Source organism: Longimonas halophila, assembly GCF_002554705.1.
GTDB classification, from domain to species: Bacteria; Bacteroidota; Rhodothermia; order Rhodothermales; family Salinibacteraceae; genus Longimonas; species Longimonas halophila.
This window is the reverse complement of the sequence record NZ_PDEP01000007.1, coordinates 1-115,343: the sequence shown is the minus strand read 5'-3', so window position 1 is coordinate 115,343 and position 115,343 is coordinate 1. Positions and strand designations below refer to the sequence as shown.

Genomic DNA, 115,343 nt, shown 5'->3' with positions numbered 1-115,343 from the left:
TGGGGCCGTTGTCGCGGTTGTAGGTGTAGGCATACTGTGTGGTGACCTTGGACGCATAGGCACGCCCGGCCATGTCGGGGCAGTTGCGGGCCCGGGCTACGAGCGTGTCGGCGTCGAGACCGGTGCTGTCGATGACCGCATTCAGCACGCCATCGGTGCGAATCTGGCGAACGAGCGCCCGCGTGTCGACATCAGTAATGCCGACCACGCCATGCTGCGCCAGATACGCATCCAGCGCCGAACGTCCTTTTGGTCCGCTCGGGGTGTTGGTGCACGAGCGCACGATGAGCCCCGACGCCTTGGGCGCGTGCGACTCGTTTTCGGCGGGCGTGGTGCCGTAGTTGCCGATGTGCGGGTAGGTCATCATCACGAGCTGGCCGTAGTAGGAGGGATCCGTGAGGATCTCCTGGTAGCCGGTCATGCTGGTGTTAAAGCACAGCTCGCCGCGCGTGGTACCGCACTGGCCGATCGCACAGCCGGTCACAACCGTTCCGTCGGAGAGAGCAAGCGTGGCAGGGGATTCGGAGGGCATAGCCAGGGAGGGATTGCTGGAAGCAACAAGAAACGAAGAGAAATCGAGCGACTTCCGTAGCCTGAGCGCATAAAAAAACCTTTCCGCCAATGACGGAAAGGTAAACAAAACGGGGAGGGCGGCAGCCCTGTCGGGTCGACAGCGCATGCCACAGCAACAAGAGCAGGTCAGGGGGCGCAGATGCAGGCATAAGGGGAGTCATCAATAATTTCCATCGACAAACGTAGCAGGTAGGCCGACGTTCCGCAAGCCGCACAGGTAGATTTGCAGGATGTTCATCGATTCGGGAACTGCATGTCTTGCTTTGTGCCGTAATGCACACGGGGAATAACTCACCACATGGGCCCGTAAAGAGAAATACTGCTTATGGCACGTGCCCTCAAAGAACGGCTGGAAGCCGTGCCGCTGTTGTAGGTTGTGAGATAAGCCGCCGTATGCTGTGCCGCTCGCCCACAGAGATTTCCCACAGCCGGGGACCGCTTGCGTCCACGGCGAAGGTATAATTAACGCAGTGTGCGGGTTTTTCGATGGTCCTTCCCGGTTGGGCATCCCCCTTTGTCGCTGCGCGACATTTCCCCCTTCGCGAAGGGGGAAACGCCCGAACAGCGTGAGGGAATGGGGGATGTCAGGACCGTGCACTCTGCCACAAGGCGGCGATCAACAAAGGAGGAAGGAAACCTGCACCGAACGCTATCGGCACCGTCGGTGCCAGATCCTGTGTTTCACCTCACAGTACCACATAAACGGCGAGCCAGGATCCATACGTACAGCAGTGAACTACGCACAGCAGCAATAATTGCACACAAGCAAGGCAGCACATGAGTCAACGAGACACATCGTGGCGGGCATCGAGCACGTACCGGCTGCGTGTGCTCGGCGGCGGCATGGCGGCGTTGCTGCTTTGTGTGGGATTGGTGCGGTGGTGGCCGGTGCCGCAGGCGACTCCGAACGCCCTGTATAGCGACAGTGCGACTGATCGCATCCAGCTCGAAGAGATTCAGCCAACCGACCACGACGTACGCCGCCAGCCGCCGCCACCGGCTCCACTGCCGCCGGTGGTAGTCCCCAACGATGTCGTCGTAAACGAGGAGATCGACTGGAGCGACACCTCACTCGACATCGTGGAGCCGGGCGACGATGCCGAGCGCCGCGACGGGCAGGCCGAAGAGGCCGTTGCGCGGGCCCAGCCCGCCACCACAGCGCGGCTGCTGCGCGTGCCGCAGCCCACTTATACCGAGGCCGCCCGCCGCAATGACGTACGGGCGCGTATCGCGGTGCAGGTGCAGGTGGATGCCCGGGGCGTCGTGCAAGACGCGACAATCCGTGCGCGGTGGCAGGTCGATGCCAATGGCAACGAACAGCCCACACCCACGCTCGGCTACGGGTTGGACGAAGCCGCTCTGAACGCCGCACGGCGGGCTCGCTTCCGTCCGGCGCGCGACGCCGGGCAGCCCGTGGCTACCGAAACGGTCATCACCTTTCGCTTTGGCCCGCGCTAAGCAGAAAAACCAGGAGGCTACGTGAGCTACGACACCGGCGTTTGCTCTTCGCTGTCTACAGGCTCGTCATCCACCGACACGTCGGTCCACGACACGTCCTCAACGTCGCGCCCCCAGAACCGGGGCGACTCGCGATCTTTGCGCGCAAGCCGATCTTCGGGCTCGCGGTCGTTGCGCGGCATCCCAAAGAAATCGTTCGAGGGGTGTTGCCCGTTGTATCCACGCCAGATGCGCACCAGGTTGGCCACAACCTGCAAGACAAAGTAGACAATAAGGGCCGTGATAATATACTCCATTCGGGGACGCCACTTCGCATCGTAGACGGCAGGTACACGTGTGCTACGGATGACGGACGTACGTTGTCCCTTGTGCGTCGACGGTCGTAATATGGCCCAGCAGGGCATCCAGGTCGTCCTGGTGCTCCACGAAGTCAAGTTCAGCAGCGTTTACGATGAGCAGCGGGCTCTTGGTGTAGTGGAAAAAGTAGTGGTTATACGCCTCGTGCAGCGATGCAATGTAGTCAGGGTCCATGTCTTCCTCGTACGGACGCCCGCGCTTGGCAATGTTCTGCATGAGGCGTTCGGTGGACGACTGCAGGTACACAATCAGGTCGGGCGTGGGCGTAGCAGGCTCCATGTGCTCGTAGAGCGTCTCATAGAGCTGCAGCTCATCGCCCGAGAGGTTCTGGTGCGCAAAGATGCGGTCCTTATCAAACGCGTAGTCGCTGATGGTGAGGTGGTGAAACAGGTCGCGCATCCCCAGCTCCTTCTGCTGGCGAAAACGGCTCGCCAGAAACGCGAGTTGCGTCTGAAAGGCCCAGCGTGCACGGTCGTCGTAGAAGCGCTCCAAGAACGGATTGTCGTCAAACTGCTCCAGCACCAGGCGCCCATCAAACCGATTGGCCATAAGCTTCGCTAAGGTCGTCTTTCCTGCTCCGATGACGCCTTCAATGACAATGTAGTTGAGGTCGGAGGGCAGGTCAGATACAGACACGAGCGAGACGGAGCGTTTACGTGGGGAATAGGGAGCGGGCCAGAGGCCCCGACCGCCGGTGTAAGGCGTGGGTATCGGAGCAGGTCTGAAGCAAGTTTTGAACGGTAGCATCGAACGGGTCGGGCACCCACAAGTTCGGGGCCAGCTCGGCCCAGGGCATCAGCACAAACCGCCGCTCGTGTACGCGGGGATGCGGAAGCGTGAGGCGCTCGGTGCGGGCCGTTTCTGTGCCCACCATGAGCAGGTCAATGTCCAGTGGACGCGGGGCCCACCGTGGGGCCGATGCCGAGCGCCCGGCCTGCTCTTCCAGCGCCTGAGTCGCGCGCAGCAGCGCATGGGCCGACAGCGCGGTACGGATGTGAACCACGCCGTTAATGAACGCAGGCACCGCCTCTTGACCGGCACGCCGATGGGCCTCACTCTCGTAGGCCGACGACACCCGCTCGACGGATACCCCGGCCTGCGCATCCAACTGAACCAACGCCTGGTCGATTTGAGCACGGCGGTCGCCCAGGTTGGCTCCTACGCCAAGGTAGGCATCGGTCCAGGCAGCAGGGGGAGGCATGAAAACTTGAGCGTATCTAAAAAGTAGGTCTATGGCGTGTACAAACTATTCTGCAGAGGGTTGGGGAGGCACTGTTTAAAAACGATCCACGGACCGCCTACAGGTCCTAAAACCGCAGTGGAACACCCCAAACAAGGACCCCGCCCACAGCGCCGCTGAGGGCCGATGTGTCGTCGGCCTACGTCCATTTTCGGGAAAACGCTCTCCACAACCACCGTGCCACATCCTAATTTTTATGGATATGCAGCGTAGGATCAAAGAGTTAGCGGATGTCGTCGGCCCCCCTGGGGGTTGCACACTACCGGAGGGTGACGACATCGGGCGCGCCCAATCATCGCCGAATCGCGGCTTATTTGCATCTAAGCGGGCTAAACTGCATATTCCAGCAGGCCTTTAATCGCACCTTTGAGGCATTGAAATGTGCGGCTGGGTGCTATATGCGACCACGACACCCGTCCTTTAATCGCACCTTTGAGGCATTGAAATAGCTTACGAAGGTGGTGGTCGGCGTCGACCCAGCCACCTTTAATCGCACCTTTGAGGCATTGAAATCCGCGTGGTGACAGCTGCGGTGGTGTACGACGGATGCCTTTAATCGCACCTTTGAGGCATTGAAATAAAAATGACTACGATCACTTCCAGGTGGAGGACGTGACCTTTAATCGCACCTTTGAGGCATTGAAATAAGCCTTCGTAGAGGGCGGGCGCACGTGGGTCACGACCCTTTAATCGCACCTTTGAGGCATTGAAATCCCTCGAAGTCGAGCTATCCGAGCAGCAATTCTACGCCTTTAATCGCACCTTTGAGGCATTGAAATGCGAAGCTGCGTTCGTTTTGCGCAATACTTTTGTCGGCCTTTAATCGCACCTTTGAGGTATACGTAACGTCCCAGGGCACTGGGACGCTGTTAGAGAGCCGCCCTCGCATGCGGACGGGGCACATGAGGTTGAGATCGCGCTGCTTTGCATGGGCAGATGCCGCTCCGCATGGCACCGCATCGCTCCCGGCGACGCAGTGCCCTGCGTCGTTACGGTCGGTTGGAGGGCGCTTCTGGGGCGTCCGTGGCTTCGCTCGGGACAGGCGCACCTTTGAGGCATAGTAACGTCCCAGGGCACTGGGACGCCGTTGTAGAGCCGCCTCTCATCCTGAGTGAGGCGCAGCCGAATCGAAGGATCGCACTGGGACGCCGTCGTAGAGCCTCCTCCGCATGCAGACGGGGGGCATGAGGTTGAGATCGCGCTACTTTGCATGGCAGATGCCGGACCGTATGGTAACGGATTGCTCCGGGCGACGCAGGCCCTGCGTCGTTACGGTCGGTTGGAGGAGCGCTTCTGGGTCGTCCGCGGCTTCGCTTGGGACAGATACACCGTGCAGGCATCCGGGACGTCCCAGCGCCTCGTATCCTAATCAGGGGTGGTCGGGGCAGAGGGGCCCGCAGGGTCATGCCTGTTGTGCCCCTAACCGGCTTGCGTCGCACGGCGGAGGGGCCGAAGGTCATGCTTTTTGTGCCATGCGACGAGGAAGGGCAGGAGTCGGATTGGGGGGCAGGAGCGGTCTCCGCATTGCGTCTTTCCTTAGCCCGGGATCAGAAGCGAAGCGCTGGGAACGCAGTGACCGAGTGCTCTTGGGGTGCGGATATCCCAGGCGATCATTGAAGCCTGCTAAACAGATACGTGCTGGGACGCCGTCGTAGAGCCCTCTTCGCATGCAGACGGGGGGCATGAGGTTGAGATCACGCTACTTTGCATGGCAGATGCCGCTCCGCATGACGACGCATTGCTCCCGACAACGCAGGGCCCTGCGTCGTTACGGTAGGTTGGGGGGCGCATCTGAATTGCCCTCAACCTCGCTTGGCATAGGGGCACCGTGGAGGCATACGTGAGACGAGCACCTTGCTCAAAACAGAGACGCATCGACTCCGACACAAGCCGGAATCGATGCGCAGCGGAGTGAAGCGCGGTACGTCAACCCGGTGTGGCTATGCTGCTACCGGAGTGCGGTGTTCGATCTGTGTGCCGAGCACCTCCAGAAACGCCGCCAGCCACTTCGGATGGGCAGGCCACGCCGGAGCCGTCACGAGCTGGCCGTCAACCGTCACTTCGTCGGCAGCGATGTCGGTGTACATGCCGCCCGCGCGTTCGACCTCGGGCTGACAGGCCGGGTAGGCCGCGCACTGCTTGCCATTAATCACACCCGCAGCGGCCAGCACCTGTGCGCCATGGCAGACTGCTGCAATGGGCTTGTCAGCCTCGTCGAAGTGGCGCACCATCGCAAGCACGTCCTCGTTCAGACGGATATACTCCGGCGCGCGTCCGCCCGGAATCACCAGCGCGTCGTAGTCGGCCGGGTCGACCTCGTCGAAGGTCGCGTTCAGCACGAAGTTGTGGCCGGGCTTCTCCGTGTACGTCTGGTCGCCCTCAAAGTCGTGGATAGCCGTTTTCACCGCGTCGCCCTCAGATTTGTCGGGACACACTGCATGCACCGTGTGGCCCACCATTTGCAGCGCTTGAAACGGGACCATCATCTCGTAGTCCTCTACGAAATCGCCCGCGAGCATGAGGATCTTGGCACCTTTCATAAGCATCACCTTTTTGTTAAGGAAAAGAGAATCGGTATGGGGAGTGCATGACGAAGTACCCGGGGGCAAAGATCCGTGCGCAGTGCACTACGCCTCCTCATCCTCCAGCACGATCTCCTTGCGCAGGCGGGCCACCGGAATCCCCAACTGCTTGCGATACTTGGATACGGTGCGCCGGGCGATCTTGAAACCGCGTTCCTCCAGCGTATCGGCCAGCGCCTGGTCCGACATCGGGTCGGTCTTGTCCTCGTCGTCTACAATCTGCTGCAAGATGGCCTTCACCTCCTTGTTCGAGACCTCTTCGCCGTCGACCGTCTCCAAGCCCTCAGAAAAGAAGTACTTGAGTTCATAGACGCCGAACTCCGTCTGCACGTACTTGCCATTCACCACGCGGCTCACCGTCGAAATATCCATGTCGATGATGTCCGCCACATCCTGCAGAATCATGGGCTTAAGATGCCCTTCGCCGTAGCGAAAGAAGTCCTCCTGTAGCTGCACAATGGCATCCATCACGAGCGTCATGGTATGCCGCCGCTGGTTGATAGAGTTGATAAACCAACGTGCGGACTCAAACTTGTTTTTGAGAAACGACTTCGTCTCCTTGTCGACCGATGAGGTTTCCTCCTCCTTCTTCTGCTCGGCCCGCATCTTTTCGAGCATGCGACGATAGTGGCGCGAGATGCGCAGGTCGGGGGCATTCTGGCCGTTTAGGGTGATAACAAAATCTTCGTCGACGTACCGGACGGTAAAGTCGGGCGTGATGTAGTTGGTCTCTTCGGAGAAGGTCCCCTCGCCAGGTTTGGGGTCAAGGCGCTGCTGAATAAGGTCGAACGCCGTCTTGAGGGCGCGATCGTCGATGTCCAGTCGCTTTTTGAGTTTGCCGAAGTGCTTCATCGTGAAGGCCTTGTAGTGGTCCTCCAGCATTGCAACAGCAATGTCGCGCCCCTCAATGTCGTCGGGCATGCGGCGCAGCTGGATGAGCAGGCACTCCTGCAGATCGCGCGCAGCGATGCCTGCCGGGTCGAGCGACTGCACCTGCTTGAGCACCGCCTCGACGTCGTCTTCGGTGACCTCCACGTTCTGGTTGAACAGAATATCATCGATGATCGACTCTACCTCGCGGCGCAGATAGCCATCCTCATCGATCGAGCCCACGATCTGATCGGCAATGAGCTGTTCGGTCTCGTCGAGATTCAGCAGGCTGAGTTGCTCGTTCAGGTCCTCGGCGAGCGAGGTCGAGGCGCGCATCTGGCGGCGGTACTCGTCGTCTTCGTCGCCGCGATTGGGGTTGGCCTTGTAGCCGTAGAGGTCGTCGGGATTGTTGAGCAGCTCGTCGAGATCGAACTCCTCCTCGTCGGGATCGTCGGTTTCCAGTTCGTTTTCCATCTCCTGCTCGGTCTCCGCTTCTTCGCGGCTTTCGAGCTCGGCATCCTCGACGCCTTCTTCAAGCAGCGGGTTCTCTGCCATCTCGTCTTTGATGCGCTGCTCCAGGTCGAGCGTATTCAGTTGCAGCAGCTTGATGTACTGAATCTGTTGTGGCGATAGCTTCTGCTGAAGCTCTTGTTTCTGATGAAGTTCAAGCATATCAAGGCAGCGGCTAACCAACGGAGGTGCGCCGCGTAGGGGCTCTGCGACACACGCAAGAATCATTCCTTTGAGTGTGTAAAAAGCATACGGAATGCAGCGGCCAACGTCAATCGAGGAGAGCGGGCCGGGGCGGCTTTTTCAGTTCTCTTACAGATAGGTTATCCAAAAGCGACAGTGCACTGCAGGGTAGTGGTGCACTGGGCAAGTGATAAGGAGTCGATAAGCCGAGTGGGAAAGATACACCGGGCAGATGCGCTAATAACGGTATCATACACAACGAGACGAAAGCGCAGGGTATCCACGAAACAGGCCCTGTATTTTCAAGGCGTCTTGGACCCACCATGCAACATGCCACGAGATGCATCGTGTACCAAGCGTGCTTTCATGGAAGCAGGGCGTAGATCGTTTTTAACGCCGCTTCCGATCTGCACACCTACACTTTTTTAACGAACAACTGAAAATACTGGTCTTATGGCAAACATTCGCGAGTCGCTCTCCTCCATTATGGACATCGATGGCGCTAAAGGTGCTGCACTGGTTGACTACCAGTCGGGCATGACACTGGGCACTGCTGGTGGGCGTGACGTTGATATGGAACTGGCGGGTGCCGCCAACACCGAAATCGTTCGCACGAAGAAGTCGGTGCTCGACAAGCTCGGGCTGGACGATCAAATCGAAGAGATTTTGGTGTCTCTGGAAGGCGAGTACCACCTGATCCGCATCTTTCACGAAAATGAGAATGTGTTTACGTACGTAATGCTCGATCGAAACAAGGTAAACCTTGCGCTGGCCCGCATGCAGCTTCAGGAGATTGACGAAGAGCTGGTGCTTGAGTAACGCTCCCTGTATCCTGCTGTACTTGCTATGACTGGAGGCTGCTACGATGCGCCATCTTAACGTTGAAATTAAGGTTCGCGTGGATGATCTTGAGCCGTTTCGAAAGCGGCTGGAGGCCATGGAGGCAGCTTACACGGGCACCGATACGCAGCGCGATACCTACTTTGTGGTGCCCGAGGGGCGCCTCAAAGTGCGCGAAGGGACCATAGAGCAGGGAATTATCTTCTATAATCGCCCTGATCAAGCCGGTCCCAAGCCGTCTCAAATTGAGCGAACCGATCCGGGCAAGGCGCTTGCTGCCGTACACGCGGTACTGCAAGCCGCCTTGCCCGTTGATGTTGTGGTTGAGAAAACGCGCTCCATCTACTGGGTCGATCAGGTGAAGGTGCACTTGGATGAGCTGCCCGGGCTCGGGTCGTTTGTGGAGCTGGAAGCGGTAGATACCGAGGGCACGGCCTCTGAATCCGACCTGCACGCTATGTGCACGGAGCTCATGGAGGACCTCCACATCCCGACCGATGCCCTGGTCGATCGCTCGTACTCAGATCTTGTTCGTGAGCACAACAACGAAGCATAACGGGTGGCAATGCTCGGCGGGCTGTGCCGATCAGATCCTCAACCCGATCACATCCCTGAAAACGACGCATCGCGCTTCTCGACAAAGGCCTGTACGCCTTCGGCATGGTCGTCTGTTTGCACAGCGAGACTCTGGTAGAGCGCTTCGTGCTCAATGGTGCGATCGAGCGAGTGCGTTTGCGCGTGCCGAAGACAAGTTTTCGTCCACCCCAGTGCTTTGGTAGGACGAGCAGCCAGGCGGTGAGCCAGCGACTGGGCCGTGGTATGTAGCTCATCAGCTTCCACCACGCGGTTTACGAGTCCCCACGTGGCACATTGCGTAGCCGGAACGGGTTCTGAGAGCGCAAGCATTTCAAACGCGCGCGCATAGCCCAGGTGGCGCACCAAAAAGTAGGCGACCCCCGAATCGGGCACAAAACCAATCGAGCTAAACCCGGCAACCAGGACGCCATCGTCGGCCATGAGGCGGAGATCGCATGCAAGCGCGAGGGCGAGTCCGGCCCCGGCGGTGGAGCCGTTCAGGGCGGCAACGACAGGCAGCGGGGCCTCTATGATCTGGCGTACCAGCGGCGCATAGCGGTCGAGCACGTGGCGCTGGATTTCTTCAGGATCGGGTGTGGGGCGCAGGAACTGGAGATCGGCTCCGGCACAGAACGTAGAGCCCGCCGCCTTCAGCAGCACCGCACGTACATCGTCGCGGGCGGTCACATCAGCAAAAGCATTGCGCAGTGCCGCATCCATTTCGGGGCTGAGGGCATTGCGCCGGTCGGGGCGGTTCATTTCGAGCGTAGCCACGTGCGCATCGACCGATACGTTGACAATGGGGGGCGTAGACATAGGCGGTGCGTTTGGTGACGAGAAAAAAGCGGATTGGTACTAAATGGAATGCTCCCTGAGGCAATCGGTACCACAAGAATCCGGCACAAGTTGCCCTGTTCGTTTGCGCTTGGTATCACGGCCGTGTCGGAGACACAGCAGGCCGATCGACATACACCAGCAGTGTGTTATCAAACAGGAAACAGCGTCGCCCTTCCAAATCGCGGGTTGATCCTTTTCTTTAAGATTGCTATAATGCAAAGAAAGAATGATCACTGTGTGAGCCAGTCGGGCCCGTTTCTGTGCGCCGCTCCTCTGCGTTTCCCGTAAGATGCGTCTGGCTTATACGCTCTGGGCTCCCTCATGTGCATCCAATCTGTAGCCTTGTATCAACAGACCGCTCTGCTGCGGTCCTTCTTATGCTTGCTGTTTTCCGTTGTACTGCTCAGGCCATTGTGGCATGTGCACTCCTATTTGGTCTTCTGCTCCTAAACGCGCCCGCTGCTGCGCAAGACGCTAATGTGCAGGGCATTGTGCTCGACGGCACCGGCGAGTCGTTGCCCGGCGTAAACATTACGCTAATGGGTACGCAGCGCGGGACGGTATCGCGGGCCGACGGGTCGTTTTCGCTCTACGTACCCTTTGATGAGATCGAGAGGCCTCGTTTGCGCTTCTCCTTTATCGGGTTTCAGGCCGTAGAGCAGCCGCTGAACGGCCCTGTTAGCAACTTAGAGGTTGTGATGAACGAGGCCGTTGCACGGGGCGAAGAGGTCATCGTGTCAGCCTCCCGCGTAGACGAGCGCATTCTGGAGGTGCCCGTCACGGTCGGGCGGCTGTCGGGGCGCGACCTGACCATGCGGCCATCCATCGATCTGGTGGCGAGCATGGAGTCGATGGCGGGTGTGGATGTGAGCCGCTCGTCTATGCTCGTTAACAGCCCGTCAACGCGGGGCTTCAACAGCACGAAGTCGGAGCGCGTCATTCAGCTTACCGATTATGTGGACTTTGTTGCCCCTTCGCTGTCGGTGTACTCCGGCAATACCTCGGGGCCGCCGCTGGTGGATATGGAAAGCATGGATCTGATCCACGGCGCAAGCTCGGCGCTGTACGGGCCCAACGCCTTTAACGGCGTTATCATCATGAACTCGCGCGATCCGATCAACGATCAGGGCGTAGATCTACGCCTGAAAGGGGGCACACGCGACCTGGTCGATGTGTCGGGCCGGATAGCACAGGGCTTTTTCGACGACCGCGTGGCCATTAAGCTGGTGGGCCGCTACATGGAAGCCAATGAATACATCAGCCGTAATTTCAATGCCCAGGCGCAGGAGATCGTCCCCAGCAACAACCCTGTAAACGACCCGCGCGGCTACGATGCTGTAAATCGGTACGGCGCTATCAACCTGAGCAATACCGAGGCTGCCAATGTTCTGCAATCGTCGGGCATTGACCCATCATCCAACAACATTTTTCTGCCGGGATACAGCGAGGAAGCGCTTGTAGGCCGCGATATGAACGCAAGCACATGGCAGATTAGCCCCACCGTCAGTGCGCAGCTGGGCGACGATATTCGCGCTACGTACTGGTATCGGTTTTCCAGCAGCGAAGGCATCTACCAGAGCAACAGCCGGTTCCGGTGGGACGGCATTACGGTGAGCACGAATGCCTTGGAGCTGGAGGGCAACAACTGGGTGATGCGCGGTTACCGCACCGCCGATAGCGGGGGCGATAGCTACGACATCAATCTGCTGGGAGCCGTCATGAACCAGCAACTGTACGTGCAGGGGCCCGATCCGACCTCTACCGAGGTGCTTGTTGCTTCGCAACTGCCCGATGACGTGTCATACGCAGGTGCCTACGCAGCGGTGTACGGCACGGCGTACGAGCAGGCCATGAATGGAGGAGCTACGGCTCAGGAAGCCTTTGAGCAAGCCCAGGCCGCCGCCGGGTCGGTGCTTCCGCAAGCGGGCGAAGACCGCTTCGACGCGGCCCGCTCGGCCACCCTGAACCTGCCCGTAAGAGAGACACGCCCCACGTTCGACATCGAGTCGGCGCTCTATCATGCCGAAGGGCAGTACACCTTCGAGTCTGATGTTGTGGATGCAACGGTGGGCGGCAACTACCGGCAGTATCGCCTCACCTCTGCAGGCACGCTCTTCTCCGATGGCGAAGTTGCCTCGCCCATCAATCCCGATGGCACCCGCGACGTGCGCGATGGCATCGACAACGACGAGTACGGCGGCTTCCTGCGTCTGCAACGTGGATTCTTCAACGACCGGCTGAGCCTTTCGGCGGTAGGCCGTGTAGACGCGTTCCGCAATTTCGACACGCAGTTCTCACCGCGTCTTTCGGGCGTGCTCACGCTCGGCGAAAATCGTCAGCACAACTTCCGCGTTAACTACGCCAGCGCGTTTCGTCCGCCCGCCCAGCTCGACCAGTACATCTACCTGGATCTGGGCACAGCGCTGCTGCGCGGCAATGCGGGCGATGGGTATTTCGCTGTAAACCCGCCGTCGCGAGACCCCGAGGGACGCTCGGTTGCTGAACAGGTGCAGCAAGAGGCCCTCTTTCAGGTCGACCCGCTCGATGTGGAAGAGATGGAGAGCATCGAGGTTGGCTATAAGACCAATGCAGGTGCGCTGTTTGCGGACGTGAGCTATTACCGAAGTGAGTACACGGGTTTCATTGGCACGCGACAGTTTATCGGCAAGGAGGATGGCAGTCGCATCACCGAAAATGACCTGCAGCGTAACGACGACGACCCGTTACGTCCGCGCCTGATTCAAGTATGGACCAATGCCGACCAGGACATCACCACGCAGGGGGCGCAACTTGGATTGGAGTACCGGTTTGCCGACGCGTTTCGGATGCGCGGCAATTACACGTGGTCGCATATCGACAACGACAATCTGGGCGATGCCGTTGGGTTGGGATTCAACACGCCCGAGCACAAGCTTAACGTAGGCGTCGAAGGGGAAATTGGAAACTTTACCTACCACACCAACCTGCGCTGGCATGACGAATACACGTTCCAGATGCCGTTCGCACGCGGACCCATCGACAGCAATGCGGTGCTCGATGGACAGATCGGCTATTCCATTCCGGCACTGCGTACCACGGTAAGCGTAGGCGGTACCAACCTTACCGATACCGATTACGTAACAGCATACGGTGCTGCTCCTATTGGGCGCATCGTGTACACAAGCCTGTCGATATCGTACTGATTCTGTTGGTCTTTTCCCGTTTCCCCTTGTCCAATGAACACATGGTTGCTGTACGGCGCATACGGATACACCGGTCAACTCATTGGCGAAGAAGCGAAGCGGCGCGGCCTGAGCATCATTGCCGCCGGGCGGGATGCAGAGCGGCTGGCCGAGGTGGAAAACAAGTGGTCGGTTCCAGGGCGCGTGGTAGCACTACAAGACGAAACCGCCCTGCGCGACGTTCTTAACGAGGTCGATGGTGTGATGCATTGCGCGGGGCCGTTCGAGGATACCGCCCATCCTATGCTGCATGCCTGCCTGGACACGGGCACGCATTACCTTGACATCACCGGCGAGTGGCAGGTGTTCGAGGCATTGCGCCGCCGCAAGGCTGACATACAAAAGGCCGGCATCGTCGTCCTGCCCGGTGTTGGGTTCGACGTAGTGCCTACCGACTGCGTGGCCGCTACGCTTGCGCAGGCATGCCCCGATGCTACGGCGCTGTCGCTGGGATTTGTGGGGTTGGGTGCGCTCTCGCGAGGCACAGCCCTTACCGCCCTGCGCGGATGGGGGCGGGGCAGCCTCATGCGTCGCAATGGGCAGCTGGTACGCATCCCGGCCGGGACGCACACCCGCGAGGTAGACATTGCCGGACGGATGCGTACGCTCACGGCCATTCCGTGGGGCGACGTCAGCACCGCGTATCATTCTACGGGCATTCCCACGATTACGGTGTACACACACGTGCCACCTGCCCTGCAATGGATGCTGCGTGCCTCCGGGTCTCTTCCGGCCTGGCTGCGCGCCGTGCTGCGCCCGGTGGTCGAGGGCGTCGTGCGTCGCACCGTAGACGGTCCCGATGCCGAGATGCGCAAAACGGGCGCCTCATGGGTCTGGGGGCAGGTGCAGCGCCCCGATGGCTCCACCCGCACCGCCCGGTGGACCGGCCCCGAGGGCTATACGCTGACGGCCCGCACTGCGGTTGAAGCCATGCATCGAATGGAAGATGCCCGCCCCGACCCCGGATATCACACTCCATCAACAGCGTTCGGGGCTTCGTTCGTGGAGACCGTGGCAGAGAGCAGTGCAGTGCAGTTGGAGCCTGCCCCGTAAGTGATCTTGCGCCGGGTTCATCGCGGCTCCATGCAGTTGTAATGGGGACGCAACGCCGAAAACAAACGAAGGGAGGTCTCGTTGTCGCATCGAGCCTTCCCACAGGCTTGGACATGCACGTTTTGCACGTGCGTTCAAACTTGCCAAGGCAGGCCCATTGATGTCACGAAATGGCATCGTGCGCTCTGTCAACGAGCGCAGGACAGCCGCCGCGTTGCCTTTGTTGCACAGGTTATCTGTTGCACAATTTGATCAGGTGATGCCGTGCGGCGTGCAGTACCCAACAGTTCACCCTACACCCATCAACCCCGTACCGAAAATTATGGCTTTTTCTCTTCCCGATTTGCCGTACGACTACGATGCGCTGGAGCCCGTCATTGACGAGCAGACCATGCGCATCCATCATGGCAAACACCATCAGGGCTACACGAACAAGCTGAACGCTGCGCTGGAGGGCCACGACGACCTGAGCGAGCATTCGATTGAGGCGCTCCTGCATGGGCTGGACAACCTGCCCGCCGACATCCAGACCGCCGTGCGTAACAACGGTGGTGGATTCGCCAATCACCGTCTGTTCTGGACGGTGCTCTCGCCCGAAGGCGGCGGTGCCCCCACCGGTTCACTTGCCGAGGCCATTGACGACGAGTTTGGCTCGTTCGATGCCTTCAAGAAATCCTTCACCAACGCAGCCACCGGGCAGTTCGGGAGCGGATGGGGCTGGCTCGTTGCCCATCCCGACGGTAGCCTCGACGTGTACTCCACGCCCAACCAGGATAGCCCGTACCTGAAAGGCGATACCCCCATTCTGGGTGTGGACGTGTGGGAGCACGCCTACTACCTGAACTATCAGAACGAACGCGGCACCTACGTCGATAAGTTCTGGGACATTGTTGACTGGGAGGCCGTCAATGAACGCTACGAAGACGCTCTGGATGCGTAAGCTGCGCAGAGCGGCAAGATGTGTAGAAGAGAGGCGACAGGCGCTGTCCTGTCGCCTCGTTTTTTGTTTGGGGCATGCTGGTTAGCAACCGATAAGTAGACCTATGACCGTGAAATGCCCGTCGATTTCGGCTGGGCGATTGCGTTTTAGCGGAATGAGCCTGTACCCTATGCGTGTGGATACACGGAAGTACCGCGTGTCCCGTGTCTATCTATCCTGATGCCCGACGACGAACTGCGCATGATGGAACTCAGTGGCCCCCTCGCGTGGACCGTGTATTCGTGCTTAATCCTGATCAGCGTGTCGCTGATGCTGGCCGTGGTGCGCCTTATTCGGGGACCGAGCCTTCCCGATCGTGTCATTGCCTTGGATCTGATTGCATATCAGGCGATTGCGCTGATGCTGATGTATGCCATTGCAACCGATAAAAGTTATTTCTTGGAGGTGGGGCTGGTGTTAGGGCTCATTGCGTTCCTGGGAACGGTTGCCTTTGCCCGATATATTGAGTACATCTCGCTTGAAGCTACTGTTGCTGACGACTATAACGAGTAAACTGCTATGGACGCTGTGATGGAGTGGATTGGGATGGCTTTAGCTGTTGGGGGCACGTTCTTCGTGTTTGTCGCGGGGTTAGGGGTTGTGCGCCTGCCCGACGTACCCATGCGTATGCATGCGTCTACAAAGGCCGGTACACTGGGGGTAGCGCTTATTGCGGCCTCGCTCACCTTTTTCTTTCCTGGGCTGGGCATTCTGGCCCGGTCCATGGCGCTCATCGTATTTCTGCTGCTTACCGCGCCCGTAGCGGCGCACATGATTGGGCGAGCTGCCTACTACGGCGGCCCGCAGATCGGGGTGCGCCTGTGGCATGACACGGCCATCGACCAGTTGCCAACCCACCAGGTGCTAAGCTCAGATGCTGCCTCCGACGGCACCGACGCGTTTCCAGAATGCACCACTCAAGAGACGTCGAAGCAGCACACCTCGTCGTAAGTAGCGCTCCGCTGTCGCGCATCACGTTGCTGCCGCACCGACCTGCGCGCGGCTGTCACATTGTTTTCGGTTGACGCCAATTTGTCTGTATGGGGATCGTTCTTGCTGTCTTTGCCGGGTTTGCGCTCGCGCTCGTGGCGCCGTGGATTACAGGGGCTACCGGGCGCGCTACCGGATGGCTGTACAGCCTGGTGCCTGCGGGTATCACAGCGTACCTGTCCACGTTCATCGCCCCGGTAGCTGCGGGCGAAACCATGCGTGTGGCTTACGCCTGGGTGCCAGGCCTTAACGTGGACCTGTCGTTCTACGTTGATGGCCTCAGCCTCTTCTTTGCGCTGCTCATTACGGGCATTGGCACGCTCATCTTCATCTATGCCGGGGCGTACCTGAAAGGTCACCACCACCTTGGGCGGTTCTTTGCCTACCTGTCCATGTTCATGGCCGCGATGGTCGGGCTGGTGCTGGCCGACAACCTGTTTACCTTCTACATCTTCTTCGAGCTGACGAGCTTCGCCTCGTTCGTGCTCATCGGGTTCAACCACGACGAGGCCGCCTCGCGCCGCGCAGCGTGGCAGGCGCTACTCATCACAAAGGCGGGCGGGCTCGCCCTGCTGGCCGGGTTTCTGTTGATGGAGCAGGCCACCGGCACCCTGCAGATCTCGGCCATCCTCGAAACCGGAGAGGCAATTCGCGACCATGGCTTCTACACCGCCATTGTGTTGCTTGTGCTGGCCGGGGCCTTCACCAAATCGGCGCAGTTCCCGTTCTACTTCTGGCTTCCCAATGCCATGCAGGCGCCCACGCCTGTGAGCGCGTACTTGCACTCCGCCACCATGGTTAAGGCCGGAATCTACGTGATGGCGCGCTTCCATCCTGTGCTTTCAGGAACCGACCTGTGGTTCTGGCTTGTGGGCGGCATCGGCGCGTTTACGATGGTCCTTAGCGCCTGGCTCGCCCTGCAATACACCGACCTGAAGGGCATCCTGGCCTACACAACCATTATGGCGCTGGGGGCGCTCACCATGCTGCTGGGGCTGGGCACCGAAACCGCCCTGAAGGCATGCCTCGTCTTCGTGCTGGTCCACGCCTTCTACAAAGCGGCGCTCTTCATGGTGGCCGGAGCCATTGATCACGGCGTGCACGAGCGCGATATCACCAAGCTTGGGGGGCTGCGCTCCAAAATGCCCATTACGTTTGGCGCAGCGGTTATCGCATGCCTCTCAATGGCCGGTATTCCGCTGTTTTTTGGATTCATAGGGAAAGAGATTATCTATGAGGCCACACTGCATCTGGACCAGGCTGCCTTGTTCTTTACCGGCGCGGCCCTCTTGGCGAACGTCGCCCTGGTGGCCTCGGCAGGACTCCTCGCCATCCGCCCGTTCATGGGGCCGCTGAACGACCTTACGTCGCACGCCCATCGTCCGGACACCGGGCTGTGGTTTGGGGCAGCAGTGCTTGCGGTCCTCAGTCTGGGGCTGGGCCTGGCGCCGTGGCTGCTTGACAGCGCCATCCTGGCGCCCTCGCTCAGTGCCCTCATGGGGGCCGAGGCTACGCCCCATCTGGCCATCTGGCACGGGTTCAACCTGCCGTTGGCGCTGAGTGGGGTGACGGTCGCGCTCGGCGTGGGTACGTACTTCGCGTGGACCCCGATGCGACAGAGCGCCCCGTTCCGCGCTCTGGAGCGCTGGCTGGGCACCGGCCTCGACAACGGCTACGACCATGCCATTAATGGATTGCTCGCTACGGCAACGGCGCAAACCAACTTCCTGCAGAACGGCTATTTGCGTCGGTACATTGCCACCATCCTGGGCACCACGGTCGCCGTGGTTGGCTATACCTTTGGTCATTTCGGATTCGAAGGCCCGGTGCTCTCGTTCGTCGGAATTGCACCCTACGAGTGGATCTTGAGCCTTCTTATTGTGGGCGGGGCGCTCGCTACGCTGTTTCTGAGTGCCCGTATTGCGTTGGTGGCTGCGCTTGGCATCAGTGGGTTTAGCATTGCGCTTACCTACCTGATGTATGGCGCGCCCGACCTGGCGATGACGCAGTTTCTCATCGAGACGCTCACCGTCATCCTCTTTGTGCTGATCTTAGCTGCGTTGCCTACACTTAGCGAAGTGGCCTCGATTGGGCATCGTCTGCGCGATGGTGTGCTGGCTGTGGCTACAGGAAGCATGTTCACTGCGCTCATGCTGGCAGTGCTGAATCAGCCCTTCGAGAACCGCATGGGCGAATACTACATGCAGTACAGCTACTCCGAGGCCCAGGGGCGCAATATCGTAAACACGATTCTGGTGGACTTCCGTGCGCTCGATACACTGGGCGAAATCACGGTGCTGCTGATCGCTGGGTTTGGCATCTACACCCTGCTCCGCCTCAAACGCTCCAAAACATCGGAGAAGGTCGAGGCCTCGCGTGCTTCTGAACAAGTTGAGCAACTGTCATGAGACTGTCGCTGATTTTACGTACGGCGGCCCGGCTGTTGGTGCCGCTGATGATTCTGTTTTCGGTCTTCCTGATGCTCCGCGGCCACAACGAGGCCGGCGGTGGATTCATCGGGGGGCTTGTGTCAGCCAGTGCCTTTGCGCTTTACGCTATGGCCTACGGGACGCAAGACGCGCGCCGTGCGCTGTACGCTGATCCGCGTACGCTCATGGCATCGGGCGTGGGCATTGCGCTGGTAAGTGCGCTCATCCCGCTCTTTTCGGGAGCGCCCTTTTTCAAGGGGCTGTGGACGACGCTGCCCGGCGGGGTCAAGCTGGGCACGCCCATCCTGTTTGACATCGGGGTCTACCTGCTTGTGGTGGGCATGACGCTCGTCGTCATCTACGAGCTTGACGACGATGGCCTTAGCCTTTTCCCGCGCGATAACCGGCCGGGCACTACGCCTCCCTCGTCGCCTGCCGCGTAGCCTGCTAAGCTGCATCGTGGTGATGCGCGCCTGCTGACCTCTGCTCTGCCTCCCCCTGACTGCTTTTGTGTTGACGTATGGAAACTCTGCTTGCTTTTGTGATCGGTGCGCTCGTGGCCATTGCAGTGTACCAACTGCAGCGCCGTGACCTGGTGCGCATGGTCATCGGGATTGTGATTCTGTCGAATGCGGTGAACCTGCTGCTCTTTACGCTGGGGCGCATGACGCGTGCCGAGGCGCCGCTCATTGAACTGGGGGCGAAGCTGCCACCCGAGGGCAGCGCCAATCCCCTCTCGCAGGCGCTCATCCTAACCGCTATTGTGATTGGGTTTGGGCTGCTCGCGTTCTCGCTGGTGCTGGTGTATCGGGCCTACCGATCGCTCGATACCGTGGATGCGCAAGACTTCGTTGAACTGGAGTTCGACGACGCGTGACATTGCTGGAGCGCCTCCTGTTTCTGCCTTTTGACGACGCTAACTTCTGTGCTGTATGGATGCTGACCTTCTGCTCATTTTGCCGCTTGTTCTGCCGCTGGCTGCGGCGGTGCTGGCCTTGCTTTTTCGCAACGTGCCCCGCGTGCAGGCTGGCATCAACCTGATTAGCATGAGCGGTGTGCTGGCGGTTTCGCTGGGACTGCTGGCCATGATCAACGAGCAGGGCATTCAGTCGTTTGCCTCGGGCGGGTGGCCGGCCCCCTTCGGCATTGTGCTCGTGGCCGACTACCTGAGCGTGATTATGCTCATTGTGTCGGCTATTATTGGGGTGGCCGTGGCCGTGTACGCCATTCCGAATATCGATGCCGAGCGCGTGCACTTTGGCTTCTACCCGTTCATGAACCTGCTCATGCTGGGCATCAACGGGTCGTTCCTGACGGGTGACCTGTTTAACCTGTACGTGTGGTTTGAGGTGATGCTCATCTCCTCGTTCGTACTCATTGTGCTCGGCAATACCGAGGACCAGCTGGCGGGCGCGGTCAAGTACGTCATGATCAACCTGGTGTCGTCGCTCTTTTTCTTGACCGGGGCCGGACTTGTGTATGGCACGGCGGGCACGCTCAACATGGCCGAACTGGCGCTGGTGCTCAATGAGGTGGAGTCTTCGGGCCTCGTTACGATCATCTCCATGATGTTCTTGATCTCGTTCGGGATCAAGGCGGCGCTTTTTCCACTCTTCTTCTGGCTTCCGGCCTCGTACCACACGCCCCCGGCTGCGGTATCGGCCTTCTTTGCGGGACTGCTCACCAAAGTGGGCGTGTACGCCATGATTCGCGTGTTTACGCTGCTCTTTACGCAAGACATTGGCTACACGCATACGACCATGCTGATGTGGGTGGCCGGTCTTACCATGGTAACGGGCGTGCTGGGTGCAGCAGCGCAGAACGACTTCCGGCGCGTGCTGTCGTTTCACATTGTGAGTCAGATTGGCTACATGATCATGGGGCTTGCGATCTACACGCCGCTGGCGCTCATCGGAGCCGTGTTCTACATCATCCACCACATCATCGTAAAGGCGAACCTGTTTCTGGTGAGTGGTGTAGCACAGCGACTGGGCGGCTCGTTTAGCCTCAAAAAGCTAAAGGGCCTCTACGCGCACCATCCGGGCCTGGCGATTCTGTTTTTGATTCCGGCCTTCTCACTGGCGGGATTTCCGCCGCTCTCGGGCTTTTGGGCCAAGCTCGTGCTTGCCAAAGCAGGTATCGAAGCAGGCGCTTACGGTATTGTAGCCGTCGCCATTGCCGTGGGGCTCTTCACCATGTTCTCGATGACCAAGATCTGGGTAAAGGCCTTCCTTCCCGGAAGCAGCGATCCCGACGCTGCCGAAAACGATGCGACCGAACGCAGGCCCATGACTATGGGCACCCGCCTGATGTACGTGCCCATCGCCGCCCTTGCGGGCATTACCATCATGATTAGCGTTTTTGCTGGGCCGGTCTTCGACCTTGCCGAACGCTCCGCCAACGAACTCTCCGACTCCTCTGCCTACATCGAAGCTGTCTTAGGCCATGAAGAATCTGCTGCTGACCCTTATACTCGCCTTGATCTGGACCGCCGTTCAGGGGGCGTTCACGCTCCCTAATTTTGTGGTCGGGTTTGCGCTGGGCTATGCGGTGTTGCTGCTGCTTCGTCCGCTCGTGGGCGATGCCGGATACGATGCCCGCCTGTGGCATCAGGTGTCGTTGGTCGGGTTCTTTGTGAAGGAGCTTGTGAAGTCGAGCGTCCGCGTGGCGTGGGAAGTCATCACGCCCGGATACGGCATGCGCGCTGGGATTCTGGCGGTGCCGCTCGACCTGAAGTCCGACCTCGGCATCACGCTGCTCGCTAATCTGATTTCGCTGACGCCGGGTACGCTCAGCCTCGACATCTCCGACGACCGCGACCACCTCTTCATCCACGCCATGTACATCGACAAAAGCCCCGAGGAGGATGTGCAGCACATTAAGAACACGTTTGAGCGGCGTATTATGCTGGCGCTGGGCAAACCCGGCGAGGTAAGCTCGGTAGCCGATCGGGCTCAGCCGCAGTCGGTGTAACCGGCTTATTCTCTGCTGTTTGTGGAGGACGAAGACATGGTGCACCCCCCTCATATCTACTGGTACTGGATCACCCTCGCTGATGGGCAACAGGCTCTTCTGGATCCACAGGAACGGGCCCGGTGCCGCACGTTCGGCAGCACAGACCGCCGCCGCAGTTTCGTGGCTGGGCGCACCGCCCTCAAAACACTGGTGGCACGTCATACCGGGCAGGCTCCCGGCGCAGTACGGGTGCATGTGGCCGATGATGGGAGCCTTTCTGTTGACGGTCCGCTGCACGTTTCGCTGGCGCACTCGGATGCGTGGGCGGTAGCCGTGCTGGCACCGGTGCCCATTGGCATCGACCTGGAGCAGATTCAGCCCCGTGACGCCGCTGTGGCCCGTTTCCTCTTCGCCCCGGATGATCGCGACACACTCCATGCGCTGCCGGGTACGCCCAACGAGCAGCTCGTGCTGGCGTGGACGCTCAAAGAAGCCGTCCTCAAAGCCCGCCGCAGCGGTTTCCGATGCTCGCCCAAAACCATCCAGCTTCAGGTGGATGCAGAGGCACAGACCGCCCGTGCCATTGTAACACGTACCACACCGCACGACCACTGGCAGTTGGCCTTTGGACGCCGCCACGGCTACTGGTGGGCCTGGGCCACGCCTGCAGGGTAGCGCTACCCCCACATCCCCACTCCCATTTCTACGACGGATGTGATCAATTCGTCCAGCCGAGTACATCGGCCCGTTCAGAGGAGTGTCAATGGATTATCACGATAGATTCGTTGGTGGTGGATAGACGTTAAGTGATAGCTCTCCTGGTAAAAATCTTTCCTGGGGCGAACGGTCCCCCGTTCGCTTACGCCCGTCCCGCCGGAGACGTCCGCGCCGGGCGGCGCTCCCAGCACCGATAGCGTTCGGTGCAAGTTCTCCGGCTACTGGCATATTTCCTCCACCACGTAGCGTTGAACTGCTATCGATTCGTTGATGAAGTGTGATGCCAGTTTGTCACCTATTGTGCGTATCGGCTGCATAATGAGGAATCTAAACGCATAGAAATACGGTCCACAGATAAAAACGACGGCCTCAACTTTATAGTCCAATTCCTCTGGGTCTTCTGTGCAATGAGCTGTGAATCCGTAGATTTGACACATTTGGACAACAGTTTGACACAGCAAGACAAATAATTGTGCCACGTGACTGGTATGTTGCATTTCCAATGGCGCACAGCTTATGCGCCTATGGTGCATAAAAAAACCGCGCGTGCCGCCCAATGGCATCGTAGTGCGAGGCGTTATCTGCTTCCCAGTTACTCTGACATTATGTCGATGACCCTTCGATCTTTAGACGTTTGCTCTGCAGGATGGGGCCACCCATTCCGTATCTTGGTCGGTGTGCTGGCAATGATAAGCATTGGCGTGTGGGGCGTGCCTACGGCTCACGCGCAGATTTATGTGGATGCCTCGGCCTCCGGGGCAGCCAACGGCACGTCTTGGAGCGACGCCTACCCCAACCTGCAAGATGCGCTGGCCGAAGCCGACGGCACCGACGAGGTCTGGATCGCTGCGGGCACCTACACGCCCGGTACCAGTCGTGGTGATAGCTTTGAAATAACCGGTGCCCAGGATGGCCTGGGAATCTATGGCGGATTCGCCGGCACGGAAACCACCCGCAGCGACCGCGACCCGAGCGCGAACGAAACGATTCTCTCCGGTGATCTAAACGGTGACGACGGGCCCGACAGCGACGGCGACGGCATTCCCGACACCGGGCGTGGCGATAACGCCTACCACGTGCTTGTTTTCGATGGGGGCGAAGGATTTGGCGACGACATCGACGATAACATCACGCCCGACACGGTGCTGGATGGCGTCACCATCACCGGCGGGAACGCGGACGACGAATTCTTGCCTAACACCTTAGGAGGAGGGCTGTACTGCGACGGCGAGGGCAGCGGCAATGCGTGCAGCCCGTCGCTTACCGGACTGATCTTCACGGGCAACTCCGCTGATCGCGAAGGCGGTGCGCTCTACAACGATGGCTTTCGTGGCACGAGCAGCCCGCAGGTCACGAACGCGACCTTCACCGGCAACACTGCAGTGATTTACGGCGGGGCGATCCACAACAATGGCCTCGATGGCACGAGCAGCCCGCGCGTCACGGGCACCACGTTCATCGGCAACTCCGCAGACTTCGGCGGCGGTGCGATCTACAACAGCGGCCGCAATGGCACAAGCAGCCCACAGATCACGAACGCCACGTTCACCGGCAACTCCGCAGACTTCGGCGGCGGTGCGATCTACAACGATGGCCGCAATGGCGGCACGAGCAGCCCGCGCGTCACGGGCACCACGTTCACTGGCAACTCCGCAGAAATCGGCGGTGCGATCTACAACTATGGCGACAATGGCACGAGCAGCCCGCAGGTCACGAACGCCATCCTGTGGGGGAATACAGCTGGCAACGATGGCGACGCCATCTCCAACTTTGACGCCACGCCTACGCTCGCGCATACGCTCATCGAAGGCGGCCTCGGCGGTATCAGCGAAAACAACGGCTCCTCCACCACCGACGGCGGGAATAACCTGGACACTAATCCCCTGTTTGTGGATGCAGAGCAGCCTGCGGGCAACGACGGGACGTTCGCAACCTCCGACGACGGCCTGCGCCTCGTGGCGGGCTCCCCGGCCGTGGATGCGGGCACCAACGCTCCGTTTGAGTCGGGCGGCAGCGCTGAGGATATCGATACCGATCTCATCGCCGATGAGCGCATCCAGGATGGCAACGACGACGGCACTGCCACCGTGAACATAGGCGCGTACGAGACGCCCGGCCTGCCCATTGCCACGAGCGTCACCATCACCGGCACCGACGGCACGGGTACCGACGCCGGCTGGCGCGTGCTGAGTGTGCCCTACACGGGAGCAGTGGCAGGCGATCTGCGCATGGCCTCCTCCGCCGGGATCAACGCTCCGCGCTTCAACCTGAACGTGATGGCAGTGTGGGACGACAGCGACCCCGACGAAAGCACCGGCGGCACCGGGGCGTACATCACCGCCGATGCGAGTACGCCGCTGGGCCACGGAAGTGCTGCCTTGCTCTATCTCCAGGACGACACCCGCGACCCCGTCGAATCGGGCGGGCTCACCATCTCGCTGGATGAGAGCTCCAGCGCCACGCGGCACGGCACCAGCGCGGTAGAGCGAAGCGACCTCACGCAAAGCGCCCGCTGGCACCTGCTCGGTAACCCCTATCCAACCGATTACGAGCTTGCTTCGCTCACCACGGGCGGCAGTGCCCTGGCCGACAATGGCTTCAAGGCAGATGCCCAGGTCTACGATGCAAACGTAGGCAGCTGGCAGCTGATTGACACCGGAAGCGCAACGCTGGCTGCATGGCAGGGCGCGTTCATCGAGCGGAGCAACCCAGGGAGCGGTCCGACGACGGTCACGTTTGATCCGAGCGGGCGCACCGCCCCGAATGCGCCGTTTATCGGCAGCGCGATGGAAGGGCCCGCGATGGCATCGGATGTGCAGCGCGGCACGCTGTGGCTGGAGGGCGTCGTAACCGATGCAGCTGGCACGGTCGTCGCGACCGACCAGGCCATTGGGGTGCGCTTCCACGAAAGCGCAACAGACGGCTGGGATGCGTGGGACACCTCGAAACTCGCGCCGCTGGAAGCGCCGTCGGTTACGCTAAGCGCGACGGGTACCGGACGCGGCAGCACCGAAGCATCCAAAGCCGTCGAGAGCCGCCCGTGGCCGCAAGATGCGTCGGATCCAGATACGGACCTCACCGCAGTGCCGGTGGCCGTGCAGGGGACCCAACTGCCCGAGGACGGCACGCTCACGCTTCAGGTGCGCGAGTGGGATCTGCCGGACACGTGGGCCGCAGAACTGATCGACACACAAGGCACCTCCAACGAAAGCGACGACCAGACGGCGCCCCTGGAGCCAGGCATGAACTACACGGTGGACGTAAGCAGCCTGACTGACACCCCGGAAACCGAACGATTCGTGGTGCAGGTTGCGCCGAACACCGGTGCCTTGCCGGTGGAACTGGCTGGATTCGAAGCGCAGCGCTCGGGCGATGAGGCCATCACGGTGCAGTGGGAGACCCTCTCCGAAACCAACAACGCCGGGTTTGAGGTGCAGCGCCGCGCCCAATCTGCCGATACATCCCCCGTAGAGACGTCCCAATGGGGCGTCTCTACGACGGGGGAATCGTGGCAGACGATTGCGCATCTGGAGGGCGCAGGCACCACGGGCACCCCGCAGTCCTACCGGTTTGAGGACACGGATCTGCCGTACGCGGCCGACAGCCTCCGCTACCGCCTCCGCCAGATCGACACCGACGGCACCGAATCCTTCAGCGAGGCGGTGACCATCGTCCGGCCGGTGACCGAGGCCGAGCTGCTCCCCACGTACCCGAACCCGGCGCGCGGACAGGCCACGGTGCGGTTTGCGGTGCCGGAGCGGCAGGACGTGCGCATCGACCTGTACGACCTGCTGGGGCGCCGCGTGCAGACGGTGGTGGATACGGATGCGGAGGGGCGCGCCGAGCAGACCCTCGATGTGAGCAATCTGGCGAGCGGTACGTACTTCCTGCGGATGGATACCGAGGCGGGGCCGGTCGATACGCAACGGGTGACGGTGGTGCGGTAGATGTATGCTACTCGGCGGCGGGTTGGTCTTTCGTGGTAGAATTGGGAGGGGCGAGGTCGGGAATGCCTGTGGCCTCCCACAGTTCGCTGGCGGACCAGCCGCCGCGCGGGGCTTCGTTGGCAGCACGCACCGCAGCAACGTGCTTGGGCGAGACGCTGGTGGTGTCGTTGCCGAAGCTCTGGCGTACGTACGTAAGCACGGCGGCAATCTCGTCGTCGCTCAGGTAATTGAACGCGGGCATGACGCCCTGGTAGGTGGATCCGCGCACTTCGATTTCGCCACCCATGCCGTGCAGCACCAGCCGGATGAGTCGTCCGCGGTCGCCCTGCACCCATGTGTTGGGCTTGAGTGGCGGAAAAGCGCCGCGCACGCCGCTTCCATCGGCCTGGTGGCAGGTCTGGCAGCGCAAGGCATACACGCGCTCGCCGTACGCTACGGGGTCGTTGGTTGGGGAGGCAGGGCGCTCCGAATCGCCCGGGGTGCAGCCGGCCAGCCATCCAGCCGTAACGAAAAGAACGAAGCCGTGAATGAGAAAACGAGCCATCGGGGCGCGGTGCAGATAGGGGAACGGGCGGAGCATGGGGGTTCTCCTCTACAAAAAAGTGGAGGACACGGCCTCTGCGGGGTACGGTGCATGGTTGTGCGCAATGTAGAGGTGAACGAGGGACCGTTCACCGCAGGCGCTTAGGGAGGCGTAGGAGACGGGTAGCTGCTACTGGGTGGCGTACTGTTGCATGAGGAGCTCTTGCAGGCTCTGGTCGTGGGTGCCATCGTGAGTGCGGACGTAGTGCCCGTCGGGGCGGAGGGCCCAGGTGCGGGGGCGTGGTTCGAGGGCGGCATCGAGGTGGCGAATGAGGCTCTTGCGCAAGGCGTTGGTACGCACGGGTACGGCGGCTTCAACGCGGTCGTCGAGGCGGCTCTGTTGCCAGTCGGCGCTGCTGATGTACACGTGGGCGGTGGAGCCCGCCTGGAAGTAGAACACGCGGTCGTGCTCCAGGAAACGATCCACAATGCTGCGAACGCGAATGGTGTCGCTTACGCCAGGTACGCCTGGACGTATGCGGCACTGCCCGCGTACAATAAGGTCGACAGACACATCGGCTTGCGAGGCGCGGTACAGATCTTTGATGAGCTCCACATCGGTCAGTTCGTTCATTTTGAGCACGATGCGAGCGCTTTTGTCGTCGGCAGCGGCTTCGATAACCTCGGCAATGAGCCGGTGCCAGGTGGCACGCATGGACTGGGGCGCGGTAACGAGCGCGTCGTACGACTGGTCGGGGGAGAAGCCTGTCAGGAAGTGGAACAGCTCCGTGAGATCGTGGCTGAGCTGCGGGGCGGCGGTGAGCAGTCCGTAGTCGGTGTACTGGCGGGCGGTGCGTGTATTGTAGTTGCCGGTGCTGATGTGAATGTAGGTGCGCGGCCCATCGGATTCGCGGCGCACGACAAGGGCGGCCTGCGCGTGCGTTTTGAGTCCGACCACGCCGTAGGCTACATGCACGCCCGCATCTTCGAGCTTGCGGCCCCATGCGATGTTTTTCTCCTCGTCGAAGCGGGCCTTGACCTCTACCAGCACCGCCACCTGGGTGCCCTGTTCAGCAGCTTCAATGAGCGCGCGCACGATAGGCGAATCCTCGGAGGTGCGGTAGAGCGTCATTTTGATGGCGAGCACGTCGGGGTCGTGGGCGGCTTCCTCGATAAAGCGCTGCACGCTGTCCTCGAACGAGTGATACGGATGATGCAGTAGGACGTCGCGCTCCCGAATGGCGTCGAACATCGAGCGGTCGGCGGGGCGAGTGGGAGGTGGCAGGTCGGGATGCGCGGTGGGGGTCCAATCCGGAAAGCGCAGGGAGCGGTCGAAGCGGGCATCGGGTACATGCAAGTCGGCAAGGTCGTCCACATCCGTCAGGTCGATCGGGTGGTCGGTTACGAAGACATCTTCGTTGGGCACGTTCAGCTTGCCTTGCAGGAACGACTGTACGCCGTGTGGCATGCTGCCGTCGACCTCCAGCCGAACCACAGGGGCGAACCGCCGCTCGCGCAGCCGCTCGGAGATCGATTCGAGCAGGTCGTCGGGGTCGTCGTCATCGCGGGGCACCTCGGCATTGCGCGTAACGCGAAACGGGTAGACGCCTTCGATGTGCATCCCCGGAAACAGCCGGTCGATGTGCGCCGCCACCAGCGCCTCGATTGGAATAAACTCCATGGGCGCATTGAGCGGAATCCAGCGCGCCCGGGTCTTGGGTACCTTTACGCGGGCAAAGTGCTCGGTGCCTTTGTTCGGATTTGTGAGCACGACCGCCAGCGACAGGCTCATGTTGGAGATGAACGGGAAGGGGCGCCCCGGATCGACCGCCAGCGGCGTAAGGATGGGCACGATGCGATCTTCGACGTAGGCCGTGAGGCGCGACTGGTCGTCGGCAGGGACCTCGGACCAGGGGCGGATCGCCAGCCCGATGGCGTCGTGGGCAGCAGGGGCCACCTGCTCGGTCCATGCGTCGTGAATGGCGTCGTGCTGGTCGTGCACCGCGCTCGTGATGAGCGCGAGTTGCTCCTCGGGCGTGCGGCCGTCGGGACCAATGGGCACCTCGCCGTTGGCAATCTGCCGCTTCAGGCCGCCTACGCGCTTACGCACGAATCCGTCCAGGTTCGAAGCCGCCACCCCGATAAACCGGAGCCGCTCCATAAGCGGCGTGCGGCCGTCGCGCGCCAGGTCGAGCACGCGCCAGTTGAAGTCGAGCCAGCTGAGCTCGCGGTTAAAGTAGAGGCTCGGATGGTCGAGCGAGGGCGCGTCGGGCACGGGCTGCGGGGCCAGCACGTGCGACATGTGCAGGCGGGTGGAGGTGGGCGTGTCGGGCATGGTACGGGAGCGAAATGGTGAAGGCAGCAGCGAGCGTTCAGCCCGTGGGCGGATCGTTGAGGTAGTCGCGGTTGTGGATATGCTTGCGCAGGTTGGTGAGCTTCATGAGGCGGTTCTGCAGCTCGGTCAGATCGTCGGCCCCGTTGCGGTCGGCACGGCGGATGTCGGCGCGGGCCTCGCGCAGGGCGTCGTCCACACGGTCGAGCTTCAGCAGCGTCATGGCGCTGGCGGCGGCCTCGTACGGACGCTCGTTCAGCCGCGGCACCCGGATGTCGCGCCGATGCTCCCAGTTCTCTGACGGGCTGTATTCATCTACCCGTACCGAAGCAGCCAGTTGCTGCAGCACCGGGCCTTCCTCGCCGCGCAGGATGCGGTCGGGCTGCACGCTGCCGTCTTTGTACATCTGCATGAGGCACTGCACCAGCTTTCGCACCGGACCCTCGCTAAACTCGTCGAGCGCCATGTGCGAGAGCACATACTGAATCATGCGTCCGCCCTTCTCCAGCAGCAGGCGCAGCAGCAAGCGCTCCTCGGGCAGCACGCGGTAGGAACGGTCCGTTTCGCGTTCGTCGGAGCCGTTTTCGCCGGGTTGGGGCGTACGGGGGGATGCGTTGGGCGGGGCGTTGTCCTGGGGCGGAGGCGGCGGGCTTGGGCGCGATCGCTGGCTCCGGCGGCGCTGTTTCTTCTGCTGGGCCTCGCGCTGCCGCTCCAGGTCGGCCAGCAGGTCGCCGGGCGGCACGTCGAGCACGTCAGCCGCCTGGCGGACGTACTCGCGGCGCAGGTTGGCGTCGGGAATGGCGGCGACAGCCGCCACCACTTCGGACTGCACCTCCACGCGGTCTTCGGGCGTCTGCATACGCCCAGCCTCACGGGCCTGGTTCACCATAAACTGCGGCAGGTCGCTGCGCGTGTTCGCCACGTGCTGGTGCAGCGCATCGGCGCCGTGCTCCTTCACGTAGCTGTCGGGGTCGTGCCCGGCCGGAAGCGTAACCGCATACGCGCCAAGGCCCTCCGACAGCACCGTTTTGAGTCCGCTCCGGGCGGCGCGTCCGCCGGCTTCGTCGCCATCGAAGAGCAAGATCACGCGCTGTGCGTAGCGGTCGAGCATTTGTACGTGGCTGGGCGTGAGAGCGGTGCCGCACGTGGCCACCGCATGCTCGATTCCGGCCTGATGCAGCGCCATCACGTCGGTGTAGCCCTCCACGACCCAGACCTCCTTCTCGCGTCGAATGGCCTGTTTGCCCTGGTAGAGGCCGTACAAGACATCGCTCTTGTGGTAGACCTCGGTCTCGGGCGAGTTGATGTACTTGGGCTGGTCGGCATCGGCATCCAGAATGCGCCCGGCGAATCCGACGACCTTGCCGATGTGCGAGAAGATTGGGAAGATAACGCGCCCCCGGTAGCGGTCGTAGTAGCCGTCGCCCGCATTGCGCTCAATGATAAGTCCCGCATCGTGCAGGATCTCGGGCTTGAGGTGCTCCTCCTGGGCAGCAGTGAGCAACGCATCCCACGAATCGGGGGCGTAGCCTACGCCGAAGGTTTTGAGCGTGTCGGCGTCGAAGTCGCGCTCGCTCAGGTAGCGGCGGGCGGGGGCCCCGCGCTCGGACTGTGTGCGTTGCCGGTAGAAGAAGCGCCCGGCAATGCGCAGCGCCTGGTAGATGGCCTCGCGATGGGAGGCGGCTTCCTCTTCGGCTTCTGACTGGGGCAGCGACACGCCGGTACGCTCGGCCAGCCAGCGCGCGCTCTCCACAAACCCGACGCCCTCCATCTCCTGCACAAACGAGAACACATCGCCACCCTTCTGGCAGCCAAAGCAGTAGTAGAGGTTGTCCTCGGGATTGACGTGGAAAGAGGGCGTGTTTTCGTCGTGAAACGGGCACAGGCCCTTGTAGCTCTGCCCCGAGCGCTTCAGGCGGACATAATCGCTCACTACATCGACGATATCGACCGTCGAGCGAATCTCGTCTACCTTGTCGTCAGGAAGGGCCATGAGCGCAGCAGAAGGGAGCGCAAGCGAGGCGAGCGAGCGGAATCAGACGCCGGGTTAGGCGTGCAGAAGGGCGGCCGCAGGAGCGGATTCCGCCTCAGGGGCAATCTGGTGCGAGGTGTCGTCTTCTACAGGGCCAATGTCAGGCTTGTCAGAGCACTGGCATCCGGCAATAGCAAGTGGAGCGCAAACAGCGAGTACGATGAGGGTGCGGCGGATCATAAGAGCAAACGTAATCTACGAGAGAAGAGCGCGAGGGCATGCCAAGTACATGCCGGATGCACGTACCGCGCCTGCCGGGATAGAGATCCAACTCCGGCCCGGTCCAGTGGACGCACACCTCACCCCGACGATGTTTTCACAGCCGGGTCCTTTACAATGGCTTGGCCGCGTTGCATGTTGAAGGCTGGTTTGTTTGTCCCATGAGTCTTGACAAGAGCATGATTGACGTAGATGCGCTCCGCGCCCGAATTGAATCCCTCGCCGCGGAGGAAGACCCCAACGCGGGCGCTGCTGGCGATGCCGTAGCCGATCTGGTGCGAGCGCTGAACACGGGCACCGTCCGCTCGGCCTCGCCCGACGAAAACGACACCTGGACCGCCCATGCCTGGGTGAAGCAGGGCATTCTGCTCGGCTTTCGGATTGGACGCATCGTCGACTATTCGACGGCTAATTTTCCATTCTACGACAAGCATACGTATCCCATAAAGCCGGTCCAGAAGTCCGACGGCGTACGCCTGGTACCGGGCGGGTCGGCGGTGCGCACGGGCAGCTACCTGGCACCGGGCGTGGTGGGCATGCCGCCCATGTATGTGAATGTGGGCGCGTATGTCGACGAAGGCACCATGATCGACTCGCACGCGCTGGTGGGCAGTTGCGCGCAGATTGGCAAGCGCGTGCACCTATCGGCAGCGGCGCAGATCGGTGGCGTGCTGGAGCCGGTGAACGCAACGCCAGTCATCATTGAAGACGACGTGTTTGTGGGCGGCCAGGCGGGCGTTTACGAGGGCTGCGTCGTGCGCACCGGCGCGGTGATTGCGGCAGGCGTGCAGCTGACCAGCTCCACGCGGCTGTACGACGCGGTGGAAGGCGAAATCATTACGGCGGATGCGGAGGGCACGCTCACCGTTCCCGAAAATGCGGTTGTGGTATCCGGCTCGCGTCCGCTGGAGAGCGACTTTGGCACCGCGCACGGGCTGTCGCTCTACACGCCGATCATCATCAAGTACCGCGATGGCAGCACCGACGCCGCCACGGCCCTTGAAGATGCGTTGCGGTAATCCCCGGGCCGTAGCCCGTCTCCGCTGTCTCCTTCTGATCGTTCCATCTGTTTATGAACCTTTCTGCGTACCACGTACGCCGCGACCGCCTTACGAACCAGTGGGTGGCGTGTGCGCCCGACCGGGGCGAGCGTCCCAAGCGCACCCAGATCACCAACCCCGATGCGAAGCCGGGCCGCGTGGCCGGATGCCCGTTCTGCACGGGCAACGAGCATATGCTACCCGACATCTTAGGCGAGACGACAGGCGGGGACGGCACGTGGCGCGTGCGGGCGGTGCCGAACAAGTATCCGGCCTTCCATGCCAACACAGCGGCAACAGCCCAGACGAACCACATTTATGAAGGGCGATCGGCACACGGGCACCAAGAGGTCATTATCGATACGCCGCATCACCATCATGGGTGGGCGCTGTTGGAGGCTGAGCAGATTGCCCGCGTGCTGGCTATGTATCAGCGTCGGTATGAGGCGCTGAACGAGGCGCATCCGGACCTGTACCCGGTGCTGTTTCGCAATCACGGCGGGCGCGCAGGGGCTTCGCTGGAGCATCCACACAGTCAGCTGATTGCGCCGCCGCTGCCGCCGACCGAGATGCAGGCCGAAGAGCAGCGCTGCCGCACGTTCTACGAGGAGGAGGGCGTGCCGCTCATGGCGACCGTGCGCACTCGCGAACTGGACGCCGAAGATCGACTGGTGGCTGCTAACGAGCACATGGTGGCCTTCGTGCCGTATGCGGCGCCAGCTCCGTACAGCGTGTGGGTGGTGCCCCGCCGCAACGCGCCCCGCTTTACGGATATGACCGAGGCCGAGCGCTACGCCTGCGCCGATCTGGCTCGCACGGTGGCGCGCCGCTATGCGACGTGCGCTAACGATCCGGATTACAACATGACGGTGCACACGGCCCTTGATGCCGAGGCGCCCTATGTGGTGTGGAGCCTGCGGTTTACGCCGCGCGTGTCGGTGCGCGCCGGGTTCGAGCTGGGCACCAGCATGCTCATCAACCCATCGCTGCCTGAGGTGGATGCGAAGGTGCTGCGTGGGGCGTAGGGGACGGAGCTATTCGCTATTTCCAGTATGAAACGGGGCAGAGCCCCTAAAAGGTGCGTCGCACGGCGGAGGGGCCGTAGGTCATGCCTGTGGTGCCATGCGACGAGGAGAAGCACACCCCACACCGCCAAGTCCCTTCTCCCACAGAGATTTTCCATAGCCAGGTAACTTGTGCCAAACGCTACCAGCACCGCTTGCGTCCCTGGCGAAGGCATACGAAGATGCAATGCTGCGGGTTGGACGCAGGAGCGTCCGCTGCCATGACACCGACGGGGGACCGTCGGAGCCAGGTCCTGTGTTTAATCTCACAGCATCACAGAGCATTGCGACGAGGGAAAGCAACCCCTCACACCGTCAAGTCCCTTCTCCTCCGGGGAGAAGGACAGGATGAGGGGTATATATCTACCACCAACGCTCCTTGCTTTCTTGTCCGCTCTCCCACGTATCTGTTCAGCAACCTGTTGGGCCCTGTGATAAAAATCCGGTAGACCGCTATGCCTGTACGACTGGAACTGGACCTCCAAACGGGCGAACGCATGCACGGCTGCATCGGTATATGCGACCCCGAGACGTTCCTTTGCTTTCTCCTAACGCATTGATCCCCAACTGGTATGAGCGATTCGAAAGAGCGCACGGAGCGCCTTCGCGAAGAGCCCCGCACCGACATTTCGATGGCGCACCGGATGCAGCGGTTTGTGGAGGCGTTGCAACTGCGCATCACGAAGCGGCTGGCGAGCTATGAGACGGATACGCAGTTTCGGGTGGATGAGTGGGAGCGTCCGGGCGGCGGAGGCGGGCGCACGGCGGTCATTGAGGGCGGCGATGTCTTTGAGAAGGGCGGCGTGAACACCTCGGCGGTGCATGGCGAACTTCCGGCACGCATGGCGAAGGCGCTGGAGGTGGAGCAAGCGCCCTTTTTTGCGACGGGGCTCTCGCTCGTGGTGCATCCGCGCTCGCCGTATGTGCCCACCGTGCACGCGAACTTCCGCTACTTTGCGCTGGGTGAGGACCTGATGGATCCAGACGATCAGTGGTTTGGGGGCGGCGCAGACCTGACGCCCTACTATCCGACGGTGCAGGACGCGCAGCACTTTCATCGAGTGTGGAAAGACGTGTGCGACACCCACAGTCAGGTCGCTGATTACGAAGCGTTTAAGCAGCAGTGCGACGAGTACTTCTACCTGTCGCACAGGAACGAGGCGCGGGGCATTGGCGGCATCTTCTACGATTACCTGCGCGAGGAGCCAGAGCGCACCTTTCACTTCAGTCGCGATGCGGGGCGGGCGTTTCTGCGGTCGTTCTTGCCCATTCTGGAGCGCCACAAAGATCGTCCGTACGGCGAGCGCGAGCGGCGGTACCAGACGCATCGGCGCGGGCGCTACGTGGAGTTCAATCTGCTGTTTGACCGCGGGACGAAGTTCGGTATCGAGACGGATGGCCGCACGGAGAGTATCTTGATGAGTCTTCCGCCCGAGGTGCACTGGAGCTACGACTGGACGCCGGAGCCCGATACGCCCGAATCTCGTGCGCATTGGTTCTTTACGGCGCGCGATTGGTTGGAGCTGGATGAGGCGGACGGGCCGAGTGTGATGGAGGCGTGATGCCAACTTCGCATGCTCCGTTGATGTGTGGCGGGGAAGTGTGGAGGGGTGGAAGCTCCATTGTACGTGTTTAGCGACCTGTAGCCCGGAACGGGTATTCCAACAGCGGTCGGAAGGACGTTCCGGGCGGTGTCTAAACCAAGTTATCGGGGCAGAGGGGCCGAAAGGTCATGCCTGTTGTGCCATGCGACGAGAGCGCTAAACAGATACGGCGTTGGACGCAGGTAGAGTTGGGGCTTGTTGGAAGAACGGCACGCGATCGGCTCGCGCTGGATGCGGGGCGACACCATATGTAATCCGTGCTATGCCTTATTCGACCGCGAGCGTGAACGGATTCAAGCACATCTGGAAACAGGTCAAAGCGGAATGTTTAGGGCGTGTGTAAAGACTGTAATCTCTTGCGGAAGCGGTTGACGGGCGGGTGGGCGTCGGCTACAATGGGCTGTTCGTTCATGGCGGAGGGCCCACCAGTCCAGTATCCGCCGTTCTCTACGTCCCACCACCCCGCCTATGACCCCTACTGCTATCTATTGGATATTCGTTGGTGCATTCTTGCTCGGCATGGTTGGCATTGGCCTGTACCAGCTGCGCGGAATGCAGGCGATTACCGACCCTGATGAGCAGGCCTTTGACTTTTGGATTGGCGAGGGAAGCGTGCCTGGATGGTGGATGGCCGCCTCGCTGGCGGCGGGCTGGCTCTTGCTGGGGTGGATGACCTGGCAGATGTACCTCTGGTACACGTATGGCCTGGGCGCCATCTGGATCTTCACCATCCCATGGATCCTCTGCACCATCGGGCTGGCCTTTGTGCCCAAGCTGTTTCGGCACTTTCCGGGCGTGTCGATTCCTGAGATTCTGCGCTTTCGGTTCGATCGGACCACACAGACGCTGCTGGGTCCGGTGCAGAGCTTTGCCTACCTCACCTGGCTCGCTGCCGAAATCTACGTGCTGAGCGCAGTGCTGTCGCAGCCGCTGCAGGTGGACATCATCACGATGGCGATCATTGTGAGCATTACCTTCGGACTCTACGTGTCGCTGGGCGGATTCCGGTCGGTACTGCGGACCGACCTCATTCAGTTTGTGTGCGCGGCGCTCATGCTGGTCACGCTCACCGTGTTTGGGCTCATCGAAGCGGCCAGCATTGCCGGTAGCTTTGGCGACATTGTGGCAACGATCAATGAGAACCCGCCGATCTATGCCGACGGCTTCTGGGACTGGGATGCCCCCGGCTACTCGTACATGGCGCTGGCCATCCTGATCTACACGCCCGGCTTCATTACGCTGCAAGGCGCCTGGCAGCGCGTCATGGCCAGTCGCGATGAGACCGAAGCCGCCAAGGGCGTGTGGTGGAACGTGGCCTTCAACATTGTTATCGTGGTCATCATGCCCACGCTGATCGCTGTGGCCGCACTGGTGATCTTTCCGCCGGTGGGGGGAGAGGTCCCTGAAACGGTGGGCAGCTTTGGCTACTTCATCTTCTCGTCGATGATCACCGAGCTCTTCCAGAATCCGATTGTGGTGGGCGCCCTTATCGTGGCGCTGATGGGCATGGCGCTGTCCTCGGTCGACACGTATGTGAACGTCTGCGCGATGAACCTGACGAAGGATGTGCTGGAACCGCTCGTCTTTGAACCCTACGAGGTAAGCGGCACCACGAAGCTCAACGTAGGACGCGCCGTAACCGCCGGATTCATTGGGCTGGCGCTCCTGTGGGCGTTCCAGTTTCCGGGACTCTTCGACATGTACTTTCTATCGAGTGCACTCCTGACCTCCACAACCGCCGTGGTCGTTGCCAGCGTGTTCTCGAAGAAGACCACGACGCTCTCGGCCTACCTGGCGATTATTCTGGGTACGGTGGGCACGTTTGTGTTCTACACGCTGGGGGCCTACGAACTGCTGGGCTGGCTGCCGAGCTGGCTCACCGACTCGGGACTCGCCTACGGCGCTATTGCGCTGCTGATGGCGGTCATTGGCGTGTTTGTAGGGATTCAGTTCGGTACGCCACCGTCCGAGCAGGTGCTGTCCCGCTATGAGGGCGAATACTACGCCGGACGCGAGGAGATGTATGCGCTCAACCGCAAGATGAAAGCGGAGGAGAACGAAGCCAGCGGAAAGGCCGCCGCTTCCCAGCCGTAGCCGGATCGCGCAACATACCGGAGCGGCACAATCAGCACGCCCTTTCGTCCTTTTAGTACGCATGCAGCGCGGATGCAAGTGGCCCTTGCATCCGCCGCTGTAATGGGGAATTGATTAGGCGAAAGTTCAACGCCCTGTAGGAACTGAACGGCGCTCAGAGGGCATAATCAGTACGCCGATTCAACTTTCCCCCTCATGCAAGGGCCGTGCTTATGACCCCTCGCGAGTTTCTGAGCGTATACGAATACGACAAGCGCATCATTCGCGGCACGTACTTCCCCACGACTCCGCTCGATATTGAGCAAGGAGACACGGTCGGTGTGGTGATGATGAACCTGGGCGGGCCCGACACCCTTGAGGATGTAGAGCCGTTCCTGTACAACCTGTTCATGGATCCGGCGATCATCGACATCCCGCTGATTGGGCAGACGTTCATCCGCGACTGGCTCTGCAAGTTCATCGCCTCGCGCCGCTCGAAGTTTGTGCGCGAAGACTACGAGATGATCGGGGGCGGATCGCCCATCAACCGCCTCACGCGTGAGCAGTCAAAGGCGCTGGGCGACCACCTGAATCGCCACTACGGTCAGGCTGCCGATGTCGACTTTAAGACGTACATCGCAATGCGGTACTGGAAGCCGTTCAGCGAAGATGCTGTCCGCGAGATGAAGGAAGACGGCGTCGACAAGGTGGTGCTGCTGCCGCTGTATCCGCACTACTCGAAGACGACCACCGGTTCCTCGCTTGTGCTCTGGAAAGCGCTCGAAGAGGAGGGCTCACTGCCTGAGTATCCAACTACCACGGTATTCGAGTACGCGACGAATCCGAAGTACATCCGGGCGCTCTCGGAGCGGATCGACGAGGGCCTGCAGCGCTTTACGCCGGATGAGCGCGAAGACGTGCATCTGCTGTTCAGCGCGCACGGCACGCCGCTCAAAGAGATGACCGAGCGCCGCGATCCGTACTGCTGCCTGGTGCACTCGACGGTGAACCAGCTCATGAAGTACCGCGAGCACGACTATCCCTTCCACACCGCCTTCCAGAGCAAGGTGGGCCCGGCACAGTGGCTTACGCCCTCTACACCCGACAAACTGGAGGAGCTCGCCGAGGAGCACGACGTTGAGAACGTGCTGGTGATTCCGGTGGCGTTCGTAACCGACCACGTCGAAACCAGCTTCGAACTCGACATCGAGGTCCGCGAGGAAGCCGAGGAGTTTGGCATCGAACGCTACGAGGTGACGTCTGGACTCAACAGCCACCCGCTCTTTATTGAGGCACTGGCGGAGTCGACCATGGCGCAGCTCAACTATCCGGTCGATGTAAATACGCTTCGGCATGGCGGCGACGGCGCTCCTGACGGGCAGTATCCGCTGAAGCCGCTCGACGAACTACCGCGCTATCCGCAAGACGAGCGCGATGTGCGCTGCCCCAACTGCGAGTGCGTCACCGAAGCGCGGTGCTGGACGGATGACCTGCAGGCGGCCGTAGGGGCGCCATCGGGGACCGATGCGGAGCCGAAAGCACCGAAAAAAGATGCGTAACCGTCTGCACGTGCGTTCTTCCGAATAGAGGCATGCACCATGAGCTATCGCGACTATGTGCTGCGCACGCTGGCCTCGGTGCCCGTAGACCGCTATGTCCTGGTGCTGGGCTGTACCGACGGGCGCTACACGGCCCCGCTGCTCCGGCTCGGATTCCCGGTGCATGCGTGCAGTGCGGATGCGGAGGCTGTGCACGCCACCCGCTCGGCCATCGCCAACCTGATGGAAGATCCGTCGGAAGCCACCGAGTGCGTGCAGCCGTGCGTGCCGGCGCTGGACGACTACCCCGACTCGGTGTTTGACTGGGTCGTTGCGCCGCACCTGAACACATATGCCGACACCACGCCCGACATTGCCTTCGACGCGGTGCAGCGCGTGCTCAAACCCGGCGGGTGGGCCGTGCTGGGGCTGGATCCGTCCGCAGTGCCGGTACCAGACGACGAGCCGAGATGGCCTACGACGCAGGAGGCGCTCATTGCGTGGGGGCAGCGGCATCACCTGGCCGAGGCGGCCTCACGCACCGAAGAATCAGGGCCTGACGCATCCAACGGACACCTCCACCAGCTCTTTCGCCGCGAACGGTAGCCCTGAGCGTGCGCTTCAGGCATCAACATCTGCGCATGACGGGGCTTGCATGAAGCATCTGGAAATGAGCCAACGCTGTACAGGGGGATGCGTACCTGCGTATCCCCTTGACGCTGTTTGTGACACCCAATGCTTCGCTTACCATGGATGCCGATGCGGTCCCACCCAAGCCTACTGCTGACTCAGATGGCCTCAAAGAACAAACGAAAGAGCCCATAAACACAGAAGGGCCCGGCTACCAGCAGGGCGATGCGCTACGCGAAGCCTTCGGGGACACAGAGGGGCCAGAAATAGAGCGGCTTACCCTGGCTGACGTACTGGACGATCCGGAGGCATGGGACCTAAGCTGGGAAGAGTACTGGAGTTGGGTGGCACAGCTCATTCGGGCCGGTCGCGCGCTCGATGAGCAGCTCAACGACGTGCTGCATGAGGCGTACGCGTGCTCCACCTCGTTCTACAACCTGAAGAGCCGACGTCGACTCAACCGCTTGAGGAGCACGCTGGGCCGCCTGCAGCCGCAGTTGCGTAACCTGGAGCGCGACGTGAAAGAACTCGCACTGGTCATTGCCGCTGATCCTGACACGCCCAACACTAACGCGGAGCACTTCACGACGATCGTGCTCGACGATGCCAATCAGGCATACGACCGTGCGTACCAGCTCTGCCAGGACAAGCTCGCACAGATTCAGCAAGGCTGGATTACCGCCACCAACCTTTTCTTGAGCGTGGTGATGCTCATCGTGACGATTCTCTTCTGGATGCAGTTCTGGGAGTAGGGGAGATACAGTAGAGACGTCCCACTGGGACGTCTCTACTTGGATTGGCACCTCTGCTTTCTCCTAAGAACCTGTTTGGGCTCCAGTTTACAGGTGAGAGCGAGCGCCGGTGGGGCGAAACGAGAACCACGATAAAGGTTCGTAGCACCAGAGGCATGAGCTACGGCCCCAGCCCAGCAGGGCCGCTCGGAGCGCCCTGATACCGACGGCTGTTGGTAGAAGAAGTCCGCCCGGGATATCCGCACCCCAGGAGTACTCGGTCGCGGTGCTCCCAGCGCTTCGCTGCTGATCCCAGGCTAAGGGTGCTCATAGCCGGGTAACCTGTGCCGACCACTGTCGGTACCGCTTGCGTCCCCGGCGATCTTTTGAGCAAATACTATCGGCAACTTGTGCCGGCCACTGTCGACACTGCACGTGTCCCGAGCTATAGATCGATAAACACGTACACTGTCGGGGGGAAGGAACTCCCTGGCGTTTAGCGGGAACCGTTCGGGACGAACGGCACTGCATCCCGCTTTGTAGGGCGATATGCTTCTCCTGCGGCACGCCCGGGCGCTGTCTACCTGGCATCGGGGACTGTTCTACATGTCTGCGACAGATACGCGCAGCATGCACGCCCTGTCGCTTTCCCCCAACAAAAAGCCGCCCGATGTTCCGTAACGAGCACCGGGCAGTGGGAATGTCTTCAAGCTTGCTGGAGGCAAGCGGACTGTTATCTTACAGGACCAGCTGTGCAACTTATGGCAGAATCAACTTTTCATGGTTTGGTGTTCCAGTATATGAAGCGTTCCCAATAGAACCAAAAAGCACACTTGGCCTAAGACCATGCGACCTGGCCGATCACCAACGATTGTATCGCAGATATCAGGCTGATTGATCATGGCCATGCTGGCGATGTATATCATAAGCTCGGCACCAGATATGAGATACAACGCCTTAAACGCTACAGATCTGCCGAGCAACCATGAAGGGAGATACAGCCCCGTGGCTCCAAGGCTCTGTACAAGCAACCCTGTAATGAGAACGGTAATGATTACGCCATCCGCTTGATTGCTAAAGGCCAGTTCGTTGTATACGGTAGATGTCTTGCTAACTATACTTAATATGAGTAGAACGAATACGAGCAGGCTGGCTGTTCTACGTATAACTGGTATATTTATAAATTTACTCATGAGGGTTGATCGTTTTTAGTTGTAGGGTTTGCGACCCAGGAGTACTGTGCGATCTCAACGTCCTCCTCTTTGTGCACAAGCAGGTAGAGATGATCCTCGGTAGCAGCGACCTGACGTGCTTTGACAGGTAGCTGGACCTCGTAGAGAAAGGCACCGTCGTCACGATCATAAACGTGTAACCGATCTGACTGCTCTATCTGCGCACGCAATTCAGCTCGTTTTGCAGCCGTTAGGCGTCCAGACAGATCCAGGGTTCTGACTCTTGAACGGGAAACGCTTTCTCCAGAAAAGAGAGCATAAATGAAATCGTTGTTGCATGCCACGTCAAGCGTACCGCGCGGGTTAAACCAGTTTGGCATTCGCACCCATGGCTCATCAGGAAGATCGGGATCAACGGGAAACGCTATGTGCTCTGGAGTGCTGTCCATGATGTGCACGCCCTCTGTATCAATACGGGCAAGATACGACGCATAATCGAACGCCGTAACGACCTCCCCACCGCATGCAGTCATCGGCCCGTACTGGAGCGCAAGGTTTCTTCCTGCTTCTTGGAACGGGTCCTGGTTTCGCACAGGGTACGTCCAAATGGTTGATGTCGTGTCTTCTGCCTCTATCCGGTCCAGGTCCGGTCGAAAGGGGCGAAGGTCAGCTAACACGTCACCGTTAAAAGGGACGGTTGCAAACGTAGAATCGCTGACCGGGATACTGCGGAGGACGCCACTAATCGATGTCTGATTCGAGGGCTCCAGGTTGCGGTTGTATACGGTGATGCGCCGATTCCCGTGATCATGTAACCAGATATCGGTTTCAGACAACGACGCCAGGAAATAATTCGCTTCCCTGTTTATTTCGCCGGGTCCTTGCCCGAATCCCGTTCCTTCAGAGAGACTGTCAGACTGCAAATCATATCGGTGCAATCCGTTGATTGCCCAGTCCACGAGATACATCGTTGTATCTCCTAACACAATGAAGTCCTGGGGATCACCGAGATCAGGAACGGTATCGACATGCTCAAGCACGTCATCACCGGAGTGAATCGGCCAGTCCCGAGGGGCGGGCTCCTCACTTCCACAGCCCATGATCAAGATCAGGACAAGGAAAACGATTTCTTTATTGTTCATAACCTTTTATGGAAGATGGTTTTTGACTGAAAAGCAGGCACTCGGTCAACAGGGGGCTTTTCTTCATAGAGTAGCGCTGCAGCCCCCATCCGCAGGTCATCCTGACCCCCGACGATTGTCGGGGGGAAGGATCTCAACGCCGACCGTGCACGCTTGGCATCGCGTCCTACACTGGAGCACCGCATTGCGCATCCCCGGAGCAGATCCTCCGACCGCGTGATCTGAGAGGCTTCACTGCGCTCCCCATGACGATAGCAGCTACACGAAAACATTCTGGGTAGTGGATAGACCTTAAGTCATGGCCTTCTGATAAAAACGTTGACTGGGGCGAACGGTCCTCCGTTCGTCCGCGCCGGTCGGCGCTCCCAGCACCGATAGCATTCGGTGCACGTTCTCCGGCTACTGTCATGTTTCCTCCATCACTTAGCATTGAACCGCTACCCGCTGCATCTATGGACACTCAAAGCCTAACCAATTTGAAAACCTTTCGCAAAGATAGAGAGGACCTTCCTGATAAAAGACCTCTCCTGAGTGCTCTGTCAATCCTCATTTTGATGGTTACCCTGGCATCATCCCCCAATCGTGTCATGGTGAGCAGAGTCTCGCCCCCTGTGGCCCCGGACTCCGTGCGTGTTTAGCGCAGAGAAAGACAAGGAAAAGCGCGCCACCCCAAGCCGCTCCCCTGGAGCGGGGGGCTGTCGCGCAGCGACTGAGGGGGGATCTGACGCAGCACTTCATGTGGAGGTGTCCCGGCCCGTGAGTCGCCTGCTTCTGCCAGGGGGGAAGCGATGTTCGTAGAGCGCATCCTGGGCCGATATTGTAGAGACCCTTCGCCCGACTCCTGTCGGGGAAACCATCTCCTTGGCGTTTAGCGGGAACCGTTCGAGACGAACGGCACCGCCTCCCGATCTGCATCTCGTTTTTGTAGGGCGACGCATGTCTCCTGCGGCACGCCGGGGGCTGTCTATCTGGCATCGGGGACTATTCTACATGTCTGCGACAGATATGCGCAGCATGCACGTCCTGTCGCTTTCCCCCAACAAAAAAACCGCCCGATGCTCCGCAAAGAGCACCGGGCAGTGGTGTGGTACAGCTGTTATGTCCGTTGCAGCTTACGCCACGCCGTCTTCGGCAGCAGGCTTGGGCTCTTCGGGGGCGCCATCGCCGGAAGCGGCAGGCACGTCCTCAAGCTCCAGTTCGTCGGTTTCGCCGGGCGCGCGGTCTTGCGTGCGCGGGTCGACGCCGTCGCCGGGGAACTGCTTGATGTGCTCGGTGGGCGTCTCCTTGCCCGCGTCGCGTCCGAGCGGACTGCCTTCGTGGATGTAGAAGTCCTTGTTCGGCAGCGTGTCGTTGAAGCGCAGCGCGGCTTCGGCGGCCTTGCGCATGCTGTCGTCGGCGTTGTGGCGCAGCTGGCCGAAGTTCTCGTGGATCTTGTTCTCGAACCAGTCGAACAGGTACTCAAACGCCGCGCGGTCACGCTCAAACTCGGGACCGTACTCGCCGGTGCGGAGCTGGTCGTCCATCTTCGAGAGCGAGGTGATCATCGCGTAGAGGTAGATCGCGTTGTCGGCCACGCGCGCTTGCTGCGCCTGGTGCTCCACAATCTTCTCGCGCTCCCACTTGCTCGCCATCTTGAAGTAGTGCGAGTGCTTCTGGATGAGCGTTGACAGCGTCTGGGCCTGCGAGCGAAGCGCGGGATGCACGCTGCGCACCTCAGGCGCCTTCGGCTTGATGCCCATGAAGAGTTGTCCGGCCAGCGGCAGCGCCTTCGACATGACCGTCGGATTCGTGGCTGCCGTGAGGATGCGCGACAGGTTGTCGCTGATGCCCTCGTCGGTGTCCCACGTCAGCGCATCTTGCACCGACACCATCTGCTCGGCCAGCTTCTTGCCGCCGTACGCAAAGATGAACGACTGCATGACCTCGTTCGAGCCCTCCACAATGGCGTGGATGCGGTTGTCGCGCCAGGAGCGCTCCAGTTCGTGCTCGGTCATGTAGCCTTCGCCGCCCATGATCTGCATCACCTCGTTGATGACCTCCCACCCGTAGTGCGAGCAGAAGACCTTCGTGATGGCGGTTTCGACCATGATGTCTTTGTCGCCGCGGTCGAGCATGCCCGTCATCATATAGAGCATGGCATCCATCGCGTAGACGAGCGCCGACATGCGGGCCACCTTCTGACGCACGAGCTCAAAGTCCGAAATCGGACGCTTGAACTGGTAGCGCGTCTGCGCCCACTTAATGCCCTGGTCCATGGCCGCTTTCGCCGCGCCCGTAACGCCCGCCGAGAGCGTGCAGCGTCCGTAGTTCAGGCACGATAGCGCCACGTTCAGGCCGCGGCCCTCTTTGTGCAGCATGTTTTCTTTGGGCACCCGCACATCGTTGAAGCGGATGCGCGCCTGCCACGTGCCGCGAATCCCGGTCTTCGAGCGGTTCTTCTCAAAGATCTCCACGCCCTCCATATCCGGCGTACAGATGAGCGCGTTCACGCCCTTCTGCTCCAGCTCGCCCGTGTCGGGGTTCTTGACCATGTTCTTGCACATCACGGTAAAGAGCCCGCTGAGTGCGCCCGAGGTGGACCACTTCTTCTCGCCGTTCAGGACGTAGTCGCCGTCTTCGGTCTTCACCGAGAACGACTCTTGCCCCGCCGCATCCGAGCCCACGTTCGGCTCCGACAGACAGAACGCAGAGAGCTTCTCGCGCGCCACCATGGGCAGATACTCATCTTTCTGCTCCTCATTGCCGAACATGACGAGCGCTTTGCATCCAATGGACTGATGCGCCGACACCATCACTGCGGTCGAGGCGCAGTGCTTGCCGATCAGCTCCAGCACGCGGTTGTAGCTGGTCACGCCCAGCCCGAGTCCGCCATACTCTTCGGGGATGATCATGCCCATCACGCCCATGTCGAAGAGGCGCTCAATGCACCACTCCGGAATGTGCTCTTCCTGGTCGATTTCAACGGCCGGATGCTCGTTTTCGAGGTAGTCTTCCAGCTCCTCCAGCAGCGCATCGCAGGTGTCGCGCTCCTCCTTCGACTCGCGCGGATACGGAAAGACCAGGTCCTCGCGGAAGCGTCCCCAGAACACGTTCTTCATGAGGCCCATGTCTTCGGGCTCGGGGCCCATCATGGTCTCAATGTTCTCAATCATCTCCTTGTCTTGCTTGGAGACGCCTTTTATATTGCTTAAGCCTTTGTTGGCCATGATGATAGCGGTTGTTGTGGCAGATCAGTGAACCATGTGGGGGCCACCGGCAGGCACGCGGACCTAACCGCGCGAAGTGCAGACGAGACGCTGCGTGGAAGTGCTTCCACCGGGAGCGTTGAGTTGTAGTTAACGATCGGATCACAGTTCCTTTTATACCCGCCCCTGTACGAAAAGTCCATACGTTTTCGGTTGTAGATGCGTAGCAGAAGAGCTACGTTGAACAAACATTCCGCGCCCCGATCTCTATTCCCTGCGTTTAGCTCCCATGTCGTTCGTTCAGCGTCTCCGTACGGCCCAACACGCGTTCGCATCACGCGTGTGCGTCGGACTCGACCCCGTCCCCGAGCGCCTCCCCGCCCCCTTTGCCGACCATCGCACCGATCCGCAGGCGCTGGCAGATTTCTGCATCGCCATCATCGAAGCCACCGCGCCGCACTGCTGCGCCTACAAGCCGAACCTGGCCTTCTTCGAGGCCCAGGGTGCCGCCGGATACGCCGCCCTCGAATCCGTCATCGAGGCCATCCCCAACACCCATCTCTGCATCGCCGATGCCAAGCGCGGCGATATCGGCCACACCGCCCGCTTCTACGCCCGCGGACTCTTCGACCACTTAGGCGCCGATGCCATCACCGCCGCGCCATACATGGGACGCGACAGCATCCTGCCGTTCCTGCGCACGCCCGAGCGCGGCGTATTCGTGCTCACGCGCACCTCCAACGCCGGCAGCGCCGACCTGCAAGAATGCCCCATCGACGCCAAAGGCGACCTGCCCCGCGAGCCCGTCTACCAGCGTATCGCCCGGCTCGTCCAGCGCTGGAGCGCCCACCCCGAGTCCGAGGGCGACGCCGGACTCGTCGTCGGCGCCACCGCCCCCGAGGCCCTCGCCGAGCTACGTGAGGTGTGTCCCGCGCTGCCCTTCCTCATCCCCGGCGTCGGCGCCCAGGGCGGCGATGCAAGTGCCGTGGTGGATGCCGCCGTCACCAACGACGGACTCATCCTCGTCAACAGCAGCCGCAGCATCATTTACGCCAGTGATGGTGATGATTTCGCCGACGCCGCCGCGGAGGCCGCGGCTGAATTGCAGGCGGCGTTGGGGTGAGGGGTTGGTTTGCAATCTGATTCGTAAACACGTGCTGGGAAATTGGTGATCCCCTCCAGCCGAATACGCAGAGGCCGTCGTTGCCGCGAAAAACGGTTGACAGTTAATCGTAGTGGATCTATTGCTTTGTCAACAGTCAATGTGTGGGTTACAACATGCCCCGTTTACATGATGTCATCTTGAGCAGAGCGGCTCCGCTAAGGAGACGCGGAGTCGAAAGATCTCCCCCGAAGTGGGCAGGACCTCCTGTCCATCTGGCGGTACCAAGCCCCGAGGAGATGGTTCGACTGCGCTCACCATGACAGGCTTCGTGAGGGCTGACTGCAAGGCAACCATCAAAATGAGGGTTGACGGAGTACTATACTGTTTGTTCAATTGTACAGCTAACACATTCTAATCATGAAAGCGGTCCTCTTGGGCGAAGAGCACCGAGATCAAATCGTCCGGCAGACCAAAGGGGTAGATCTGATTGCGCCAGAGACCCTCCACTGGGAGATTGGAAACGCCTTCTCTGCAATGTTCAAACGGGGCCGTTGCGACGTTGAGGTAGCGGTTGAAGCGCTCCGGCGATATGATACCATCCCGATCCAGTGGGTCGATGTTGAATTAGAGGAAGCCGTTCGGGTGTCCAGTCAGTATGACCTGTATGCATATGATGCGTATATGCTCGTTGCAGCAAGGCGTCACCAGGCGCCGCTTGTAACGCTGGATGGTGGACTGAAAGAAGCAGCTCGCGAATCTGGAATTGATGTTTTGGAGGTGTAGAAATGAGAGTGTACACGTACTCAGAGGCTCGTCAACATCTTGCCGATCTGCTGGATCAGGCCAGCCATGAGGGGGAAGTGCGGATTCGGCGGCGTGATGGGAGCGAATACCTCATTCGTCCACATCAGGACGAAGGATCGCCGCTCGACGTACCCGCGGTGGACATCGACGTACAGGCCGAGGAGATCGTGGCCGCCGTTCGCACAGGCCGTGAACGCGCCTCCCGGTAATGGCGACCTGCCCCGCGAGCCCGTCTACCAGCGCATCGCCCGGCTCGTCCAGCGCTGGAACGCCCACCCCGAATCCCAGGGCGGCGATGCAAGCGCCGTGGTCGACGCCGCCGTCATCGAAGATGGACTCATCCTCGTCAACAGCAGCCGCAGCATCCTCTACGCCCACGACGGCCCCAACTTCGCCGAGGCCGCTGCAGAGGCGGCTGCTGAGTTGCAGGCGGCGCTGGGGTGAAGCGGGGTTGGTTTGCGTGTGGGGGTGGTTTTGGGTAGGTTAAGTGTGCGTGATTGCACACGCGGCCTTCGGCGTAGCACCGAATAACTCTCGTGCGTTGCGTTAAATTGTCAGCATGTTTTTTTTTAATTTTTTTGTGTCAGGATAAGCCTCCTTTTTCGCAGAATAGGGATGACACAGCCAGCCTCGTGCAATTGGAATCTTGGTCTATCTCTTGGCTTACGGCGTAAGGCACATCTTTCCTGTGGTCATACTCTAAACACCTACTCTTTCGCACATGATACGTATTGCTCATGTCTCCGATTTCCATATCAACGATGAAGATTTATTCGGTACGAGAAATGAAATAGTCGTCCCCCTCATTGAGGACTTAGAAAAATACAAGGACGAGCGGGATATTGATCTCGTTATCTGCTCCGGTGACCTAATCGACCGGGCAGGGACTACGTTCGACTCTCCCAAACATGCCTTCAAAACATTTGAGGTAGAGGTAGCTGAAAAAATTATCTCACTGTTGGAGCTCTCTAGATCGCAGTTTATAATGTGTCCCGGCAACCATGACGTAGTTGCAGATCTGGACAACGGGTATAACGAGGACGGTCTAAAAAGCAACCTAACAAGTGAAGATGAAATAACAAATTACATATTACAGGATGAGCAAACTGGTAGAGATAGAATGACCCCCTATCTAACTTTTGAGGAATCGTTCTATGATAAGGCAGAACTCAACACGACTGACTTTGAGTCTACAATAGTCTTTGAAAAGGAGGGTGTAACCGTAGGGATAGCTGCATTAAATTCTGCTTGGCGTTGCTGGCCCCATGATTCTGCAGAGGAGCACCTCCTGATCGGTGAAAGACAGGTTCTGCGGGCGGCCCAGTCTCTCGGGGATGTGGACTTAGCGATTGCCGTTGCTCACCATCCGGTCGAAGTTCTTCGTAGCTTTGACCGCGACCGAGTGAGCAACTCCCTTCAGCGCGAGTTCGATATGTTCTTCTGTGGCGATGTCCATAAGGGAGCCACAAGTACGACACAGGTACGCGAAAATGCTCTCTTCGTATCGGTTGCGCCAGCAATTACTCAGTCAAACGTTCGGAGTGATAGCCGGACTTACGCGAATGGCTACTGTATTATTGACTTCGACCCAGTGACACGCGAGATCACAGTCCACAATCGACGGTACTCGTCGAAAAAGCACCAATTTGACCCCAACGCAGATCTTGGTGACGCGGCAGGAAAGGCGAAATACAATCTTCCTTCTGATGCCGATCGGCAAATCTATCAGAAGGCTCAGTCCATCTGCGAAAGAGTGAGCGAACAGTGCCTGCCCAAACTAAATCGTAATCTTGTTACTGCTGGAACGGACACAGATGCCCCTTCGAGTCTCAAAGAGATATTTGTGATGCCGGAGGTAGTCCGGCGGCAACGAGTATCGTCAACTGAAACTGAGATAGAGGACGTAAAGGAAACAAGATTATCTTTAGAGGACTTGGCCACTAAAAGAAAAGATTTTCTTCTTCTCGGTGAGAAGGAAGTAGGCAAGTCAAGTCTACTAAATCGACTTGCGATGGAACTATCCGAAAACTACAAAAGGTATGGCCAAATACCTGTACTAATAGACTTTAGTGAGCTTAATAACAGAAAAATTAAGAGCGAGGTTGGTGACTTCTTGGGCGTGCGACGCCGTGATATTGAGGAGCTTGCAGACAGTTACAATCTCACGCTTCTAATAGATAATATAACGTTCCAAGACGAAGACGAGTATCGGCTGCGTCGAGTCTGCAACTTCGCTAAAAAGCACGAAAATACACGAGTTGTCGCGACGCACCTCCAGACCCACAGTGGCGAATTACCGATGGGTCACACCTCAGAACTGAGGCTCAAACCTTTAGAAATAAAGCTTTTTCGAACTCAACAAATTCGAAGCTTGGTAGAGAATTGGTTTTCAACGGGTGAGCCGATTGATACACCCTCTCAGATTGACAATATAGTTTCACTTTTCCAGGCTCTTGATATTCCGCGGACGCCACTAGCTGCCTCAATATTTCTATGGATTATTGAAAAACAGGAGCATTATGAGCCAAAGAACAAGGCGACTATGGTAGAGAATTTTGTTGAACGTCTCCTTCAGAAGCATTCTAGGAAAGAGGCCTTATCCGGTCGCTTTGATTTTACGAACAAGGTGTTTCTGCTATCGAAACTCTCTTACCTGATGCTTCAGGCCGAAAAACGGGACTATCGGTTGAGGTATTCTGGTGCGGTCAAATGTGTTGAGGACCACCTTAAGGGTAGAGACTGGGATGATGAGTTCTCCGGTAAGGAAATATTGGATAGTCTGATCGAAGGTGGCATCCTTGACAACTCAGGCCAGTACGTACGTTTTCGATTTCAATGTTTTTTTGAGTACTTCCTTGCTAAGAGGATGGAGCAAGATACGGAGTTTAAAGAGTTTGTTATCAGCGATCGAAATTATTTGATGTTCGATAGCGAGATTAGGTACTACACCGGGATTCGGCGTAACTGCTCTGATATTCTTGACACTGTCTCCAGCCGTGCATTAGATCTGTACTCTGATCTTGAAGAGTCTCTTTTAGAGGAGGGACAAACATACGACAATGTAATGGAGCGAGGTGGCTCCCGGGTTAGCAGTATGGATGCCGCAGATGTCCTCAAGCAGGTTGAGGATAAGAGACCTTCGGAAAAAGATCTTGACGCGCTTCAAGACCAAAAAATGGAATTGGCAGCGCCTGAACAGGGAATCGCTCGGAAAAGTAAACCGGATCACCCCCTCGAAGAACTGAGTCGATGCCTGTTTTTAGCTGCTGAGGTTCTCAAAAATACGGAAGAAACAGATCAGTCTCGCCTTAAGAGCAAAGCTTACAGCAATGTCATACAGTGTGCTCTCGCTTACACGGTTTTATATAAGTTAGCACTATCAAAGTATTTGGACGAGGAAGGAGACTCACTTCCCGAGGAATTTAGGGAAGTTGCTCAGATGATGACCGACTATGCACCAATCGTGGTTCAGGTCAGCCTACATGAAAGTATGGGCACTAAGAAGTTAAATGGTGTATTTAAGAACGACTTTAAGCCTGTGCTGGACGGAAATGAGGAAGCTACTGATCTTCAGCTGTTCTTGTCAGTTTTCTTGTATGCTGAGAACAAAGGAAATAGATATTTTAAATATATCGAAGATTTTATTTATCACATGAGTAGTAAATATACAGAAGACTTAGTATTTTTTAAACTATTAACTTACTTGTACTTGCGTTCTAGAAGCAAGGATCTCGATAATACTATCCTGGATCTGATGGCTGAAGTGTTTGTGAAGGCCAAAGACTTACCTGCCTCGCATAAGGGAAAAATCATTGAGAAGTACAAGAAGAAAAAGCTTTTGAGAAAGGCCAGCGGTAACGGAGACAGCCAAAAAACTTTAGATTTCTAATTAGATCTCCAATAGTACTATCAGTTCTTTTATATTTACCGTATGTATCGGCACAAGGTGTACGCATGCTGTACGTGCGACGACTCGTTTTAAACGAAGCCGAAACGCGAGATCTAAAGGTTGTGGTTAAGTGGTTTCGTTAGTTCGTAGATATTTGCCCTTCACGATTGGGATTCTATGAAAGGTACTATTCATGATAGCAATACGGATGACCTGCTCGCTCCGGCACGGATAGCATTTCTGGTCTTGTCCTGGTCAGTGTTGTGATGCCTCGTTACCGAACTGCCCACTCGAGTGCGCGAGATCCTTGGCATGACGCGCCGCACGTTTGAAGAGATGCTTCCGCGCTACGGCTTCACGATTCTCGTCGACTCCCCAGAGAACATTGAGACCGAGCTTGGCGCATGAGCCCAGATCCTCTCCCACGTCAAATCGTCTCGGACACGGGTCTGCTCATTTCGCTCGAGAAAATTACGGACGGCGCGCCGTGGCAGAGCTACGCCGTTATGCCGCCCGGTACGAAGCAATGCCCGCCTGTCCCGGTATCCGTGTTGTGTCCTTTATCCAATCGGCGATCGCACCATGGCTGAGGCTCCTTTTTCCCTGGATAAGTCCGCATTTTCGGTGTCGTCCTTCTCCGAGGCCGCGAGCAAAGACAAAGTGCACTGGCTCTCGAAGACTCCGAAGGAACGTCTTGCGGCCCTCGAACGGATGCGCCAGATCAACTATGCCTACGATCCAGTTTCCGACCGAATTCAGCGAACTGTTGACGTTGCTCGGCGCGCATGAGGTGAGGTACCTCATCGTGGGCGGCTACGCAGTGGCGTATCACGGCTACCCGCGAACGACGGGCGACCTTGATGTCTGGATCCAACGAACCGACGACAATGCCGTCCGTGTGGTGGAGGCGCTGCGTGCCTTCTGGGCGCGCTAACCAAGAGCCATGCGTATGGCGTGATCGTGGCGGCATACCCGTGGCATGACACGGTGCTTACGACCTACGCATTCCCCGATCCTGACGATGAAACGGTACTGGGCGGAGACGTCCGCGTTGAAATCGATGCCGAAACCGGGTCGATACGCGGAAGCCAGCGCCTCCACAACGAAGTGGTTCCAATGAGCGGCTCTCCACAGAATTCGAGGGCAAGCGTGCTAACCGCCGTCCGTACCTGCATGCCCACAGAGACGGATGTCTTCATGGTGCTTCGTCGCGAGCCACGGATCCCGCACATCGTCATAGCGGAAGCGTGGATCTACGGCATCGAACCGAATGGAGCAGTCAAGGTGCTCCGTCGCAGAGAGGAATAGCGCGCTGTGCTTTCGGTGCTGGGAGCGCCGCGTTGCAACAGGTTGCAATTCAATCACTCTCATCATAACTTAACAATGATTTGTATTTGAGCCCTACAGATATGTCGTGCTATTCGCCCCTCAAACGCCTCATTGCTATGAAACGCACATTCTTCTTTCTTCCGTTCATTCTTCTTTTCTGCATAAGCGGCTGCAACCTGTGGAGTGGTGGAGCCTCCGTGCCTGATACGGTTGTGCTGGGCGATACCACAGGCACCCAGGCCATCACTGGCACCGTGCAGTACATACAGATCGAAGGCGGTTTCTGGGCTATTGTGGGCGAAGTGGCAGACACGGATGGATCCGAGACCTATAAGCCGACCAATCTGCCGGATTCGTACAAGGTAGATGGGCAGCGGGTGCACGTTCGCGCAATACAACGAGACGACCTGTTCAGCATCCACATGGCCGGGCCGATCATCGAAATCCGGCGTATCGAACCCCGACATTAGGGCGTGCCTCAGGAAACGTGTTTGTGCAGAAGACCATCATTTCCGAGTCAACCGCTATCGTCTCATGAACGCTATCCCGTTAGCATCTCCAAAAATGAGAATCGCCATGTATCACGCCAAATGTGCCGCGCTCCTGCTCTGCATGCTCCTGCTCACATCCTGCGATTTGCTTTCTGGGCAGACGGGAGAGAAAGGAGAGGCGCTTGACTTCGAGAACGTTGAGGAGGCGCGCTATCTCAATGTCCAAGACGCGCAAACGGCTGTTTTCAGGACCGAAGCCGAGTGGGACGCCTTTTGGAATGCCCATGTCGACGCACAGGAGGGCGCCGACACACCGCCTCCCCCCCAGATCAACTTTGACGAGCACATGGTGATTGGCTTGTTCTGGGGAACGATAAGCGGATGCCGCGGCGACGTTGATGCCATACAAGACGTTCGATCCCGCCGCAGTGAGATCGTAGTCCGGGCGGAGGACTGGACATCGGGGGCGACATGCATGGCGCTTGCTCAGCCGCGCCAGGTGGTCAAAATAACGCAGACAGACCGTCCGGTGACGTTCAGCGGCGAGATCCCTACAAATTGACGAGCAGCCCGGCTATACATCCGATGCGGTCGAACGTGCTTCCGCCCATTCACTGAGCGCCCCCTTTTGCAATCCGGGTTCTGCGAAAGATTTTGCTCCTGGTAGGGACTCCAGATGACCTGCTCGCCCAGGCACGGATAGCACCTCTGGTCTTGACTTGGTCGGCTGCTGTGAACTTGCGCCGTAGAGCGATATCGTTATGTGCGCTTACCGTCTTACATGTATCACGCATTACTCAAGACGCATGAATGAAACGCCAAATCAAGCCGGTGGTACTGGCGCGCAAGATTCCCCAGACCAGATTTTCGAAACGATTGACCGCGAAGTCAGGGAGGCCGTCAAATGGTTTTGGGCAACACAGGACAGCCAGAAAGAAAAGCAGTTACAGTCTGAGAATAGCACGCGGGGGCGCAGGGCCAATGTACTGGGCGGGAAGCAGATGGATGGATTTGCCAGTTTGATTGAGGATATCCTGCTGAGGTTCGGCGTTCCTCAGACATCCATCGTTCATAATTATCAAGCCACACTACCGGGCTACTTTCGCCACGAGAAAGAATGGGGGTAGTGGGTAGACGCTAAGTGATAAGGCTATCGTAGAATGTAGGTTTGTCTTATTCGAACCCCCTCTCCCTTCGGGTTTCTCCCCCTTTTCCAAGGGGGAGATGTCGATAGACAGAGGGGGTTGTCTGGCTCCGATGATGTCGGCCATATGACAATCACTTACCATTGAACCGCTACCAGAATGGGATACCGCCGTCGTGCATGAAGGCAGTTTGCTTGCGGCGATCGAGTTCAAGTCGATTGCGAGTTCATTCGGAAACAACCTTAATAACCGGACAGAGGAAGCCCTTGGTAGTAATACAGATCTGCGTCAGGCCTATGAGCAGGGCGTTTTTGCTCCTTCGGCCCGTCCCGTGCGTGTACGCGAGCCGAATTTTGACGTAGATCCTGTTTTTGACGGGGCATCGTACGCACGGCGCGGTGAGATTTTATGCCTTCGAATGGTTCGGCAACAGCTTGTCGATGGAGCCATATTCATGCTCAGTGATCCCGAAGGACCCGAAGGCCACTTCATCGAGCCGAATGAAGAACTGTGGTTTGAGCGATTTGCACGTCGTCTCACATACCATGTGCTTGGTGCGATGAAGTAGGTCAATGTTCTCCTCGATCCCGAATGGAGTGACCAATGAAAGGATACGTTCCAACCCCATCCGACCTTGCTGATCGCATTGTGGGGCGCCTCTTCCGCGATCAGGTACCGGTCGAAGGAGACCGCATTCTCTATCCAGGAAGCGGGTCATGCCCGTTTGGTGCTGCTGTTGAGAGAGTCTGCGAAGCGCATGAGTGGCCGTGCCCAGAAGGTCATGCCGTAGAGATGAATCCCCGACACATCCGAAATGCAAAAGCCCGTGGGCTGCAGCACGTTACGTATCACGAGGCAGACTTTCTTTCGTTGTCTACCCAAACGTTTGGCACGTTTGACTATGTTGTTGGCAATCCGCCGTATGCTGGGATTGAAAAACTGTCTGATGACGAAAAAGACCGGTACCGAGCGCATTTCTCGTCAGCATCGGGACGGATGGACCTGTATTTTCTCTTCTTTGAACAGGGGCTCAACCTCCTGAAAGCGGGCGGCCTCCTTGCTTTTGTTACTCCGGAAAAATGGACCTACGTTGAGTCGGCAGCTCCTCTGCGTCGCCTGCTCGGTAGCGTACACATTGAAGAGATTGAACACATCCGTGAGGATGCATTCGAAAAGCGAATTACGTATCCTGCGATCACAACGATCCGAAAATCGTCCCCCTCTGCGACCGAAGTGACGCTTCGAAACGGAGAAACGTATACAACAGCGCTACCAGCGTCAGGCGCAAGTTGGGCAGCCCAACTTCGTGGAGCCGCACAGCTTGATATAGATACAGGGTGTGTTCTTGGGGATGCGGTGGTACGCGTCTCCGCCGGTGTGGCGACCGGTCGGGATCAAATCTTTGTGATCAATGCGGACGATGTGCCTGATACCCTTTCACAGCAGTGGCTTCGTCCCACGGTAAGCGGACGCGAGCTCGGCACGGTCGACCTGGCTTCTCCTCCAAAGCGGTTTGTCTGTCCCTATTCAGATACCGGAAGTCTGTATCCTGAAGACGAGCTCGGTTCGTATCGAAATTGGGCTGAGTCTCATCGCGCATCGCTGGAAGCCCGATTCTGTGTCGCGAAGAACGGTAAGGTCTGGTACAGCTGGCATGAGACGATATCCTCCGCCCCAAAATCCTATTTAAAGATGTTGCTTCCGAGCCCCACTTCTGGATCGATTGGAACGGCGACATCGTGCCGCGTCATTCGGTTTATTACGCTATACCGAAACGAGGTGCCGATATCGAAGACTTATCAGCGTATCTAAATAGCGAAACAGCGCGGCTGTGGATGGAAGCGCATTGCCCTCGGGCTGCTAATGGGTATCTGCGGTTGCAGAGCCGCGTACTCAAGAAATTGCCCATCCCTGAGCGCTTGCACGTTGGAGGCCAATATACTCTTGCGCTGTAGATGGAATGAGACAGGAAAGATCATTTGGTTCGCTCTGGAGGGTGTTCGTCCGAAAAGACTGTTAGGTCGGCACTATCTTCGCCGTAGAGCAATGCTGTCATAGCATTCGGACAACACACTGAACCATATGGTGGGAAGCAGGCGTCTTACCTCAGAAGAGCTGGTTCATCAACCTATAGACCTGCTATGAAACGCGAACAGATCTTTCATCGCGACCCTGAAATTCTCGGGGGCACCCCCGTCTTTGCGGGCACGCGCGTTCCGGTAGCATCACTCCTCCATCACCTGAAGCATGGAAAACGTCTGGAGGAATTTCTCGACGACTTTCCTTCGGTACAACGTGAGCAAGCCGAGGCCTTTTTAGACCTTGCGGAGGAAGAGTTGGTACACGAGTATCCCTCTCCAACGGCATGACGGTTCTTCTTGACGAGAACATCCCACGAAAGCTAAAGTGGCGCCTTATCGAGCGGGGCATTGAGGTCGTTACCGTTCCTGAGCGCGAATGGGCGGGCGTAAAAAACGGGGAGCTTCTACGTCGCGCCGAAGATGAGTTCGACGTGCTGCTTACGATGGACCAGGGCATCGAGCATCAGCGGAATATTGCATCGCAAGCACTCGGGATCGTCATAGTTGTTGCCCCGAATAACGAGTACGAGACGCTACTTCCGTTGGTGCCGGAAATGGAAGTAGCCCTGCGTCAGGTTAAGACAGGAACGGTTGTGTTTGTTGTAGCATAAGCCCGCTTCCTACTATATCGATGACGAGACACGTCCACAATGCGCTGGGCACGGAGCGTGGTAATCCGGCCCAACGTCTACAAGGCCGACTGCAGGCGGCGGCGCGCAACCACAGCTGCGCCGATGGGTCCGGCATCGTCGCCGAGGGTAGCGGGGACGAGGCGGATCTTCTCGGCGCCCTCGCGCTGCAGGTAGTGCTGGCGGGCCGTTCGGCCAATCGGGTCGATGAAGTTCTGGCCCAGGCGCTCCACCACCCCACCGCCAAAGACGACGACCTCCGGATCCAGCACGTTTACGAGGTTCGCGGTGAGCAGACCGAGGTAGTACTGCGCGTTCTGGATGGCTTCCTCCATCAGCGCATCGCCCGCCTCCAGCGACGCCTCAATGACGCTACTGGTGAGCTTCTTCTTGCCCTTCTTCTCCATGATCTCGAAGACCTCCGTGGAGCGGCCCTTCTCCATCTCCTCGCGGATGATCGCCTCCATAGCGGTCTTGCTGGCGTACGCCTCCACGCAGCCGCGTCGTCCGCACCCGCACTGGCGCCCGCGGGGCTGCACCACCACGTGCCCCACCTCGCCCGCCACGCCGCGCCAGCCGTAATGCGGCGTGCCATTGATGACCATGCCGCCGCCGATGCCGCTTCCCACGAAAATGCCGATCATGTTGAGCGTGCCCTTGCCAGCGCCATACACGTGCTCGCCCAGAACGCCGATATTCACATCGTTGTCGACGATCACTGGCAGGCCCAGGTCAGCCTCCAGGCGCTCGCCCAGCGGAACGTCCGTCCAGTTCAGGTTGGGGGCCGAATGGACGACGCCCGACTTCACATCAACCGCGCCCGGCGCGCCGATGCACAACGCGCTGTAATCGCTGGCGTCGTTATCCATCTTATCCATCACCTTGCGCACCGTCTTGCCGATGCGCTCAATGACCACGTCAACGCCTTCTGGCGCGCGTGTCTTCTTTTTCTTCGAGGCAAGAATCTCGCCTCCACGAACCGCGGCAGCTTCTATGTTCGTGCCACCAAGGTCGACGCCGATGATTAGAGGCTCAGACATGAGAGAATCGGGGGGATAGATGAAGGAAAGCACATGGACACCCAAGAAGGAAGTCCTCCGCTTCGACAATGGCAAATGCAGGAGCAGATAGTTGCAGGTCTCCTCTCCGCTGTCGGGGGGCTCAACGCCGCCCCTGCACTCAGGCTATCCCGTTCGTTCAGGCATCACACATTGCACCAATATGGAAGCCAGAAGCGGCTGCAATTTGTTGGGAGGCAATGCGTCGCGTTGATCAGTACCTGTACCGAGGGGATCATTGAAATCCGAAGTATCGCGCCTCAGAACTGAGAAACGATTTCGGGAGCGTGTGGAAACCGGGGATCGCTTCAACTGACCCCTGTTTCAATTTCCGGGCAATGCACGGATGCGTTACAACCCGACATGCAGCCCTTCGTTGAGAGGCTTCAAACAGATACACTCACCAACCCCCTGCTTCTCATGAAACGACTCGGACTTCTTGCCGCTGCCCTTCTTCTCTTCCTGGCCACCAGTCCAGAAGAGGGAACTGCTCAGACGCGGTACTGGCAGCATCAGCTCTACTTTAACGGCGGCCCCCAATTCGTCACGGGCGAACAGGCGGATGCCTACAAGACGGGGCTGGCCATTGATGGCGGCTACTATTACCGCGCCTCAAGAGCCCTCTTCATCGGCGTTGCAGGAGGATATCATCAGTTCACCAGCGAAGGCGGCGCTCCTGATGTAGACATTATTCCCGTTCATCTCGCTGCAAAGTATAACTTCTCGCTGACCGGCGTGCAGCCGTACATCGGAGTAGAGGGCGGTCCCTACTTCATCAACGCCGCAGAGAACTCCACAGAGCTTGGAATTGCGCCGCGACTGGGACTGCGCATCCCGCTCTCCCGTGGATTTGACCTGGATCTGAACGTGAAGTACAACGTGATCTTTCAGGAGAATGACGAATTCACCTACGTTGGTTTCAACGGCGGTCCCGCGTACATCCCCAGCCGCAGAGCCCGATAGCGGTTTCGTGCATAGGAATAGGCACAATCCGGCGGATCCGGCCCCTCATGGCCTGGGTCCGCCTTTTTATGGGTCTGCCCGTGCCAGCCGCAGCAACCATTCCCCAACCGTGAAAAACACGGTGAAACCAGCGGTTTGGGTCGACACCGTGGCTGCGTTCTGTGTATGATACAAATCCTGTTTAGTCTCACTGCTCTCGACGACGCGCTCCTATGCTTGCTTTCACCACCCGCTCGCACGTCCCAATTCTTGGTGTTCTGGCGCTGATGCTTCTCCTGACGGGCTGCCGCACCTATGGCGGCTACGACACCGAGGCGCGCACCTACGCGCAGATGCAACAGGCCAACAGCCAGTTTGCTGATGACCTGACCCGTGCCGAGGGCGAACTGGATGCGCTGCAAAACGCAGCATCCACCAACGCCAATCTGGAGCCGATGGCCGAGCATTACGCCGATCTGGTAGAGTCGCATCGTGAGACGCTCGAAACGCATCAGGCGCTTGTGGAGAGCCTGAGTGCCGATACCGGATACCGCACGCTCAGCCGTCAGTACGGGCGTCTTGTCACCGAGCAGCGCATGCTGGGCCAGCAGTACCGGAGCGTCACCGAGCGCGTGTATGCTGCCGTAACGGGAAATCCCGAGCCCACGCGCATGGTGCCGGAATCCGAGTCGTACACGACGCCGTACATCTACCGGCGCATGGAGAACCAGCCGATGCGCACCATGAGCGCCGCGCTGAACGGACGCTTGTAACGATCCGCCTCGTGATGCGTCACGTCTGAAATCGCATCATGTGTTAGGAAGCGCGGCCTCGATGTCCGATGCAGGATGAGCTACGTTGGCACTAAACGCCTGGGGCCGGGCCGCAAACAGCGGTTTGACCGTGGCCCAGGCCGAGCGAAATAGCTCGCTCTTCCGGTACGCCTGTAACGCGTCGTCATCGGCCCAGTGGCTGTGCGTGATGACCACGTTCGGATACGCTGCATCCGTCCATAGCTCCAGGTGTTCGCATCCGTCAAACTGGCGGATGCGCGGGGCAACCGATTCGAAGTGGTCGTAGAACGCATCTCCATGGGCAGGATCGAGCGTGAGGCGTACAATGCGGATGAGCATAGAGTAGGATGTCATTTCATGAGAGCGTCGCAACCCCCAAAGTATGTGAAGGCCACGCCCGGTGCTACGAATTGCGCATGAGAACCGCCTGTCCCACCGCGCACTGCAAGCACCGGCCCTCTTGGCAAAGCGTGCGATAAAGCTGGTGAGCCCCCTGCGCCTCCACAGCATTTTGCGGATGCGTATCCAGATCGCGAAACAGTCGCGTTATGCGGTCGGATGCGGCGGGCAGGTGCTGGAGCAAGCGGTCGATTGCGTTCCGTAGCGAGGCATCGGTGCGGGCTTTGCGCATAAGCACCGGCACCAGCGCGTTCAAGATGAGCGTGTTGCGGCGGCTGGTGCCCAGGGTCGGATCGTACGGCTTTGAGGTCCGGTCGAGGCGGCGATGCATGGTCCAGAAGTCGCCGGGCGTACTGGATAGCAGGTCATGGAGCGCGGCTTTTGGATTGGGATCCCGCACGGCTTCATCGAGCGCTCCCAGCGGGTCGCTACGCAGCCATCCACCCGGAGCCACCCACTGTGCCACCTGGGCCAGCCGTAGGGCCGGAAAATTGTTCGGGCGGAGGCGGAAGAACGTCCACTGCTCCGCAGGAAGCGGGCGCGCATCGTGCTGAGATCGCATGCGCCGAAACCGATCGCGCAAGTGCATGACGTAGTCCACAGTCGAGCGCTCGGCCTCGGCAAGCGTTGCCGGGTCGGGCAGCAGGCCCGCCCAGCCCAGCAGGGCCGCTTCGATGGTGGATGCGTCGGGAAGAGGCTGGAGCAGCGCGAGCGGACACCGCGCCGCCAGGTCGCTCATGGGGCCGTCGTTCTTGGCGTAGCCCATGCCTGCGCAGAGGCGCTCGAACAGAGCGTCTTCCAGCGGGGTGTCGAGCGCGTCGGCCTTGTGCTGAAGCCGCTTATGGCCCAGTTCGCGCATCCAGGCTGAGCGAAGCGTCGCATCCACCTGCGGCCACTGCGCGGCGCACACAATGGGCGTTTCAGTGCGTGTAAGGAAGCGATGCAGTGCCGCCCGAAGCGGCTGGTTCAGAACGCGCTCCAGTACCAATTCGGGCAGCGGCGAGCCATCAGCGCGTGTCAGGCGGCCCGTCCACATATCGGTCGTAAGTGTGACGTGCAAGACCACGCTGTTGTAGCGCGGGTCGTCTTGATGCTGGTGGGCGCGCCACCCGTGCGACTGGTTGTGGATCTCGACATCGCCGTGCCAGGTGACGTCGCCGATGCGGAGGTGTGCGTCGCGGAAGTCGGGTCCGGCATCGGTGTTGAGCATGCCCGGCGATAAGACCTGCACCGGCGCGCCATCGACCGTCTGGCAGCGGTCGGTGTTCAGGTGCTGCTGGGCCCAGAGGTCCTGCACAAAGGCTTCGGGCACGCGCTCGGCGAGCGGGGCCTCGGGCTCGTGGAGCGTAACCGCAACGCGCTGCCCGGCCCGGGTGTGCACGTAGGCCGGGGGCGATTCATTGGATGTGGGAGACGAAGACGAACGAGACACAGCCATGGCATGAGCGCACGTTAGCCACACAAGCACGAGATACGAGGGGCCATACAGACCCGCGTATCCGGCGAACGTAACGTGTTGGGGGATGCCGCTGCTGTGCTGGTTCGTTTAGTACCGTGGCGGACGCGGCGGCTGTTGCTGCGGTGGGCTGGGCGCATCTTGAGCGGGCTGATGCTCGGCCAGCCGAAAGGGCACCGCGATTTCGGTCTGTACGTACACGGACTGCCCTCCAGAGCGCCCGGGCGTCCAGTCGACGGCTTGCAAGACGCGCAGCGCCTCGCGGTCGATTGAGGGCCCCACCGACGACAGGATGTCGGGCTGGTACACGCGTCCGTCGGGGCCAATGACGAGTGACACACGCACCTGGCCCTCGGTGCCGTCGTCGAATGCATCGCTGGGATAGTCGATCTGGCGGACCAGGGCCGTGCGTCCGCCGTCAATTTCGGGGCCGGTGTCCACCTCGCTACGCGAGTGGACGGTGACGCTATCAGGCACCGACCGGTAGACAACCGGAGCGTTGTCGGCGGTGTAGGTTACACTCTCCATGGCACCACCTCCGCATCCGGCCACCCCTAAAAAGATAAGCGCAAGAACCAACGGCGTTGCTGGCCAGCATGTGGAGGCTGTGCCGCGATGTATCGTATCCATAATGCGTTAGGATAACCCGCGTGGAAGGTGTGACGTACATACGGGACGCAACGAGCAGCCGGGGCGACCGATCCGTGCGGCACGGAGTGCATCAAAAACAGATGTGCAGGTGGCGGGGGCTGCTTATACGTCTACGCGGACTGAGCGGAATGAAATGGTGACTTCAGACCACGTGAACACTGGGCGACCTCGGAATCGGCCCGGTACCCACTGTACCGCGTTCAGTGCGCGCAGGGCGGCGGCATCGAGATAGGGGTTGAGCGACTGCTTGATGGTGGGTTCGAACAGCGTACCATCAGGACCCACAATGAAAGAGATAATCACGCGGCCTGCCGATTCGGTCCGGGCGTTGGGGGCAATAGCCACAGAATCGAGAACAGCGTCGAGTCCGCCTACGATGCGAGGAACGGGGGCCACCTGATATTCGAAGTAGACGCCTGCGTCTTCGGGAAGTGGGGGGATGGCGGTGAGTGCTTCCTTGAGCACGAACGAGGGTTCGGGTTCTGAGGCCGAGTCGGCGGGCTGGGTGGTGGCACATCCGGTTCCTAAAAACAGAAAAGCGGTGGCCAGGAACAGGGCAAAACGTATCATTCCGTAAGAACTGTGCATAGCTGCGCTATGATTGGCAAGAAAGGAAGGATCGCACAGCAACGTATCAAGCAGCCGCAAAACACGCAACCGCGTAGCAACTCGTTGGAGACACGAGCCGCTACGCGGTTGTTTGGATCCAGTTGGGCGTCATGGTCTACTCCGGAAGTTGAAACCGGATGGGCACCGCCATCTGGGCGTTCACAGCCTGGCCCTCATGCTCGCCCGGTGTAAATGTCATACCGCGGACTGCATCCAGGGCGGCGTCTTCCAGCGACTGAGCGGCGTCCTCTGGAGGCGTAGGGCCTTCGCCCTGTACATCAGCGTTGAGGATGGTGAGGTCCGTCGGCGTGCCGTCGCGGGTAACCACAAACTGCACAACCATGCGGCCCTCTACACCATGCTCTTGGGCAATGTCGGGATAGGTCACGGCGCTGTAGAGCGCCTGCATGCCGCCATCCAGCTGCGGCTGGGTGTCGATCTCAGTTGGGGGCACCGGTGCATCGGGAGGGGTTGCGTTGGAGGGCTCTTCGGTGCCTACGTCGCCGCAGGCCATGAGCGTGAAGGTCGTTACGAGAAGGAGTGCGCTTAGCACGAGGCTTAGCGCAGGACGGGATGGTACAACGTGCGAAGTCATAGCGGAAATACGAGATTTAAGGGTAGACGATGAATAGGCAAGTCCGAGAGCGGAAGCAGGCGTAGACGAGACCCGCTGCGTCCACTGAAGTAGGAGCGTCGCATAGGCTTTGCGCGGCACCCGGTTGGTTGCAAGCACGGCGGCATCGCAAGCCTGCTCGCGGTATGTCGCCACAGCGCGAGCATAGATGGGCACCAGCGGGTGTGCCACGAACAGAGCGCGCACGGTGCGCACCAGGACGTGGACCACGTAGTCGAAGCGCTGCACGTGCACCAACTCGTGAGTCAGGGTCATGGCAAGTGCCTGCTCATCCGAACAGAGCGATTCAGGCAGGAATAGACGAGGGCGCCCCCCGCCTACCGTCATGGGTACGGCAATGTCGGGCGCACAGCACACAGACACCGGACGGGTGATGCCCAGCGTGGTGGCGTGCGTATCTACCTGTTCCTGTACCCATGCAGGAGCGTTAGGGGGATGCGCAGCACGAAACCGATGGAGCGCATAGGCATCGGCAGCCAACCGGGTAAGTGCCACGACCGCAGCCCCGCCTGCCCCAATAGCGCCTATGCCTGCGCCAACAAACAGTATGCGCCACGCAGGAGAGGCAGAGGTACCGGTCGATGCCGCATCCACAACGATGGGCGCAAGCGTGCGGCCCAGCCAGGGCACGTCAGACACCGGGCGGAAGACCTCCCCAGGGAGCCCCAGATCGAGTAGCGCCGCCGCGAGGCCGAGCGGAAGGGCCAGAAGCACGCCTACACGCGTCCAGTATTGCACGAGCGGGGGGCTGGGCACCAGGCGCAGCCCGCCCCATGCAGCCAGCGCTACGAGCGTCCACAGCACGACGGGGCCTGCTACTGTCGTAGTAACAAAGCGACCGAGTGTGTCAAGCATGAGAAGAACGTCAGGCAAATCAAGCATCGGAGTCGTCGATCTGGTCGATCATGGCACGAATGGCGTCAAGGTCGTCGGCAGAGAGATCCTCGTGCTGCACCAGCGCCTGGGCCAGCGATTGCGGCGAGCCGTTGAACACCTTCTGCAGCAGATCGCCCAGCAGGCTGCGCTGTACGTCTTGCGCCGAGCGGGCGGGCGAGTACACGTACGCCACCCCCTCTTTGCGATACTGCAGGTACCCCTTCTCGGCCAGATTCTTCAGGACCGTCATGACGGTGGTGTAGGCGACTTCGCGCTCCTCCAAGATGCGTTCGCGGACATCGGCCACGGTGGCCTCTTCCAGTGTCCACACGTGGTGAAGCACTTCCATTTCGGTCTCGCCAAGTGAGGTAAGCGATCGTTTGCGCATGCGACTACACGGGTTGGTTCTTAATGCTATGCATGACAATAGTACTATTTTATTAGTAGAACGTCAAGTGCGTAGGTGATTATCTAATATTTAGAAGTATAAGTCAATGATTTACATTGGCTTGTGGATTAGAGGTCGTTTCTGTATCAAACGGTGGTTGGGACATGTTGGGCGTTGAAAGCCGGGTCGCACCGCGTGCGCTTGGCGAGGCTGCAGCGCGAATCCACCGACAATCTTACATCTGTGCGGGAACGGATCTTTGCGTCCGACCGTGACGCTTCACAGATGATCATTCCTCTTCGCTGTGCCACTGCCTTCGTATCCTCCCGTACGCTTATGCCTGATTCGGATTCCGATGACCGCTTTCCGTCGTCCAAGCTCGACCGAGGGAAGATCTTTGCCAAGACGGGGCTAAAGGTGGGCGCCAACTATGCGCGTTACCTCAAGGATCGCGTCACGAACCGCTCGGGCGATAAAACGGCCCAGAAACAGGCGCTGAACACCAAGAATGCCGAGGACATCTATGCAGAGTTGACCAAGCTGCGTGGCACCGCACTGAAGCTGGCGCAGTCCATGAGCATGGACACCGGGGTGCTGCCCGATGAGTTCATGGATGTGATGGCGCAGGCGCAGTACAAGGTGCCGCCCATGAACCAGGCCCTGGTCCGCAAGCGCATCCGCGACGGTCTGGGGCGCTTCCCAGAGCAGCTATTTGACACGTTTCAGGGGGAGGCCATGGCGGCAGCTTCCATTGGACAGGTGCACCGCGCTACCTTGTCGGATGGGCGCGATGTGGCCGTGAAGGTGCAGTACCCCAACATCCGCAACACCATTGAGTCAGATCTGAAGGTGGCGCGTCCCCTCATCGGACGCCTCGTAAAGGGCCCGTATCTCGACGAGTACTTTGAGGAGATCCGCTCGATGCTCATGCAGGAGACGGATTACGAGAACGAGGCGGATAACATCGAATTCTTTGCCGACCAGTACGACTACGACGACGTGGTCACGCCGCGGGCGGTCTACGAGTACACCTCCGAAACCGTGCTCACCATGACGCACGTGGCGGGCGAACACATGAACGAGTTTCTGGCCCGCGAACCGGGGCAAGAACGCCGCAACCACTTTGGACAGCTGCTGTGGGACTTTGTGCACGATCAGATTGCAAGCAACTATTGCACGCTGCACGCTGATGCGCATCCGGGCAACTTCTTGTTTCGCGACGACGGACGCCTGGGCGTGATCGACTTTGGCTGTGTGAAGCGGTTCCCGCAGGACTTCCGCGACAATATGCTGCGGCTCTGGAACGCGCGTATCCAAGACGACGAAGATGCAATCCACGATCTGCTGCACACGCTCGACATTCTGCACAGCGATATGAACACGGCCACCCGCGAGCGCGTCGCGTCCTTCTTTCAGCGCTTTGGACGGCTCATTGTGCAGCCCTATCGCAGCGACACGTTCGACTTCGGCGATGATGCGTTCTACAACGAGCTCAAAGAGTGCTTCCGAGAGGGCTCCAAGCTGCGTGAAACATCGGGGTCGCACCACTTCATCTTTATCAACAAGGTGCTGGTGGGGCTCTTTGGCATCATGAATCAGCTCAAACCCAAACTGAACACCGCTCGTAGCCGTGCCGCCCTTCGCGACAGCGTAGACGAGTTGCCTACCGCTCCCTGACGCTGAGCTGTATGGTTTGTTGGTATACAGTGAAGTGAGCCTGTGCGCGTTACGTTCAATGGCGTTCATACGGCTTTGAGATTGGTTCTACAGCCACCCCTTTTTTTTCTCGATATGTCCCCCGTCCATGTCTATACCATCTTCTTGGTCCCTGCGTGCTGCTCGCTCTTTTCTTTTAAGCACCGCGCTGCTCCTCGTTGCGTTGGCCGGTTTGGCGCTTTCGGAGGCGCACGCACAGAATGCCACGGCGGATTCGAGTACGCAGGATGCACCAGAACAGTCAGATATCTACCGTGTGGAAACGCATGAAGGGACCGTATACATTGGCACGCTGGTCCAGGAGAACGACGAGGCGGTTGTGATTGCCACGAGCGACGGCACCGAGGTACGCGTCCTGCGAGACAACATCCGCGACTTTGCCCGGGTCGATCCGCGTCGCATCCGCAACGGTGACTACTGGTTCGATAATCCGCAGCCGACTCGCTACTTCTTTGCTCCCAGCGCCATCGGGCTGCGCGAGGGGAACGGGTACTATCAGAACACGTGGGTCCTCTTCAACAACGTCAATTACGGCGTATCCGACCGGTTTTCGATTGGTGCAGGCACCGTGCCCGTGTTTTTGTTTGGCGAAGGTGTGTTTCCGATCTGGGTGCTGCCTAAAGTGTCATTCTCCAACGCCAGCGCGAACCGGCACCTTACCGTGGGCGGCGTACTTGGCGGTGTAGTCGGCGAAGGGGAATCCGCCTCGGTGGGGCTGCTCTACACCTCGGGCACACTCGGCGGCCCAGACCGCAATCTGACGGCGGGGATCGGATATGGCTATCAGAACGGATCGCTGGCCGACACGCCATTCTTCAACGTGAGCGGCATGACCCGGGTGAGCAAGCGGTTCTACCTGGTCTCTGAAAACTACTTCTTCTCGGGCGACGAGGTCAACGGGCTCGTGTCGTTTGGTCTGCGGTACGCCCCCGAAGACTTCGCGGTAGACTTTGGGCTGGTGCGTCCTCTGGCTGGTGATCTTGATTCGTTCATCGCCTTCCCCTGGCTGGGCGTCGCGCTCCCATTTTAAAGAATCTGCGTCTGTGAAGGCAAAGTGCCTCTGTATCCCACTACTGCAGGAGAGAACGAAGAGGCAGGTCGACGAACAGCACGGACCTGCAGGCGGTGCTCTGCATTTGTGCGATCCGTTGTTGTTGCATTCAACGCTGTTGTGCGCTATGCCCCATCCCAAAGAAGACCCCGACCACTTTCGCGATCTGCTGCACGAGCGTATCGAAAAGCTGGAGGCCAGCCTCGCCGTGGCCAATGCGGGCGACGACACGGTAGCGCCCGACAATGCCATTGGACGCCTTTCGCGGATGGAAGCGATTCAGGCGCAGTCCATGAACGCGGCCACGCGCCTGAAGCAAGAAAAGCGTCTGAAACGGGCCCGCGCTGCGCTCGACCGGCTGGATGAGGGTACGTATGGCAACTGCACCACGTGCGGCGATCCGATTCCACCGGGCCGCCTCGAAATCATGCCCGAAACGCCGCTCTGTGTGGAGTGCGCTCGCTGAAAGAGTGTCTCGCATCCCATCGAGCGCCGACCATCAAGCATCGCTTGCATCGTAGATCGCATTCAGCACGCCCGCAATGCGCACGCCTGCTTGCAGCAGTCGCTTCTCGACCATAGGCAGGCGCTCGTTGCGGTACGTCCACCCGATGCGGCGATCGGCGGGCAGGTCGTAGACGGCCTCGCGGTAATCCATCGATTCCTCGGCCCAGCGCCGCACGGTTGCGCGCTGCCAGTCTTCTACCTGGGCGTCGGTGGGATGATTAATGGCATCGGCCCAGACCGCGTAGTCGTCGTGCCACGACACAATCATGCCGGTGTCCCACACGCGGTGCAAGTTTGAGGATTCCCCCATCCACTCGACCAGCGCGTCGTTGCCGCCCCGGTCGGTGCCGGTGCCCACGTGCAGCGGCTGGTGCACGTCGCCAATCATGTGGATGACCATCATCAGATGCTCGCGCTCGGCCTCGGGCGAGAGATCGCCTTCGTGCAGAGCCGCAATCATGCGCTCCAGCTCCGCAATAAGGTCGCCGTTCGGATTTTTGGTAGTTTCGGCGTAGGTCGTATCTGACGGGACCGTGACCCAGTGCCAGTCCGCGGTATGCGCGTACGCCTCAGTTGAGCGCACGCGGTCCATCCAGGTGGTAGCATCGACCATCGACATGTCGCCAAGGATGCGCTCGACCTCGGCCCGGGCGGTGTCGGTCAGGTGCTGCTGCGCCACCGCGCCCGTGATGGAGTGCCCGACGCGTCCCCACTGAACCGCACCTGGACGGAATCCGAAGAGAGCAAGCGTAAGAAGGGAAACCGAGGTCGCGACGAGCAGAAATCGAAGACGCATGGGCATGCGGAACGTATGGGAGGGTCGAAAAATCAGGACGGGGGAGGCCGAGTTTAGGCGTTCCCCCCGCCGGTTTGCTCGCGATGCACGGCACGCAGGCACGCCTCCAGCGGGAGCGGCCAATCTTCGCGGGCGTACTCCTCAAAGCCCGGCAGCTGCTCTTGGTCGGCAATCTCGTCGATGGATTGCCCCTCTTCGAGCGCCTGCGCTACAAACTCGTTGAGTCCCGCCAGGAAGTCGCGCATCACGAGCAGGTCCTCGCGTCCGCCCGTGATTCCGGCATCGGGCGCGCCGTGGCCGTGAATCACGATGGTGTCGTCGTCGAACGTGTCGTGGAGGGTTTCGAGGGTGCTGATCCAGTTCGTCGTCAGTGCGCCGCCGTCGATGTCGATGAAGGGATACACGCGGTTGAACACCAGATCGCCGACGTGCGCTACGTTGGCCTCCTCGAAGTGAATCACGGTGTCTCCGCCCGTATGCGCCGGTCCATTGTGATGCAGGCGAATCGTCTCATCGCCGATGGACTCCGACCACGTATCGGTATAGGTTTCCGTGGGATACGTCAGGCTTTCGGCTTCGCCCTCGTTGGCTGCTTCGCGTTGCAAGTCGGGGACGTTTGCGTGAGCCACGAGCCGGTCGGTGTGCTCGGCAAACACGCCGTTGCCAGCGGTATGATCGCCGTGGTGGTGCGTGTTGATGAACAGATCGAGCGACTGTCCCTCGCGCTCGGGCAGGTCGTTCCAGCAGGTCTGGGCGGCATCCGGAAACTGCGAGTCGATCACGACCACAGCGCCATCGCGCACGAGCCATCTGATGGTGCCGCCTCGGGCCGTGAAGGTGCCCACGCCCCGGCGGAGCGTCTCAAAATCAGCGGCCTGCAGCGTAGAGGGACCGGCTCGGAGCAGCGAAGGTAAAAACGGCAGCGTGGCGGCACTGGCGCTGGCGATGCGGAGGAAGGAGCGTCGGGAGAGCATAGGCATGTCCAAAAAAGAAAGAAGATAAACGGGTAAGGAGGCGGCTATCGATACCGCTCGAACCAGGCCAGCACGTGGTCGACCTTGCTGATGAGCTGGCTCGGACGGTTCGCGATGAAGTGGTAGGAGCCGGGCATCTCGACGTACATCGCGTCCACGCCGCGCAGCTTGAGGCCATGGTACCACTGCTTGGCCTCCCACGTGGGCGTACGCAGGTCTTCCTGCCCCACAATGACGAGCGAGGGCGTGTTCACCGACTCCATCAGCGATATGGGCGAGACGTCCCAGTAGTCCATCGGGTTCTGCCACGGCTGGCCCGGATAGCGATAATTGGCGTACGCGTAGTAGTTGTCGGCTGCGAGGGTTTTGCTGATCCAGTTGATAACCGGCTTCTGGATGGCGGCAGCCTGAAAGCGGTCGGTCTGGCCGGTAATCCATGCGGCGGAGGTGCCTCCTGCGCTTCCGCCCGTAACGTAGAGGCTGTCCTCGGAGACGGTGCCGTCCTCGACCAGCTCATTCACGCCATCCATGATGTCCTGATACTCGCCGCCCGAGAAGTCATTCTTGAGCAGGTTGCCGAACTCGGCGCCGTAGCTGGTGCTGCCGCGCGCGTTCGGATAGAACACCACATAGCCGGCTGCGGCATAGAGCTGGATCTCCGGTGCAAAGTGCGGTCCGTAATGCCCAATGGGCCCGCCGTGGATTTCGACCAGGAGCGGATACGTGCGGTCGGGATCGTAATCCGGGGGCGTAACGACCCAGCCCTGAAGCTCGCGTCCGTCTTCGGTCGAGGTGTAGCGCATCGCCTCCACCTGACCCAGCGTGCGCTGCTCCATGAGCGCCCCGTTCAGGTCGGTGAGGCGGGTGGCGTCCTGGCTGCGCGCGGTAACAGCAAGTTCGGCGGGGCGATACGGACTGCTCTGATTTATGGCAATGGTGCCGTCATCGGCCACCGAGAAGTCGGCGCTGCCGGTGTAGGGGCGTCCCACGGCGGTGCCGCCCAGGTCGGTGGCGGCGTCGGTGACTGTGCCATCGGCGGCGATGTGGGCGAGGTGCGACACGCCCTCGTCGTCGTACTGTACGTAGAAGCCGGTGCCCTCTTCATCCCACACAAAGCTGTTGATGGAGCGCTCCAGCCCGGTATCCACCGCCTGCACGTCCGAGCCGTCGGGGTTCATGGTGTAGAGTCGCGTGAGCTGGTACGTCTGCACCTCGTCGTCGTAGCCGAGGTAGGCAATGGTTTCGCCGTCTGGGGAGGTGCGGGGCGCGTAGTCGGGACCAAAGCGGTCGGTGAGCGGCGTGATGCTGCCGTCGTTGAGCGCGACGCGGTAGAGTTCGCTGTTGCGGTATTCGCGCTCGGCATCGTCGTGGCGATTGCCGGATACGATAAGCGCGCTGCCGTCCGCCGTCCAGGCTGCTGGACCGGAGTGGTCGTAGTCGCCATCGGTAAGCTGGCGTGGTGGACCGCCGTTGGCATCGGCACGGACGACGAAGAGGTGCGTGTGCCCAAACGGGCGGATGCCGCTGCCGTCTTGTTCGTGGTTCAGGCGGTTTTCGACGCGGGGCGGATCGGCCCAGTCGGCGCCTTCGGGGGCCTCAGGTGGTTCTACCAGTTGCGGCGCCTCCGCGTCTACGTGCATCGTGAAGGACAGGTGCGTGCCATCGGGGCTCCATGCGAGTCCGCTCGGGCTGTTGTCGAGCTGGGTGTGCTGCACATTCGATCGCGGCTCCAGCGTGTGGATGAAGATCTGCGCGCCGTCGTCTTCGGTGCCGCCGATGTAGGCAATCTGCGAGCCGTCGGGCGACCAGCGCGGACTGGACTCGCTCACGTCGCGGTCGGTGAGCTTCACGTGATTGGAGCCGTCGGCTTCCATCAGCCAGAGTTTGGAGGTGCGCTGGTCCTCCATCACGTCCATGCCCCGCCGCTCGTAGACGATGTGCGCGCCATCGGGCGATATCTGCGGACTGGCAACCCATTCGAGGTCGAATACATCCATGCGACTGAAGGAGGTATCCTGTGCATCCGCAAGAACAGGAATAAACAGAACGATGAGTAGCAGACCCAGACGGCGCATAAGCATGAAGGCGGGTGGGAAGACAAACGGTGGATGCCTTCATCATAACGCGGCACGCGCTGAAATGCGAACGGCAGCCTCCCCAACGCCGCGCCGTCACGAGATTATGGCGTCGTGGGGTGATGCAACGAGCAGATGGAGCACCCCATCCCCTTGATGCGAACATCGCCGATGCGACGAACCGTCGATTCATGCACTCACGCCGTGCAGCCACAACACGGCCCTGAACCGAAGCTCCTGTGCATCGTAATGAGACGCCCAACCGGTACTGCTCCAAAGCTGCGTATCCCCATGAAACAGAACCATGTGTCCCCCCTGCCTCGCACGGTCGGATTCGGCGTGCTGCTGCTCCTGTGGATGCTAACGCCTTGGGCATCCGCGACCGCACAGCCGAGCGACGATCCCAGTCCGCACAGCGAGGCTGCGCTCGTGAGCGAGGTGGAGACGATTGCCCCCGGCGAGCCGTTTACCGTGGCGATGCATCTGCAGATGGACGACGGTTGGCACAGCTACTGGAAGAACGCCGGCGACTCGGGCATGGCCAGCAGCATCGACTGGAATCTGCCCGAGGGCTTCTCGGCGGGCGAGATCCAGTGGCCGCATCCTACGGTGAAAGAAGAAGGTCCGCTCGTTACGTACGGCTACTCCGGTGAGATCATGCTCCTGGTGGACATCACCCCGCCGGATGACCTGGAGTCCGGTACCGAGGTCACGCTTGCTGGACGCGGTGACTGGCTCATCTGCGAGGACATCTGCCTGCCCGCGCATGCCGATCTCGAAACCACGCTTTCGGTGGATGCGGATGCGACACCTGATGCCGAATGGGACGATGCATTCGCACAAGCACGCGCTCAGCATCCGCGTCCGGCAGAGGGCGTGTCTGTGCAGGCATACCGCAGCGATGGTAGCTTCGTGCTGGAACTTGAAGGCGACGACCTCCCTGACGAGGGCGTGCGCTTCATTCCGGGCGAGAAGCGCACCATCTCGAACACCGCGCCGCAGCCCGTCATGCGCGATGGCGACACGCGCTACCTGGCGCTGCAAGCCTCTGAGTACGCCGACGGCTCCACCGAGTCCTTGCGCGGCGTGCTGCTGGGGCCCGACGGCTTCTCGTGGAGCATGTCGGATCGCCCGCATCCCGCCCTGGCCGTAGATGCTCCGCTTGAAGGCGAGTTCACCGGCGACCTGTCGGCCTTGTCCGAAGCCGGAACGGGCGCGTCGAGCACAAGCCTGTCGCTCTGGGGCGCGCTGGGCTTTGCATTCATTGGCGGGTTGCTCCTGAACCTGATGCCGTGCGTCTTTCCCGTTATCTCGCTGAAGATTTTGGGGTTTGCCAAGAAATCTGGTGAGCAGCCCCGCATCATGCGTCGCCACGGCGGACTCTTTGCCGCGGGCGTGGTTGTTTCGTTTTGGGTGTTGGCGGGGCTCTTGCTGGCGCTGCGCGCGGCGGGTGAGCAGATTGGCTGGGGCTTTCAGCTGCAATCGCCCGGCTTCATCGCGCTGATGGCGCTGCTCTTTGTGGGGATTGGGCTGAACCTGTCGGGGCTGTTTGAGCTGGGCACGCGCCTGACCTCCGTCGGCGGCACGGCACAGCAGAAGGCGTCGGGCTACAGCGAGTCGTTCCTGACGGGTGTGCTGGCGACCATTGTGGCTACGCCGTGCACCGCTCCGCTCATGGGCGCAGCGCTGGGCGTGGCGCTCACGATGTCGGCGGTGGAGGCGATGAGCATCTTTACGGCGCTCGGCGTAGGCATGGCCGCGCCCTACGTGGTGCTATCGTCGGTCCCGGCACTGCTGAACCGCCTGCCCAAACCGGGTCCGTGGATGGAGACGATGAAGCAGCTGCTGGCCTTCCCGATGTTCGCCACGGCCCTCTGGCTCGTGTGGGTCTTTGGGCAGCAGGTAAGCATCGATGGCGTGGCGCTGCTGCTGGGTGCGTTCTTGCTGCTGGGCCTGGCCGGCTGGGTGCTGGGCCGCTGGCCCGCGATGCAGGTGGAGGGCCGCACCTGGATGGCCTCCCGCGCGGTGGTCACGACCGTGGTGGCAGGCGCACTGGCGCTGGCGCTGCTGGGTGCAGGCACCGGAGCACCGGCCTCTGCATCCACTCAACCCACTGATGCAAACTGGCAGTCGTTCTCCACCGAGCAGGTCGATGCCGTTCGCGACGAGGGCACGCCCGTGTTCATCGACTTTACGGCAGCGTGGTGCCTCACCTGTCAGGTCAACAAGCGCACCACGCTCAGCACCGAATCCGTGCAGCAGGCGTTTGATGACAAAGGCGTGCATCTGGTACGCGCCGACTGGACCAACCGCAACGACGAGATCACCCAGGCGCTGTCCAAGTTCAACCGCAGCGGCGTGCCGCTGTACGTGCTCTACCCCGGCGATGGCAGCGACCCGGTCCTCCTACCCGAAGTGCTTACGCCTCAGATCGTGATGGATGCGCTGAATGAGTTACCCGACACACGAAACGACAATCCTGAACTTGCAAGCGAGCGTCCGTAAGGCGGATCTGTAGCGCGACGGATACTGCGCTTGCCTGCGAATTGCATAACGCAACGCAACCCCCTGCTTCGTTCTCTCGAAACCAATCCCCAACACACCCATGACTCGTTCTCTGTGGACCACCGCCCTCGCGCTGCTGCTCATTGCGGGTGGCACGCTTGCCTTTCACGCCGAGCCGGTCGACGACCCGGAGGTAGATGCACCTGCTCCCGATTTCACCCTGACCGACACCAATGGCAACGAGCACAGCCTCTCCGATTTTGAGGGAGAGTACGTCGTGCTCGAATGGCTGAACTTTGATTGCCCGTTTGTGGGCAAGTTCTACGGAAGCGGTGAGATGCCGCGCCTCCAGGAAACGTATCGCGAGGACGGCGTGGTGTGGCTTTCGATCGTATCCTCGGCACCGGGCACACAAGGCCACTTTCCGCCCGATGAAATGAACGCGCGAAATGAACAGGAAGGTGGTCAGCAAGATGCTATCTTGATGGATCCAGAGGGCACCGTCGGCCAGATGTACGGGGCGCAGACGACGCCGCACATGTACGTCATCAATCCCGAAGGCACGCTCATCTACAAAGGCGGCATCGACAGCATTCCGTCAACGAACGTGGATGACATTGACGAGGCCACGAATTACGTGGTTGAGGCGCTTGACGCTGCGATGAACGGTGAGGAGGTGCCGACCAAGACCGCTCCGCCCTACGGCTGCTCGGTGAAGTACGCGGGATAAGGCATCCATACGTTTCGTAGACCCGGTAGGGACACGGCGCGTCGTGTCCCTACGGTGTTTTGTTACGGAATCCTTACCGCTCCACCTGTTCGTCGAGGTTATAGCGCTTGCGTTTGTCCCACAGCGTTTTTTTGGAGATGCCCAGCGAATCCGCGATGCTGGCGTAGCTTTCATCGCGGGTCTGCAGGGTGCGCAAGATATACGCCTTCTCCAGGTCCTCGATGGTGCGTCCGAGCGGAAACTGAAACGCGCCGGCGGTGCCGTGCACATCGCCAATCTGGCTGGGGGGCGCCAGCGTCAGGTCCTCGGCGGTGATGCGGACGTCTTGGGCGAAGATCATCGCGCGCTCCAGCACGTTGCGTAGCTCGCGCACGTTGCCGGGCCACATATGATCGAGCATCTTGGCCTCGGCATCTTCGGTGAACCCCTGCACGTTGCGCTTCAGTTCGTTGTTGAAGCGATCGATCAGCGAATCCGCAATGATCATGACATCGCGCTCCATGTGCCGAAGCGCAGGCATCTTCACGTTTACCACGTTGATGCGGAAGAAAAGGTCTTTGCGAAAGGTTTTGTCCTTGACGCTGCTCTCCAGATCCGCGTTAGTAGCGCAGAGCACGCGCGTGTTCACGGTGCGGTCCTCGACGCCGCCCAGGCGCCGAAACGTGCGGCTTTCCAGAAAGGAGAGCAGCTTCGCCTGCAGGGCCAGACTCATTGAGTCGATTTCGTCGAGGAAGAGCGTGCCGCCGTCGGCAATCTCGAACATGCCGGGCTTGGCGTTGCTTGCGTCGGTGAAGGCGCCCTTTTCGTAGCCAAAGAGCTCAGCTTCGAGCAGGTTGTCGGGCAGGGCTGCGCAGTTGATCTCGGTAAACGCTTCGCGTGAGCGGGCCGAGTTGTAGTGCAGCGTCTGTGCGGCCAGGTTCTTGCCCGTGCCCGTTTCGCCCGAAAACAGCACGGTGGTATTGGATGCGCCGGTCAGCGTCTGGATGGTTTCGCGTACCTGCACAATCGGATCACTCTCGCCCAGGATACCCGAAATGGGATACTCGGCCTGCTGCTTCTCCTTAATCTCGTCCAGCTCCTGCTGTGCGCCATACAGGTCGATGGCCTTTTCGAGCAGCGCGCGCATCTCTTCGAGGTTCACCGGCTTCTGCAGGTAGTGAAAGGCTCCCTGCCGCATGGCCTCGACCGCCGTCTGCACCGACGAATGCGCCGTCATGATGATGACCGGCACGCCCACCTCGCGTTCATTCAGGGCGTCGAGGAGCTCCACACCCGTCATTTCTGGCATCATCATATCGGCGAGAATGACATCTGGAGGCTCCCGGTCGCCGAGTTCATCCAGCATGCGTACGGGATTCACAAACGCCTCGACATGATAGCCGTCGCGCTCCAGTACATTGGTAAATAACGTACCAATCTTCGGTTCGTCGTCAACAATAAAGACACGCTTCTGCATAGCGGACACCAAAAGAGGGAGAAAAAGACACTAACGTAGTACGATTACCCGTCAAGACGTGCACGGGAAGGATTAAGAGATTATGATAACTGCAAAGTTTACATTTCGATGTTTCAGTTGTTCGTAAAAATGAGAGATTTTTTCCGGTTGTGTCGTTTTGCTCCATTAGCGACAGGCGTAGTGCTCCTCTTTGCCCTGGCAACAGGTGCAGGATGCGACACGGCTTCTGCGCCCGATCGTACCGTGACCGACGCGCTGGGGCGCTCTGTGGCGGTGCCCGATACGGTGCAGCGCGTGGTGCCGCTGGCACCCAACCTCACCGAGCTCGCTGTGGCGGCAGGCGGAGCCGACCGCCTGAGGGCGGTTACGGTCTCTGATAACTATCCCCCCGCGTTGGTCGACACGCTGCCTCGCGTGCAAACCCTACCTGTCGATTACGAGGCCCTTGTGCAGCACAGTCCCGATCTGGTGTTGGCCACCGACCAGGTGAACAGCCCCGGCGATGCCGATCCGCTCGCGCAGATGGGCGTGCCCACCTACTTCTTCTCGTTTGATGCCGTGGACGACATCTTTACCAGCATCGAGACGCTGGGCACGCTCATGCGTACCGAATCCGACGCCCAGGCTCGCGCCGACACGCTGCGCCGGGCCTTTGATGCGCTGCGCACCGCCACAGAATCAGTCCCTCGGCCCCGCGTGCTGATGCTCGTGGGCGATGAGACGCTCTATGCGTTTGGTGGACCCAGCTACGTGCACACGCTCATCGAGGCCGCTGGCGGCACAAGCATCACCGATCACTTCGAGAGCGCGGCCCCCACGCTCAGCGAAGAGTTCGTGCTGCAAGAAGCCCCCGACGTGATCATTGGGCTGTTCGAGGCCGAGGCGCCCACCGAACACCTGCTGCGGCTGCACCCTACGTGGGATGTAGTACCGGCGCTTCAGAATGACCGTGTGTACACTGTGGACGCAGACCTCGTGTCGCGGCCCGGACCGCGCGTGGTGCAGGGCGCGTATCGCATCGCCACGCTTCTGCATCACGATCGTGCACTCCCCGCGCCGCCGTCGCTCCGTTTGCCTTAGCGCTTGTGTGTAGCCTTCCACGCCCCCTGATATGCGTACCACGTTGTGTTGGAGCAGCCTCGCAGCAGCTACGCTTTTCACCCTGGGAATGGCGCTTTCACTGGGCAGCACCAACATCTCGTTTGCTACGACCTACCATGTGGTCGTCTATCGGGTGCTGGAAGCATTCGGCGGCGCATCCGCACTGGCATCGCCCGATCCGATAGCGGAGCGCATCGTGTGGGGGTTGCGCCTGCCGCGCGTGCTGCTGGCGCTGCTCGTAGGGGGCGGACTCAGCGTGGTAGGCGTTGCCATGCAGGCGCTGGTACGCAATCCGCTCGCGGAGCCGTACATCTTGGGCATCTCCAGCGGGGCCTCGGCGGGAGCGTCGCTCTTCTATCTGGGACTGCTGCCCCCTGTGCTGGGACAGGCGCTGTCGATGCCGCTTGCTGCTTTCCTGGGTGGACTGCTGGCCATCGGAATTGTCTACCTGGTGGCGTACACCGGCACGCGGCTGAGCGTGGCACGGTTGCTCCTGGCCGGGGTCGCCATGTCGGCGCTGATGGCGTCGGTCACGTCGTTTATCACGTTCTCCTCGCCCGATCCCGGTAAACTGCGGGCGGTGCTGTTCTGGCTGCTGGGCTCACTCAGCGGCACGCAGTGGGGCGAACTCATTCCGCCCCTTGCAACCACCGTCGCAGGCACCGCCTTTCTGCTCGTGCTGGCGCGCCCACTCGATGCCATGCTCATCGGCGAAGAGTCGGCCTACCATCTGGGCATTCCGGTAGAACGCTTAAAACGCGCGCTCATCCTGCTGGCCGCGCTCATGACCGGCGCCCTCGTGGCCGTGGCGGGGGCTATCGGGTTCGTCGGACTCATTGTGCCGCATGCCGTCCGGCTGGTTGTGGGCGTGGGACATCGACGGGTTGTGCCCTTCTCGTTCGTTGGGGGCGCTCTCTTTCTGGTGTGGGCCGATCTGGCCGCCCGCACCATCTTGCCCGAGCAAGAACTGCCCGTTGGCATCCTCACCGCGCTCTGCGGCGTGCCGTTCTTCCTGGTGCTCCTGCGCCGTGGTTCGTACGGGTTCGGAGGGTCGTAAGCCGCTACGTTTTCAGGGGGATGCGTAGCGTTTTGCTCACTCCGTACACGGCGTCGCATCCCCAAAAGCTTCCGCGTCCATGGATGCTCGGTCTCGGGCGCCGGAGTGACGATCCTGTAGCGCGGGACTGGAACGTCCTGCGCGTTAGCGATTCGTCATACGCCGCCCTGACAGGTTTAACACCTGGCATGGTGAGCAGGCGACGACGAAGCCCCGACCATTGATCTCCCGCATGGTTGGTGAATGCCCACCGGATGCGAGGCCGTGCCGGGCGTGGAGGAGATCCTTCGACTTCTGTCGACGGCTGTCGGTATTCGCTCAGGATGACAATGGAAGATAGGACGATCCCTCCAACAACACTGTCATGGTGAGCAAGCGAAGCGCGTCGAACCATCTCCGGCACCGTTGGCGGAAGCCTACCAAACGAAGGCTGTGCCCGGTGTGGGGGAGATCCTTCGACTTCGCATCTGCCTGGCGCAGATGCTCCGCTCAGGATGAAAGCCTGTGAGAGAGCGAATCTCTACCAAGAAAAATCGGTCTTAACGCGGGACGAGTCCCACTTCTACACATCCAAACCTCCATTCCTCCACACTTTCACACCTACTCCTCCTGCGCCTCAAGCGCTTCAAAATACCGGCGGATGAGTGCTTCGTAGTCGTCGCTGTAGCCGCCCTCCAGCGCATCCAGCAAGCCCTGGCGTAGTACCTCGGTCGCCTCTTCTGGCGGAAGCTCACCCGGAGCGCGGCGCTGCTCCATCTCCCGGGCGCTGCGCCCTTCGCGGCTCTCGCTCTGGCCCTGCGACTGCAACGCCTGTTGCGCTTGCATCATCTGCGTGACGATGCGCTCCTGCCGGTCGAGCAAGTCGCGCTCGTTGCGCGGATTTTCCATCTCTTCGAGCGCCTGCTCCATCTCATCCGCAATCCGGTCCAGGTCGCCCATCATACGGTCAGCGGCGTCTTCCTGGCTGAGCGACTGGAGCTGCTGTTGGAGGCGGCGCTGCTGCGCTCGAAGTTGCGAGCGGCGTTCTTGCTGATCTACACTCAGGCGCTCGCCCGCCACATTCTCCAGGTGCTCCTGCAGCGCCCGGTTGAGCGCCTGCTGGTCGCCCGTCATCTGTTGCATCTGCTGCTGCATCTCACCCATCGACATGCCGCTGCCCTGGCCGCCTCCGCCCTGCATCTGGTCGAGTACGTCGGAGAGAAGCTTCGCCAGTTCGTTTAGGCGCGTCATGGCCTCGGTCTGAGCCGGATGCGCCTGGCGTCCGTTGCGGGCGTCCAGTTCGTTCACGGCAGTCTGCATGGCGTTGAGGCCCGCACCCAGCTTCTGGCGCACCACACGCGAGAGCTGCGGGGTGTTGCGGGCCACCGCCGACAGCGAGTCGCCCACCGATTCGAGACCGGTACGCAGGCGCTGCTGCTCCTGACTCAGCGAGCGCAGCTGCTCGCCATCGCTGCTGAGGCGGCTGGCTTCGCTGCGTAAGCGCTCCTGCGCATCCGAAAGCCAGAGCGTGTTCTCCAGCGCATACCAGATGCCCTGCGTATTGACCGACTGCTGCCCCTGCGACATGCTTTCCGACATCTGGCTGAGCGACGAGGCCATCTCGCTTAGTCCGTCGCTGGCTTGCTGCTGCGAAGACTGCGCCGATTGAAAGTCCTGGTTCTGAAGCGATTCGGCGGCCTCCTGCATCCGTTCCTGAATGCCAGATTCGCTCATCTGCTCCTGCATGGCCTGCATCTCCTCTTGCGAGAGGCCCGGCGCATCCGAAAGCTCGTCGCTCATTTCGCTGAGGGCTTGCTCCAGCTCCTCCATGCGCTCGCGGGCGCGCTCCTGCTGCCGACTCAAGTCCTGGGCCGATTGCTCGCTGTTTTGTGCGGATTCGGAGCTGTTGGCTTCTGACGCATCTGATTCAGCGCCGCTCTCCTCGCTGCTCTGGGAGGGGTCGGTGTCTTCCGACGACGTACTATCCGATTCAGCAGCGGCCTCAGTATCCGCCTGAATGGCGTCTTGGGTGTCGCGGAGCTGCTCAGCGCGGTCGCGCATTTCGTCGAGCTTCTGCTGGGCGCGCAGCTTCTCGAAGAGTTCCTTCGCGCGCTCCAGCCGCTCCTGGTACGACTGCATGTTCTCCTCCACCTGCTCCATAGACTGCTGCATCTGGCGGAAGTCCATCGACTCCATCGACTCCTGCAGCTCGCGGAGTGCGTCTTGAAACTCGGGATCGTCGATCTCGCGGATGACCTCTTGCAGCTCGCGATACATCTGGCGCGTTTCCTCGCGGTTCAGGTCCTGCTGCTCCATCTGGCGCGTGGCTGATTCCATCTGGCGGGCCGCCTCTTCGACCTGGCGGCTCATCGACTGCTGCTGCTGACGCATCTGTTGGGCCTGCGACTGCTGTTCCCACGAGGCCTCTTGCGTGCGGCGCACCTCATCGCGAAGCTGGCGGAACTGCTCCTGCATCGACTGCGACTGCTCGCGAACCGACTCCAGCGAGGAGGCGGCGCGGTCTTGCGTCTCGTCGAGTTCGGCGTAGCGCTCGGCTGCCGTCGGCACGCGCAGCCGCTGGGTGGGCGTTTCGGCAGATTTGAATCCGCTCACGGCGTCGTTATCCCACACCTCGGCGTAGTACACGACCTCGTCGCCGGGCAGCAGGTCAAGGCCGCTGTCTTGCACCAGCAGCCACGTGTGCTCTACCTGCTGTTCGGTGCGCAGCGGACGCTCCAGCGGGATCTCGAAGGATTCGTAGGCGGAGGGAGCTTCGGGCGCTGCATCGTCGCGTTCGGTGTCACCGCGGTCGAGGCGGTAGTGCACGCGCAGCCGCGCAAAGCCGAAGTCGTCCCGCAAACGCAGCGCCAGTTCGGCTACGCGGTCGGCCTTCAGTGCTGTGGTGGCTCCGGGCGCTGCAAACGACACGCGGGGCGGCTGGTCGGCCCGTGCGGTTACGTCGTAGCGCACCGGATCGGGGTTGGCCACGCCGTCGGTATTGCGCAGGTGGATGTGGTAGGTCGCGGCTTCGGAGACCGTGAAGGTGCCGGTGGCCGTGCCGTCGTCAATCTGCATGGGGCGCTCGCGCCCGTCGTCGAAGCGAAGCACGGCCTCGGTGATGGGACCGCCGCCGAGTGTGGCGTCTACCGACACCTGGCTGCCACGCAGAGCGGTGACATCGCCGGAGTTGGCAGCGAGGCGCTCGGTTTCCTCGCGGGTGTAGGAAGGCGGATCGACCGTTACATTGAGGCCGCGCACGAGGGGACGCGTGGACACATCTACAGTGTAGGTAGGCGAGGTGACGCTCGGTGTGCGCACCCGATACTCGAATCCAGAGCGCACGTTAGGCAGATCCAGCGTCCACCGTGGGCCGTCGCTGCGGGCGGTCATGCGCTGGGTGCGGATCCCGTCGGGGGTCTCCATCTCCACAATGACGGATGCCGGATCGGTCGCGCTGATGCGATCCACCAGGGCGGCTTCAATGGTGAGCGCCTCGCCTTGCACACGCTCTACATTGCCGGGGGTAACCGACAGCGCATACGGCGCAGGGCGCTCAAACGAGGTCGTTGGCGCTAACAGCCGGGCCGAGGCGTTAGGCAAGACCGTCCACGCCAGCAGGGCCACCAGCGCGGGCACGAGCAGCCAGGGCGCAGCGCGGCGCACACGCTCCGGCTGCACAAGGGCATCAAACGGATGCGGCTCCAGCGCCTCGCTAAGCTGCGCTACCGCCGCGGAGCGCACCGCAGGCGGAGCCGTGCTGCTGCGGCCTTCGTCAAGCTGAAAGAGCGTAACGAGCCGGTCGGCAATGGCGGGTGTGGCGGTGCCTACAGAGCGCGCCAGGGTCTCATCGGACGGCAGCGGCCAGGTGCCGGTCCACTGCAGAAAGGGCGGAAGGACGCGCATCCCTACGTATCCCCCCAACAGCGCCGTGGTGGCGGTAAGCAGTGCGGTCCGCAGATTCGTGGGCATCCACAACCAGGATTCGAGCGCAACAGCTGCCAGAACGAGCGCAGCCACCGCGGCTCCGCCCCAGCAGAGCGCAGCCAGGGACCGGAAGAGCGCATCGCGGCGATACATGCGGCGCAGCCGCTTCCGAAGCGATGCAACAGAAGGAGACGAGTTCATGACGCGGGCGGGCTTGGACAGGCATACAACACTACACGATACCTTCGAGCGCGAAGGGGTGTTTCTGTCTGAAGCCGGGGCGGGCACCGCCGGCTACGACCAGAACCAGCGTACCACCGGCAGGCGGCGCAGGCCCAGCACGTCGATCTTGGTAGCGTACCAGGCCAGGTCGGCGCCGCGCTGCACGCCGCGAAAAGTCGCGACCTCGGCAGTAAAGCCCACCAGCTTGTCGATGAGCGCGGTGGTGGCCTGCTGCTGCGGACTATCATCGTGGAGCCAGAAGCGCAGAATCTGCATCACCGCTTCGGTGCAGAGCGCCAGTACGGTCGGTTGCAGAGCCACATACCGGTTGGTGTCGGGCAGCGTGTCTTCGCTCGCAAGGCGCTGCAGCTCCGTGCGAATCTGCTCGCGAACGCCCGCCTCGCAGCGCATTGACGTGTCGAAGGTGGCCTGCACGAAGGCGCGCTGTTCGCCGAGTGCATCCACCAGAATGTAGAGAAACGTGGCCAGGCGCTCCTCGAATGAAAAGCGTTCGTAGCCCTCGGTAGAGAGGCGCAGCAGGTGATACTGCGTAAAGATAATCGTGTAGAATGCCTGCAGTGCCTCCTCCGGCTCATCAAAGTAGGAGGCGAAGGTTAGGCGGTCGGTGCGGGCTACGTCGCAGATCGCCTGCGTGGTGAGCGCGCCGGGATCGTCGTGGTACACCGCAATGGCGGCTTCAATGAGATGCTTCTTCTCAGCAAACTGATCGGGATCGGTCAGCATACGGCAGCAGGGATGGTGCAAAAGGTCAGATACAGGCGGCATGTGCAGAATGGATGGCCGTATACGACGATGGGGCGTCGGGGTTGAATCGATTGCATCTGTCTGCGTTAACTCGTTGATTATACAACATGTGATAGCACGTGTCCCCTGCTACATTGGTTGTTTTGTATCAAGAAATACGTGCCCACGCTATGTCTACATATACTCGTTTTGGTACTTCGATTGCTCTTGCCTTCCTCGTTATATGCGCTGGATGTGGCGGCGTAGGGAAGCTTTTGGGCACGCGCTACATCGACCTACCGCTGGGAAATGCGGGCGTTGTGGACGTGCAGGCTGATGCGGTTACAGCGCAAACAACCCCGGTGGCAGTAGACAGCATCCGGTTTCCAGAGCGCCTGTCGGTAGCCAATGCGCTGCGCGTCCGCCAGAGCCAGGTAGAGATGACACGCGGCAGCGGCACTGGCACGGTGGAGCTGATGATGCTCATTGACGGCTACCCCATGGCGAACTGGACGGTGCGGGTTGAGGACGGCACGGCAGTGGACGTAACGCCTACCGAAACATTCGTACCGGGCATGATGCGCCGCGAAGACTATGAACAGAACGCCGATCGCGAGCCCATCCCGCGTGAAGAGTGGGAGGCCATGCAAATCACTATGCAGCAGCTTCCTGAGGCCCAGCAGCCCACACTGGCTGAGGACCTGCCGTCCGGGTTCTTCGATGGGAGCGATTACAGCGTCAGCGAGGAGACGCTGGGTATCATATACAGGGGGATGCAACAGGCAATCTCCAACCGAGAGTTTAACGCAGCTGTGGCCGCACGTGCTGAAGGCGACGTGAGCGGCACCCTCCAATTGGACCCGCTTACCGTGAAGTTCTTTGATTCGGGACAGCGCATTATGGGTGGGCTGGAGTAGTGCGAGTTGAGAAAACGAAGTTAGGGGACGGGTGAGAAGACGGCCCACGCCTCCTTTTCGATCTCGACATGGGAATGCTGTTGCATGTGAATGTACCATGTCCTTTCCAACAGACAGTAGGGACACGGTGTGTATCTGTTTAGCGTGGTTCCATAACCATCCGGGATATCCGCTTCGCCTCTGATCCCGGGCTAAGGGTTCTTTGCTTACGCTCGTCGCATGGCACAAAGAGCATGACCTTCGGCCCCTCTGCCCCGCTAACTTGGTTTAGATACCGCCCGGAACGTCCGCTACGCTCCCAGTTCCGGGCTACAAGTCGCTAAACACGTACCACGGCGCGCCGTGTCCCTACAGGGTGGATGCTCCGCCCATTACGTCGTATCTTACCTGGTGCATCCCAGCCAGCCGCCCGCGTCAGACGCACAGAGGGTCCGCTATGAGCACGCCGCCTGTTGAAGTCACCGAAGTGCTGCGCTTTGTGCGCGAGACGCCGCCGTTCGACGTGCTCCCCGACGCTGCGCAGCGCCGCATGGCCAAGCACATCGAGATCAGCTATGCGCCCGACGGCACCGTGGTGCTGCCGCTGCATGCCGAACCCGAAGCGCTCTACCTCATCCGCTCCGGGGCGGTGGAGCTCCACGACGAAAACGATCGCCTCGTAGCACGCCTCGATGCGCACGACTTCTTCGGCTACCCCGCGCTGCTCACCGATGCACCTGCGCAGCGCCGCTGCACCACCATCGAGGATACGCTGCTCTATCAGATACCCGCCGCCTACTTCGACACGCTGCGCAGCGACTACCCGGCGGTCGATCGCTTCTTCAATCGGGCCTACGCCGACCGCCTGCGCGATGCCATACGCGAGCAGCAGACGCAGCAGGTCTTCACCACGCCCATCAGGCGCCTCATCACGCGCGAGCCGATCACGATTGATGCGGATGCTACGATTCGGGACGCCGCTCGGCGCATGTCGGAGGCCCGCGTGTCGTCGCTCATCGTGACCGGTGGCGATACGCTGGGCATCCTTACCGACCGCGACCTGCGCAACCGGGTGATCGCAGAAGGCCGGTCGTATGATGCGCCATGCCGCATCATCATGACCGACGAGCCGGTCACCATCTCCGCCGACGCCTACGCGTTTGAGGCGCTCCTGGCCATGAGCCGCCACAACGTGCATCATTTGCCGGTATTCGACGGCGAACGGGTCATCGGTATGGTCACCACCACCGACCTGATGCGCATGGAGGCCGATCATCCGGTGTATCTCGTGGGTGATGTCTGGAAGCAATCCTCGGTCGAGGGGCTCACCCGCGTATCCAACCGCCTGCCGCAGCTCATGCAGCACCTGGCCGATGCCTCTGCGCATCCGGCGGACGTGAGCCGTGCCCTCACCACCGTGGCCGATGCGCTCACGCAGCGCCTCATCGAACTGGCGTACGACGAGATCGGGCCGCCGCCCATTCCGTTTGCGTGGATGGCGCTGGGCTCGCAGGCGCGCCACGAACTGTCGATTCACTCCGACCAGGACAACGCGCTCGTGCTCTCCAACGACTACGACGCCATTCAGCACGGCCACTACTTTGAGCAACTGGCCCGCTTCGTGTGCGATGGCCTGGACGCGTGCGGATTCGTGTACTGTCCGGGCGATGTGATGGCTACGACCGATCGCTGGCGCCAGCCGGTAGATACATGGCGTCGCTACTTTCGCAACTGGATGGATGAGCCCGATCCGAAATCCCTCATGCACGCCAGCATCTTCTTCGACTGGCGCCCCGTGGCCGGAGCCGTGCAACTGGCCCACAACCTGCACGACTTTGTGCTGAAGCGCACGCCCAACCAGTCCATCTTTCTGGCGAGCCTCACCGTAAATGCGCTGGAGCACACCCCGCCGCTCGGGTTCTTCCGCCAGTTTGTGCTGGAGCGCCACGGTGGCGAAACCAAGACGCTCGACTTGAAACTGAACGGCCTGGTGCCCATCGTCGATCTGGCACGCATCCACACGCTCGACCGTGGACTTGCACCCGTCAACACGTTGGACCGACTGGAGGCGCTGGCGCAGAGCAACTCCTTCGCCGCCTCCGATGCGAACGACCTGAGCGATGCCTTCGCGTTCATTGCCACCGTGCGGATGCGCCACCAGGTCAGCCAGCTCCGCCGCGGCGAAACGCCCGACAACTACGTGCCGCCCAGCGCCCTTTCCGATTTTGAGCAGCGCCACCTGAAAGACGCGTTCAAGATCGTGCGGCGCATGCAATCGGCCCTCGAACAGCGCTTCCAGACGCACTTCATCCGATAGGCGACGAAGCCCCGACTGCTGTCGGAGAAACCATCTCCTGCCCTTTTGGCGGGTGCCTACCGGGAGAGAGAGGTTGTGCGAAGTGCGCGGGAGATCCTTCGGCTTCGCGTCTCCGTGGCGGAGCCGCTGCGCTCAGGATGACAGCGTTTGAGGAGTACATTTCAATCTAACCATTGACCTGTGACACCGCTCATGCTCTCCTCGCTCTGGCTGGATGCAACGCGCTGGTGGTGGATGCGGAAAGACGTACACGAGCCCCTGCGCACCGTGCTCCACACCGGCCCGCCCCGGGCGCACACGCCCATCGCCGACATAAAAATCGTCGCCGTCGACCTGGAGCTTACCGGACTCGACCCCCGTGCCGATCAGATCGTAGCCATTGGGTGGGTCGTCATCGAACAAGGGCGCATTCGGATGCAAAGCGCCCGGCGCACGCTCGTGCAGATTGACGGCTCCGTGGCCGACAGCGCTACCGTGCACGGCATCGTCGACGCCTCGCTGCAGGACGCTCTGCCGCTGGCCGACGCCTTGAATCCGTTATTGCAAGAAATGACCCGTGCTGCACTTCTCGCCCACCATGCACCTGTTGAGCAGCGCTTCCTGAACGCCGCGTGCCGTTCGTGCTTCGGTGCGCCGCTGCTGGTGCCTGTCATCGACACGGTGGCCCTCGGACGCCGCCTGCTGGAACGCGGCACCCGCTCCGCTGCCGACGACGCCCTGCGTCTCCCCGCCCTGCGCCAGCGCTGCGGACTCCCCACCTACCCCGCGCACGACGCCCTCACCGATGCCCTTGCCACTGCCGAGCTTTTCCTGGCCCAGTGCACGCGGTTTGGCGACATAGGCGATATGCCGCTCTCCGTGGTCCGGTCGTAAATCTACGGAAAGACCGCACCCTCCGCTTCGCCCACCATGCACACCGCGCCCCAGCATACTGTGTGGCCCTTGAGGTCCAGCATCGCGCAAGTGCGGGCTCTCGATTTCGATACAGAAAAGCCGTCACAAAACAAAGCGATCTTGCTCGGTCCTCATGGACTCCGTTCAGACCTGACAGGTCTCGGAGACCTGTCAGGTCTTTTCACGACGGTCAATCATCCAGCAGACGTGAATCCAGTTGAAGCAGAGTCGGATCGCCGATCTCCAGCATATCATAATCCGGATGCAGCGGATTGATCAGGTAGTTCGACTCTATCGGCTCAATCACACTCGGCACCTTGAGCACAAGCGACCGCTGCGAGCGCGTCCACTCGTCGCCCACAGACTGACTCACGGGGCCGTACGGATGGGCGTCCCATCCCTCGGGAATTGGATCGGGTTCGGTGACGTGGTTGCGAGAAAAGCGCACCGATATGCGCACATACCGGTTGAGGTGCGTGCGCTGATTCACACGCACCAAGAGCTCCAGCGTCGCCAGCGCAACCGATTCCGCCGTGTACACCACCGGCACGCCCACGCTGTTGAACCGTCCGCCATACCGCTTAGCCCCGTCTCCACTGAATGCGGTGTCCTGGTACTGAGCTTGCGTGATACGCCATGCGGTCATCCATTTCGCCACGACAGAAGAGAGTGGAATGCGTCAGAAAGATGGGGATGTGAAGCAAGCAGCTATAGCGATACGCCGTGCTCGATCTGACCGAGCAGCTGATCCACGCGACGGGCACCGGGCTCGGTATCCGCAAACTGAAGCGGCGACTCATCGCCCAGGGCCATATTCGGTGTGTGCATCCACGCACGGGCCTCTTCGGTCGCGCCAAACACCGCCTCAGCATGACGTACGAGCCGAAGCAGCCGCAATGCCCGCTCCGACTCATCGGGACGCAGCACCCCGTCCTTCTTGCGGCGCGTTAGCGTGCGCTTGGGAATCCGCACCACGCGCGCAAGTTCGGCATCCGTAAGATCCAGCGCCGTCTTGATGTGCGTGAGCACCTCGGACGGCACGCCCTCGCGAATGAGCGCGATGGTCTCCATCGGGGAGGCATCGGGAGCCGTTGCATTCTGTGCGAAAGATTCAGCATCCGTAAGCGACATGACCGTGTCAGCCATTTGGCGAGGAAGTATGTGCCGTCTGGCGCTATCACGATGCTTGTACGGGTGTAGTTCCTCCGAAACGCAAGACTTGACAGGTCTTCAGATCTGTATCTGGGTTCAGACACCGGGGGCCAGGAGCGTACCCGTTTGCTGGCGGAGCTTGCGGATATAGCTGTCAAGAGCTTCGATTGCAGTGGGTTTTGGGGTGCTGAGGCCTCGGCTAAAGACTATCGTGTTGATGGTGGTATCAACATCGGGACTGCGCACGACAGATTGGCGCACCTGTTCGTATAAACCCGAAGATGCAAACGAGCGGACGATCTGCTCCAGGCAAAGTATCTGCCCAGCAAGTGTGCGTGCGACTGGATCTGCAGACTGGTGGAGCGCCTGTACGCATCGTTTGTCGCCTGTAACCACGCGGCAGCTATCGTCGTGTGCACATGCTGCCGAAAAGAGAAGTGCCTCACCTACGTCGAGCGCTTCGATCATCAACAGGCGACTGAAAACTTCCGTAGATACACCGCTTTGGTCGACAAAGAACAAGTATTTGGATGAAGACACATCCGCTGCAAGTTGCTCAACTCGGTGTACGACCTCATCTCCAAACCGATCGCGAACAGACGGGTTTTTCCGAGCGACATGCGGAAGCGTGGCTAACACTCCGATGTCTACCGAAGAAGGTTCAAATGCGGATCGCAACGAACTCCACAGGTCCCAGGCAGCCAGCTTGAGGACGATGTCGTTGTCAACGAATAGAACCAAAGTTGTTGGACGTGGAGGTCAAAGAAATGAGAATGGTCTCGTCTCTATGCAGCTACAGGATGATCCACGGAGCCACATCCCGTAACGCGCATCAGAAACTGGGCACTCTCGTCAGGCAAGTTCGACCAGGACAGGCGCTCGCGCAGGATGGAGCGAATCTGTTCGTGGCCTGATGGCCCATCAGGCAACTCGTTGAGCGCTGCATTGGCAAGCGCCCACAAATTATTGGGGGCGTGAAACGCAAGATTCAAGACAAGAGCGCCCGGATCGATCTGTTCGCGCTGCCCCACATCCATAGCCGCTTGGGCCAGTTCCGCTGCACTTGCATACCGATCTTCGCTCACGATCGTCTCGGGATCTCCCGTGATAAGCTCGACGGCAAAACGGTTTGCCTCGTTCTCATATGCATCGTCTGCATCGGGCGCTGTGCTGTATTCCTCATCCAGCCGTGCTTCGTGATCTTGGAGATGATTACGGCAGAGATGTCCAAGTTCGTGTGCAAGGATAAAGAGCAGCCAGGACGGATGACTGTGACTCTTGTTGATGATAATCGCAGGCGCCCCAGCCTCTGTGAGAACAGCCATGCCGTCCATCTTCTTGTCCGGAACGTCTGCAATGGGGAGCACAGGAATCCCCTGGTCCCAACAGAAGTGCAGGAGTTCCTTGAGGCCGACCCACGACGCCCCGGTGTTGAGGATAGCAGTCCGGATGGCCGAAGCCTCCATGCCTTTCCACTGAAACGAGGTTGGGGGGGCATGGGCAGCCATCTCTGCCGCACGCATTGAGACCGCCCGCGCCCACGTCACGTGTTGGCCCGTGATGTCGTGGCGCAGCTTGAATTGGGTCGCTGCAGTATCGCGTACGGACAGTTCCTGCTCGGTGTGCAGAAGCGCTTGTAGATCAATGCCAAGATGTTTGGCGATGTACCCCGCGCCTTGCAGGACAAGATGGGGGTCCGAGTCCATATCCCGACTCCACCACGAGGGGAGCACGTACTCCTGGATATACGACGGAGAGACCCCGGCCTGTTCGAGGCGCGTGTAGAGCGACTGCATGGAGGTAATCTTCGTCATAGCGTCACCCCGTGCGTTGAGAAAGGAGCTCTCTTGTTGGCGTGTATAACACAACAAGCGTACGTATTGATGCACGAAAAGGCAAAATCGTCTTCTAATAATAGACCTGACAGGTCTCCGAGACCTGTCAGGTCTGGTCTTGTGCCGCGTCGTTTCGAAAATCATGCATGGGCCTGCACACGGGGTTGATCCAGGCACCGGCGCTCGGTATGTTACGTACCCACACACCAATGATATACCCCCGCACATCCAACCGCTATGCCCGCGCTCAATTGGATTGGCAAAGACGCCGTTCGCAGCCATCATCAGGAGGTGCCGTTTCGGCTGCTGCGGGAGGACGCCGACCGCGCGGTGGGCGACCCCGACGCCGACAACCTGCTCGTGCAGGGCGATAACCTGATTGCTCTGAAGGCGCTCCTTCCGTACTATGCCGGACAGGTGAAGTGCGTCTACATCGATCCGCCGTACAACACGGGCAACGAGGGCTGGGCCTACAACGACAACGTGAACAGCCCGCAGATGCGCCGCTGGCTCGGCGAAACCGTGGGCAAGGAGGCCGAAGACCTCTCGCGCCACGATAAGTGGCTCTGCATGATGTATCCACGCGTCATGCTCCTGCATGAACTGCTGGCCGCCGACGGCTCGTTCTGGATGAGCATTGACGACAACGAGGTGCACCACGCTCGCGCTCTGCTGGATGAGATCTTTGGGCGGAAGAACTTTGTTGCCAGTGTGATTTGGCAGAAGGTCTATTCCCCCAAGAACTCCGCAAACTACTTTTCGGAGGATCACGACTATGTCCTTGTTTACGCCAAAGACAAAGAAAACTGGGACCGTAATTTGCTGCCGAGGACGGAAGAGCAAGACTCCGCATACATTAATCCGGACAACGATCTGCGTGGAAAATGGAAACCGTCTGATCTATCTGCTCGCAATCCTTACAAACACGGGACATACTCGATCACAACACCTTCTGGGCGTGAAATTGAAGGACCACCAACAGGAAGGTACTGGTCCATTTCGAAAGAGAAGCTGGAGCGTTTGGATGCCAATAACCAAATTTGGTGGGGGAAGGAAGGAGACAGCATCCCTCAGCTAAAGCGTTTCTTGTCTGATGTTCAGGATGGCCTCGTCCCGCAAACCCTGTGGACGTACGACGAGGTGGGCCACACGCAAGAAGCGAAGAAAGAACTGGTTGAGATCTGCGACTTCGATTCGTCGGGCGATGTATTCGTGACGCCGAAGCCCACGCGTCTCATCGAACGCATTCTGGAGATTGCGACCGATCCGGGCGATCTGGTGTTGGACAGTTTTGCGGGGACGGGCACGACCGGGCACGCGGTCCTCAAGAAAAACGCCGCCGATGGCTACGACCGCCGGTTCATTCTCGTGGAGTTGGAAGAAGACGTGGCCGAGAACGTCACCCTGCAGCGCCTGAAGCGCGCCACTGAGGGCTACGAATACGAAGGTACCGAAAAGACCACGCTCATGGAAAAGGAGATCCAGGTCCGTGAGTTGAAAAAAGGGAACGAGATCTACGCAGAAAGCGAAGCCATCAAACAAGAAAACGAAGACGACTACGACACGATTAGCCGCTCGATGGATGACGGCGTGTTCACGCTTACCGGCAAAATAAAAGTCACCGACCGCAAAGAGGGCCTCGGCAGCGGGATGCGCTACGCCACGCTGGGTCCGGTCCTGATGGACGCCAACGGCACGGTCCGCCGCGACGTAGCGTACAACGACCTGGCGCGGCACATCCACTACGCCGAAACCGGCGCCCCGCTTCCTGCTGATGCCGACATGAACCCGCCGCTCGTAAGCCAGCACGACGGTATGGCCATCTACCTGCTGTACAACGGCGTACTGGGCGATGCGCGTCCCGAAGGCGGTAACGTGCTCACCCGCAGCGTACTGAACGACCTGCCCACAAACGGCACATCCGGCCCCAAAATCGTATACGGCGTAGCCTGTCGGGTGAGCGAAACCGCCTGCAACCAACACGGCGTCATCTTTCGGCAGATCCCGTATGACGTCCGCTCCGCATAGCCCGCACCTCGCCGCCCCACCTCCGCATCCCCCCAGCCCATGTTTCAGCTTAAAGACTACCAGCAGCAAGCCCTTACCGACCTGCGCGACTACTTTCGCCTCGTCAACGATCTCGATGATGCTGATGGCGCGTACTACAAGATCACCGGGCGTACGCTGAACAAGCGCGTGCCGTACCAGCCGGTGCCCGGTTTTGAGGGGATGCCGTACGTGTGCATCCGCATTCCAACAGGCGGCGGCAAGACATACGTGGCCGCGCACGCCGTCGGCACCGCCACCAACGACCTGCTCGGGGCCGACCGGTCGGTGGTGCTCTGGCTCGTCCCTACGAGCACGATTCTGGAGCAGACCATCGAGGCCTTGCAGACGCCAGGGCACCCGTACCGCCGTGCACTGGAGCAGCACGCCCCGTCGGTGCGCGTAATGAGCGTATCGGATGCGCTGGAAGTCAACCGCGCCACCCTCGACACCGCCACCACCGTCATCGTGGCCACGATGCAATCCTTTCGGATCACCGAAACCGAAGGGCGCAAAGTGTATGAGGATGCAGGCGCGCTCATGGATCACTTTAGCGATCTTGCGCCCGAGCAGACGCATCATCTGGAAGCGTTTGAGGACGGCACGCCGAAGCGCTCGCTGGCCAACGTGCTGCGGCTGCGGCATCCGATTGTGATTGTGGACGAAGCGCACAATGCGCGCACGCCGCTTTCATTTGAGACGCTGCGCCGCTTTGCGCCGTCGTGCATCATCGAGTTCACCGCCACACCCGACCTGGATGAGCGTCCCAGCAACGTGCTTACGAGCGTGTCGGCGGCCGAACTCAAGGCCGAGGATATGATCAAGCTGCCCATTGAGCTTACGGTGAAGCAGCCGTGGTACGAACTGATGGAAATTGCCATTGAGCAGCGCGATCACCTGGAGGATGTAGCCGAAGAAGAACGCAACGCCACGGGCGAGTACATCCGGCCCATCATGCTCATCAAAGCCGAGTCGGCCCGAGGCCGTGATCCGCTAACGCCCGACGTGGTGGCCGATGCGCTGCGCGAGGAGTTCCAGATTCCCGATGAGCAGATCGCCATCGAGTACAAGAGCCACAACGATCTGGAAGGCGTCGATCTTTCGGATCCCTCATGCCCCATCCGATACGCCATCACTGTACAGAAACTGGGCGAGGGCTGGGATTGCCCGTTTGCCTACGTGCTTTGTTCGGTGGCGGCCATGCGGTCGAATCAGGCTATCGAACAGATCGTGGGCCGCGTGCTCCGGATGCCCAACGTGCAGCGCAAACAGCACGACGCGCTCAACAAGGCATACGCGTTTGGGGCCAACGACGAGTTTACAGAGGCGCTGACCAGCGTGCGCGATGTACTTGTGCAGAATGGATTTGAGCGCCAGGAAGCCGACACGCTCGTCCGGAAAAGTCTACGCCGGCAGCAAGATCCCGACCGCGGCTACGGACCGCTTTTCGAGGGGCAAGAGGATGCCGAGCGCGCCGCCCCGACGGCGACCGTCACGATCACTTACAACAAAGCGCCCGACCTGGACGCCCTCCCGGACGAGCCCAAGGGCGCGGTTGACGTAGATGCGGGTGCGCAGACGCTCACATATCAGGGACCGCTCAACGAAACCGACCGCCAGATGCTGAACACCTGCTTTGAGGGCGATGCCGAGGCGCAGGATCAGGTGGATGCGGCGTATCGCACCATACGAGAAAAGCATGAGCAGCGTCCGGTGCCACCCGTGGAGCGGGAGGCCGAGCCCTTCACCGTGCCCCAACTCGCAATCGAGGACAACGGCACGCTCGACGTGTTCGAGAAAACGCACATCCTGGACCGTCCGTGGTCGCTTTCCGACTTCACACCGAAGCTGCCCAACTACGAACCGACGCGCCCCGAAGGCCAGCGCGGCACCATCGACACCGACGATGACGGACGCATCCGCATCGCCTCCATGGGTCCGATTCAGCGGCAGCTTGCTCTCCTTGATGACAACAGCGACTGGACCGTTGCCAACCTCGTGGCCTGGCTCGACCGGTCAATTCCGCACCAGGACATCACGCCCCAAGACGCCACAACGTATCTTGAACGGCTCATTCAGCGGCATCTCATCGAAGAGCAAGGCTACGAACTCAATGCACTGATCCGCGACAAGTACCGCTTGAAGCGCGCTGTAGAGAGTCGGATCCACACGCACCGCAACGAGGCCCACAAGCAGACTTTTCAGACGCTGCTGTACGGCAACGGCACCGCGCCCAAAGTGACGGTATCGCCAGAGGTGGTCTTTGAATACCAGGACGAATACGTCTACCGCGCGCTCTACGACGGGCCGTACACGTTCCACAAGCACTACTACGGTCCAGAGAAAATCGGCGACATGAACGGCGAGGAGGCGCAGTGTGCCTCGTTTATCGACGGGTACGCAGCGACAAAGCACTGGGTACGCAATCCCGAACAGAAGCCGCGTCATGCGTTCTGGCTGCAAACCGCTACCGGCAAGTTCTACCCTGACTTTGTGTGTAAGCTTCGCGACGGTAGAAAACTGGTGATCGAGTACAAAGGCAGTCACCTGGAAACGGGCGACGACGCCACCGAAAAAGAGAACGTCGGCCAGGTCTGGGCTAAGCGCTCCGGCGGCGAGTGCCTGTTCGTCATGGCCCGCGATAACAATTACGGACCGATTCGGGCGGTGGTGGAGGGGTGAGCAATGAGATCAGGACTGCAATGTAGACCTGTCAGGTCTTTTCTCGTTATAGGTCCTTATCTACATTCGTCTCGAACGAGAGGTCGGTAAGTGCATCGGGAAGGCTCGTATCTACGCGATGGGCCTGCTGGACGGCGTCGCGTCCGCCGAACTGCTCCAGCACGAATTCGCGTTCGAGATGCGTGGGGGTGTGACTTTGTAGGGTGGCATACGAGGAGTGCGGCCATGTACGAAAGTCGGCCACGAAGCCGTGATGCGCTGGATTCTGATGGATGTAGCAGACGAGACGTTGGAAATAGCGGTCGGTGTCAACCGGGATACGGTGGAATCCCCGCTCGAAAAGGCTGCCGGTCCGTTCATATGCCTTGTTGATCGCCTTTGCATATCCGCTGAAGAGGTTGGCAAAGGCGCGTGAGTATCGACGAGGTGTAAGAGGTTCAGACGAGTGAGTCTCCTGCTGGCGTGACGTTCGCATAGCGACCAACAGATGAAAATGATTGGGCATCAGGCAGTACACGTATGTTTTGGCGATGGGCGTAACATGGTGAGAGTACTTCTTCAGAAAGTAGCGGTAGTTGCGCGCCTCTCGAAAGATGGTCGCTCCATTTATGCCCCGGTTGTAGATGTGGTAGAACTGTCCGGGCTGTAGCGGTACCTGGCTGGACATGGTGAAAGGGGGAGCCTGATGTGTTATGCGAATTTAGTTAGACCTGTCAGGTCTTTAGTAATTCAACGGCACCGTAACCTGCACAGCGGGCATGTCCACGCCCTCGTGCGGGTCGAATACGGTGGGGGTGATGGCGTCGCCGAGGAGGTGGATGAGCACGGCCATGCCGCTGCCGATGGCGGTGCCGACGGCGACATCGCTCACGTAGTGTACACCCAGGTGCACGCGGCTGAGGCTGGTGCTGGTGGCCCACACGGCGGCTGGAGCGATCACGTACCAGCGCGGGTGGCTTAGACTCCACGATGTGGCCATGGCGGCGGCCAGCGTGGCGTGCCCCGAGGGCATGGCGGTGCGGTCGTCGAGGGTGAGGGCGCGGGACTTGGTGTCGGCAAGGCCGTCGCGGCGGGTGACGAGTCCGGCGGCGTAGGGACGCGGGCGCCGGATGATGCGCTTTAGGGTGTACGTAACGGCGTACGCCCCGGTCATGGAGAGACCGAGGCGATAGGCATTGGCAAAATCGGATTGCGACTGCGTGCTCAGCGCGTATCCACCCGCCGCGACGGGTCCGCCCAGGAAGAGCGGCAGGGCGATACGATCTGCGACAGATGACAGTTCAGGCAGCGGAGACCCCGCACAGTACAGGGCGACTGAGGTGCGTGCATCCCAGTGCGAAAGGTCGGAAGCGGTGCAGGCCGGGGCTTGGGCCTGTGCTTCCCCCTGTCCCCCTACCGTGAGCAGCAGAACCAGCGTAACCCAGCACCCGGCGCAGCGCCTACGCATCTTCTTCGGCGTCTTCTTCGTCTTCCACCTCGTCCTCGTCGGGCTCAATCATGCCCAGTTCGATGCGGATCTGGCGCTTGATTTCTTCGCGCTCTTCGTCGTGCTCCTTCAACCACTCTTTGGTGGCTTCGCGGCCCTGGGCGATGGTGTCGTCGTTGTAGGAGTACCAGGAGCCGCGCTTCTCGATGATGTCGGCTTCTGCGCCCAGGTCAATAAGTTCGCCCAGCGAGGAGATGCCTTCGCCGTAGATAATCTCGAACTCAGCTTCTTTGAACGGCGGCGCGACTTTGTTTTTCTTGACGCGCACCCGCGTTTTGTTGCCGATGACGTCGGAGCCGTCTTTGACCGCGCCAATGCGGCGGATGTCCATGCGCACCGACGAGTAGAACTTGAGGGCGCGTCCGCCAGAGGTGGTTTCGGGGTTGCCGAACATGACCCCGATCTTCATGCGGATCTGGTTGATGAAGATGATCGAGGTTTTGGTTCGGTTGATGGTTCCTGCCAGCTTGCGCAGGGCCTGACTCATGAGGCGAGCCTGCAGGCCCACGTGGGTGTCGCCCATGTCGCCTTCGAGCTCGGCCTGCGGTACGAGGGCGGCCACGGAGTCGATGACGATGACGTCGAGCGCGCCGCTACGCACGAGCGTGTCGGCAATGTTGAGCGCCTGCTCGCCGGTGTCGGGCTGCGACACGAGCAGGTTGTCGATGTCGACGCCCAGGTCGCCCGCGTAGTTGGGGTCGAAGGCGTGCTCGGCGTCGATGAAGGCACAGGCGCCGCCCAGCTTCTGGGCTTCGGCGATGATGTGCGTAGCGAGCGTGGTCTTGCCCGATGACTCGGGCCCGTAGATCTCGATAATGCGTCCACGGGGCACGCCGCCCACGCCGAGGGCGTTGTCGAGGGTCAGCGAGCCGGTGGGAATGGCTTCGACCTCTTGCACGGGCTCGTCGCCCAGGCGCATGATGGAGCCTTTGCCGTGCTCGCGCTGAATCTGCTTCACGGCGAGGCCGAGGGCTTCGTCTTTTCCGGATCCGTTGTTTTTGGCCATGGCAGTACAGGGGAAGCGTCAGTCGAGGAACAGGAAGAACCGGCGGGACACTGGGATGCCGGGTGATGCTATACCATAGGCGGTAGATAGAGTGCCGAGCGCGCTGTGCAATTCACGGCAAGCCTGTGGCGGTGCAGGTAAGACCCATTAGGCGGCGGAATCGTAACGTGGGGAGGCCGTCGCCCGGTCCTCGCGCCGGTTGAGCTGGCGGCGTATCATGTCGAGGGCGGCGGTGGCGAAGAGGGCTTTGTTCATATGGCGGTCGTTCACGAAGCGAACGTGCGTGGCGTGGGTGCCGTGGGCATCGGCGTAGCCAATCCAGACGGTGCCTACGGGTTTGGCGTCGCTGCCGCCGCCGGGCCCGGCAATGCCGGTGGTGGCGATGCCGATGTCGGTGCCGAGTAGGGAGCGCACGCCGTCGGCCATCTGCCGCGCCACGGGTTCGCTGACGGCGCCGTGTGAGGAAAGAACCTCGGCATCCACCTGTAACTGATTGATCTTGACAGGGTTGGCGTAGGCAATAACGCCGCCCGCGTAGTAGGACGAGGACCCCGGCACGTTGGTCAGGCGATCGCCTACGAGTCCGCCGGTGGCGCTTTCGGCGGTGGATACGGTGAGCTGGGCATCGGTGAGGCGGCGTCCGAGCGCTTCGGCGAGCGAGACATTGCCGGTGGCAAAGATGTGGGCGTCGGCGCGTTCGCGGATGCGCGCTTCGGCGGCATCGAGGAGCTGGGTGGCGGTGTCAGGGTCGTCGGCGCGGGCGGTGAGGCGGAGGCGCACGCCGCTGGTAGAGGGCAGGTACGCCAGCGACACGCGCTCGGGCAGCAGCGTTTCGGCATCGCCAATTTCTGCTTGCAGGTCCGACTCGCCAATGCCGGTGGTCTGCAGCGTGCGGTGCGCGGTGGAGCGCAGGTCGGTCCGGTCGGCCAGGAGCGGCTGTACGGAGGCGTCGAAGATCGCTTTCATCTCGGCGGGCACACCCGGCAGCACAATGAGCAGGGCGTTATCGGAGGCGGGACCCTGAAAGCGGAGGCCGGGGGCGGTGCCAATGGGGTTGGCGAGCTTCTCAAACCCCGCAGGCATGTCGGCGATCTGGGCCGCGCGCTCGGGTACGGGACGGTTGCGCTCGGTGTAGTAGGTCTGCAGGCGCCCCCAGAGCACATCGTCGCGCTGCATCTCGACTCCCAGAAAATCAGCGACAGCAATTTTGGTGAGGTCGTCGTGCGTGGGACCAAGTCCGCCCGTAATCACGACCAGGTCGGCGGCAGCGCAGGCGTCGTGCAGGGCCGTGCGGATGCGGTCGTTACGGTCGGCGAGTGTGCGTTCCTCGATCACCTCCAGCCCCATCAGGCTCAGGCGCTCGCCCAGCCAGGCGGCGTTGGTATTCACAGTCTGGCCGATGAGCAGTTCGTCGCCGATGGAGAGAAGATACGCATCCATAAAGACAGAGCGGACACAGTGGGAAAAACGAAAGGGTTACGCGGTGGTCGGTGTCCAGTCGCTGGGCGCGCGGTGCCAGCGCATCACGTCGTCGTAGGCAGCGGATGAGAGGCGGCCTGTGTCGCGTGCCACCTGGGCAAGCGTTTCGAACGTAGTGAGCGCGTGCAGGGAGCAGTCGGCGTCGGCGAAAGCCTCGCGGGCAGTGGGGAAGTCGTACGAGAAGATGGCGAGCACGCCCTGCACGGATGCGCCGGTGCGCCGTACGCCGTGCACCGCGTCGAGCGCCGATCCGCCAGTAGAGACGAGGTCTTCGACGATGATCACAGAGTCGGTAGCTGCAACGCGTCCTTCCACCTGGCGGCGGCGTCCGTGCGACTTGGCGGAGCTGCGAACGTAGGCGAGTCCGGTGTGCAGGCGATCGGCCAGCAGGGTAGCGTGTGGAATGCCGGCGGTGGCGGTGCCTGCCACGACGCGAGGCAGGTCGTCCTGCTCGGCGCAGTACGCTACGAATCCCTCTTGAATGCGGGCGCGGGCATCGGGCGCATCCAGCAGTACGCGGTTGTCGCAGTAGACGGGGGCGATCCATCCCGAAGACCACGTGAATGGGTCATTGGGGCGCACTTGCACGGCCTCCTCATTCAGCAGTACGTGTGCAATTCGGACAGCGAGGGAGCGAGGGGCCGTGGTGCAAGTGGACACAGGCAAGGGCGACAGGTGAGCAGAACAGCGTCGGATCGCTCGTGCAGCATTATTGCGACACCGAGCGGGGTGGATTCGGGCGGATGGTTTCTTCTTGGGGCGCAATCGCGTAGAGGAGTCCGGTGCCTACCGTAAGCAGTACAACCGCGATCAGTGCGCCGTACAGGATGTGGCTGTTGATGAGATACGTAGCAAAGTCGCTGGCCACCGGGCCGCTATGCTGAGACACGCGCACGCACAGAAGCGCAAGCAGAAAGGCCATTTGTGCAGCGGTTTTCGACTTGGCGATGCGGAAGGTAGCCAGTGTACGGCCCTGGGCTTCGGCATAGCTGCGCAGGGCCGTAACGCCAACATCGCGGAGCGCAATGGCCCCGACGGCCCACCACGGCACCACCTCCGGCTGCACGAGGGCGAACATGACAAAGAGGCCCAGCACAAGGATTTTGTCGGCGAGCGGGTCCAGGAACTGGCCGAAGCGCGACTTCACGTTCCAGGCGCGGGCCAGGCGGCCATCGAGGTAGTCCGAAGCCGACGCCACAAGAAACAGCACCAGCGCCGATGTCTGTCCCCACCACGTAGGTACGGTAAGCAGGAACAGAACAACCGGCGTAAGCAGGATGCGTCCAATGGTAAGTGCGTTGGGCAAGTAGCGCATAACAAGGGGATCGCGTGAATGGCCCGAATGATATTGGCAGACCCGGAGGACGGTTTCCCAATACATGCAGAGATCTGTTGAGAGTGAGGGTAAGGCTACGGCGCGGTGCGGTTGAACATCAAAGCCGGTGGCACGCACGCTGTCAGGGCTGCGGCGCAATGGCATACGCCGCTCTGGCACGATCGGCCCGATTCGCAGGCATGGTATGGGCTTGTGTGCACGGAAGCTGCCAATGTGACACGGCGTTTCCCGGCAATGCGGCTTCGGCATTGTGTTTGAGAATATAAACAGGTGGCTGTCGCGATGCGCGATAGTCATCGACATTCACGCGCTTTGTTGACTGACAGGACCAGCAATCTATGGGTAAGATAATAGGCATAGACTTAGGAACGACCAACTCGGTCGTCGCGGTTATGGAAGGCGACGAGCCGAAGGTGATTGAGAATGCGGAAGGGGCCCGCACCACGCCATCGGTCGTTGCTTATAAAAAAGACGGCGAGCGGCTGGTCGGGGCTCCGGCCAAGCGGCAAGCCATCACAAATCCTGAAAACACGGTGTCGTCCATCAAGCGGTTCATGGGCCGCAACTACGACGATCTGGGCGAGGAACTGGACGAAGTGCCCTACGAGGTCGTTCGTGGCGACGGCGGCACGCCCCGCGTAAAACTGGGCGACCGCGAGTACACGCCGCAGGAGATCTCGGCCATGATCCTGCAGAAGCTGAAGCAGACTGCCGAAGAGTATCTTGGTGACGAAGTTACGGAAGCCGTCATTACGGTGCCGGCCTACTTCAACGATGCACAGCGCACGGCGACGAAAGAAGCCGGTACCATTGCTGGGCTGGAGGTGAAGCGCATCATCAACGAGCCCACGGCTGCTTCGCTGGCATACGGACTCGACGATGAGAAGGATCAGGTCGTGGCCGTGTACGACCTCGGGGGCGGAACCTTCGATGTCTCCATTCTGGAGCTGGGCGACGGCGTCTTTGAGGTGAAAGCCACCTACGGCGACACCCACCTTGGCGGCGACGACTTCGACCAGGCGCTCATCAATTACATTGCCGACCAGTTTAAGCAAGAGCAGGGCATCGACCTCCGCAAGGATGCGATGGCGCTGCAGCGCTTGAAAGAGGCTGCCGAGAAAGCCAAGATCGAGCTGTCGAGCTCGACCTCGACCACGGTGAACCTGCCGTTCATCACGGCGACCGATGAGGGGCCCAAGCACCTGAACCTGGACATCAACCGGGCCAAGTTTGAGCAGCTTATCAAAGAGCATGTGGACCGCACCATCCCGCCGATGCAGAAGGCGATGAAGGATGCGGGATACAAGAAGGGCGATATTGACGAAGTCCTGCTTGTAGGCGGCTCCACCCGCGTTCCGCTCGTGCAGGAAACAGTCACCGACTTCTTCGGGCGCTCGCCCAACAAGTCGGTCAACCCCGACGAAGTGGTCTCGCTCGGCGCAGCCATTCAGGGCGGTGTCCTCAGTGGCGATGTCGACGACGTGCTGCTGCTCGACGTAACGCCCCTCGGACTCGGCATCGAAACGCTGGGCGGTGTGATGACCCAGCTCATCCCGTCGAACACCACCATCCCCACCAAGAAGAGCGAGGTGTTCTCCACCGCTGCCGACAACCAGAAGTCGGTTGAGGTGCACGTGCTGCAGGGCGATCGGGAGATGGCCAAAGACAACCGCACCATTGGCCGCTTCCACCTCGACGGCATTCCGCCCGCCCCGCGTGGCACGCCGCAGATTGAAGTGACGTTCGACATCGACGCGAATGGCATCCTGAACGTGTCGGCGGAGGACAAGGCCACCGGCAAGGAGCACTCCATTCGCATCGAGGCCTCCAGCGGACTTAGCGAGGAGGAGATCGAGAAGATGCGTCAGGACGCCGAAGCGCACGCTGAAGAAGACAAGCAGCGCAAAGAGCGGGCGTCGACCATCAACGAAGCGAATTCGATGGTCTACACCACGCAGCAGAACCTCGAAGACTACGGCGACAAGATCGCCGATGAGAAGCGCGAGGCCATCGAACAGGCCACCAACCGTGTCGAGGAGCTGCTCGAAAGCGCCAGTGCCGATAAGGACCTGAGTGAACTCGAAGACGCGCTCGAAACGCTGAACGAGAAGTGGTCCGCGGCCAGCCAAGAAATCTACGCGGCCCAGGCCGAAGAAGCCGGAGGCCCCGGTGCCGCCGGAGCAGGTGCTGGACCCGGTGCTGCCGGACCCGGCGCGGCAGGCGGCCCCCAGGCTCAGCCGAAGGGCAACGGCACCGCCGACGATGACGAGGTGCGCGATGCCGACTACGAAGTCGTCGACGAAGGCGAAGGCAAGTAGCATCCACCAATGCCCCCGACCGCACACAGCGGTCTATGCCTACAGCGCCCCACCAGCCTCGTGCCGGTGGGGCGCTGTCTGTTGTAGGACACGGGCCGGAAGTGGTTGAAAGAAGAGTATTTGGAGGGAAAGTAGAGGAGCGTTTCCACGCCCGTATCCAGATCAGCCCTCGGCATGAAGACGCACGAACCGCGTGGGTCTTGCAAGCAACAGCACGTGCCTACACCCCTTGTGCCTGCCGGTCGTGCTCGGCAGCCGCCTGCTCCTGCGCCGCCTCTTCCTGGATGCGCGCGAGCGAGGCCTCCAGCGAATCCCTGCTAATGACCTGGCCGGTCTGCGTATCCACCTGACCGAACGACAGCACGCCCGTGGGGCAGCTCTGCACGCATGCCGAGCAGCGCACGCACTCGGGGTCTTCCATGGGCTTGCCCTGCTGCGCAAACGACATCACATCAATGCCCTGGTGGCACACCGTCGTGCACACGTTGCACGAGATGCACTTGTCCTTGTCGGCCAGGATGCGGAAGCGGCTGAAGCGGTGGTAGATGTGCATCAGTGCGGCCAGCGGGCAGAAGAAGCGGCACCAGAAGCGCCCCGAGAGCCAGAAATACACGCCGTATCCGACCATGCCCGCCAGCACGACATCGACCAGCCAGGCATAGTTCAGCTGTAAGCCCAGAAGCTGCCCAAACATGAGCGCGTTGAACGCCTGCTCCATCCATCCGCCCGGCCAGATCCACCCGCCGATACGCCAGAAGAGCAACACAAACGCCAGCACCATGATGACCTGCCCGGCCATGTTGAGCTTGTTCCAGCCCTCGCCGTGCGGCATCTTATCGCGGTGTTGGTCGCCGAGGGTCTCCGCAAGCGCGCCGCACGAGCAGATCCATCCGCAGTAGGCGCCCTTGCCCCAGAAGTAGATCATGCCGGGGATGAGCACGAACGTCTGCACAAAGCAGATCCCCAGCCACCACCACAGCGGATCGGTCGTAAACACGTTATAGACAAGCAGCGGCCACGCCAGGATAAATCCATAGGCCCGCCAGTATTCGCGTCCATGCACGGCCCACTCGCTGGTGGGGAAGAGGGCGTCTAAGAGTCCCACAGGGAGCCATCCGTTCGCCCCCAGAAACGGCAACACGATCTCGGGTAAGAGAAACAGCGGAAGCACCTGAATCGCCATCAGGGTCAGCGTTTGCACCTTGATGTAGGGCGTCTTCCGCCTTCGAATCCGCTTGAACCCGAAGATGACGACGATAGCCGAGTATGCAAGCGTGTAGTAGAAACCCGGCTTGGTGGCCGAGGTCGTAATGATGTCCCAGAGTCCGGTTGCGCCCGGCTGTGCAGTGAGCGTGAAGGGAAAGAGGTCGGCTCCCTGTGCCAGTCGGTTGAGCCAGCCGCCGTCTTTCCAAGAGTAGACCGCACACATGAACAGGAAGAACGCGGCAAACGCGCCAATGCGGCGCCAGTTGAGCTGGGGTAGCCAGTCGGTGCTGGAAGTGAGCGCGGAGAGCGAGTTGGGGAGGGTGCCCCAGTCGTTACGCAGTTCAATGCCGGAGCGGCGGAAGAAGTCGAGCGGTGCCTCGCGGCCAATCATCGCAAAGACGTGCTGGGCTGGCACCGTCTCCGTGTCGCCGCTGTCTTCATGCTGCAGCGTCACCGTGTCATCGTCGATACGGGTGGCGTTGGTCTGCAGCCTCAGGCGTAGCGAGCCCTCCGAGGCATACGATGCCAGTTCGTATGCGCGGTCGATGTTGGCTTGCTTGGGACGCACAAACGCATCCCGCCGATAGGAGAGCGTGACGTGCGCCCCGGCCTCGACCAGCCCAATGGCTGCCTCCAGCGCCGAGTCGCCGCCGCCGATCACAACGACATCAGAGCCGGTGTGCTTGGTAGGATCATGCAGACGGTGATGCACATGGTCGTGCTCCTCGCCGGGCACGTCGAGCGTGCGGAAGCTGCCGCTGCGTCCAATCGCCACCACCACGTTGCGTCCGTGAATACGGGTGCCCTCGGTTCCAACGACTGTGAGCAGATCCCCATCGCGTTCAATGCGGTGCGCCTCCATATCACGCACGGGAATGTCGTCGGTCTGTGCGGTGAGTTCATCGACCAACTCCTCCTTCACAGGGGCAGAGACCTGCACGCTACCCTCGGGCGTCATAGACTCCGGGTAGGTGTAGATGGGTTTGCCGACCTGGAAGTCCTTGATCGTGGCGAAGCGCTCGTTGGCCTCCAGCACCACGTACGATAGGCCCTGCGCTTCGGCCTCGCGGGCGGCCGCCATGCCCGATGCGCCCGCGCCCAGAATCATCACGTCGTAGGTCTCGTCGCGGGGCGAAGACGGCGTAGGCTCCGTCTCGGCGATGTGGCGCACCGCTTTGGTGCCACTGTCGAGTGAGAACTTGAGCAGCGGCACCCCGGCCAGGTCGCCCACTACATACACGCCTTCTACATTGGTGCGATAGTGGTCGTCCACGCGGGGTAGGGTCGAGACGTCGCCCGAAGGCCACTGCAGGTGAAGCCAGTCGGCATATCGAGACAGGAAAGCGAGCATAGACGCGACGGTACAGCAGGTAAAAGGACCGATTGCACAGGTGGTGTGTACGCACCACCAAGGCGAGCGTTACATCTGCATCGTCCTATTCCTACAAACGCCTCCGCGCTTCGGCATCCCTACAAATCTACACGGCTTTATGATCTATGGTCTGACGGGCAACCCCACCAAGGCAGCGTTGTGGCCGCTACTCGATCGCGTAATTCGGGTGCTGGATAAACGAGGACTGCCCTATCGACTGGCTCCCGATCTGGCCACCGGACGTGCTGAGCGCGACCAGGCGGTGTCAGATGGATGCGTGGCTCCGAGCGTGAGCGATGTAGGACGGCAGGCCAACGTGGTGTTCTCCTTCGGGGGCGACGGCACGCTTTTGCGCACCGCCCACGCCGTGAGTCCGTCGGATACGCCGCTGGTGGGCATCAACATTGGGCGGCTCGGGTTTCTGGCGGATGTAGAGCACAACCAGGTCACCAAGGCCATCGATATGCTCGAAGCGGGCGACTATCGCATCAGCCCGCGTATGGTACTGGAGGTGCAGGCGGACGAGCGCAAGTTGGGGCGCAACTGGGCGCTGAACGAGTGCGTCATCAACCGGAGCGGCGCGGCCGGGCTGTTACGCATTGCCGTCACCGTAAACGACGAGCCGCTGAACACATACTGGTCTGACGGACTCATTTTCTCGACGCCGACCGGCTCCACGGCGTATTCACTCTCGGCAGGCGGACCCATCCTGATGCCTGAAACGGGGGTGCTCATCATCACACCCATTGCCGCACACACGCTTTCGGTGCGTCCGATGGTGCTCCCAGCCACGGCAACCATTCGCGCCGAAGTGCGGAGTCCGGGCCGTCCGTACGTGTTTGCGGTGGACGGAGTCAGCACGGAGTTCAAGGAACCCGCTATATCGTTTACGGTACGACGGGCCGCTCATTCGGTGAACCTTGTAAAGCTTGATGGCTCGCATGTGTTTAACACATTGCGGCGCAAGCTCATGTGGGGGGCGCGTGCTTCTGCCAATGCCCCTGACGAAGATGCCGAAGACGGCCCGCATGTAAGTTGAGTTAGGGGTCGTTGAACTCAACATGAAACAGTGCGTATGCCCTTGATTGTGGCGCATACAGTGCTTTACATGGTATTCCGATTTGGTCGGGTAGCTCAGGTGGTAGAGCAACGGCCTGAAAAGCCGTGTGTCGGCGGTTCGAATCCGCCCCCGACCACTTTTCATGCACAACAACACATAACGTACTGGTCCGGTAGTTCAGTTGGTTAGAATGCTGCCCTGTCACGGCAGAGGTCGCGGGTTCGAGTCCCGTCCGGACCGCCACGCGCTCCCCGGCACTACGCCGACGGAGCGCGTTTTACGTTGTGGAGCCTCTGCAGCCGTCAAAAGCAGACAGATCCTGAAAAAGATGCGCATCGTGGCAGATCCTACCGCATTCCCCAGCGCACCATGCGCCAAAAGCGGTGTGTGTAGTATCCAAACCTTATAGGCACTTGGTGGCATTCGGCTTGCAGATACCAGTGTTGCGTGGTACCATGTGTGTGCCTGCGGCACAGCACATCCGTGCGACGCCGCTTGTTTTTCTCTACAATCCGGAAGCGCTTCCAATATGATGACTGACGTTCCTTCTATGCAGCGCCTCGTGCCGCGCAGCGGTCCCGACGTACGCCTTACCGCGCTGCAGCGCGACCACATTCACACGCACTTTCGGTGGAACAACGACCCCGAACTCAACCGCCTTGACAGCGAGGTGCCGTTCGAGAAAGAGTCGTTTGGCGCGTTTAAGCAGCGGTTTGAGCGTCTGTGCGACCATCCCACGGAAACGCACTACGCATTCGAGATCCACAGCATCTCCGACAACGCGCTCATCGGGGTCGCGGCGCTCTACCGCGTAAGTCCGGCGCACCAGCATGGCTGTATCAGCCTCACCATTGGCGACCAGGCGTACTGGGGGCGCGGCTACGGGCGCCGAGCGATGAATCTGCTCCTCGCAATCTGCTTCGACGACATGGGACTGCACCGTGTGTCGGCCGAGACGTTCGAGTTTAACGATGCCTGGACGCGCCTGGTGAAAGGGTCCGGGTTCTCGTATGAGGGCACTGCAGCCGACTACCTGTACCGCGACGGCCAGTTTTGGGACAAAGAGCACTATGCGCTGCTCGAAGATGACTACACCCCGCTTGAACAGATGCCTGTAGAACCGCCCAAAGCAACGCGCGAAGAGGTCGCTGCGTAGCGAGGCGGTCCCGAATCCCACACGCTTCAGCGTTACGCTTCGGCATCGGTTGGGGCTGAGACGTGTGTGAACGCGGTAGAAGGGTCGGCGGTACGGGTGAGCCAGAAGATAAGCGTGTCGTCATTGTACGTGCTTGCAGGGGAGGCGTCGAGAGCGGCTTCCCAGAGCGCATCGGCAGGCAGATGCGCGGAGAATGCGTTTTGGGCGAGGCGACGGATGCCATCCTCGCCAAGCGTGTCGCCGTCGGCAGTAGGCTGTTCAAGAAGCCCATCGGTGTAGGCAACGAACGCCGTATTGGGCTCCAGTTCAAGCGTATGCTGCTCGAACGTCGCCTCGTCTGTTAAGCCAAGGATCAGGTCGCTATCTGTGACGAGGTGCGCCGCATCGGCATCTACCAGAAGCGGACGGCAGTGCCCGGCATTGGCGAACGTGATGGTGTGGGCGTCGGGGTTCCATACAAGAAGCAAGAACGAGGCAAACGTATCGGTGAGTACCTGATCGCTCAGCAAGAGCGTGTTGATGTGCGCCATCATATCGGCCGGGCGGGGCGTGTCCGTCAGCCGAGCACGTAGGCTGGCGCGTACGTAGCTCAAGAAGCTGTAGGCGTAGAACTTCGCTTGTAGGCCTTTGCCCATCACATCGCCAATCGCGACGAAATAGCGCCCATCGTCGAGCTGGTGCCAGTCGAGCAGGTCGCCGCCGCCCTGCTGGCTGGGCTCGTAGCGCACGAACAGCTCGTACGACGACACCTTGGGGAGCGTTGTGGGCATGAGGCGCTGCGAGAAGTCGTGGCCGAGCTGGGTGTCGAGGCGATTGCTAAAGACCTCTACGCGCTCCAAGAGCCGTTTGGTGCGCGACACCAGTTGCTTCATGTCAAACGGTTTCGTGATGAAGTCGTCTACGCCCAGGCGCATACCTGTGAGGCGAGCATCTTCGTCGGTCCGTGCGGTCAGAAAGATGAAAGGGATAGCTCGGGTGTCCTTCTGCTTTTGCAGTTCGTCAAGCAGCGTAAAGCCATCCATGCGCGGCATCATGACATCCGACACGATAAGGTCAGGGCGCCGGGCTTCGATCTTTTCGAGTGCATCCACACCATCAACGGCGGTTACGACGGTGCAATGCGTTTCCAGCCGGTACGAAAGCAGTTCGCGGAGCGTTGCGTCGTCCTCAACAACTAAAATAAGACGTTCATCCATGGGTCGTGGTCATAAGGAACTGAGGCAGTGAAGCGGTGATGCAGTGCCGACGCACGACGATACGAAACGTCGTTGGTACAGGCGTCGATAATGCGCAGCCCCATGCCAGACTCTGGGAAAGGAGCCGCGTGGGCTCCCATCGTAGAGAGGACAGAGTTGAGGTCAAACCCGCGTGAGTTGTCGGTAATCTCGCACTGGGCCGCGTCTTGGTTGAGCAGCACCCGAACTGAAATGCGAGGCGGATTGGCAAAGGTAGCGTGGCGTGTAAGGTTGGCCACCCACTCATGGACAACCAGCTGCACGTAGTGCCGCGTGCGGCGTGGGGGCTGCTCCGGCGATGCATCCGCTTCTGGCAGTGAGGGAGCTGAGGAGTCCGCAGAGGAATCCACCTCAGAGGGACGTACGGGCGGCCAGGCCGCGCTTAGCGCGGCTCGGATCGCCGGAAGCGCGTCTTCGAGATCGGTGTAGGTCTGGTCAAAAATCAGATCCATGACGGAGAAAGCAGGTTAAGTCAACTCCGCTTGAGCGGCTTCCACAGAGTCGTACTGTGGAAAGACCTTGTACGTACGCGTGAGTTCAACTACAACGCGCACGGGTTCAGAGGTGTTGGCAAACACCACCGTGCCGTCGTGAGCCGCCACGCGCCGGTACAGTGAAAAGATGGCTCCCAGCCCCGACGAGTCGAGTACGTCCGTATCCGAAAAGTCGAGAATAAACTGATGCTTTCCGGCATCAATCGGGGGGTGTACGGTTTCTTTGAACGTATCGGCGTTGCGAAAGTCGAGCGTTTCACCGACGTGAACAACCAGCGTGTCATCGGAAACCGACTGGGTCGAAAAGCTCATAAAACGGGAATAATTCGTACAAAGGGGGAAGAAAAGGGGGCCGGGGACAAGGCTAACGTAGGCATGGGCTGCTGTAAACTTCACGCAACCCTGCAATTACAGATCGTTTAAACGACCCGAATGGCCAGTGGAGGCTTTCATAAGGTACAGTGTTCGCTCATAGAGTGCAAGGCAACGTCGTCTCACGAAGCACGCAGTACAGAATCGTAAAGAGAGCAGGCCAAAACGTACTGCAAGGAATAGGGGTTGGCGTGCTGCTTGTCCTGCTTACCGTAGGATGTGAACGGCGCGAAGGCGCTCGCGCTCCTGCTGGCGAGACGAATGAGCTTCGGCCTACACAGGTAACCTACGACCCGCATGTCGTGTTGCACGAAGGACGCCGCCAGCGTGCCGTGCTGCAGGCTCAGCGCATGGCTCAGTACGAAACGCCCGATAGTAGCTATGCGGTGCTGCGCCCCCCGCGTGGCGACACAGTGCGGGTGCATGTGCAACTCTTTACGCCAGAAGGCGACTCCTCGGCCACCATTACGGCCGACAGCTTGCTCTACTTCAGTGATGAGGGCCGCGCCGATGCGTACGGCAACGTAGTTGTGCGTACGCCCGAGGGGCGCCAGCTGTATAGCGAACACGTCGTGTGGCGTCAGAGCGACCGTAAGGTACGCTCCAGCCGGTTTGTGCGCATCGTAACACCCACAGAAACCCTGAACGGTCAAGGGCTCGTAGCCGACGAAGACCTTTCGTCGTATCAGATCGGTCGGTTTGATGCAGAGGTAGACCTCGACGACGAAAGCGACGATACATAGAGTATCAATACGATAGATCCTACACGCTGCTGTTTTCCGTCACGGTCTTTCTCTGTACCCGACATGCCACGCATCTTCGCATCTCGGCCCACTGCGTTCATCATGAGGCCGTTTCTTCTCGTGGGGCTGTGTCTGGCTGGATGCGGAATGATGGCAAGCGGGCTGCAGTCTGCTGCCGCCCAGCAGGCCGATTCGACCTCGGCAGATACCACGCAGTCGCGAGCGTACGTACAGGCCGATTCGCTGAGCGCCACCGTTGTTGATGGCGAGCGCGTGCAGGAGCTCGTTGGCAACGTGTTTGTAGAGCAAGACAGCACAGAGCTGCGCTCAGAGCGCGCCTTTCGGTACCTGGATCGCGATGAGTTTCTGTTCTTGCGCGCGGTCGAAATCGTTGAAGGGCCGGATACGCTGCATGCCGACACGGTGCGGTATGACCGCAGCAACGAATTGGGCTTTGCATTTGGCAATGTCGAACTGACAGATGGCGACGTGGATGTGCGTTCCAGCGAGGCGATCTACTTCGTGGATGAGCGCCGCACGGTGTTCGAGCAACCCGTAGAGCTGCAGGACAGCACCGCTGTGCTCCATAGCGACCGCGGCACGTATCACTCGCCCGAGCGCCGCGCCGATTTTGCAGGGAACGTGACGCTCGACGACCCTGACTCGTGGCTCGAAGCCGACTCGCTTTCCTACTACCGCGACCGACGGCGCTCTGAAGCCTTTGGCAATGTGTTCATCGATCGGAATCCGCGACAGACGCCCGACGAGGTTGAGGATCCGTCGGTATCCAACGACGAACAGAACACGCGCACCTGGCTCTTTGGCGCGCAGGCCATCAACGACGAAGACGAGCGCCGCAGCGATGTACAGGGCGATGCGTTTATGCTTCAGGTGCAAACCGACTCGCTGGGTGCGCCACGCGACACCCTCATGGTGCGGGCCGAGCGCCTGCTGGGGCAACGCAGCGACACGCTACGCCGCCTGACGGCGATCGACAGCGTGCGGGTGTGGCAAGACGACCTGGCGGCCACAGCCGACTCGCTCGTGTACGACCGTACGGTAGCCCCAGATACGGTGACGGCGCCTCCATACGAAGAATCGCGCCTGTACGACCGCCCGAACGCCTGGTTTGAAACCACGCAGGTGTATGGCGATTCGCTCCGAACGGTAGTACGCAACCGGAGCCTCGACACGCTGTATGTGACGGGCGGTGCATTTGCCGCCCAGCAAGATACCGTGCTGCAGCGGATCAATCAGCTACGTGGAGGCAACCTAACAGCAGCATTCCGAGAAGACCAGTTGCGTTCCATCCACGCTGCGCCTACCGCCGAGACGATCCGCTTCGTTGCGGAAGACGGGGCGCTCAGCCAGGCCGCTCAGGCTTCGGGCGATGCGATCGTGATTGAGTTTGACACCACACAGACGCTGCGCCGCGTTCGCATCCTACAAGGCACACAGGGCACGCTCTACGAGCCGCATCTGATTCCTACGCCCTTCGAACTCGACGGCTTTCGTTGGACTCCCGAAGTGCGTCCGCAGTCCAACATGCTGCTTCAGGATCCACGGGTGCAGCGCCGCATGGAGGCGGGCTGGTCGTTCGATACGTCTGAGCGTCCCACGGCGCCTCGCCGCGCGCCTCCGAATCCACCCGACAGGGATCCACTTGAAAGAGATCCACCCGATGAGGACCCGCGCGACGCACTGTAGCCTCGTTTCTTCTGTGCACATATCTGTCGACCCCCTATGAATCCCGCTCAACCGCAATCACTGCTCCGTGCCGAGGGCTTGACCAAGCGGTATGGCAAACGCGCCGTTGTAAAGTCGGTTGACTTGCAGGTAAAGCAGGGAGAGGTGGTGGGACTGCTTGGGCCCAATGGCGCGGGCAAAACCACGACCTTCCACATGGTGGTGGGGCTGGTGCGCCCAAACGAGGGCTGCGTGTCGCTCGACGGTACCGACATTACGCGGCTGCCTATGTACAAGCGCGCTCGGCGCGGCATCGGCTATCTGGCGCAAGAAACATCCGTCTTTCGGGAGCTCACGGTGGAGAGTAATCTGCACGCCGTGCTCGAATTCCAGCCGATCAGCGCAGAAGAACGACACGCACGCGTCGAATCGCTGCTCAGCGAGTTTGGGCTCGACCGGGTGCGCCACTCCAAAGGCTACTCGCTTTCGGGGGGGGAGCGCCGTCGTTGCGAGATTGCGCGCGCATTAGCCACTGAACCTAAGTTCTTTCTGCTGGATGAACCCTTCGCGGGGGTGGACCCGATTGCGGTGGAAGACATTCAGGAGATCGTGGGCGGGCTCAAGGAACGTGGAATTGGCGTGCTCATCACCGACCACAATGTGCACGAAACTTTAGCGATCACCGACCGCGCCTATCTGTTGTACGAGGGGCAGATTCTCAAGCAAGGAACTGCCGAAGAACTGGCCGCCGACCCGGAGGTCCGGAAGCGCTACCTCGGCGAAAAATTCTCGCTGGATCGCTACTAACGTGCTTGAACAGCGCATGTGGAGTTGCGATTGACCTCCATTATTTGCTTACTACGAAGCGTCCCTACTTACATTTAAGCGTGACTCTACAAGGATCGGACGCGCTTCGCTTTACCAATACGCGACGCCTGCGGTACGCAGGCACTTCTTTTCTCTAAATCCCGACAGCGTTCTATGTGCGGAATTGTTGGCTATATTGGCGAAAAACAGGCCGAAAATATCTTGATGACCGGGCTGAAACGCCTGGAGTACCGTGGGTATGATTCGGCAGGGGTGGCGATCGTAAACAACGATACGCTGCACATGCAAAAGCGAGAAGGTAAAGTCAACGAATTGGAGACGGCGCTCGACAGCGCACCCATTGAGGGCACGGTCGGAATTGGCCACACGCGCTGGGCCACCCACGGGCCCCCCAGCGACCGTAACGCACATCCACACGTGAGCTCGGACGGCGATTTTGCGCTGGTGCATAATGGCATCATCGAAAACTACGGTGTGCTGCGCAAGCGCCTGAAAGAGAAGGGCTACACCTTTCAGAGCGACACCGATACGGAAGTGCTGGTCTACCTTATCGAAGAGGTGCAGAACGAGGCCGGGCTCGCCCTGCCCGAGGCGGTGCGCCAGGCGCTTACACAAGTTATTGGCACATACGGCATCGCCGTCGTATCCGCCAGCGACCCCGACCTGCTCGTGGCCGCACGCAAGGGCAGTCCGCTGCTTATTGGTGTGGGCGACGGTGAGTACTTCTTGGGCTCCGACGCCGCGCCGCTGGTCGAGCACACACGGCAGGTGGTGTACCTGAGCGACGGCGAGATCGTGACGATCCGGCGCGGGGGCTATCAGGTGCGCACGATCGAAAACGTGCCGATGGAGAAAGAGGTGCATGAACTGGAGTGGACGCTCGGCGAGATCGAGAAGGGCGGCTACGAGCACTTCATGCAGAAAGAGATTATGGAGCAGCCCACCGCACTCGAAGATGCGATGCGCGGACGCGTGCTGCCCGATGACAACAAAATCGTGCTTGGCGGCCTGCACGACGTGATGGACGACCTGCGCGATGCCGATCGTGTTATCATTGCGGCCTGCGGTACATCGTGGCACTCGGCGCTCGTGGGCGAGTACCTGATTGAGCACTTTGCGCGTACACCGGTCGAAGTCGAATATGCGAGCGAGTTTCGCTATCGCAATCCCATTCTGCGAGACGGCGATGTGGTGCTCGTCATCTCACAGAGCGGCGAAACTGCCGATACGCTGGCCGCTGTGCGTGAAGCGCAGCGTCAGGGCGTGATGTGTTTGGGCATCTGCAATGTGGTGGGCTCGACCATCGCCCGCGAAACTGATGCTGGCGTGTATCTGCACGCCGGGCCCGAGATCGGTGTCGCCTCCACCAAAGCGTTCACCGCGCAGGTGATCGTGCTGGCAATGATTGCACTTAAGATGGCGGAAGATCGCACGCTTAGCCATGCCGAGTTCGCCGACGCGGTCCACGCGCTGGCCTCCATCCCCGATAAGGTGCGCACCACCCTCGAAATGGATGGGCAGATCGAGAAGATGGCGAACATCTACCGCTACTCGTCGAACTTCCTGTATCTGGGACGTGGGTTCAACTTCCCGGTCGCGCTCGAAGGTGCCCTCAAGCTCAAAGAGATCTCCTACATCCACGCCGAAGGCTACCCGGCGGCGGAGATGAAGCACGGGCCCATCGCGCTTATCGATCGCTTTATGCCGGTGGTGTTCATCGCGCTGAAAGACAGCACCTACGACAAGGTCGTGTCGAATATCGAGGAAGTCGCCGCGCGTGACGGATCCGTCATTGCAATCACTGACGAAGGCAATGGCGAGCTGGATGAGCTCTGCGAGTACGTGCTGCGCATCCCCCAGACGCAAGAGTTTCTCTCGCCGCTGCTGGCGGTGGTGCCACTGCAGCTGCTGTCGTATCACATTGCGGTGATGCGCGGCTGCGACGTAGACCAGCCCCGCAACCTGGCCAAGAGCGTGACGGTGGAATAACACGCCGCAGTGTCCTCTGCGCTTGATGCACATCCTG

98 protein-coding genes, 2 tRNA genes and 1 CRISPR repeat array (1 of these 101 running past the window's edge) are annotated in these 115,343 nt (G+C 60.3%); of the genes, 60 read left to right on the top strand and 40 right to left on the bottom strand.

Annotation, left to right across the window (positions count from 1 at the left end):
• Positions 1-532, bottom strand: the 5' portion of a protein-coding gene (gene carA, locus CRI93_RS08750; RefSeq protein WP_098062244.1) for a glutamine-hydrolyzing carbamoyl-phosphate synthase small subunit. 605 nt of this gene lie to the left of the window's left edge; the window shows 532 of its 1,137 coding nt (coding positions 1-532); the start codon lies at positions 530-532; the stop codon falls past the left edge of the window.
• Positions 533-1,350: 818 nt separating this feature from the next.
• Between carA and CRI93_RS08745 the strand changes: the two genes are divergently transcribed.
• Positions 1,351-2,031 carry an energy transducer TonB gene (locus CRI93_RS08745; RefSeq protein ID WP_098062243.1) on the top strand — a complete coding sequence of 227 codons (681 nt, stop codon included), beginning with the start codon at positions 1,351-1,353 and terminating at the stop codon, positions 2,029-2,031.
• A gap of 26 nt (positions 2,032-2,057) precedes the next feature.
• Here the strand turns inward: CRI93_RS08745 and CRI93_RS08740 are convergent, their stop codons facing one another.
• The 5 genes from CRI93_RS08740 to rpoN form a co-directional block, all read right to left on the bottom strand.
• Positions 2,058-2,327: a hypothetical protein gene (locus tag CRI93_RS08740; RefSeq protein ID WP_098062242.1), complete on the bottom strand. Its 270-nt coding sequence runs from the start codon at positions 2,325-2,327 to the stop codon at positions 2,058-2,060.
• A 43-nt stretch (positions 2,328-2,370) separates the two neighbouring features.
• Entirely contained in the window at positions 2,371-3,024 is a 654-nt protein-coding gene (locus CRI93_RS08735; protein WP_245850423.1) for a deoxynucleoside kinase, read from the bottom strand.
• Positions 3,025-3,040: 16 nt separating this feature from the next.
• Entirely contained in the window at positions 3,041-3,589 is a 549-nt protein-coding gene (folK, locus tag CRI93_RS08730) for a 2-amino-4-hydroxy-6-hydroxymethyldihydropteridine diphosphokinase (protein ID WP_098062240.1), read from the bottom strand.
• A gap of 390 nt (positions 3,590-3,979) precedes the next feature.
• Positions 3,980-4,474: a CRISPR direct-repeat array (repeat unit 30 nt; unit sequence CCTTTAATCGCACCTTTGAGGCATTGAAAT).
• 1,094 nt (positions 4,475-5,568) lie between these two features.
• Positions 5,569-6,168: a DJ-1/PfpI family protein gene (locus CRI93_RS08725; RefSeq protein ID WP_098062239.1), complete on the bottom strand. Its 600-nt coding sequence runs from the start codon at positions 6,166-6,168 to the stop codon at positions 5,569-5,571.
• An 87-nt stretch (positions 6,169-6,255) separates the two neighbouring features.
• The gene (gene rpoN / locus CRI93_RS08720; protein ID WP_098062238.1) at positions 6,256-7,752 is read right to left on the bottom strand and encodes an RNA polymerase factor sigma-54; all 1,497 of its coding nucleotides are present in this window, start codon (positions 7,750-7,752) and stop codon (positions 6,256-6,258) included.
• Positions 7,753-8,226: 474 nt separating this feature from the next.
• Between rpoN and CRI93_RS08715 the strand changes: the two genes are divergently transcribed.
• On the top strand, positions 8,227-8,592 hold the full coding sequence (locus tag CRI93_RS08715) for a hypothetical protein (protein ID WP_098062237.1): 366 nt from the start codon (positions 8,227-8,229) through the stop codon (positions 8,590-8,592).
• A 46-nt stretch (positions 8,593-8,638) separates the two neighbouring features.
• The gene (locus CRI93_RS08710; protein WP_098062236.1) at positions 8,639-9,169 is read left to right on the top strand and encodes a class IV adenylate cyclase; all 531 of its coding nucleotides are present in this window, start codon (positions 8,639-8,641) and stop codon (positions 9,167-9,169) included.
• Positions 9,170-9,216: 47 nt separating this feature from the next.
• Here CRI93_RS08710 and CRI93_RS08705 read toward each other — a convergent pair whose 3' ends face one another.
• Positions 9,217-10,005: an enoyl-CoA hydratase/isomerase family protein gene (locus CRI93_RS08705; protein WP_098062235.1), complete on the bottom strand. Its 789-nt coding sequence runs from the start codon at positions 10,003-10,005 to the stop codon at positions 9,217-9,219.
• Positions 10,006-10,403: 398 nt separating this feature from the next.
• Between CRI93_RS08705 and CRI93_RS08700 the strand changes: the two genes are divergently transcribed.
• The 12 genes from CRI93_RS08700 to CRI93_RS08640 all read left to right on the top strand — a co-directional run bounded on the left by CRI93_RS08700 (position 10,404) and on the right by CRI93_RS08640 (position 26,317).
• The gene (locus CRI93_RS08700) at positions 10,404-13,208 is read left to right on the top strand and encodes a TonB-dependent receptor (protein ID WP_098062234.1); all 2,805 of its coding nucleotides are present in this window, start codon (positions 10,404-10,406) and stop codon (positions 13,206-13,208) included.
• Between the two features lie 33 nt (positions 13,209-13,241).
• On the top strand, positions 13,242-14,300 hold the full coding sequence (locus CRI93_RS08695; protein ID WP_098062233.1) for a saccharopine dehydrogenase family protein: 1,059 nt from the start codon (positions 13,242-13,244) through the stop codon (positions 14,298-14,300).
• A 322-nt stretch (positions 14,301-14,622) separates the two neighbouring features.
• Positions 14,623-15,240: a superoxide dismutase gene (locus CRI93_RS08690; protein WP_098062232.1), complete on the top strand. Its 618-nt coding sequence runs from the start codon at positions 14,623-14,625 to the stop codon at positions 15,238-15,240.
• Between the two features lie 219 nt (positions 15,241-15,459).
• Positions 15,460-15,792 carry an MrpF/PhaF family protein gene (locus tag CRI93_RS08685; protein ID WP_245850421.1) on the top strand — a complete coding sequence of 111 codons (333 nt, stop codon included), beginning with the start codon at positions 15,460-15,462 and terminating at the stop codon, positions 15,790-15,792.
• A gap of 6 nt (positions 15,793-15,798) precedes the next feature.
• Positions 15,799-16,230, top strand: a complete 432-nt coding sequence (mnhG, locus tag CRI93_RS08680; RefSeq protein WP_176521797.1) for a monovalent cation/H(+) antiporter subunit G — start codon at positions 15,799-15,801, stop codon at positions 16,228-16,230.
• Positions 16,231-16,319: 89 nt separating this feature from the next.
• Positions 16,320-18,677 (top strand): putative monovalent cation/H+ antiporter subunit A, encoded by a 2,358-nt coding sequence (locus CRI93_RS08675; RefSeq protein ID WP_098062231.1) that lies wholly within the window; start codon positions 16,320-16,322, stop codon positions 18,675-18,677.
• The gene (locus CRI93_RS08670) at positions 18,674-19,141 is read left to right on the top strand and encodes a Na+/H+ antiporter subunit B (RefSeq protein ID WP_098062230.1); all 468 of its coding nucleotides are present in this window, start codon (positions 18,674-18,676) and stop codon (positions 19,139-19,141) included. Before CRI93_RS08675 ends, CRI93_RS08670 begins: the two co-directional genes overlap by 4 nt.
• Positions 19,142-19,218: 77 nt before the next feature.
• Positions 19,219-19,575 carry an NADH-quinone oxidoreductase subunit K gene (locus CRI93_RS08665; RefSeq protein ID WP_098062229.1) on the top strand — a complete coding sequence of 119 codons (357 nt, stop codon included), beginning with the start codon at positions 19,219-19,221 and terminating at the stop codon, positions 19,573-19,575.
• A 55-nt stretch (positions 19,576-19,630) separates the two neighbouring features.
• Positions 19,631-21,217, top strand: a complete 1,587-nt coding sequence (locus CRI93_RS08660) for a Na+/H+ antiporter subunit D (RefSeq protein WP_098062228.1) — start codon at positions 19,631-19,633, stop codon at positions 21,215-21,217.
• Positions 21,177-21,671, top strand: coding sequence for a Na+/H+ antiporter subunit E (locus tag CRI93_RS08655; RefSeq protein WP_245850420.1), 495 nt, complete (start codon positions 21,177-21,179; stop codon positions 21,669-21,671). Before CRI93_RS08660 ends, CRI93_RS08655 begins: the two co-directional genes overlap by 41 nt.
• A gap of 21 nt (positions 21,672-21,692) precedes the next feature.
• Positions 21,693-22,328: a 4'-phosphopantetheinyl transferase family protein gene (locus tag CRI93_RS08650; RefSeq protein WP_098062226.1), complete on the top strand. Its 636-nt coding sequence runs from the start codon at positions 21,693-21,695 to the stop codon at positions 22,326-22,328.
• Positions 22,329-23,056: 728 nt separating this feature from the next.
• Entirely contained in the window at positions 23,057-26,317 is a 3,261-nt protein-coding gene (locus tag CRI93_RS08640; RefSeq protein WP_176521796.1) for a T9SS type A sorting domain-containing protein, read from the top strand.
• Positions 26,318-26,324: 7 nt separating this feature from the next.
• On the opposite strand, the gene CRI93_RS08635 is transcribed toward CRI93_RS08640, so the two are convergent.
• From CRI93_RS08635 to CRI93_RS15380, 4 genes are all read right to left on the bottom strand, one after another.
• On the bottom strand, positions 26,325-26,897 hold the full coding sequence (locus CRI93_RS08635) for a c-type cytochrome (RefSeq protein ID WP_245850419.1): 573 nt from the start codon (positions 26,895-26,897) through the stop codon (positions 26,325-26,327).
• Between the two features lie 132 nt (positions 26,898-27,029).
• Positions 27,030-29,174 carry a polyphosphate kinase 1 gene (gene ppk1, locus CRI93_RS08630; RefSeq protein ID WP_217992518.1) on the bottom strand — a complete coding sequence of 715 codons (2,145 nt, stop codon included), beginning with the start codon at positions 29,172-29,174 and terminating at the stop codon, positions 27,030-27,032.
• 37 nt (positions 29,175-29,211) lie between these two features.
• Entirely contained in the window at positions 29,212-31,164 is a 1,953-nt protein-coding gene (gene dnaG / locus CRI93_RS08625; protein WP_098062223.1) for a DNA primase, read from the bottom strand.
• Between the two features lie 54 nt (positions 31,165-31,218).
• Entirely contained in the window at positions 31,219-31,383 is a 165-nt protein-coding gene (locus CRI93_RS15380; RefSeq protein WP_176521795.1) for a hypothetical protein, read from the bottom strand.
• Between the two features lie 200 nt (positions 31,384-31,583).
• Between CRI93_RS15380 and CRI93_RS08620 the strand changes: the two genes are divergently transcribed.
• The 7 genes from CRI93_RS08620 to CRI93_RS08590 all read left to right on the top strand — a co-directional run bounded on the left by CRI93_RS08620 (position 31,584) and on the right by CRI93_RS08590 (position 40,123).
• Positions 31,584-32,441: a 2,3,4,5-tetrahydropyridine-2,6-dicarboxylate N-succinyltransferase gene (locus CRI93_RS08620; protein WP_098062222.1), complete on the top strand. Its 858-nt coding sequence runs from the start codon at positions 31,584-31,586 to the stop codon at positions 32,439-32,441.
• 53 nt (positions 32,442-32,494) lie between these two features.
• Positions 32,495-33,487 carry a galactose-1-phosphate uridylyltransferase gene (gene galT, locus CRI93_RS08615; RefSeq protein ID WP_098062221.1) on the top strand — a complete coding sequence of 331 codons (993 nt, stop codon included), beginning with the start codon at positions 32,495-32,497 and terminating at the stop codon, positions 33,485-33,487.
• 611 nt (positions 33,488-34,098) lie between these two features.
• Entirely contained in the window at positions 34,099-35,088 is a 990-nt protein-coding gene (gene hemF / locus CRI93_RS08610) for an oxygen-dependent coproporphyrinogen oxidase (RefSeq protein WP_245850417.1), read from the top strand.
• A 510-nt stretch (positions 35,089-35,598) separates the two neighbouring features.
• On the top strand, positions 35,599-37,224 hold the full coding sequence (locus CRI93_RS08605) for a sodium:solute symporter family protein (protein ID WP_098062220.1): 1,626 nt from the start codon (positions 35,599-35,601) through the stop codon (positions 37,222-37,224).
• Positions 37,225-37,436: 212 nt separating this feature from the next.
• Positions 37,437-38,762 carry a ferrochelatase gene (gene hemH, locus CRI93_RS08600; protein ID WP_098062219.1) on the top strand — a complete coding sequence of 442 codons (1,326 nt, stop codon included), beginning with the start codon at positions 37,437-37,439 and terminating at the stop codon, positions 38,760-38,762.
• Positions 38,763-38,801: 39 nt separating this feature from the next.
• Complete coding sequence (locus tag CRI93_RS08595) at positions 38,802-39,347, top strand: class I SAM-dependent methyltransferase (protein WP_098062218.1); 546 nt, start codon at positions 38,802-38,804, stop codon at positions 39,345-39,347.
• A gap of 107 nt (positions 39,348-39,454) precedes the next feature.
• Positions 39,455-40,123 carry a hypothetical protein gene (locus CRI93_RS08590; RefSeq protein ID WP_141491635.1) on the top strand — a complete coding sequence of 223 codons (669 nt, stop codon included), beginning with the start codon at positions 39,455-39,457 and terminating at the stop codon, positions 40,121-40,123.
• Between the two features lie 1,168 nt (positions 40,124-41,291).
• Here the strand turns inward: CRI93_RS08590 and CRI93_RS08580 are convergent.
• Together CRI93_RS08580 and CRI93_RS08575 are read right to left on the bottom strand one after the other, a co-directional pair.
• A complete protein-coding gene (locus CRI93_RS08580) occupies positions 41,292-42,416 on the bottom strand; it encodes a hypothetical protein (protein ID WP_098062215.1) in 1,125 nt (374 codons plus the stop codon).
• A 1,112-nt stretch (positions 42,417-43,528) separates the two neighbouring features.
• Positions 43,529-45,622: an acyl-CoA dehydrogenase family protein gene (locus CRI93_RS08575; protein WP_098062214.1), complete on the bottom strand. Its 2,094-nt coding sequence runs from the start codon at positions 45,620-45,622 to the stop codon at positions 43,529-43,531.
• Between the two features lie 268 nt (positions 45,623-45,890).
• Here CRI93_RS08575 and pyrF point away from each other — a divergent pair, with 268 nt between their 5' ends.
• The 15 genes from pyrF (at position 45,891) to CRI93_RS08505 (ending at position 57,056) form a co-directional block, all read left to right on the top strand.
• Positions 45,891-46,724 carry an orotidine-5'-phosphate decarboxylase gene (pyrF, locus tag CRI93_RS08570; protein WP_098062213.1) on the top strand — a complete coding sequence of 278 codons (834 nt, stop codon included), beginning with the start codon at positions 45,891-45,893 and terminating at the stop codon, positions 46,722-46,724.
• A 399-nt stretch (positions 46,725-47,123) separates the two neighbouring features.
• Complete coding sequence (locus CRI93_RS08565) at positions 47,124-47,489, top strand: type II toxin-antitoxin system VapC family toxin (protein ID WP_098062212.1); 366 nt, start codon at positions 47,124-47,126, stop codon at positions 47,487-47,489.
• Positions 47,490-47,491: 2 nt separating this feature from the next.
• Entirely contained in the window at positions 47,492-47,719 is a 228-nt protein-coding gene (locus CRI93_RS08560) for a type II toxin-antitoxin system Phd/YefM family antitoxin (protein WP_098062211.1), read from the top strand.
• Positions 47,700-47,954: a beta/alpha barrel domain-containing protein gene (locus CRI93_RS08555; protein ID WP_098062210.1), complete on the top strand. Its 255-nt coding sequence runs from the start codon at positions 47,700-47,702 to the stop codon at positions 47,952-47,954. Before CRI93_RS08560 ends, CRI93_RS08555 begins: the two co-directional genes overlap by 20 nt.
• Before the next feature lie 277 nt (positions 47,955-48,231).
• Positions 48,232-51,399, top strand: a complete 3,168-nt coding sequence (locus CRI93_RS08550) for an STAND family AAA ATPase (RefSeq protein WP_098062209.1) — start codon at positions 48,232-48,234, stop codon at positions 51,397-51,399.
• A 727-nt stretch (positions 51,400-52,126) separates the two neighbouring features.
• Positions 52,127-52,333, top strand: coding sequence for a nucleotidyltransferase family protein (locus CRI93_RS08545; RefSeq protein WP_098062208.1), 207 nt, complete (start codon positions 52,127-52,129; stop codon positions 52,331-52,333).
• A 26-nt stretch (positions 52,334-52,359) separates the two neighbouring features.
• Complete coding sequence (locus tag CRI93_RS08540; protein WP_176521794.1) at positions 52,360-52,707, top strand: hypothetical protein; 348 nt, start codon at positions 52,360-52,362, stop codon at positions 52,705-52,707.
• 137 nt (positions 52,708-52,844) lie between these two features.
• Positions 52,845-53,198, top strand: coding sequence for a hypothetical protein (locus CRI93_RS08535; RefSeq protein WP_141491633.1), 354 nt, complete (start codon positions 52,845-52,847; stop codon positions 53,196-53,198).
• 106 nt (positions 53,199-53,304) lie between these two features.
• A complete protein-coding gene (locus CRI93_RS08530) occupies positions 53,305-53,781 on the top strand; it encodes a hypothetical protein (RefSeq protein WP_141491632.1) in 477 nt (158 codons plus the stop codon).
• 244 nt (positions 53,782-54,025) lie between these two features.
• Positions 54,026-54,346, top strand: a complete 321-nt coding sequence (locus tag CRI93_RS08525) for a PaeR7I family type II restriction endonuclease (RefSeq protein ID WP_217992517.1) — start codon at positions 54,026-54,028, stop codon at positions 54,344-54,346.
• A 193-nt stretch (positions 54,347-54,539) separates the two neighbouring features.
• On the top strand, positions 54,540-54,932 hold the full coding sequence (locus CRI93_RS08520; protein ID WP_217992516.1) for a PaeR7I family type II restriction endonuclease: 393 nt from the start codon (positions 54,540-54,542) through the stop codon (positions 54,930-54,932).
• A gap of 35 nt (positions 54,933-54,967) precedes the next feature.
• The gene (locus tag CRI93_RS08515) at positions 54,968-56,176 is read left to right on the top strand and encodes an Eco57I restriction-modification methylase domain-containing protein (RefSeq protein ID WP_217992515.1); all 1,209 of its coding nucleotides are present in this window, start codon (positions 54,968-54,970) and stop codon (positions 56,174-56,176) included.
• Entirely contained in the window at positions 56,083-56,319 is a 237-nt protein-coding gene (locus CRI93_RS15615) for a hypothetical protein (RefSeq protein WP_342752103.1), read from the top strand. Before CRI93_RS08515 ends, CRI93_RS15615 begins: the two co-directional genes overlap by 94 nt.
• Positions 56,320-56,505: 186 nt before the next feature.
• Positions 56,506-56,733, top strand: a complete 228-nt coding sequence (locus CRI93_RS08510) for a DUF433 domain-containing protein (protein WP_098062203.1) — start codon at positions 56,506-56,508, stop codon at positions 56,731-56,733.
• Entirely contained in the window at positions 56,730-57,056 is a 327-nt protein-coding gene (locus tag CRI93_RS08505; RefSeq protein WP_098062202.1) for a DUF5615 family PIN-like protein, read from the top strand. Before CRI93_RS08510 ends, CRI93_RS08505 begins: the two co-directional genes overlap by 4 nt.
• Positions 57,057-57,133: 77 nt before the next feature.
• Here the strand turns inward: CRI93_RS08505 and CRI93_RS08500 are convergent, their stop codons facing one another.
• Positions 57,134-58,114, bottom strand: a complete 981-nt coding sequence (locus CRI93_RS08500) for an ROK family protein (RefSeq protein ID WP_098062201.1) — start codon at positions 58,112-58,114, stop codon at positions 57,134-57,136.
• Between the two features lie 438 nt (positions 58,115-58,552).
• Here CRI93_RS08500 and CRI93_RS08490 point away from each other — a divergent pair, with 438 nt between their 5' ends.
• Together CRI93_RS08490 and CRI93_RS08485 are read left to right on the top strand one after the other, a co-directional pair.
• A complete protein-coding gene (locus CRI93_RS08490) occupies positions 58,553-59,095 on the top strand; it encodes a hypothetical protein (RefSeq protein WP_098062199.1) in 543 nt (180 codons plus the stop codon).
• A 212-nt stretch (positions 59,096-59,307) separates the two neighbouring features.
• Positions 59,308-59,847 (top strand): hypothetical protein, encoded by a 540-nt coding sequence (locus tag CRI93_RS08485; protein WP_098062198.1) that lies wholly within the window; start codon positions 59,308-59,310, stop codon positions 59,845-59,847.
• 36 nt (positions 59,848-59,883) lie between these two features.
• On the opposite strand, the gene CRI93_RS08480 is transcribed toward CRI93_RS08485, so the two are convergent.
• The 6 genes from CRI93_RS08480 to CRI93_RS08455 all read right to left on the bottom strand — a co-directional run bounded on the left by CRI93_RS08480 (position 59,884) and on the right by CRI93_RS08455 (position 64,881).
• Entirely contained in the window at positions 59,884-60,222 is a 339-nt protein-coding gene (locus CRI93_RS08480) for a putative quinol monooxygenase (protein WP_245850415.1), read from the bottom strand.
• A gap of 49 nt (positions 60,223-60,271) precedes the next feature.
• Positions 60,272-61,705: a DUF2851 family protein gene (locus tag CRI93_RS08475; RefSeq protein ID WP_098062196.1), complete on the bottom strand. Its 1,434-nt coding sequence runs from the start codon at positions 61,703-61,705 to the stop codon at positions 60,272-60,274.
• A gap of 108 nt (positions 61,706-61,813) precedes the next feature.
• Entirely contained in the window at positions 61,814-62,353 is a 540-nt protein-coding gene (locus CRI93_RS08470) for an energy transducer TonB (RefSeq protein WP_098062195.1), read from the bottom strand.
• 123 nt (positions 62,354-62,476) lie between these two features.
• Positions 62,477-62,944 (bottom strand): energy transducer TonB, encoded by a 468-nt coding sequence (locus CRI93_RS08465; RefSeq protein ID WP_176521793.1) that lies wholly within the window; start codon positions 62,942-62,944, stop codon positions 62,477-62,479.
• 154 nt (positions 62,945-63,098) lie between these two features.
• Positions 63,099-64,490 (bottom strand): M56 family metallopeptidase, encoded by a 1,392-nt coding sequence (locus tag CRI93_RS08460; protein ID WP_141491630.1) that lies wholly within the window; start codon positions 64,488-64,490, stop codon positions 63,099-63,101.
• 1 nt (position 64,491) lies between these two features.
• Positions 64,492-64,881 carry a BlaI/MecI/CopY family transcriptional regulator gene (locus tag CRI93_RS08455; protein WP_098062192.1) on the bottom strand — a complete coding sequence of 130 codons (390 nt, stop codon included), beginning with the start codon at positions 64,879-64,881 and terminating at the stop codon, positions 64,492-64,494.
• 336 nt (positions 64,882-65,217) lie between these two features.
• Between CRI93_RS08455 and CRI93_RS08450 the strand changes: the two genes are divergently transcribed.
• The 3 genes from CRI93_RS08450 (at position 65,218) to CRI93_RS08440 (ending at position 68,114) form a co-directional block, all read left to right on the top strand.
• A complete protein-coding gene (locus CRI93_RS08450; protein WP_098062334.1) occupies positions 65,218-66,558 on the top strand; it encodes an ABC1 kinase family protein in 1,341 nt (446 codons plus the stop codon).
• Positions 66,559-66,685: 127 nt separating this feature from the next.
• Positions 66,686-67,627: a hypothetical protein gene (locus CRI93_RS08445; RefSeq protein ID WP_245850413.1), complete on the top strand. Its 942-nt coding sequence runs from the start codon at positions 66,686-66,688 to the stop codon at positions 67,625-67,627.
• A 148-nt stretch (positions 67,628-67,775) separates the two neighbouring features.
• The gene (locus CRI93_RS08440; protein WP_098062191.1) at positions 67,776-68,114 is read left to right on the top strand and encodes a TraR/DksA family transcriptional regulator; all 339 of its coding nucleotides are present in this window, start codon (positions 67,776-67,778) and stop codon (positions 68,112-68,114) included.
• Between the two features lie 33 nt (positions 68,115-68,147).
• On the opposite strand, the gene CRI93_RS08435 is transcribed toward CRI93_RS08440, so the two are convergent.
• From CRI93_RS08435 to CRI93_RS08425, 3 genes are read right to left on the bottom strand one after another with little or no spacing between them, the layout of a single operon-like run.
• Entirely contained in the window at positions 68,148-68,951 is an 804-nt protein-coding gene (locus tag CRI93_RS08435; RefSeq protein ID WP_176521792.1) for a S1/P1 nuclease, read from the bottom strand.
• A 53-nt stretch (positions 68,952-69,004) separates the two neighbouring features.
• Positions 69,005-69,931 (bottom strand): MBL fold metallo-hydrolase, encoded by a 927-nt coding sequence (locus CRI93_RS08430; protein ID WP_098062189.1) that lies wholly within the window; start codon positions 69,929-69,931, stop codon positions 69,005-69,007.
• A gap of 38 nt (positions 69,932-69,969) precedes the next feature.
• Positions 69,970-72,006, bottom strand: coding sequence for an alpha/beta hydrolase family protein (locus CRI93_RS08425; protein WP_176521791.1), 2,037 nt, complete (start codon positions 72,004-72,006; stop codon positions 69,970-69,972).
• 285 nt (positions 72,007-72,291) lie between these two features.
• Between CRI93_RS08425 and CRI93_RS08420 the strand changes: the two genes are divergently transcribed.
• Positions 72,292-74,505, top strand: coding sequence for a protein-disulfide reductase DsbD family protein (locus CRI93_RS08420; protein ID WP_176521790.1), 2,214 nt, complete (start codon positions 72,292-72,294; stop codon positions 74,503-74,505).
• A gap of 100 nt (positions 74,506-74,605) precedes the next feature.
• Entirely contained in the window at positions 74,606-75,235 is a 630-nt protein-coding gene (locus tag CRI93_RS08415; RefSeq protein WP_098062186.1) for a thioredoxin family protein, read from the top strand.
• 73 nt (positions 75,236-75,308) lie between these two features.
• Here CRI93_RS08415 and CRI93_RS08410 read toward each other — a convergent pair whose 3' ends face one another.
• Positions 75,309-76,691 (bottom strand): sigma-54-dependent transcriptional regulator, encoded by a 1,383-nt coding sequence (locus CRI93_RS08410; protein ID WP_098062185.1) that lies wholly within the window; start codon positions 76,689-76,691, stop codon positions 75,309-75,311.
• 243 nt (positions 76,692-76,934) lie between these two features.
• On the opposite strand from CRI93_RS08410, the gene CRI93_RS08405 reads away from it, so the two are divergent.
• Entirely contained in the window at positions 76,935-77,771 is an 837-nt protein-coding gene (locus CRI93_RS08405; RefSeq protein ID WP_176521789.1) for an ABC transporter substrate-binding protein, read from the top strand.
• A gap of 31 nt (positions 77,772-77,802) precedes the next feature.
• Positions 77,803-78,849, top strand: coding sequence for a FecCD family ABC transporter permease (locus CRI93_RS08400; protein ID WP_281252687.1), 1,047 nt, complete (start codon positions 77,803-77,805; stop codon positions 78,847-78,849).
• 600 nt (positions 78,850-79,449) lie between these two features.
• Here the strand turns inward: CRI93_RS08400 and CRI93_RS08395 are convergent.
• Both CRI93_RS08395 and CRI93_RS08390 read right to left on the bottom strand, forming a co-directional pair.
• A complete protein-coding gene (locus tag CRI93_RS08395; RefSeq protein WP_098062182.1) occupies positions 79,450-82,953 on the bottom strand; it encodes a DUF4175 family protein in 3,504 nt (1,167 codons plus the stop codon).
• Between the two features lie 93 nt (positions 82,954-83,046).
• Positions 83,047-83,718: a hypothetical protein gene (locus CRI93_RS08390; protein ID WP_098062181.1), complete on the bottom strand. Its 672-nt coding sequence runs from the start codon at positions 83,716-83,718 to the stop codon at positions 83,047-83,049.
• Positions 83,719-83,909: 191 nt separating this feature from the next.
• Here CRI93_RS08390 and CRI93_RS08385 point away from each other — a divergent pair, with 191 nt between their 5' ends.
• The 3 genes from CRI93_RS08385 (at position 83,910) to CRI93_RS08375 (ending at position 87,804) form a co-directional block, all read left to right on the top strand.
• Complete coding sequence (locus CRI93_RS08385) at positions 83,910-84,635, top strand: hypothetical protein (protein WP_141491629.1); 726 nt, start codon at positions 83,910-83,912, stop codon at positions 84,633-84,635.
• A gap of 436 nt (positions 84,636-85,071) precedes the next feature.
• Positions 85,072-86,931, top strand: coding sequence for a putative nucleotidyltransferase substrate binding domain-containing protein (locus tag CRI93_RS08380; protein ID WP_098062179.1), 1,860 nt, complete (start codon positions 85,072-85,074; stop codon positions 86,929-86,931).
• 192 nt (positions 86,932-87,123) lie between these two features.
• Entirely contained in the window at positions 87,124-87,804 is a 681-nt protein-coding gene (locus tag CRI93_RS08375; protein WP_098062178.1) for an exonuclease domain-containing protein, read from the top strand.
• 211 nt (positions 87,805-88,015) lie between these two features.
• Here CRI93_RS08375 and CRI93_RS08370 read toward each other — a convergent pair whose 3' ends face one another.
• From CRI93_RS08370 to CRI93_RS08355, 4 genes are all read right to left on the bottom strand, one after another.
• On the bottom strand, positions 88,016-88,483 hold the full coding sequence (locus tag CRI93_RS08370) for an RES family NAD+ phosphorylase (protein WP_141491628.1): 468 nt from the start codon (positions 88,481-88,483) through the stop codon (positions 88,016-88,018).
• Between the two features lie 50 nt (positions 88,484-88,533).
• Entirely contained in the window at positions 88,534-88,971 is a 438-nt protein-coding gene (gene parS / locus CRI93_RS08365) for a type II RES/Xre toxin-antitoxin system antitoxin (protein ID WP_098062176.1), read from the bottom strand.
• Between the two features lie 102 nt (positions 88,972-89,073).
• Complete coding sequence (locus CRI93_RS15140; RefSeq protein WP_141491627.1) at positions 89,074-89,718, bottom strand: hypothetical protein; 645 nt, start codon at positions 89,716-89,718, stop codon at positions 89,074-89,076.
• Between the two features lie 44 nt (positions 89,719-89,762).
• Entirely contained in the window at positions 89,763-90,791 is a 1,029-nt protein-coding gene (locus CRI93_RS08355; RefSeq protein ID WP_176521788.1) for an ImmA/IrrE family metallo-endopeptidase, read from the bottom strand.
• A 258-nt stretch (positions 90,792-91,049) separates the two neighbouring features.
• On the opposite strand from CRI93_RS08355, the gene CRI93_RS08350 reads away from it, so the two are divergent.
• Together CRI93_RS08350 and CRI93_RS08345 are read left to right on the top strand one after the other, a co-directional pair.
• The gene (locus CRI93_RS08350) at positions 91,050-92,840 is read left to right on the top strand and encodes a site-specific DNA-methyltransferase (RefSeq protein WP_098062174.1); all 1,791 of its coding nucleotides are present in this window, start codon (positions 91,050-91,052) and stop codon (positions 92,838-92,840) included.
• Between the two features lie 39 nt (positions 92,841-92,879).
• A complete protein-coding gene (locus CRI93_RS08345) occupies positions 92,880-95,540 on the top strand; it encodes a DEAD/DEAH box helicase (protein ID WP_098062173.1) in 2,661 nt (886 codons plus the stop codon).
• Between the two features lie 46 nt (positions 95,541-95,586).
• Here the strand turns inward: CRI93_RS08345 and CRI93_RS08340 are convergent, their stop codons facing one another.
• The 6 genes from CRI93_RS08340 to pgsA form a co-directional block, all read right to left on the bottom strand.
• Positions 95,587-96,207: a transposase gene (locus CRI93_RS08340; protein WP_098062172.1), complete on the bottom strand. Its 621-nt coding sequence runs from the start codon at positions 96,205-96,207 to the stop codon at positions 95,587-95,589.
• A gap of 54 nt (positions 96,208-96,261) precedes the next feature.
• The gene (locus tag CRI93_RS08335; RefSeq protein WP_098062171.1) at positions 96,262-96,987 is read right to left on the bottom strand and encodes a phosphatase PAP2 family protein; all 726 of its coding nucleotides are present in this window, start codon (positions 96,985-96,987) and stop codon (positions 96,262-96,264) included.
• A complete protein-coding gene (recA, locus tag CRI93_RS08330; protein WP_098062170.1) occupies positions 96,980-98,032 on the bottom strand; it encodes a recombinase RecA in 1,053 nt (350 codons plus the stop codon). Before recA ends, CRI93_RS08335 begins: the two co-directional genes overlap by 8 nt.
• A gap of 147 nt (positions 98,033-98,179) precedes the next feature.
• Positions 98,180-99,472, bottom strand: a complete 1,293-nt coding sequence (locus CRI93_RS08325; protein ID WP_098062169.1) for a competence/damage-inducible protein A — start codon at positions 99,470-99,472, stop codon at positions 98,180-98,182.
• A gap of 36 nt (positions 99,473-99,508) precedes the next feature.
• Entirely contained in the window at positions 99,509-100,171 is a 663-nt protein-coding gene (gene pyrE, locus CRI93_RS08320; RefSeq protein ID WP_176521787.1) for an orotate phosphoribosyltransferase, read from the bottom strand.
• 49 nt (positions 100,172-100,220) lie between these two features.
• Complete coding sequence (gene pgsA / locus CRI93_RS08315) at positions 100,221-100,826, bottom strand: CDP-diacylglycerol--glycerol-3-phosphate 3-phosphatidyltransferase (protein WP_098062167.1); 606 nt, start codon at positions 100,824-100,826, stop codon at positions 100,221-100,223.
• Between the two features lie 359 nt (positions 100,827-101,185).
• Between pgsA and dnaK the strand changes: the two genes are divergently transcribed.
• Positions 101,186-103,165 carry a molecular chaperone DnaK gene (dnaK, locus tag CRI93_RS08310; protein ID WP_098062166.1) on the top strand — a complete coding sequence of 660 codons (1,980 nt, stop codon included), beginning with the start codon at positions 101,186-101,188 and terminating at the stop codon, positions 103,163-103,165.
• A 220-nt stretch (positions 103,166-103,385) separates the two neighbouring features.
• On the opposite strand, the gene CRI93_RS08305 is transcribed toward dnaK, so the two are convergent.
• The gene (locus tag CRI93_RS08305; protein WP_098062165.1) at positions 103,386-105,722 is read right to left on the bottom strand and encodes an FAD-dependent oxidoreductase; all 2,337 of its coding nucleotides are present in this window, start codon (positions 105,720-105,722) and stop codon (positions 103,386-103,388) included.
• A 139-nt stretch (positions 105,723-105,861) separates the two neighbouring features.
• Between CRI93_RS08305 and CRI93_RS08300 the strand changes: the two genes are divergently transcribed.
• From CRI93_RS08300 to CRI93_RS08285, 4 genes are all read left to right on the top strand, one after another.
• The gene (locus CRI93_RS08300; RefSeq protein WP_098062164.1) at positions 105,862-106,782 is read left to right on the top strand and encodes an NAD(+)/NADH kinase; all 921 of its coding nucleotides are present in this window, start codon (positions 105,862-105,864) and stop codon (positions 106,780-106,782) included.
• 84 nt (positions 106,783-106,866) lie between these two features.
• Positions 106,867-106,939: transfer RNA gene (locus tag CRI93_RS08295), tRNA-Phe, on the top strand.
• A gap of 30 nt (positions 106,940-106,969) precedes the next feature.
• Positions 106,970-107,046: transfer RNA gene (locus CRI93_RS08290), tRNA-Asp, on the top strand.
• A gap of 286 nt (positions 107,047-107,332) precedes the next feature.
• Entirely contained in the window at positions 107,333-107,959 is a 627-nt protein-coding gene (locus CRI93_RS08285) for a GNAT family N-acetyltransferase (protein ID WP_098062163.1), read from the top strand.
• Between the two features lie 32 nt (positions 107,960-107,991).
• Here CRI93_RS08285 and CRI93_RS08280 read toward each other — a convergent pair whose 3' ends face one another.
• The 3 genes from CRI93_RS08280 to CRI93_RS08270 are packed head-to-tail and all read right to left on the bottom strand — an operon-like array spanning position 107,992 to position 110,000.
• Positions 107,992-109,155, bottom strand: coding sequence for a PP2C family protein-serine/threonine phosphatase (locus CRI93_RS08280; RefSeq protein WP_098062162.1), 1,164 nt, complete (start codon positions 109,153-109,155; stop codon positions 107,992-107,994).
• A complete protein-coding gene (locus CRI93_RS08275; protein WP_098062331.1) occupies positions 109,134-109,646 on the bottom strand; it encodes an ATP-binding protein in 513 nt (170 codons plus the stop codon). The genes CRI93_RS08280 and CRI93_RS08275 overlap by 22 nt, the downstream gene beginning before the upstream one ends.
• 15 nt (positions 109,647-109,661) lie before the next feature.
• Complete coding sequence (locus tag CRI93_RS08270; protein ID WP_098062161.1) at positions 109,662-110,000, bottom strand: STAS domain-containing protein; 339 nt, start codon at positions 109,998-110,000, stop codon at positions 109,662-109,664.
• 251 nt (positions 110,001-110,251) lie between these two features.
• Between CRI93_RS08270 and lptC the strand changes: the two genes are divergently transcribed.
• From lptC to glmS, 4 genes are all read left to right on the top strand, one after another.
• The gene (lptC, locus tag CRI93_RS08265; RefSeq protein ID WP_245850410.1) at positions 110,252-110,803 is read left to right on the top strand and encodes an LPS export ABC transporter periplasmic protein LptC; all 552 of its coding nucleotides are present in this window, start codon (positions 110,252-110,254) and stop codon (positions 110,801-110,803) included.
• A 102-nt stretch (positions 110,804-110,905) separates the two neighbouring features.
• Positions 110,906-112,510: an OstA-like protein gene (locus CRI93_RS08260; protein ID WP_176521786.1), complete on the top strand. Its 1,605-nt coding sequence runs from the start codon at positions 110,906-110,908 to the stop codon at positions 112,508-112,510.
• Between the two features lie 36 nt (positions 112,511-112,546).
• Entirely contained in the window at positions 112,547-113,296 is a 750-nt protein-coding gene (lptB, locus tag CRI93_RS08255) for an LPS export ABC transporter ATP-binding protein (protein WP_098062159.1), read from the top strand.
• A gap of 174 nt (positions 113,297-113,470) precedes the next feature.
• A complete protein-coding gene (gene glmS, locus CRI93_RS08250; protein ID WP_098062158.1) occupies positions 113,471-115,306 on the top strand; it encodes a glutamine--fructose-6-phosphate transaminase (isomerizing) in 1,836 nt (611 codons plus the stop codon).
• Positions 115,307-115,343 lie beyond the last annotated feature (37 nt).

What these genes read in the sequence shown, in the direction of transcription:
- CRI93_RS08505 (WP_098062202.1), top strand. Translation starts at nt 56,730, where the DNA reads ATGACGGTTCTTCTTGACGAGAACATCCCACGAAAGCTAAAGTGGCGC.
- CRI93_RS08420 (WP_176521790.1), top strand. Translation starts at nt 72,292, where the DNA reads ATGAAACAGAACCATGTGTCCCCCCTGCCTCGCACGGTCGGATTCGGC.
- dnaG (WP_098062223.1), bottom strand. Translation starts at nt 31,164, where the DNA reads ATGGCCCTTCCTGACGACAAGGTAGACGAGATTCGCTCGACGGTCGAT.
- ppk1 (WP_217992518.1), bottom strand. Translation starts at nt 29,174, where the DNA reads ATGCCCGACACGCCCACCTCCACCCGCCTGCACATGTCGCACGTGCTG.
- rpoN (WP_098062238.1), bottom strand. Translation starts at nt 7,752, where the DNA reads ATGCTTGAACTTCATCAGAAACAAGAGCTTCAGCAGAAGCTATCGCCA.
- CRI93_RS08385 (WP_141491629.1), top strand. Translation starts at nt 83,910, where the DNA reads ATGTCTACATATACTCGTTTTGGTACTTCGATTGCTCTTGCCTTCCTC.
- CRI93_RS08480 (WP_245850415.1), bottom strand. Translation starts at nt 60,222, where the DNA reads ATGACATCCTACTCTATGCTCATCCGCATTGTACGCCTCACGCTCGAT.
- CRI93_RS08325 (WP_098062169.1), bottom strand. Translation starts at nt 99,472, where the DNA reads ATGGATGCGTATCTTCTCTCCATCGGCGACGAACTGCTCATCGGCCAG.
- CRI93_RS08410 (WP_098062185.1), bottom strand. Translation starts at nt 76,691, where the DNA reads ATGCAGAAGCGTGTCTTTATTGTTGACGACGAACCGAAGATTGGTACG.
- hemH (WP_098062219.1), top strand. Translation starts at nt 37,437, where the DNA reads ATGACCCCTCGCGAGTTTCTGAGCGTATACGAATACGACAAGCGCATC.
- CRI93_RS08425 (WP_176521791.1), bottom strand. Translation starts at nt 72,006, where the DNA reads ATGCTTATGCGCCGTCTGGGTCTGCTACTCATCGTTCTGTTTATTCCT.
- CRI93_RS08660 (WP_098062228.1), top strand. Translation starts at nt 19,631, where the DNA reads ATGGATGCTGACCTTCTGCTCATTTTGCCGCTTGTTCTGCCGCTGGCT.
- CRI93_RS08345 (WP_098062173.1), top strand. Translation starts at nt 92,880, where the DNA reads ATGTTTCAGCTTAAAGACTACCAGCAGCAAGCCCTTACCGACCTGCGC.
- CRI93_RS08605 (WP_098062220.1), top strand. Translation starts at nt 35,599, where the DNA reads ATGACCCCTACTGCTATCTATTGGATATTCGTTGGTGCATTCTTGCTC.
- CRI93_RS08640 (WP_176521796.1), top strand. Translation starts at nt 23,057, where the DNA reads ATGATAAGCATTGGCGTGTGGGGCGTGCCTACGGCTCACGCGCAGATT.
- CRI93_RS08440 (WP_098062191.1), top strand. Translation starts at nt 67,776, where the DNA reads ATGCCCCATCCCAAAGAAGACCCCGACCACTTTCGCGATCTGCTGCAC.
- CRI93_RS08340 (WP_098062172.1), bottom strand. Translation starts at nt 96,207, where the DNA reads ATGTCCAGCCAGGTACCGCTACAGCCCGGACAGTTCTACCACATCTAC.
- CRI93_RS08575 (WP_098062214.1), bottom strand. Translation starts at nt 45,622, where the DNA reads ATGGCCAACAAAGGCTTAAGCAATATAAAAGGCGTCTCCAAGCAAGAC.
- CRI93_RS08445 (WP_245850413.1), top strand. Translation starts at nt 66,686, where the DNA reads ATGTCTATACCATCTTCTTGGTCCCTGCGTGCTGCTCGCTCTTTTCTT.
- CRI93_RS08270 (WP_098062161.1), bottom strand. Translation starts at nt 110,000, where the DNA reads ATGAGCTTTTCGACCCAGTCGGTTTCCGATGACACGCTGGTTGTTCAC.
- CRI93_RS08350 (WP_098062174.1), top strand. Translation starts at nt 91,050, where the DNA reads ATGCCCGCGCTCAATTGGATTGGCAAAGACGCCGTTCGCAGCCATCAT.
- CRI93_RS08285 (WP_098062163.1), top strand. Translation starts at nt 107,333, where the DNA reads ATGATGACTGACGTTCCTTCTATGCAGCGCCTCGTGCCGCGCAGCGGT.
- hemF (WP_245850417.1), top strand. Translation starts at nt 34,099, where the DNA reads ATGAGCGATTCGAAAGAGCGCACGGAGCGCCTTCGCGAAGAGCCCCGC.
- CRI93_RS08465 (WP_176521793.1), bottom strand. Translation starts at nt 62,944, where the DNA reads ATGATACGTTTTGCCCTGTTCCTGGCCACCGCTTTTCTGTTTTTAGGA.
- pyrF (WP_098062213.1), top strand. Translation starts at nt 45,891, where the DNA reads ATGTCGTTCGTTCAGCGTCTCCGTACGGCCCAACACGCGTTCGCATCA.
- CRI93_RS08700 (WP_098062234.1), top strand. Translation starts at nt 10,404, where the DNA reads ATGCTTGCTGTTTTCCGTTGTACTGCTCAGGCCATTGTGGCATGTGCA.
- CRI93_RS08415 (WP_098062186.1), top strand. Translation starts at nt 74,606, where the DNA reads ATGACTCGTTCTCTGTGGACCACCGCCCTCGCGCTGCTGCTCATTGCG.
- CRI93_RS08595 (WP_098062218.1), top strand. Translation starts at nt 38,802, where the DNA reads ATGAGCTATCGCGACTATGTGCTGCGCACGCTGGCCTCGGTGCCCGTA.
- CRI93_RS08725 (WP_098062239.1), bottom strand. Translation starts at nt 6,168, where the DNA reads ATGAAAGGTGCCAAGATCCTCATGCTCGCGGGCGATTTCGTAGAGGAC.
- CRI93_RS08530 (WP_141491632.1), top strand. Translation starts at nt 53,305, where the DNA reads ATGTATCACGCCAAATGTGCCGCGCTCCTGCTCTGCATGCTCCTGCTC.
- galT (WP_098062221.1), top strand. Translation starts at nt 32,495, where the DNA reads ATGAACCTTTCTGCGTACCACGTACGCCGCGACCGCCTTACGAACCAG.
- CRI93_RS08470 (WP_098062195.1), bottom strand. Translation starts at nt 62,353, where the DNA reads ATGGATACGATACATCGCGGCACAGCCTCCACATGCTGGCCAGCAACG.
- glmS (WP_098062158.1), top strand. Translation starts at nt 113,471, where the DNA reads ATGTGCGGAATTGTTGGCTATATTGGCGAAAAACAGGCCGAAAATATC.
- CRI93_RS08500 (WP_098062201.1), bottom strand. Translation starts at nt 58,114, where the DNA reads ATGTCTGAGCCTCTAATCATCGGCGTCGACCTTGGTGGCACGAACATA.
- CRI93_RS08690 (WP_098062232.1), top strand. Translation starts at nt 14,623, where the DNA reads ATGGCTTTTTCTCTTCCCGATTTGCCGTACGACTACGATGCGCTGGAG.
- mnhG (WP_176521797.1), top strand. Translation starts at nt 15,799, where the DNA reads ATGGACGCTGTGATGGAGTGGATTGGGATGGCTTTAGCTGTTGGGGGC.
- CRI93_RS08705 (WP_098062235.1), bottom strand. Translation starts at nt 10,005, where the DNA reads ATGTCTACGCCCCCCATTGTCAACGTATCGGTCGATGCGCACGTGGCT.
- CRI93_RS08260 (WP_176521786.1), top strand. Translation starts at nt 110,906, where the DNA reads ATGAGGCCGTTTCTTCTCGTGGGGCTGTGTCTGGCTGGATGCGGAATG.
- CRI93_RS08305 (WP_098062165.1), bottom strand. Translation starts at nt 105,722, where the DNA reads ATGCTCGCTTTCCTGTCTCGATATGCCGACTGGCTTCACCTGCAGTGG.
- CRI93_RS08665 (WP_098062229.1), top strand. Translation starts at nt 19,219, where the DNA reads ATGGAAACTCTGCTTGCTTTTGTGATCGGTGCGCTCGTGGCCATTGCA.
- folK (WP_098062240.1), bottom strand. Translation starts at nt 3,589, where the DNA reads ATGCCTCCCCCTGCTGCCTGGACCGATGCCTACCTTGGCGTAGGAGCC.
- CRI93_RS08550 (WP_098062209.1), top strand. Translation starts at nt 48,232, where the DNA reads ATGATACGTATTGCTCATGTCTCCGATTTCCATATCAACGATGAAGAT.
- CRI93_RS08745 (WP_098062243.1), top strand. Translation starts at nt 1,351, where the DNA reads ATGAGTCAACGAGACACATCGTGGCGGGCATCGAGCACGTACCGGCTG.
- CRI93_RS08275 (WP_098062331.1), bottom strand. Translation starts at nt 109,646, where the DNA reads ATGGATCTGATTTTTGACCAGACCTACACCGATCTCGAAGACGCGCTT.
- CRI93_RS08635 (WP_245850419.1), bottom strand. Translation starts at nt 26,897, where the DNA reads ATGCTCCGCCCGTTCCCCTATCTGCACCGCGCCCCGATGGCTCGTTTT.
- CRI93_RS08485 (WP_098062198.1), top strand. Translation starts at nt 59,308, where the DNA reads ATGCTTGCTTTCACCACCCGCTCGCACGTCCCAATTCTTGGTGTTCTG.
- CRI93_RS08525 (WP_217992517.1), top strand. Translation starts at nt 54,026, where the DNA reads ATGAATGAAACGCCAAATCAAGCCGGTGGTACTGGCGCGCAAGATTCC.
- parS (WP_098062176.1), bottom strand. Translation starts at nt 88,971, where the DNA reads ATGGCTGACACGGTCATGTCGCTTACGGATGCTGAATCTTTCGCACAG.
- CRI93_RS08450 (WP_098062334.1), top strand. Translation starts at nt 65,218, where the DNA reads ATGCCTGATTCGGATTCCGATGACCGCTTTCCGTCGTCCAAGCTCGAC.
- CRI93_RS08435 (WP_176521792.1), bottom strand. Translation starts at nt 68,951, where the DNA reads ATGCGTCTTCGATTTCTGCTCGTCGCGACCTCGGTTTCCCTTCTTACG.
- CRI93_RS08710 (WP_098062236.1), top strand. Translation starts at nt 8,639, where the DNA reads ATGCGCCATCTTAACGTTGAAATTAAGGTTCGCGTGGATGATCTTGAG.
- CRI93_RS08355 (WP_176521788.1), bottom strand. Translation starts at nt 90,791, where the DNA reads ATGACGAAGATTACCTCCATGCAGTCGCTCTACACGCGCCTCGAACAG.
- CRI93_RS08695 (WP_098062233.1), top strand. Translation starts at nt 13,242, where the DNA reads ATGAACACATGGTTGCTGTACGGCGCATACGGATACACCGGTCAACTC.
- CRI93_RS08430 (WP_098062189.1), bottom strand. Translation starts at nt 69,931, where the DNA reads ATGCCTATGCTCTCCCGACGCTCCTTCCTCCGCATCGCCAGCGCCAGT.
- CRI93_RS08335 (WP_098062171.1), bottom strand. Translation starts at nt 96,987, where the DNA reads ATGCGTAGGCGCTGCGCCGGGTGCTGGGTTACGCTGGTTCTGCTGCTC.
- CRI93_RS08715 (WP_098062237.1), top strand. Translation starts at nt 8,227, where the DNA reads ATGGCAAACATTCGCGAGTCGCTCTCCTCCATTATGGACATCGATGGC.
- CRI93_RS08395 (WP_098062182.1), bottom strand. Translation starts at nt 82,953, where the DNA reads ATGAACTCGTCTCCTTCTGTTGCATCGCTTCGGAAGCGGCTGCGCCGC.
- CRI93_RS15380 (WP_176521795.1), bottom strand. Translation starts at nt 31,383, where the DNA reads ATGATCCGCCGCACCCTCATCGTACTCGCTGTTTGCGCTCCACTTGCT.
- CRI93_RS08400 (WP_281252687.1), top strand. Translation starts at nt 77,803, where the DNA reads ATGCGTACCACGTTGTGTTGGAGCAGCCTCGCAGCAGCTACGCTTTTC.
- CRI93_RS08515 (WP_217992515.1), top strand. Translation starts at nt 54,968, where the DNA reads ATGAAAGGATACGTTCCAACCCCATCCGACCTTGCTGATCGCATTGTG.
- CRI93_RS08280 (WP_098062162.1), bottom strand. Translation starts at nt 109,155, where the DNA reads ATGGATGAACGTCTTATTTTAGTTGTTGAGGACGACGCAACGCTCCGC.
- CRI93_RS08490 (WP_098062199.1), top strand. Translation starts at nt 58,553, where the DNA reads ATGAAACGACTCGGACTTCTTGCCGCTGCCCTTCTTCTCTTCCTGGCC.
- dnaK (WP_098062166.1), top strand. Translation starts at nt 101,186, where the DNA reads ATGGGTAAGATAATAGGCATAGACTTAGGAACGACCAACTCGGTCGTC.
- CRI93_RS08545 (WP_098062208.1), top strand. Translation starts at nt 52,127, where the DNA reads ATGCCTACGATCCAGTTTCCGACCGAATTCAGCGAACTGTTGACGTTG.
- CRI93_RS08390 (WP_098062181.1), bottom strand. Translation starts at nt 83,718, where the DNA reads ATGCTGACCGATCCCGATCAGTTTGCTGAGAAGAAGCATCTCATTGAA.
- CRI93_RS08580 (WP_098062215.1), bottom strand. Translation starts at nt 42,416, where the DNA reads ATGAACAATAAAGAAATCGTTTTCCTTGTCCTGATCTTGATCATGGGC.
- CRI93_RS08685 (WP_245850421.1), top strand. Translation starts at nt 15,460, where the DNA reads ATGCCCGACGACGAACTGCGCATGATGGAACTCAGTGGCCCCCTCGCG.
- pgsA (WP_098062167.1), bottom strand. Translation starts at nt 100,826, where the DNA reads ATGCGCTACTTGCCCAACGCACTTACCATTGGACGCATCCTGCTTACG.
- CRI93_RS08675 (WP_098062231.1), top strand. Translation starts at nt 16,320, where the DNA reads ATGGGGATCGTTCTTGCTGTCTTTGCCGGGTTTGCGCTCGCGCTCGTG.
- CRI93_RS08740 (WP_098062242.1), bottom strand. Translation starts at nt 2,327, where the DNA reads ATGGAGTATATTATCACGGCCCTTATTGTCTACTTTGTCTTGCAGGTT.
- CRI93_RS08510 (WP_098062203.1), top strand. Translation starts at nt 56,506, where the DNA reads ATGAAACGCGAACAGATCTTTCATCGCGACCCTGAAATTCTCGGGGGC.
- CRI93_RS08535 (WP_141491633.1), top strand. Translation starts at nt 52,845, where the DNA reads ATGAAACGCACATTCTTCTTTCTTCCGTTCATTCTTCTTTTCTGCATA.
- CRI93_RS08375 (WP_098062178.1), top strand. Translation starts at nt 87,124, where the DNA reads ATGCTCTCCTCGCTCTGGCTGGATGCAACGCGCTGGTGGTGGATGCGG.
- CRI93_RS08475 (WP_098062196.1), bottom strand. Translation starts at nt 61,705, where the DNA reads ATGGCTGTGTCTCGTTCGTCTTCGTCTCCCACATCCAATGAATCGCCC.
- CRI93_RS08565 (WP_098062212.1), top strand. Translation starts at nt 47,124, where the DNA reads ATGAAAGCGGTCCTCTTGGGCGAAGAGCACCGAGATCAAATCGTCCGG.
- CRI93_RS08300 (WP_098062164.1), top strand. Translation starts at nt 105,862, where the DNA reads ATGATCTATGGTCTGACGGGCAACCCCACCAAGGCAGCGTTGTGGCCG.
- CRI93_RS08670 (WP_098062230.1), top strand. Translation starts at nt 18,674, where the DNA reads ATGAGACTGTCGCTGATTTTACGTACGGCGGCCCGGCTGTTGGTGCCG.
- CRI93_RS08455 (WP_098062192.1), bottom strand. Translation starts at nt 64,881, where the DNA reads ATGCGCAAACGATCGCTTACCTCACTTGGCGAGACCGAAATGGAAGTG.
- CRI93_RS08560 (WP_098062211.1), top strand. Translation starts at nt 47,492, where the DNA reads ATGAGAGTGTACACGTACTCAGAGGCTCGTCAACATCTTGCCGATCTG.
- CRI93_RS08380 (WP_098062179.1), top strand. Translation starts at nt 85,072, where the DNA reads ATGAGCACGCCGCCTGTTGAAGTCACCGAAGTGCTGCGCTTTGTGCGC.
- recA (WP_098062170.1), bottom strand. Translation starts at nt 98,032, where the DNA reads ATGGCCAAAAACAACGGATCCGGAAAAGACGAAGCCCTCGGCCTCGCC.
- lptB (WP_098062159.1), top strand. Translation starts at nt 112,547, where the DNA reads ATGAATCCCGCTCAACCGCAATCACTGCTCCGTGCCGAGGGCTTGACC.
- CRI93_RS08620 (WP_098062222.1), top strand. Translation starts at nt 31,584, where the DNA reads ATGAGTCTTGACAAGAGCATGATTGACGTAGATGCGCTCCGCGCCCGA.